Below are 107,726 nucleotides of genomic sequence, written 5' to 3' on the forward strand. Positions count from 1 at the left end.
CGAAATGAACGGCAAAAAACCGGTTTTATTTTTCGATTACGACGGCACGCTCACGCCCATTGTGGACGACCCCGATGCCGCTGTGTTGACAGATGGAAACAAGAAAGTACTTGCGGATCTGGCAGAGGAGTTTACCGTAGCCATTATTAGCGGCAGGGGATTAAGCGATCTGCGATCCAAAGTCGGCCTTGACCAATTGATCTATGCCGGCAGCCATGGATTTGAGATATCCGGACCCGATGGCCTGGAAATGCAATACGAACCCGGTCAGGAGATATTGCCGCTACTGGACCAGGTGGAAAAAGCGGTAAAAAAGCGGATCCAATCCATCGAAGGCTGCGAAGTGGAGCGGAAAAAATACGCCATCGCCGTGCACTACCGCAAGGTGGAGAAGTCCCGGGTAAAGGAACTGAAGCAGGCAGTCGCGGAAGTCATGGAAGGGAAGGAGCAATTAAAACTTGGCAAGGGGAAAAAAATTCGGGAAATCAAGCCGAATCTGGACTGGCACAAAGGGCATGCACTGAATTGGCTATTGGATAAATTGGATCTGGCACGGAAGCGCCACCAACCCATTTTTATCGGCGACGACATTACGGATGAAGACGCCCTTCGATTCTTGCAGGGAACCGGTATTCTTGTCGGTACCCATGGGGAAGAGACCCATGCAAACTACCGGCTGAATGATACCGAAGAAGTCTACGAATTTTTAGCGCAATTGCGCCGCTGGCAAGAGCCCGCCCCGAAGTAGGTGCAGGAGAGGAAGAACGCACCAAATCGAACCAAACGAATTTAGTGAACATGAAGGATAATTTTAGCATACGTTACGATGGGTGGAAGCCCAAAAAGCAAAAACTCAGGGAGACCCTCTGTACCTTGGGAAACGGATACATTGCCACCCGGGGAGCTGCAGAGGAAAGCCGCGCAGATGAGGTGAACTATCCGGGCACCTACCTGGCAGGGGGGTTTAACCGGGCCAGGACGGAGGTTTCAGGAAAAATAATTGAGAACGAAGATTTTGTCAATTTCCCGAATTGGCTTTGTTTGAATTTCAGGCCGGAAAGAGGCGAATGGCTTAATCTCAATACCCAAAATGTGCCGGATTATCAGCAAACGCTGGACATGAGATCAGGCACGCTGATCCGTGAGTTTCGTGTCGAAGACGAGGCAGGGAGACGAACTGCGCTCCGCAGCAAGCGGATCGTCAGCATGCGGGACAAGCACATTGCCGCTATCCACTGGTCGCTTACACCCGAAAACTGGAGCGGCAGCCTGGAGATATGTTCCGCCCTCGATGGAAACGTGATCAATGACAATGTTCCCCGCTACAGAGAGTTGGAGAGCCGGCATTTGAAGCCTGCCACGACGGAAAAAATCGGTGACAATGCCATTTTTTTATTGGCCGAAACCCGACAATCCCGGATACTGATGGCGCAGGCCGCACGCACTTCCTTGTACCAGGGTGAGCGGCAACTGACCCCGTTGATAAGCACCAATCAGCGAGAAGGGTACATCGAGCAGCTGTTGCGGGTAGATGTGGAGGAGGGTACCACCTATACCTTGGAAAAGGTGGTGGGTATCTACTCTAGCAGAGACCGTGCCATCAGTCACCCCGGAATCGAAGCAAAAAAATCCGTCCAACGCGCCGGACGTTTCGAGGAGATTTGTGCGCGGCACGGGGAGGCCATTCAGAAGCTATGGAACCGGGCAGATATCGGAATTATCAATGGAGACAAAAATCAGCAATTGCTTCGCCTGCATGTTTTCCATTTGCTGCAAACGGTTTCCTCCAATACGATCGGCATGGATGTGGGCGTACCGTCCCGAGGCCTGCATGGAGAGGGGTACCGGGGACATATCTTTTGGGACGAGGTATACATTTTTCCATTTTTAAACCTGCGTTTTCCAGACCTGACACGCAGCTTGCTGATGTACAGGTATTACCGCCTGGAAGAGGCCCGGTTTGCTGCGGCGGAAGTGGGAAAAGAAGGGGCCATGTATCCCTGGCAAAGTGGCAGCAACGGCCGGGAAGAAACGCAGGTGATGCACCTAAATCCAGCGTCCGGAAACTGGATTCCCGACAATACCCACCTGCAGCGGCACATCAGTTCGGCCATTGCCTACAATATTTGGAATTATTACCTGACTACGGACGATCAGCAGTTTCTCTCTTTTTTTGGTGCAGAAATGTTTCTGAGCATCGCCCTCTTTTGGGCGAGCATGACTACGCATAACAAAGAAAAGGACCGCTATGAAATTCACGGCGTGGTAGGCCCGGATGAATACCACACCTCCTATCCCGACTCCGATCAGTTGGGATTGAATAACAACGCCTATACCAACGTAATGGCCGCCTGGGTGATGCAAAAGGCGCTTCATATCGTGGATATTATCGAGAAAAGCAGGCGCAGGGAGCTGATGAAGGAGCTCCATATTACCGAGGCAGATCTGGAATTGTGGAAGGACATCAGCAAAAAAATGTATGTGCCCTTTCTGGATAAACACGTCATTTCCCAGTTCGAAGGGTACGAAAAGCTGGAGGAATTTCCCTGGGAAGCATACCGGGAAAAATACGACGACATTCACCGGCTGGACCGGGTGCTGGAAAGTGAAGGAGATACCCCCAATCGCTACAAGGCCAGCAAACAGGCAGATGTATTGATGCTTTTCTACCTCTTTACGAAAACGGAAATTGAGCGCATTTTTGAGAACCTCGGGCTTGAATTTTCGGAGGAACTGGTTTCAAAGAATATCGCGTACTACCGGGACCGTACCTCCCATGGGTCCACCCTGAGCCGGGTGGTATTTTCCTGGATTTTATTAAAATACGATCAGCAGCAGTCCTGGGATAATTTTGAGACCGTTCTGATCAGTGATTTTGAAGACATTCAAGGCGGCACTACGCCCGAAGGCATACACCTCGGTGCCATGGCCGGATCCCTGGATCTCGTGCAACGGGCTTTTCTTGGCTTGGAAGTTGGGGAGGATGCTTTGTGGATCGATCCGCCTTTATTGGATCACTTGAAGAAAATATCCTTGCGGGTGCAGTACCGACGCCATTGGATCGCCGTTTCGCTGGATGACAAAAAGCTACTTATCACTTTTGAGACCGGTTGGAAAAACGAGGTTAACATAGGCGTACAAGGGAAAATCCATACATTCAAACTGGGCGAGGTAAGGGAGTTTTTTTTGAACGAATAACTGGCAAGCAACCGTAAAGCGACTAAAAGTGTAACCGATTTGGACCATGAAAAAAGCAACTGCATCGAGCAATACCTTGAACGACCCTTATCGGCAATCCGTCCAGGATGTCCTGCAGGCATTGGAAGTGGACCCAGAAAAGGGTTTGTCCGATAAGGAGGTAGAAAAAAGGCGAAAGAAATTTGGGCCGAACACCCTGGAAGAACAGGACAGGGAAAGTATTTGGCAGATACTCCTTGCGCAGGTGATGAACCCGGTCATTTACCTTTTGTCTGCAGCTGCCTTGTTGGCTTTTCTTTTTGGGGACATCGCAGAGGGCGTTGCCATTCTGGTGGTGCTGCTGATCAATACCTTCATTGGTTTCTGGATGGAATTTAAGGCCCAAAAATCCATGGAGGCCTTGAAGGAGATGGATAAGATTCAGGCCAGGGTCTTGCGTAACGGAGAGAAAACGACCATTGATGCCGAGGCAATTGTCCCAGGCGATATTTTGCTGGTCGAGTCGGGAGACCTGCTGTCAGCGGATGGCAGATTGCTAGCGGCCACAGAACTGGGCCTTGACGAGTCGCCACTCACCGGGGAGTCGGTTCCGGTCGCTAAAACGCCAGATACGATTGACGAAGAAAAATAAGTAGCCGACCGAACCAATATCTTATTCAAAGGTACTGCCGTCACCACCGGAACTGGCAAGGCAGTCGTGTACGGAACGGGTATGCAGACCGAGTTGGGGACGATTTCGGCATTAGTTGGCGAGGAAGAAAAGGACAGCACCCCGCTGAATAAGAAATTAAATCGGCTGACGAAAAACCTGATTTACGTAACGCTGGGACTTGCGCTGGCTTTTCTGGTCGTAGGCTGGTTGACAGGAAAGGAAATTTACGAGCTCATTCAAACCTCCATCGCCTGGACCATTGCCGCCATTCCCGAAGGGCTTCCCATTGTGGCCAGCATTGCCCTCGCCCGCGGCATGCTGCGGTTGGCAAAAAAGAACGTCATTGTAAAAAAGCTGGAAGCTGTGGAAACACTGGGAGAGACCACCGTCATTTTTACCGATAAAACCGGCACCCTAACAAAAAACCAGTTAACAGCTACCACCCTGGTATTTCCAACGGATACGCGATTGGAGATTGACTGGTTAGATAGTGGGGAAGTGAAGGTATCCGGCGTGGAGAAACCCAGGGAAAATACGAATTTTCACCATCTCTTTAAGGTCGCCGTTTTGGCAAACGATGCCCAATTGACAGAAGAGGCAGGGCAAGGAGGCAATGAATCTGCGCAAGAAAACCAAAAACCGCCCGCACCTGCAGAGGACCCCGATGAGAAACCACAGGCCGGGGCAGGCGAGGGTGATCCGCTGGAACTGGCCCTGCTCCATTTTTCTAAAAAGGTAGACTCGTCCCAATTTGAGCGGCTGCGTCAATTAAAGCGGGAGTTACACGATCCCTTTGACTCCGAAGCGATGGTCATGGGAGCGGTATATAAAGAGGGGGAAACCCACTACGTGGCAGGAAAGGGTGCTGCCCATGCCTTCCTGGATCGGTCCGCGAAGATTTTGGTAGACGGGGAGGTTAAAGCCTTATCGGAGGAAGAAAAATCCCAGTGGTCGGATAGGAACGATCAGTTGGCCGAGGAAGGCTTACGGGTGTTGGCCTTTGGGTACAAAGAATTGGATCAGTTGCCTAAAGGGAAGCAAGCGGATGATTTTTTGCAGGACATGATCTTTATTGGCTTGATTGGGTTTATTGATCCGCCGCGTATGGAAGTGGCAACCGCCATGGATACCTGTGCGGAGGCGGGAATTCGGGTGGTGATGGTGACCGGGGACCACCCAGGAACGGCCCGAAACGTTGGAGAAAAAGTCAATTTGATCGATGAGGAAGCGGACCGGGAGGGGCTGGCAATGTCTGGGAAGCACCTGGATGCAAAACTGGAAGAAGCGGATAGCGATCAATTGACAGCGGTTCGCATTTTTTCCAGGGTAGACCCTTCACAAAAGCTAAACCTTATCAAATACTTTCAGGATAAAGGGGAAATAGTGGGCATGACCGGTGACGGAATCAACGACGCGCCGGCCTTGAAAAAAGCCAATATCGGAATTGCCATGGGCCAACGAGGCACGCAGGTGGCGCAAGAGGTTTCGGACATGGTACTAAAAGACGACGCCTTTGGTTCGATCGTCAAAGCGATTGAGCAAGGGCGCGTTATCTTTGGCAATATCCGGAAATTTATCATGTACCAATTGTCCTACCACCTGAGTGAGATCCTGATTATTGCGCTGGTTAGTTTCAGCCTTTTTTCCTTGCCCTTACTGCCCCTGCAGTTGCTTTTCTTAAACATCCTGTCCGATGTATTTCCAGCCCTGGCTCTGGGTGTGGGTGAAGGCAATGCGGACGTGATGAAAGTTCCACCAAAAGATCCCCGGGAACCGCTTTTGACGCGTAAAAATTGGATGCAGATTGTTGTGTATGCACTCGTACTCACTGCTTGCATCTCCGGAGCGTATTTCTTTGCACATTTTGTATGGGAACAGCCTGAGGAAATTAGTAATAATGTGGCTTTTTTCAGCCTCGCCTTTGCCCAGTTGCTGCACGTATTCAACATGAGGGAAGGAAAAGAAAACGTATTTTTCAATCAGGTGACGCGAAATAAGTACATCTGGATGGCGCTTGGCTTGTGTCTAAGTCTGCTGGCCCTGGCTTATTTTACCCCAAAAGTCAACGAGATTTTGTCGTTTCAGCAAATGGAAGGTAGAATATGGGCGCTAATCGTTGGAACGAGCTTTTTGCCATTGATCATCATACAAGTGATCAAGCAGATTAAAAAGAACTTATAAGGTACTTGAGGCAAAATAGTGGGGGTATTAAAAAGAAAATTCGTCCACCGCAGGTCTTGGAATGGGTGGACGAAAACCGAGGTTTACCGTATTCGCTTTAGTTATTCTTTCCACTTACCCAGGCGGCAATGCCTGCCACCGTGATAACTCCTACCAGGAGCAGTGCCAGGTTGATGTCTCGTTGCGTTTTTTGCGCTTTTTTGAGATAGGTCGCACCGACGCCCTTCGACGCGATAAACGCTTCAATTTTGTCAATTCGATCTTCTAATTCTACTTTAGTTCTCTGCGTTAAATCCATAATTTATCGATTTTTTGTTTGGTGGATATACTTCAACAACCAAGAATTTAAAAAAATAGTTCTGATTCGCCGGGTTCAGTGATCGGGCAGGCCCCAGTCTGTTGCGGTGGGGATTTGGCCTCGCTCCCTAAAAAAAGATATTATTGGGCGGTGCTTTTGGTGTTTGATGGTGCAGTACTGGATTGGACTTCCGGATCGGGCCAATAAATACAGGTATAGGCTTTCCAATGGATACCGGATACCCCAATCCGTTTCAAAACTTGGGCGATTGGCACGGTGATTGTTTTTAGTATACCAGTCTGTAAATAAATTTATAAAATAAAACTATATTAATGTTATGTTAGTAGTAGAAATGAGAAAAATCATAAAAAATTTCAGATTTCTACCCATTGCTTTTCTTGGACTATTTGTTGGGTTGATTTCCGGTTGTGATACGGACGACGAGGATGTGGCGCCCCTACCTGAGATCTCTTACGTAGGATTGTACCATGCCTCTCCGGATGCGCCTTCGCTTGATATTTTAATGGAGAATGGGCGCATCAATTACTACCCGCTGCGGTATGCGGATTATACGAATTACCTCAACTTTTATGCGGGGGAAAGAACCATGCGGGTAAGTCCGGTAAGTGCATCCAACGTCGTGGTAGATACCACCTTTACTTTTGAAACGGGTGAAGCGTATTCGCTTTTCTATGTAAATGAGTACGACAACATACAAGCGATGTTGGTAGAAGATGAGGAGGTAGCTCCCGCACCGGGAGAAGCCGCCGTGCGATTTGTTCACCTATCGCCCGATGCTCCGGAAGTAAACGTGATTCGTTCGGAAGAAAACGAGGGCGAGACCTTGCTGATAGAAGACCAGGGATACCTGGGCGCCAGCTCCTTTGTAACAGTAGCTAGTGGTCTACAGTCCTATCAGGTCAACCTGGCAGCTACCGGAGAAGAAGGGTTGTCTATTCCGGATCTAAATTTACGGTCCGGAGGCGTGTACACCATTGTAGCCCGGGGTTATGCCAGCCCTCCGGCAGGAAACACCAATAATCTAAGTGCGGATATATTAGTAAATAATTAATGCCCGCCCAGGCTAGAAAAAAGAGTAAAAGCCTGCTTCCTGGATTTTCCGGGGAGCGGGCTTTCTTTATTCAAAGCTAAGTTTTTTTCAACGGTTGCGGGATGCCCTACCCCTCAGGGGTTTTTAAAGACTATCAATAGAAAAGGTAGTACCCGCCCATGCCCAACGAAAACAGGGTAAGAAACCCAATCCCCATCAGTGAAATCACATGCGTGATTCGGCCCGGACGTTGGCTTGTCGACAGGTGCTCACTGAAAACCAGCCGGTAATTGAGAAAGGCAATGATCGGCGCGATCAAAAAGGAGATGATGGTAGCAAGATTGATCAATTCGGTAAAGGAGGTCATGAAAAAGCGGATGGTAACGAATCCTCCCAGACCGATGAGTCCGATCCAGAAAAGGTATTGACGGCGGCTTTCGGGTTTGTTTCGCAAAATTGCTACCGCCCTTGCCGTAGACCGGGCGTAGCCATCCATTACGCCAATACATGTTCCAAGCATGATGGTAAAGCCCGCGGCAGCGATGATCGGAAAGGTCCAGGCCCCCAAGTTGGCTGCATACAGGCTCACTACTCCCGACGCAAAACCCACGTTGTTATTGGGAAGCACACGTTCGGTTCCGTATAAAAGGAACGCCCCCAATACCACAAAACAAATGGACAATGCTGCGGAAACCCAATAGCCAAGGTTGAATTCAAAAACGGTTTCCTTTACCGTCGGCCGGTACCCGCTATGCTTGATTCGCTCGGTCGTCCACAGGCTGTTCCAGGTAGAGGAGTCGATGGCAGAGGGCATCCAACCCATGAGCGCGATAATGAATGGTAGGGTAGCCGGACTGATTATTTCCGCCAGGGGCTGTATCACCAAGGGCTTTTCGGGTCCATTAAAAAGTGCGATAAAAAATGCCAGTAAGGTACTGAGCAGCATGAAGGTGCCGATGACTTTAATACCAGCGTCCAATAGCGCATAGCGGCCCAGCGCCAGAAAGAAAAATGTGAAGGCAAGTAATACCAAAGAAGGCAGGTAATAGTAGGTGGCAGGAACCTCGATTCCAAAAAGAAACTGCAGAAAACCGGCTGCAACATAGGTGACGGCAGCATTTACAAAAAACATGGAAAGCAAATTGATACCCAGATACATTTTGAGGTATCCGGGGTGGAGGAGCTGGTAGCCGTCTATTAGCGAGCGCCCGGTAGCGGAGGCGTACCGGGAGCCGAATTCAAACGTGGGCCATTTAAACAGGTTGGCAGCAAGGATAAAACCTACCAGGGCAAACCCGAATTCCGCACCGGCACGTGTGCTCTGCACCAGGTGGGAAACACCGATTGCCGTGCTGGCAAATAGGATCCCCGGTCCCAGGGTTTTAAAAAAGGCCCTCGATTTCATCGTTGAAGGGGGTTTTTTAGCGAAAGAAAAGTCGCATTGGTGCTAGCCCCATGACAGACTACCCGGCCTACTCTCCGGAGGAAACTCATCTCTCTGACCCGTTGACTCGATCTCCAGGGGTAGTTGGGGGAAACGAGCGGTTGAGCGCTACTTGTTGACGACGGATGCCTTATGCGATCCATTCCACGTCAAATTTTTTACCCAGTGCCTTTAGATCCGCTATGACCGGTTCCAGGAGGGGAATGCCTTCCTGCATGCGTTGTGCCTCCAGTTCCCGCTCCGGGTCTCCGGGAATCAGCACCTTCTCCTGACCCGCTACTGGTAGGGCTTCTCGGAAACGCCCGATCCATTGATCCATATGCGTTTTGAATTCGTCGGCTGGTCGAAAGGCATCGATGCGCATGGCGCCAAAAAAATGACCGAGTCCTTCTCCCACCGGATGGGGGTGCGGTTCAAGAAAGGCCACAAAAGGCGGAACCCAGGGGCCGTAATTGGCTCCGGATAGTACCGCCGAAAATATGTCTACCACCGAGCCAAGCCCGTATCCTTTATGGGACCCGTGTTCCCGATCGCCGCCCAACGGCAACAAGGCGCCACCGTCTTTGACACCAAGCGGGCTGGTAGTGGGATTTCCATCCCGGTCCTGTATCCATCCCAGAGGAGCTTCCTGTTGTTTCCGCTGTAGAATTTCCAATTTACCATTGGCTGCGGTAGTCGTAGCCATGTCCAGCACAAATGGGGGTTGCTTGTTTGCCGGGATGGCCACCGCAATGGGGTTGGTTCCTAACATGCGCTCCCTGGAAAAAGTGGGACTTACCAGGGGGCTGGCATTCGTCAGGGAAATCCCGATCATGTCGTGCTTCAATGCTTCCATGGCATGAATTCCGGCAATTCCGTAGTGGTTGGAATGTTTAACGGACACCCATCCGGTCCCGGCTTTTTTTGCCTTATCAATGGCTACTTGCATAGCAAAGGGTGCCACCACCAGGCCCAGACCTCCGTCTCCATCTACCACCGCCGTACTCGGCGTTTCGTGCACGATGCGCAGATTGGGACGGGCATTGATTCGGTCGGCCTCCCAGAGCCGCACATAGCCCGAAAGGCGGGCCACCCCATGGGAATCCACGCCCCGCACATCGGCAGCCAAAAGCACGCGTGCGGCGGTACGGGCGTCCTCCTCGGAGCAGCCTATTTTTTGCAAAATATGGATGGTGAAATTTTCTAACTGAGCGAAGCTAAAATTCATAAATAAAGCGAAAAGGGGTACTTGTACGGGTGCAAAAATGCAAAAAGTAAAAGTAATGGGAAAACATTGTCCCCATTTATTCCCCGATCCCGACGGTAAGGTCCGAGTTTACCCCCACCCCTTCCAGGATTTCCGCCAGGGCCCCTTCTTTAAGGGAATAGGTGGAACAAAGCATGTCTTGGGAATCAATCTGGCGTAGGATATACCGGATCAGGCAGGAGGCCACCACGATCATGTCTACCCGCATGGGGATCATTCCCGGGATTTCGAGCCGTTCCTTTTTAGGCAATTGGATCAGCCGATCGGAAATTTCATAAAATGCATCAATTGGCAAGCGATGCCGGTGCACCTCCCGACGTTTTTTTTCCTGACGGGAAGCCAGGTAAATATCGGTAAGCGTATCAAACGTTCCAGAAGCTCCTACCAATTGGCTGGGTCGAAATTCCCGAATGGCGGCAAGCAGGGGGTGTAGCTCTTGTGACAAATACTGGTAAAGCTTGTCGGTCTCCTCCCTGGAAATCGGGTCGTGGTAGTGAAAACGATCCAGCATGCGCTGTCCGCCAATTTCAAAACTCCCCTTCCAGTGGATGGTGTCTTTATTTCCGACAATGAATTCGACGGACCCACCTCCTATATCCATCATCAGGGCATTGCCGCTGTCCAGGCAGCCGCTCATGCGTATTCCTTTGTAAATCAGTTCTGCTTCCCGCTCTCCGTCGATTACCTGAACGGCAATGCCTGTCTGCTGCCGGATTAGTTTTACGAAGGATGATCCGTTTTCCGCGTTGCGCACGGCACTGGTAGCGAAGGCGAAAACCGGCTCAATCTCTTCCCCGCGAATCAACTGCTGGAAATGGTGGAGGGTGTGCAGGGCCCGTTTTTGGGCATCCGGAAGGATGAGGTTTTGCTGGATGCCTCCCTGTCCGATTTTCACCGGTACCTTTTCCTTGTACAGGGTTTCAAAACCTCCTTCACCCAACGCAACCATGAGTAAATGGAAGGTATTGGTGCCCATGTCAATGACTGCGGCCTTATTTTTCATGAACCTGGTTTTCAAAAGTTTCTGCGAATATAGAAAGTTTATCTAAAAACCAGCTAACCCCATCCCGTATATTCGAAAAATAGCCAGGAAATGTCCCGCTGGTTTTTTTCAACCCCATCTTATCTGTAATTTTAGCCCTTCATGGCGGTAAGCCTGGAGTTATTGCTAATAGAAAATGAACTATGGAGACAAACGAAAAATTCCTGTATGAATACCTGAATAATGCATCACCTACCGGATTTGAGGCCTCGGGTCAGCAGATCTGGCTGGATTATATCCGCCCATTTGTGGACGATTATTTTACGGATGCCTACGGTACGGCAGTAGGCGTAATCAATCCAAAGGCAGACTTCAAGGTGGTTATCGAGGCACATGCGGACGAAATCAGTTGGTTTGTAAATTACATCACACCGGAGGGATACATTTACGTCATCCGAAATGGGGGATCGGATCACATGATTGCGCCCTCCATGCGGGTAAACATCCACACGGATGACAAGGTGGTGCCAGGTGTATTTGGATGGCCCGCCATTCACGTGCGCGACAAGGCCAAAGAGGAGACCCCCAAAATGGAAAACATCTTTATCGATGTGGGTGCCCGGTCTAAAGACGAGGTGCTGGAAATGGGGATTTACGTGGGCTGTGTGGTTACTTTTAAAGATGAATTGACCGATCTGAACAATAAATTCTACTCCGGGAGAGCACTCGATAACCGCATCGGCGGATACATGATAGCCGAAGTAGCCCGAAAAATCCGCGAGGAAAAAGTGGAATTGCCGTTTGGGCTGTATGTCGTCAACGCCGTACAGGAGGAAATCGGTTTGCGTGGGGCCGAAATGATCGCCGCTTCGATCAAACCCAACATCGCGTTGATTACGGACGTGTGCCACGATACCACTGCACCGATGTACAATAAGATTACCAGCGGGGATTATACCGCCGGAAACGGCCCGGTTTTGACCTGTGGGGCTGCGGTGCATAAAAAACTGCTGGATCTGATCATCGATAGCGCCAAGAAACGAGACATTCCCTTTCAGCGCTCCGCCTCCTCCAGAAGCACCGGTACCGATACGGATGCCTTTGCCTATTCCAATGGGGGTGTCCCATCGGCTTTAATCTCCCTTCCGCTGAAATACATGCATACCACCGTGGAGACGGCGAGTAAAAAAGACATCGAGCACGTCATCGCCCTGATGATTGGATTTCTGGATGATTTTGACCAAAAATTTGATTTCCGGTACGTAAAATAAAAAGCCAAAAAGACCGCAGTGTGCCGGACTACTTCTGCTCGCTGCGGTCCAACCCATCTGTCTATGAAAGTATTTATCAATAAAATCATTCCGGCAATCGGATACCGCATGTTGGAAGAAGCGGGACTGGAGTACACGGTGTGGAAGGAAAAACCCATTTTGGATAGGGGGCAAGCCATTCAGTTTTGCAAAGGGCACGACGCCTTTTTGAGTGCCGGTCAGGCAGGCCTGGATGCAGATTTTTTTGATCAGTGCCGACATTTGAAGGTAGTCGCCTTGCACTCCGTTGGTTTTGACGGGGTAGACGTGGCAGCGGCTACCCGGCGTGGGATACCCGTAGGGAATACCCCGAATGTGTTGAACAAAGCTACGGCCGAAACCGCCCTTTTGCTGATGCTCACCGTGGCCCGCAGGGCCTTGTTTCATCACAAAAAAATCAAAAAGGGGCAATGGGGCATCTCCCAACCTACCGAGGGATTGGGCATCGACCTGGCGGGAAAAACGCTGGGAATTGTCGGCTTAGGTAGGATCGGTGCCGAACTGGCCCGCATTTGCATCCAATCCTGGGACATGAATATCCTGTACCACAATCGGGGTGTAAATCCGGAAGCCGAGCGGGAGTTTGGAGCCAAACGCGTAAGCCTGGACGAGCTGCTCGCGCAAAGCGACGTCGTATCTGTGCATACCGCGCTTACCGAAGATACCAGGGGTATGTTTGGAATGGAGCAGTTTAAAAAGATGAAATCCTCCGCTTTATTTATCAATACCTCCCGGGGAGGGGTACACAACGAAGATGAATTGACGCAAGCTCTCCGAGACGGAATCATTTGGGGTGCAGGAATCGATGTGACCAATCCCGAGCCCATGCATCCGGACAACCCCTTGCTTGACATGGACAATGCTGTGGTATTTCCGCACATCGGCTCTGCTACCAAAGAGACCAGAGATGCCATGACCCGTTGTGCCGTGGAAAATATCATTGCAGGGTTGCAGGGGAAAGAATTGCCTTATCCGGTAAATCCCGAGGTCTACAAAGAGAGCTAAAGCCGGTAAATCAGCCCAGGGCTACATCCAGAATCATCATAATGGTGAAACCGCCGATAAACCCCAGGGTGGCCAGATCGGTATTTCCCGCCTGCTGGGTTTCCGGGATGACTTCCTCAATGACCACAAATATCATGGCCCCAGCCGCAAAGGCAAGCGCATAGGGAAGCACCGGGGTAAAGATGGTAATGGCTGCCGCTCCCAACACCCCTGCTATGGGTTCCACCAGTGCTGAGGATTGGCCGAAGAAAAAGCTTTTTCGGCGGCTCATCCCCATACGTCGGAGCGGTACAGCCACAGCGATTCCTTCGGGAAGGTTTTGCAGGCCTATGCCCAGCGCCAGGACTACTGCTCCGGCAATGGTGGCTTCCGGCATGGCCGAGGCAGCCCCACCGAACAAAACGCCTACTGCCAGGCCTTCGGGTATATTGTGCATGGTGATTGCCAGTACCAGCAAAGTGGTTTTCTGCCAGGGGGTTTTGATCCCCTCGGCTTTTTTGAAATTGACATGCAGGTGGGGCAATACCTTATCCAGAAAGAAAATAAACAGCGAGCCTCCCACAAAACCCAGAGCAGCTGGCATCACCTTGATAAACCCCTCTCCCTCGCTCATACTGATCGCCGGAGCCAGCAAACTCCAAAAACTGGCGGCGATCATCACTCCGCCCGTAAAGCCCAGCATTGCGTCTAAAAGCGGTCGGTTCATTTGTTTGAAGAAAAAAACAAATCCGGCACCAACGGCGGTAAGTAGCCAGGTAAACAGGGTGGCCAGAAAGGCAGCCTTCACGGGCGAAATACTAGCCAAATAGTCGATAATTGTGTCTAACATACGGTGTAGGTATTGAGTAGGGCGGCAATGGGTTCCTGTTTCGCCGAATCAGGCATAGGTGTGGGCCATTACCAGACCATTGCTGATCAGACGGAGGCTATCGCCGCCATTGGTAATTAGTTAAGGCAAATTTAAATAGTTAGCATTGACTAACAAATTTATTTCAATAATTTTTTATCTTTGCCCGTAAAGTTTCACGCATGAACAGCCAATCCATAGAAAACTACCTCAAAGTGATTTTCAATCAGGCCATTGTTACTGATGAAGTCAACACCACAGGTATTGCACAGGCGCTGGAAGTAAGTTTGCCCTCCGTTAATAGCATGGTAAAAAAATTAGCCGGGATGGGACTTTTGGAGTACGAAAAGTACAAGCCGCTCAAGATTACTGAGAAAGGGCGACAAACGGCTGCCATGATCATCCGAAAGCACCGGCTGACCGAAATGTATCTGGTAGAAAAAATGGGCTTTGGATGGGAAGAAGTGCACGATATTGCGGAGCAACTGGAGCACATACAATCCCCTGCATTTTTCGACCGGATGGACGAGTTGCTGGGGCATCCGCAGCGAGATCCTCATGGTTCGCCCATCCCCAACAAACAGGGGCATATTGCCATTTTGGAATACCGGATGCTCTCCGATTGCAAGCCGGGGGAAAAGGTAGAACTGAAAGCATTGGCGCATACCTCGGATGAGTTTCTCCGATACCTCAATAGTAAGGAGCTGGCGTTGGGCGTGCAGGTGCAGGTAGTGGAGGTAGAGGTGTACGACAAGAACATGACGGTGGATTACGAGGGCCGCCGGGAGGTGCTCTCAGCCCTGGTTTGTTCCAAATTATTGGTAAGTTGATGTCGACCATGATACAAAATCAGACAAGGTATGCCATCATTGTCGCCGGGGGCGCGGGCACCCGTATGGGTGCAAAGATCGCCAAACAGTACCTGCCCATAGGAGGGAAGCCGGTATTGATGCACACCCTGGCTCGTTTTTACGCCCTTGATCCCGCCATTCAGCTTCGTTTGGTCTTGCCGGAGGGCGATTTTTCCTTTTGGAGATCCCTCTGCGAATCCCATGGTTTTACCCTTCCGCACCAATTGGTGAAAGGTGGCACGTCCAGGTTTGGCAGCGTGCGCAACGGACTCGACAGTATTTCGGAGGAATCCGGATTGGTAGCCATCCACGATGGGGTAAGGCCCTTTGTAGACGGACAGGTAATCCTTCGGAGCTACGAAGTGGCCGCAGACGTTGGCAGTGCCGTAGCGGTGGTGCCGTTGAAGGATTCCATTCGGGAAATGCAGGGACCGGATATATCCGTATTTCGGGACCGGGGACAATTTCGGCTCGTACAGACTCCACAGACTTTTCAGCTTTCAAAAATTAAGGCGGCATTTGCTGCTGGAGAGCAGGATTTTTTTACCGACGATGCCACCGTCTACGAGCACATGGGTTGGGAGGTTTGTCTCATACCGGGAAATCCGGAAAACATCAAATTGACCAGTCCCGAGGATCTGGATTATGCGAATTACCTGCTGACTAAAGGGGATGGCGGCATTTAACGGATAAATCCGGTCGCTTATCGATTTTCGGAGGTACCTGGCAGATAGACACTTTATTTCGTCCGAGCATTCTGCTAACTTGCCTTAAAAGTAAAATAAGTGAAACCATGAAAAACATACGAAATGGAAATCACGCACTGGGGGTGCTGATTTTAGTCATTGGAGCGTTGCTCCTATTAAAACAGATCGGCGTACTCATTCCCGGGTGGATTTTTTCCTGGCCGATGATCCTAATCGCGATCGGGTTGTATTCCGGGTATAAAAACGGCTTTCAGAATACCGGTTCGGTCGTGCTATTGGTTATTGGAGGCTTTTTTTTATTGAGGGACAAGGTGTTTTTGCCTTTCGAAATCGGGCCTTACCTGCTGCCGCTGGCACTTATCTTTCTGGGGTTGTTTATTTTGTTTAAAAAGAACAAAAACCCCGCGATCAACTGGACGGACTGGGAGGGCAATTACGATAAGTGGGAAAAAAAGCTCCGTACAGAAAATGACACCGAGGGCGAGCCTACGAATAGCTCCGATTACCTCAATGTGGAGGCCTTGTTTTGTGGTCTGAAACGCAAAGTCATGTCCAAGCATTTCAAAGGAGGGGAAATCACCACCGTATTTGGGGGTTCCGATATAGATTTGATGCATGCAGATATAGAAGCGCAGGCCGTTCTTAAGGTTTCTGTCGTATTCGGCGGAGTCAAACTCATTGTGCCGCCCCATTGGGACGTACAGTTGGGGGTTAGTAACCTGGCTGCGGGAGTCGAAGACAAACGCCACTTTCACCAAGCCACTCAGGATCCTCAAAAGCGGTTGGTGATTTCCGGGACGGTTATTTTTGGCGGCATAGAGATTTCTTCCTATTAGTGGATGGATTACCCATGGATAACCAACTGAAAATCCATAAACTGACGGGCGAGCCCTTGGATCACCTGGCATTCCTGCTACTGGTCTTTACGGGTATGCTTGCCTGTTCTTTTTTTTGGCACCAGCAGTGGGAGTGGGCAATCCAGGATGCCATTACCAGTACGCTGGCCTTTGGTCTAGGGGTATTTCTTTTGAATCTCATGCTGTATTACTACCCCAGCGGAAAGTTCAAAACCTGGCCTGCCTTGATGTTTTCCCTGGTCATTAGCATAGGGCTTGTTTTTTGTTGCAGGTTGCTATGGAAGAGTGCGCTTTTGGGTAATCCAGAATTTTTAGCCCTTTTCGAAGCATCCCTTCCGTTTCGGGTTATCGTTGGACTATTGTTGTTCCATTTGTCGGGATTGATTATCCTGTCTGGGAAAACCTCCGTCAACGAATTTCAACAGATGCAGCGGGGAGAGTTGCGGCAAAAGCTTTCTGCAGATGCAGAGCTACATTACCTGCGCCAACAGATGCAGCCCCATTTTTTATTCAATAGTCTGAATTCAATTAATGCCTTACTGGCAAGGCAACCGGAAAAAGCACGGGAAATGGTGCAAGGGCTTGCTGATTTTTACCGGGAAAACCTGAACAAGGACCCCAGGAAATGGGAAAGCTTAACCCGGGAAATGAATGTAATCGGCCAATACCTCGAACTTGAAAAAATCAGGTTTGGTCAGCGCCTGGCATACGAACTGGTGGTCCCCAGCGATGCCGATGCATTGAAGTTACCTTCGCTTCTGATTCAAACCCTGGTAGAGAATGCAGTAAAGCATGGCTTGTATGGGATGACGGGCGATATTTTGATTCGTATTGAGGCAAAAAAGGAAGGGCAGCTGCTGTCAGTGACCGTGGAAAACCCTACTGATAATCCGTTAGGAACGGCTGCTGGCACAGGATTTGGCCTCGAAAGTTTGGAACGTCGGTTGTTCCTTATTTTTGGAAGGAAAGACTTATTACTGATTCGGAATACCGAGGGAGTTTTTAGCGCAACGATTAAAATTCCTCAGACAGGTTGACATGATACGATGTGTAATTATCGATGACGAGCCTCTGGCCCGGGAGCTGTTGGCAGATTACCTGGCGTCCTTTCCGGATTTTGAGCTGGTGGGTGCTTTTCAGGATGGCTTCGAAGGCTTCAAAGGTATCTCCGAATTAAAGCCCGAGCTGGTTTTTTTAGACATTGAGATGCCGAAGATCAACGGGTTTGAGTTACTGGAGTTGCTCGACGAGCCACCGAAAGTGATCTTCACTACCGCTTACGACACCTATGCCATTCGTGCCTTTGAGCAGCAAGCGATCGATTATTTACTGAAGCCGTTTTCCCGCGATCGCTTGCGGCAGGCGCTGGAAAAAGTCAGCCGGGAGATGCATGAGCCGTACGGATTGGCAGCCGGGCTGCGTGCGATCGGTGAGGAGCGCGCTACCCGGGATTATCTACAACGGGTAGTCGTCAAAGCAGGAAACAATATCCATATTTTACCGATCGATGCGATCGCCTATTTTTCTGCGGAGGGGGATTACGTCAAGATCGTATGCGAAGGCAAAGGTTACCTGAAGCTGGGCACCATGGGGTATTTTGAGAAGGTCTTGAATCCAAATGAATTTACACGGATTCACCGATCGTATTTGGTCAATGTCTCCATGATCAGTAAAATTGAGCCCTTTCAGAAGGAGAATTTCCTGGTCTACCTAAAAGAGGGAACCCACCTGCCGGTAAGCAAAACGGGTATGGGTAAGTTGAGGAAAGCCCTGCGTATCTAGGAACGAAAGTAACGCGGTTGAATAGAGGGTCGCAGGTCGGAAAAGAGAAACAAAAAAAACCTTCCACAGGGGAAGGCTTTCGGTTTAATATTCGTCTTCGTTGAAGAAGAAATCATCTTTTGTCGGATAATCCGGCCAAATTTCCTCTATGTTTTCATAAGGTTCGCCGTCATCCTCCAGCTCCTGAAGGTTCTCTACAACCTCCAGTGGTGCTCCCGACCGGATAGCAAAGTCAATCAACTCATCTTTAGTGGCAGGCCACGGAGCGTCTTCCAAATAGGAGGCAAGTTCTAAAGTCCAATACATAGTCTACACAAATTTAAACGTCCCCTTGAACGGGGTGCAAAAATAGAAATTCTTTTCAAAACTCAAACAATTACGAATCAATTGTTTGTAAGTTCTTTTAATATGTGGTTTTTGACATCCACTTTTCGTTTGTGGGCGGCAATTTTTCGCCGCATCATGTGGTCAAAATCGTCTTCCTGCGTGCGGAAATTGTCCGTATTTTCTCTAACGGTGTTTAACTCCCGTTGGTCCCTCGCGATCAGGTCTTTGAGCAATCCGGACTTGATTACCACCTGTTCCGACGGATCTTTTTCATCAAAGCCGGGATACTTGGAATGACACAATTTGTCCAGAAAGGATTTCTCGAAGACGATTTCTGAAAAGAATACGAAAGCGCCAATACTTTGTTGTGCGTTTCTGGGTTTTTTTGGGGGAAGTTTTTTCCATTCCGCCTGTAGGCGTTTTGCCTGCGCCAGTTTGCTGTCGTCCACGGCACCTTTGGACAAAAGCTTCATTTCTTCGGCTAATTTTTCGATCTTTTTGATCATCAATCCCGGGCTGAGACGAGGGGCATTCTGGCTCATTCGCCGGTATCGGCTAAAAATCCGGTTGTTTAACTTGCTAAATTCATCCCATATCGGCTGTCGTTTGGCCGCTGGAACCCTACCGGATGCTTTCCATTGCTTTTGTATCTTTTTGCTGATCTCAAAAGCCGTTTTTGCATCGGGCAGGTCGTGCGCTTCCCTGGCCTGTTCCAGCAAGCTCTCGTAAACCTTGATGTTCTGTTCTGCCTGCAATGCCAACCCGTCAAAATAGTTCTTGCGGTTACTGTAAAAGACATCAAGAATAGCCTGAAACTGCCCTTCGATTTCATCTTGGATTTCTTTGTCTACAGGCCCGGTTTTGAGCCACTTCAGCTTCAACTCCTTAAACGCTTCGGAAGCCTCTTTCCAATCGGTGCTGTTTTTGATTGCATCGGCCTCTTCTATCAGCGCTTTCTTTATTTCCAGGTTTTTTTCCCGATTGGCCTGAATGATTTCTTCCAGGTAGGCTTCCTGCTCCTCGAGCTCTTGGATGAGCGCAGGGAAGTCTCCCAGCCCATCGTAGTGCATCAAAGCGTTTTTCAAGTGAATCAGCTTCATCAGAAAGGACCCCTTGTTTTGGTTTTCCTGGATGTCCTGTTTCAGTTTTTCTACCTTGGTTTTTACGGTCTCAAATCGGTCTTCGAAATAGCGGATGGTGGAAGCCTCATCCTCCTTCACCTCTCCAATAATCCGGTCCTCCTGGCCCAAAAAACCTTTCAAGTAAATTTTTCCGTCTTTTATATACCCATAGGGATGATCCGTCATGATTAGCAGGGTTGGTTGTAATTTTGAAGTGGTTTTTCCAATTTCTGCAAATTAATTAATAATGGTTCATTTATCCTAAGAAAGCGGATTTTTTACCATCTTTGTTGATTGAATTAAACGCAAAAGAACCATGAGTACCGAAAAAATAATTTTTTCTATGGCGGGAGTCTCAAAAATCTACCCTCCACAGAAGAAAGTGCTAAAAGATATTTATCTATCGTTTTTTTATGGGGCCAAAATAGGTGTCTTGGGTCTGAATGGATCCGGTAAAAGCTCCCTGCTTCGGATTATCGCAGGGAAAGACACCGAATATCAGGGGGAAGTGGTCTGGTCTCCCGGTTATTCTGTTGGCATGCTGGAGCAAGAGCCCGAACTCGATCCCGGCAAAACGGTTAAGGAAGTCGTGGAAGAAGCCGTAGCGGCGACCATTGGATTGCTGAAGGAGTTTGAAGCAATCAACGAAAAATTCATGGATCCAGCGCTCATGGAAGATCCCGATGCCATGGATAAACTCATCGACCAACAAGGCGAAGTTCAGGAAAAACTTGATGCTGCCAATGCCTGGGAACTTGAAACCATGCTGGAAAAAGCGATGGATGCCCTCCGGCTGCCACCTGCGGATGCCCCGGTAGAAAACCTCTCGGGTGGAGAAAAGCGACGCGTAGCGCTCTGCCGCTTGCTGTTACAGGAACCCGATGTATTGCTGCTGGATGAACCCACCAATCACCTCGATGCCGAGTCTGTTTTGTGGCTGGAGCAGCACCTCAAACAGTACAAAGGGACCGTGATCGCAGTGACACACGATCGGTACTTTCTGGACAATGTAGCCGGATGGATACTTGAATTGGACAGGGGCGAGGGGATTCCCTGGAAGGGAAACTATTCAAGTTGGTTGGAGCAAAAGCAGGAGCGCCTACAAAAGGAAGAAAAAACAGCTTCCAAAAGACAGAAAACCCTGGAGCGGGAACTGGAATGGATTCGCATGACTCCCAAAGCCCGGCAATCCAGAGGGAAGGCACGATTGAGTGCCTATGAAAAACTGGTGGGCGAAGAAGGAAGAGAAAAAGAATCGAAATTGGAATTATACATTCCCCCTGGACCCCGTCTCGGAAGCAAGGTGATCGAGGTAAAAGGCGTTTCCAAGGCCTTTGGCGACAAGCTATTGTTTGACGACCTTACGTTTTCGCTGCCTCAAGGAGGGATTGTAGGCGTGATCGGGCCAAATGGTGCCGGTAAATCCACGCTCTTTAACCTGATTACGGGTAGTGAGAAACCCGACTCCGGGCATTTTGAGATCGGTGAAACAGTGGAAATCGCCTACGTGGACCAGGAACACGATGACCTGGATCCGAAAAAGTCCGTGTACGAAACCATAACCGACGGGAACGAATTCATCCAATTGGGATCGAAGGAGATCAATGGAAGGGCATACGTAAGCCGTTTTAATTTTGGAGGAGCAGATCAGGAAAAGAAAGTAGGCGTTCTTTCCGGAGGTGAAAGGAACCGGGTGCACCTGGCCATGACCCTCAAAAAAGGCGGGAATCTCCTGCTCCTGGATGAGCCAACCAACGATTTGGATGTGAACACGTTGCGTGCACTGGAGGAAGCCCTGGAAAATTTTGGCGGATGCGCAGTGATCATTTCCCACGACCGTTGGTTTCTGGACCGAATCTGCACCCATATCCTGGCCTTCGAAGGCGACAGCTCGGTGTATTGGTTTGAAGGCAACTTTTCGGACTACGAAGAAAACAAGAAAAAGCGCTTGGGAGACACCATGCCCAGGAGGATCAAGTACAAAAAATTGAAATAAGCAGAAAAAGAGGCAGCAGGCAGATCTATTTGTCTTCTGTTTGCGATCGGTAAAGGGAATCAGCAAAAAGGCTTCCCGGAAGGTTCCCCGAATCTTGCTAGCAAAAAAAGCGGTAAGCCCTTTGAGGCCCTCCGCTTTTTTTTTGTATGGGGATACAGGTTGTTTTGCTTTTTTGTTTCTTTGTGTCTGGTTTGTACCTTTTCGGGAAAGTTATGATGAGACAATTGTTATTGCGTCCGGGCGCTGGAGAATTGAATTACGAGATAAGGGGCATTGTAAAAAAAGCCCGGATGATCGAGGAGTTGGGCTACCCCATTACCTGGGAAAACATCGGAGACCCTATCCAAAAAAACAATACCATCCCCGAGTGGATGAAAGAAATCGTAAGTAGCCTGGTGCAGGAGGATCAAACCTACGGCTATGCCGACAGCAAAGGGATGATGGCTACCCGTAGATTTTTGGCGAACCTTACCAACCAAAAGGGAGGGGTACAAATTGGTCCCGAAGACATTTTATTCTTCAATGGTCTGGGTGACGGCATCGCCAAATTGTATCAGTTTTTGATTCCAACGGCCCGGATAATCGGTCCCTCTCCGGCTTATTCTACACATAGCTCCGCAGAGGCAGCCCATGCCAATACCCGACCCCTAACCTACAACCTGGATCCGGACAATAACTGGTACCCGGATATGGAGGATCTGTACAATAAGGTAAAGTACAATGACTCGATCGTGGGTATCCTGATCATCAATCCGGATAATCCCACCGGGATGGTGTATCCCCGGGAGGTATTGGATCGGTTTGTGGAAATTGCCAGGGAATTTAACCTGTTGCTGATTGCCGACGAAATCTACCAAAACATTACCTACAATGGATACGAGGCCATTAGCCTGGCAGAGATACTGGGCAATGACCTGCCCGGTATTTCGCTCAAAGGAATTTCCAAGGAATTTCCCTGGCCCGGATCGCGCTGCGGCTGGATGGAGTTTTACAACCAGCATACATCAAAGGAGTTTACCAAGTTATGCACGACCCTGGAAAACGCCAAAATGATAGAGGTTTGTTCCACCACTCTTCCTCAACTTGCCATTCCGAAAATCATGAGCCACCCTGCTTATCGGGAATACCGGAAGACGGCCAATGCAGCCATCGGTATCCGCAGTCGCATCATGGAGGAGGTACTCGGCCAGGTCCGGGGGATCAAATTCAATAAAACCAAAGGGGCTTTTTACAACACCATCATATTTGAAGAAGGGGTATTGGACGAAAATCAGTTTTTACCCATTCCGGATGCCCGCGTCCAAAAGCACCTGGACCAATGGCTTCAGGAAAAAGAAATGCCGCATGACAAACGGTTTGTGTATCACCTACTGGCGGCCGAGCGGATCTGTGTGGTGCCTGTTAGTTCCTTTTGTTCGGAGTTACGCGGGTTTCGGGTCACCCTATTGGAAGAAAACGAGGACGTCTTTCGAAATACGTTCGAGCGGCTGGCGCGGAGCATACATACGTACTTAAACTCCTCGAAAGATGTGCTGGTGGATTCCTGAAAATGGTCTCGTGGTCCCGTATTTTTAGCGTAGGATCGGCAGGAGCCCCGGGTTCGTCTTCGTTTTCTGGCATATTGGGCGTGCTACCGTCGAGATCAGGCTGTCCCGCGAGAATCCAGGCGGTGTACCAAAAGTCGGCAATAAGTTTTATGGTTTTCCGCATTTGTCGTTCCACCTGCCCGGCCAGCATTTGGTGATAGGCCTCGCTGTAGGCCCGTGAATACACGCGGGTATTGATGCCGCCGCGTTCCTCGAAGCTGTACTTTTTGTCTTCGGCAAATCGTTTATTTAAAACAGCTTCAAACCCCAGCACGGAGTCCAGCGCGGCATGCGATTGGCCGACGGTGTACCAGATAGCCTGCTGTGGATCCTTGACGTATTCGGCTTTACCGACAAAGAAGTTGTAGCTTTCCGCATAAAGTTCCGGGAGGCGGGATTCCCAAAACCCGTGAATTCCGTATTGACCGGTGAATTGACCGTTGTAATTCTTGGTGGTGTGCAGGGGAACGTGGATGTCTCCCAGGTAGTGCCCCAGGTCTGCGGCCAGGCGGAGAATGTTTTCTGCTTCCTTTCGTTCAAATGCCCGAACCAGTTGTAAAAACGTTCGGTAGGTGCTCCAGGGAGCGATCCCTGATTTTCGCAGGCTGTCCTCGCCAATAAGGTCCACGGCATCTGACCAGTAGCGGGGCAATACCTGCAGTGCATTGTCCCCGTAGACGTCCAGATCGATGAAGTGCTTCTCCGCCTCACCTTTTACCGCGTACCGTCGCCGATCAGGGTTTACGGCCTTTTCCCGGAGAAAGGACGCCTGAGGCTTAAAAAACACCATCAGCTCCGGGGGCAGCGAGAAGATCGCTTGCTGGTTGATGAGTTTATGCGCATAAAAACCCCAAGCCGGAAGCCGCGTGAAAGAAAGCAGAAAAACGATTACCAAAACTACCGATCGCATAAATTAAGACGAAAACCCGATCTAAAGTACTTAAAATCGGGGAAATATGCAGCGTCCACGGTTCCTATATTTGGAAAAATGTTTTGTATTTATAAATTAAACGGTTAAATTTGCGGTCCATAAAGAATCAGGAAACTAGTTAATCGTATAGCAAGCATATGGCAAATCACAAATCGGCTTTGAAGAGAATTCGTGCAAATGAAGCCAAAAGGTTGAGAAACAGGTATCAGGCCAAAACCACCAGGACCTTCATCAAGAGATTGAGAAATACCGAAGACAAATCCGAGGCGCAGGAATTATTGAAGCAGGTAACTTCCATGCTGGATAGACTGGCTAAGAAAAACGTCATTCACAAGAACAATGCCTCCAATAAAAAATCAAAATTGACCAAATTGGTGAATTCTCTTTAACGAGGCAGGTACTTGTACATGCATCATAAAACCCTTCTGCAAAAACAGGTAAGGGTTTTTTTATGTCAATTATTTTTTTAATTTTATCGGGTTATCTACCGCTTTCGGGGAAGTCGGGTTTAGATGCGAGGGGTGGATGGCCATGTTCCAGTTACTTTTTTTGCCATGGAAAATTACCAGTCGATACGCATTTCCGCGCTAGCGGAAGAAGACCGTCCCCGGGAGAAATTACTTCTGAGAGGAAAGTCCCACCTTTCTGATGCAGAATTGATCGCCATTTTGATAGGTTCAGGAACCCAGCACCTGAGTGCCGTGGACCTTTCCCGGCATATCCTCAAGAGTGTAGACCATGACCTCGCCCAATTGGCCAAACTCTCGGTCAATGACCTGAAAAAATTCAAGGGCATCGGAGAGGCCAAAGCCATCAGCATCGTCAGCGCGCTGGAATTGGGCAGGCGCAGAAAAGACGGAGACCCCCATAAAAAAGACAAAATTTCTTCCTCTGCGGATGTTTACCGGCTGATGCGGCAGGAACTGCAGGACGAAACCGTAGAATACTTTTATGTACTTTTTCTCAATCGCAGCAACCTGGTCATCAAAAAGCAGTTGATCAGTCAGGGAGGGACTGCAGCCACCATCGCAGATCCCAAGTTGATATTTAAATACGGGATCGAATTACTCGCCAATGCGTTGATTTTGGTTCACAATCATCCCTCAGGCAACCTCAAGCCCTCTACCGCTGACATTACCCTCACCAAGAAACTCTGTCTGGTGGGCAAAAATCTGGAGCTTCCGGTATTGGATCATGTTATTTTCACAGATGTTGGCTATTTTAGCTTCGCAGATGAAGGCATGATATGAATCACTATGAATAAAAAAAATCTATTTTGGGCATTTGTGGCCCTGGTAATCGCCGCTTCCATACTGTATACCTTCACAGGTACCGAGGATCCGGAGTTCTACCGAACTACTATTGAAGCGGAACGGGAGCGTCAGTTTAAATTCCTGAAATACAACCTGGATTCCCCGCTAAAGGCGGAGCAAAAGGAAGACATGGATTCCCTGGATTTCTATCCCGTCGACCCTGCCTACAAGGTACGGGCGCGGCTGGAACCGGTAGCAGACAGAAGGATCCTGGAAATCCCCATGACCGACGGCAGCCTGGAACGATACATCCGGCATTCCTTTGCCGTTTTCGAACTGCATGGACAGACCATAAAGTTACTTTTGCTACAGGCAGAGGACGAAGCGGACCGGAGGAATTTTTTCCTGGCTTTTGCCGATAAAACCTCCGGGGACGAAACCTATGGTGGCGGGCGTTACCTAAACCTCCGGCAGGATGGACAATCTTCCCTCAACATTGACTTTAACCTGGCTTACAATCCGTATTGCGCCTATAATCCGGATTATGCCTGCCCCATTCCTCCACGAGAGAATATCCTTGAAATTCCTATTCGGGCAGGGGAGAAAAATTACGATAAATAACCTTTCAGTAGAGGTCAATTATCGTAAATTTGTATCTTAGTCAAAACTGAAACAATGAAAATTTCGATCAATAGACTCAAAGAATACCTACCTTTTGACCAAAGTCCCGAAGAGATTGCCGATTTGCTCACGGCTTCCGGGCTGGAGGTGGAAGGTATTTCCACCTATGAGTCCATAAAAGGAGGCCTAAAAGGGGTAGTTATCGGCGAAGTGATCCATTGCGAGCCGCACCCAAATGCGGATAAACTCAGCCTTACGCGTGTGGACGTAGGCGAACGCATTTTACCCATCGTGTGCGGGGCTCCAAATGTGGCAAAAGGGCAGAAGGTCCCGGTAGCTATTGTAGGCGCTACCTTGTATCCCACGGATGGGGAACCCTTTGCAATAAAAAAAGCCAAAATTCGCGGAGAAGTATCCGAGGGAATGATTTGTGCCGAGGACGAATTGGGCCTGGGCAGCAGTCACGAGGGCATCCTGGTTTTGGATACGGACCTTCCAAACGGTACTCCGCTGGGCTCCCTGATCGAAAGCAGTGAAACAGCCGTGCTAGAAATCGGCCTAACACCCAATCGCGCGGATGCAGCTTCTCATTTGGGTGTCGCCCGCGATTTGAAAGCACTTTTGCGGAAGGAACTCGTAGTGCCCGATGTATCGGACTTCGCCGTAGATAGGGAATGCCCCGCTTTTGCGGTTTCCGTGGCCGATACGACCGACTGTCCCCGGTATGCCGGACTGACCATCCGTGGGGTGAAGGTCGTACCCTCTCCCCTATGGCTTCAAAATTACCTCAGAGCAATCGACCTGGAACCCATCAACGTTATCGTGGACGTTACCAATTTCATCCTGCATGATCTGGGCCAACCATTGCATGCCTTTGATGCAGATGCGATCACCGGAAATGAAATACAGGTCAAGCGGCTCCCAAAGGGTACCAAATTTACCACCCTCGAAGGAAAAGAAAGAATCCTGACAGGAGAGGAGCTCATGATTTGTGATAGCAAAGGGGGGCTTTGCATGGCGGGTGTTCTGGGGGGAAAGGACTCTGGAGTTACGGACGATACACAGACAATCTTTTTGGAAAGTGCCTGCTTTGGAGCGGACGTGATTCGCAGGGGGGCGCAGCACCACGGCATTAAAACCGATGCTTCCTTCCGGTTTGAGCGAGGCACCGACCCCAATATGCCGGTATTTGCCTTGAAGCGGGCGGCGATGCTTATCCGCGAACTCGCAGGTGGAGAAATTAGCTCGGCGATAGTCGATCACTATCCGGCACCTGCTACCTATCTGTCGGTACCTGTAGCGTACCGGCATGTGGACCGGCTGATTGGCGAAGTGATTGATCGGAAGGAGATAAAAACCATTTTGGAATCCCTTGACATCCGGGTGGAGGAAGAAACTAGCGAAGGATTTCTGGCACGGGTTCCTCCCTATCGGGTAGACGTTACCCGGGAAGCAGATGTGATCGAAGAGATTTTACGGATTTACGGATTTGATGCGATACCCCTAAAGGACAATTATCAGTCGGAATACCTGGCAGAACACCCGGAAAAAGATGGAAACAAGCTTCAATACCGGATTTCCGAGACCCTGGCAGGTATGGGCTACAGCGAAATCATCACCAATTCCCTTAGTAGTGCTGCATATTCTTCGGAAGCAAATTTCCTGGATGTAGAAAAAGACGTGGTAATTTTAAATAAATTGAGTGAGGAACTCGGGGTGCTCCGGCAGTCCCTGCTGTACACGGGACTGGAAGTGCTGGCACACAACATCAACCGGCGACAAAAAGACCTGAAGGTATTTGAATTTGGTTCGGTCTATTCGAAGATCGAGAAGGGCTACGCAGAGGGGAAGCGCCTTTCGTTGTTTCTAACGGGAAATTCCATCCGGGAAAACTGGATGCATGCATCGGAGCCAGCAGGCTTCCCGGAGTTGTACGCAGTAGTCGAGGCACTGCTAGCCAAGTTAAATATACCGCTTCCCGACGTGCAGCTGGTGGAGTGCGCCCCGTATACTTTCGGGCTTACGCTGCGGGTAAACCAGCAGGAGTTGGGAGACATTGGGCTGTTGGAAACCGCCGTAACCCGCCAGGCCGGAGTGAAGCAAGAAGTATATTTCGCTGAATTGGACTGGGATAGGCTGGTCAAATTGGCCAAAAAACAGGAAAGATACCGGGAAATCTCCAAATTTCCGGAGGTGCGCAGGGATCTCTCGCTAGTGATTGATCAGCAGGTGAGTTTTGAAGAATTGCGTCAGCTGGCGATCAAGGCCGGGGGAAAGCTACTCAAGCGAATCAACGTGTTCGACGTGTACACCGGCGATAAGGTAGCGCCCAACCAAAAGGCCTATGCGCTGAGTTTTTACCTACAGGACGATCAACAAACCCTGACGGATAAATTGATTGATAAGACCATGCACAAATTAATGACCGCATTTGAAAAAAATGCAGGAGCATTGATCAGAAAATAAAATGAAGGATTACGGGGCGCTTCAAAAGTTGGAAAGGCTAGCAGAACGGGTCGAAGAGAAGGTCAGGCTGCTTGAAGAGGAAAATACTGCCCTCAAAAACCAACTTTTAATTTATCAAAAGCAACTTTCGGATCAAGGAGCGGCCCTGGAAGATTTTAAAAATCAAATTAAAATTAGTAAAATTGTAAGAAACATACCGGTAGAAAATAAAGCGTCTGCTGAATTGAAGGGGAGAATTGATGACTATATAAAAGAAATCGACAAGATTATCACGTACCTGTCTGACTAATATGGATACACTTTCGATCAGAATAAAAATTGGAGACCGAGAATATCCGATGAAAGTAAAGGCCGACGAAGAGGCCAGAATCAGACGGGTGGGTAAATTGATCAACGATAAAATTAAAAAGTACAGGGAAGAGTTTGGTCTGGAAGACCGGCAAGACCTGCTGGCCATGGTGGCGTTTGATTGCATGGTGGAATCCATCGAACTAAACGAAACACAAGGGCAGGAAGACGAGCAGGTTCGAACGATGGTCGAACAGGTCAACCAACGCCTGGAGTCTTTACTTTAATATAGCATGCATAACGTCCCGACGCAGCGGCATTGAATTTTTTTCCGGTAGATATAACTCAACTACATCTATGGGAATCTCACTATACATCATTTTATCAGGAGCCATCGGCATTTTGCTGGGGGCGCTACTGGCTGGTTTTTTTATCAAGAACAACAGTAAAAAGCTAGAAGCCGAAGCCAGGGAAAAAGCCAAAAGTATCATCCGTGAAGCAGAAATCAACGCCGAGGGATTAAAGAAAGACAAGATCCTCGAAGCAAAGGAAAAGTACCTTCGTCTGAAGTCGGATTTTGAAGAGGAAGTAGGCAAAAAGAAAAACATCCTCATTACCAATGAAAACAAGCTCAAGCAGCGCGAGCAAATCCTTTCCAAGGAAATGGAGCAGCTCAAGCGCAAGGAAGCCGAGCTGGATAGTAGAAAAGAGAACTTGAGCGCCCAGTTGCATGCGGTGCAGGTTAGAAAAGACGAATTGGATAAGGTAACCCAGCAGCGGATCACTGATCTTGAAAAAGTGGCCTTTCTCACACGGGAAGAGGCACGCGAACAATTGATCGAAATGCTCAAGGACGAGGCGGCGACCAAGGCTTCCTCCCATATCAAGGATATTTTGGATCAGGCCAAACTCAGTGCCACCAAACAAGCCAAGAAGATTGTATTGGATACCATTCAACGCACGGCTACGGAACATGCGATCGAAAACTGTGTCTCGGTCTTCAATATCGAGAGCGATGACGTGAAGGGTAAAATTATCGGTAGAGAAGGTAGAAATATCCGGGCGTTGGAAGCAGCTACCGGAGTAGAGATCGTGGTAGACGATACTCCGGAAGCAATCATCATCTCCGGGTTTGACCCGGTGAGAAGGGAAGTGGCCCGCTTGTCCTTGCATCGTCTGGTGCAAGACGGGAGGATTCACCCGGCCCGGATCGAGGAAGTGGTGGCCAAAACCGAGAAAAATATTGACGAAGAAATCATAGAAATAGGAGAACGAACCTGTATCGACCTGGGCATTCACGGATTGCATCCGGAATTGATCAAAATGGTAGGTCGAATGCGTTTTCGCTCTTCCTACGGACAAAACCTGCTGCAGCACTCCAGAGAAGTGGCCAAATTGTGTGCAACCATGGCTGCAGAAATGGGGTTCAATGCCAAACTGGCCAAACGAGCCGGATTGCTCCACGATATCGGAAAGGTTTATCCCGAAGAAGCAGAACTCCCCCACGCTATTTTGGGTATGGAGCTCGCCAAAAAACACAAGGAACATCCGGAAGTGGTCAATGCAATCGGAGCGCACCATGACGAGATCGAAATGACCTCCATGCTTTCGCCTATCGTGCAGGCCTGTGATGCCATTTCCGGTTCCAGGCCCGGAGCGAGAAGGGAAATCATGGACAGTTACATCAAACGCCTCAAGGACCTGGAAGATTTGGCCCTGAGTTTTGATGGCGTCAATAAGTGCTTTGCCATGCAGGCCGGTCGGGAGTTGCGCGTGCTGGTGGATGCCGACAATGTAGACGACACCACGGCTAGTCAATTGTCCTTCGAAATTTCCCAGAAGATCGAAAAGGAAATGCAGTATCCCGGGCAAATCAAAATTACCGTCATCCGGGAAATGCGATCGGTAAACTACGCGAAATAGGTTGTAATCAACACCCTATTCCACAGGTACATGAAGGGTAGCGTTCCGCAAGGGAGGGCTGCCCTTTTTTTATTTCCAGAAAAAAAGCAAAAATATTTTTGTTTTAAAAATTATTTTTTTAGTTTTAATCGGATCTCCACCGATAGCTTTATCCAATGGTTAATTCCTGAATATGCGTCCCAAAATCCTTTGCCCCTTGCTCCCGATTGGATTGATGATTGGTTTACACCTTTCTTGTTCCAATAGCGGCCGGGAAAATAGGTCGGGAGATGGTTTTGAACCCCGGTTTGTGATCACAGACAGTTTGGTGATTGATTACCTCGGTAGGCTCGCGATCCTGGATATCCAATCGGACAGGTCGGAGTATTTGATGTTTGATCATCAACGGAAGGAAATGGTCCGGGTGGATAGTAATGGACAAATTTTGCTTGCTAAAAACCTCACCGGTGATACCCGGGATGGGTATGGCTCGTATTTTATTTCTGCACATTACCATGGATCGGAGGAAGTTATCATTCTGACAAATAAAAAATTATTTCGGTACGATTTGAACCTGCAATTGATTCAATCCGGGGAACTTCCATTTTCTTTTTTTACCAATACAGTATACGGAGGGCACGTGAATGATCTTTCCGGGGGCATCCTGTTTACCAATAGCTTTCCGGAATACCCTTCCAGAGAGATGCTGGAGCAGGAGGTTTTTCTTACTCAGCTTCCTTTTCTGACCGTATATGACCTGGAGCAGGATACGATCCTTTCCCGTCAGTATATTCCCGCCTCCTCACAGATGCTGAAAAATTCTGGCCAATACCGGGAGATGGCGCCTTTTTCCATAAGGAACGATGCGACCATTTACCTATTGTTCTCGTATTCGCCTGAGATTTACCGCTACACCTTTCCCGATTTGGAATTGCAAGATACCATACAGTTAAACCCAGGAGACGCCTACGTGCAGATTGATCCCGCTTCTCCCAAAGCCGAACCCTTTGACCGGTTTTTCAAGGAACTTGGGGCTTCCAGTTTTGTCCATTTGTCTCGGTCCAACGGATACCTAATGACCGCCTACCAGGGAGCAGCGCCCCAGAAAGAGGTTGATGCCTTGCCCAGGAACGTTGTCGGGGGAGAGGCATTTTCCGCCCTGCAGAAGGAATACAAAATTCCCTACTACCAACTCATAAAGGAGGGAAGGAAGGTGTGGGAGGCACATTTGGATATTGATTTCCGATACAAGGGAGGGAGGTTGTTTGCGGATCGAAACCTGCACCTGCCGCGGGTGGAAACGGAATTGGACCAGGTTATTTTCTATTTTTATGAGATCCAATGAAAAGTTAAAACCATGAATAAGGCCAACTACACCTTCTTAATCCATACCCCATGACACCTTTCCGGATGGTTATCGTTTTTTTTGTTTTGGCAATCATTGGATTTTCCCTGGTCTCGGAATTATCCGTAGATCTCAACCCCAGAGAAAAGGAGCCGGTACTGAATATTGGCTTTTCCGTGCGCAGCGCCTCTCCGGAGCTGGTCGAAAAACTGGCAACTTCACCGCTGGAAGGGGTGCTCTCTCAGTTGTCTGAATTGAAAAAAACGACCTCTGTATCCAACTACAATCAGGGATCCATTCAGTTGCGTTTTGATAAGCGCACCGATATGGAATACAAAAAATTTGAAGTCTCGGCCCTGATTCGGCAGGTATACCCGTCGTTGGACAGCAAGGTGAGCTATCCCACAATCACCCAGTCCTCCCAACGGGATATTCGGGAGAAACGGCCCATCCTGACCTACAGCATAAACGGTCCGTTTGCCTCCTTTGAGATCAAGAAGATTACCGAGGACATCCTGGTATCGTCGCTAAACCAACTTGAAGAAGTAGAGGAGATGGAGGTGCGGGGCGCCAACGACTTGTATCTGTATGTCACCTACGACATTCAGAAATTGCAGACGCTCGATCTTTCCAGAACCGCTTTGGAGAGTAAAATACGCAGTTCTTTTGGAAGGAATTATCCCGGGCTGGCCATGAATGCGTCGGGTGAGTCCTTGTTTTTGCAGGTGGACCGCTCCCTGCAATCCCTGCAATCCCTGGAGAACCTGCTTATCGGAAGGCTGGAGGGAAAGGAGCTGTTTTTAAAAGATGTGGCCAGTCTAACCCTGGAGGAAGCAGCGCCCCAGCGTTTTTACCGCATTAACGGCAACAATTCGGTAAGCCTGACCATCACTAGCCGGGACGGTGTAAACAAGGTGTTGCTGGCAGAAAAAATCAAGCAAACCATGGCTGCCTCCCAGAGGCAATTGCCCGAAGGGTTTGATGTGCGGCTGGAGTTTGACGACACGTCCTACCTGGAAAAGGAACTCCAGAAAATCTACAAGCGCTCAGGGCTTTCCATTCTGATCCTGATTCTTTTTATATTTTTAATCAACCGCAACCTCAATTACCTGATCAGTTTGTTTTTGGGTATACTGGTCAATGTAAGCCTTACGGTGATCATTCTTTACCTGTTAAAGGTCGACATCCACATGTATTCATTGGCTGGGTTGACCATTTCTTTTGGTCTGATCGTGGATAATGCCATCATCATGATCGACCACCTGCACAAGCACAAAAACCGCAAAGTATTTCTGGCACTGCTGGCAGCATCTTTGACCACCATTGTCGCGCTGCTGATGGTGTTTTTACTTCCCGAAGACGACCGAAAAAACCTGGCTGATTTTTCCACGGTGGTGTCGGTGATGTTGGGGGTTTCCCTGCTGATCGCCCTGCTATTTACTCCGGCCGTCTATGCCCTACTGCTGAGCAAAAAGGGGAAAGCCGGCCGTATCATGACGTACCGACAGCTACGGAGACGGGCTGGAGCGATGCGGATTTATACGCGAACGGTAGCATTTTTGGCCGGTTACCGTAAAGCCTTTGTTTGGGCATTGGTGCTGCTTTTTGGCCTGCCGGTTTTTTATCTTCCGGCAAAATGGGAGGGTCAGGAATGGTACAACAGCACCGTTGGCAGCACCTATTACCAGGAAACGATCCGGCCGTACGTAGACAAGGCGCTGGGTGGTTCCATGCGGATGTTTGTCCGAGGGGTATTCGAAAAATCATCCTACCGGGAGGCCGAACGCACCCGGCTGATCGTAAATGCCAATCTGCCCTTCGGCAATACCTTGGAGCAAATGGACTTTATCATTCGTGAATTTGAGGCATACCTAAAAGGGGTGGAGGGGATTGATAAATTCGTGACCACCGTCAATTCCGGGCAAAATGCCCGTATCGAAATCACCTTCAAGGAAGCCTACGAAACATCGGCCTTGCCCTACCAATTGAAAGGGAAGCTGGCGATGAAATCTACGGACTGGAGTGGCGTGCGATGGAACATATACGGCGTGGGCCAGGGGTTTTATACCGGGCCCGGGGGAGAAGGAATCCCCTCTTTCCGGGCGGAGTTGAGGGGGTATAATTATACCGAACTGGAAAAGCAGGCAGAAATTTTGGCTACAAAGCTTCTTTCGCATCGGCGGATACAGGAGGTGAATACGAACGAACGACTAACCTGGGGAGAGCAGAAAACCGAAGAGTATGTGCTCGCGTTTGATCAACAACGGCTGGCACTGACCGGCACCAACCAGTACGAGGTCGTAAATGCGCTTCAAAACAGGTCCTTGCACGAGCAGCCCTCTTTGTTTCTGGAAGTAGCCAATGATCAGTATGGGTTGGTGGTGCGAGAAAAGGAGTCCGCTCGGTTTTCGCGATTTGATCTGGAAAACAGCAGTCTGATTTCGGCAGAAAACCGGATTGTAAAGGTGGCCGGCGTAGGTTCTTTGCAAAAAGAGTTTACCACCAATGCCCTGCACAAGGAAGACCGGCAGTACATTCGATTGGTTTCCTTTGACTACATGGGCTCGGCCAAGTTTGGGGGAGAATACCTCGACGAAGTACTGGAAGAAATGAAAACCAGCATGCCGATCGGGTATTCTGCCAGCCGACAGACCTACTCCTGGAACTACGATCAGGCCAAGCGGCAGTACAGCCTATTGCTGGTGCTGGTGGTCGGGATCTTCTTTATTTGCTCCATCCTGTTCGAAAATTTCAAGCAGCCCTTGTACATCATTTTTATCATTCCGGTTTCCTTTATTGGGCTGTTTTTGATTTTTTCGCTGTTTGATTTCTATTTTGATCAAGGTGGATATGCGGCGTTTGTCATGCTCGGGGGGCTGGCTGTCAATGCCGCCATATTTATTGTCAACGATCTCAATAACCGGCAGGGGCAATCCTATAATCGACAGGTAATCAAAGCGGCGGCAGGTAAAGCTACGCCTATTTTGCTGACGGTTTTATCCACCTGTTTTGGCTTAATCCCTTTTGTCATGGAAGGGCAAAACGAAATATTTTGGTTTTCTTTGGCAATTGGTACCATCGGAGGATTGGCATTCAGTATGGTTGGGGTTTTTCTTGCCTTGCCGGTTTTTTTATGGAGAAAAAAGAACGTTGCTAAAACGCGCTAACAATCGATGCAGATGAAATACGTTCAGCCAATGGTTCTACTGATTGCGGGGGCTTTTGCCTGCAAGCCGGCGCCTACTACCGATGGGCAAGATCCACAAACGAAGCTGACCCTCGAACTGGTGGATAGCCTGGTGGTGAATGAACTAGAACCGTTGGTCATTGACGATTACCTGGAAGGTAGCGGAAAATTTCTGCTGCGGGGAAATAAAAGCCGAAAGCCCCACCTGGTAGCGGAGACAGGGGAGATCGTGCAGGTGTTCGACGTGCTGCACGATGGACCAAATGGCATGGGCTCAGGTGCATTTGGCTATGGGTTTTTGAATGCCGATCAATGGGTAGCTCAGGGGCTTTTTAACGGCTACCACGTCTACGACCTGGCCGGAAATAAACTGCAGCTGCTGGACCCCATTCATTTGGATATTTTTTCCATGTCCATGTACAGTTACCGGACGTTTTTTAGAGGTTTCACAACGAATGGAAAGCGAATGCTGGTGGGGCAGGAACAAAATTTGTTTGATCCCGGAAGCCTCACTGAAGAAGAAAGGCAATCGGCTGTTTACTACGATCGGGCAAAGACAGTGTTTTCGTATGAGGTGGATTCCAGCAAGCTGCGGTTGCTAGAAACCTATCCGGAGGAATGGAAACCTAGAAAAGAAGGGAAGATGCTTGGGCCGAGTCCGCCCATTGTGGCCTACCACCGGGGTAGGCAGGAGTTGGCATTGCTTCCTACCATAGGCGATCAGTTGTTTGTGTACGATTTTGCCGGAGAGAGGCCCCTGCTCAAATACCAGGTAGATCTCAGGCATCGGTTCCGTCCCGAAGGACTGCCCGAGCAGGTAGGGGATTACAGCAGCTATCCGGCCTTTACGGACCTGCGGTATGTTGGAAAAAAACTTTTGGTGGAGTTCAAAACACGCATACCCGAGGACATCGTCACCCAGCTTCGGGCTGCTTCGGAGTATCGGTACGAAAGTCCCCTTTTCAAAGAAGCCATGGCTACGTACAGCAAACCCTATTATATGGTGGTAGCGGGAGGCAAGCAGGTAGGTGTGCTGGACGGGTTACCGCTTTCTGGTGCACTTGATTTTGCCGACGAAAATGGGTACATCTATGTCAACGATAACCTGGACCCGGCGGTAGAAAGGGATTACAATGTGTTTTACCGGTTGAAGTTCATGGAATAACGCTCAGTAGGCGCTGTTTTCTAGTAAATACAAGAATATAATTCCAAATCTGGTAAATAAAATGCTCTAAAAAAAATTTAATTTTGTTTTATAGTCCATTCAGGGTTTAGATTTAAACCCTGAATGGATTTTCTCCACGAATCAAATACTTGTTGTTAATTTTTAAATAGATAATTATTTAGCGTTAATATTATGTAATAGTTAATTTTTTAATATTATCATTGAATAATTTGCAACGTACTATCCTCTTGATTACATTTGTGTCATACTTACGTAAGTCACTCAATTGCCTGCCCAAAATAATTAGCCTCAAACAAAAATTTTTCGGGAAGTACCCGGGAAGAGGTTTTACCTGTTTCTAAACCTTTAAAAATTTAACACCATGAGATTAATTATTGCAACAGTACTCGCTTTTACTATCAGCACGGCCGTTTTTGCCACGGCTCCAGTGGAGAATCCTCCCGTCGTCACCTTGGAAAAAATCGGTGAGAAACGATTTCAATTGAAGTACCTGGGAATTCCCGAGGGTAAAGTAACCGTAGCCATCAAAGACGAAACCAACCGAATCATCTTTCGGGATGTCATTGATTCCGACAAGGTGTTTTTCAAGAATTACGATTTGAACCGGCTGGACTTGGGAGCGTATCAGGTAGAAGTATTTAACACCGAATCTGGTAAGCTTTCCGATTTCGATGTTTTTCTGGGGCCAAAAAGTGTGGAAAAAACCTACTTTGCCAAAGTTACGAAATTAGATGAGCAGACGTTGGCGGTTATCTTGAAAAATTTGGACGGTTCAGAAAAGTACCTCGAAATTTTCGACAAGGGACAGCTTGTCTACGAAGCTCCGATCACCGACGAGGCCTTTGGAAGAAAGTTTTCCTTTGAAAACGTGGCTTCATTGAACGACATCAGCATCAAAGTTTCCGACAAGAGTGGATTTGGAAATTTCCTCTCTGCGCGATAAAAGAAATTGAACCAACCACTAACAAATGGAAAGAGGCTGTCCCTGGAATGGCCTCTTTTTTGTTTGCTGACATCAGGGCTTTTGCTTTTTTGAAATTTATTTTTTGTCCAATTTGTTATCCATCCATGCATGAAATCCGAATAAAAAATATGGTTTGTCCCCGTTGCGTCATGGCAGTAGAGGAGGTTCTTCGGGAAATGGGTCTTGCGTTTGAAAAGGTGGAATTGGGTCTGGTTCGTTTTTCCGATCCCCCGGACAGCCGGCAGACAGAGGCATTTGAACGAAGACTAGATGCGCTGGGCTTTGCGGTGGCAAAATCCAGGGAAACGATTTGGGTGGAAACCTGTAAGGTTACCTTGATTCAATTACTGGAGGAAGGCGCAGACGGCCCGGATGGGACGATTTCGCAAATTCTTGCCGACAAAACCGGTATTTCCTATTCCCGCTTGAGCCAACTTTTTAGCAGCCTTCAGGGGATTACCATTGAGCAGTATTTTATCGAATTGAAGATCGAAAAGGCAAAGGAGTACCTCAGCTACGCATCCCACAATATCTCCGAGACAGCCTGGAAATTGGGATACAGCAGCATGCAACATTTTTCGGCGCAGTTTAAGAAACATACGGGCATGACGCCCAGCCAATTTCGAAAACTAAGCCAAAAGCCCCGCAAGTTTTTGAACCAGGTTGGGGACCGTTGAAGCCGTCACTCACGCAATCAAAACAAACGAATCCCCAACGAAAGGATCAATTGGTTTTGTCGCTGGTCGGTAGGAAGTCCGGCAATGGAATCGACGTGGTTTGCTAAAGCTCCCTCGTACTTAAAATCGAGAATCATGTTGGCGATATCCAGGCCAATTCCCGCCTGGTAGCCCAATGTGGTCGTGTTTGGTTCGGAAGCAATGGTAAGCAAAGGGTCCTGTGTGCTCAATTCGTTGTCGAGAATGAAGGTTAGCGAGGGTCCGGCCTGTATGCGGAAAAAGTTTGCAAACTTAAACCCAGCCATCAACGGCACATCGATTCGGTCAAAACTGGCAGTGTACGTAACCTGATTGTTGGATTGCATGTGCTCAAATTCTCCCCCGGTATTGCTGTAGAGAATTTCCGGTTGGATGAAAATCCGGTTCCCTCCTAGGCGGGCAAAAATTCCCGCATGATATCCCAGTTTTTCGTTCCCTTTCGAGAAGGTGCTACCGGTAACGGATATATTGCCTTGCGAAATACCTATCTTGGGACCAATAGAAAACTCCTGTGCCCGAACCTCTCCAGAAATGAGGGAAAGTAGGAGCAATGCAAGACTTATATGGATTACTTGTCTCATGCGCTTGAAGGTATTGGTTTGGTACAAAACTAAACAAATTCAAAAGGATACGGTTACAAATTCGCAAATTCCTTGCATGGAAAGAGGGGTAGTCGCCAGACAGGGGGTTCGTTTTCTATCAAATGCAAAATTTTATACACAAACTTGGGGATGTAGCTTGTAATTTCGGCAAGGTTCCTTTAATTTGTCTTTAAACCTAAGGTTTGGCATTTGCCTCCGTAAAATATTGATAAAAATAATTAAGTTTGTACGATAAACAGGCGGCAAACGCCCCGTTTATCCATACAGGGAGACTTTCTCTTGGTCATTTTAGTTTTTAGGATTGAAAAATTAGAAAAACGGATAACTGTTTTAAAAAGGACAAAAGAATAAAAAAAAAATCCATGATAGAAGTAATAAAGTACCCCAGTGTATTGGAAAGTAGTAATCTTGAGCTTAGAAACGTTGCGAGGGATTTGGTTTCCGGACTTAAGATTTACCACGATAACATTGGCTACCTGGTTGGAGATTTGGCACTTTCTGAAGGGACTTCTCCACACAGAAACATCAACAGTTCACCAGAAGAAATTGATTACCGTATTTTTTTAAAGGCGGGGCTTTTGTTGGCTTCCCAAAAGCTGGGTAGCCCCATTACTGTTACCACCGGTTTTCCGTTTTCCACCTTTCAGGTGTTTAAGGAAAATGCCTACCGCCTGCTTGAAAACGAGCACATCATTGAGTACGATACGCAGACATTTGGGGGAGGGGGTCGAAAGAAAATGGCCGTGGAAGTGGATCGCGTAGCGGTGATTCCCGAAGTAGTGGGTTGTAGCATGGCCGTCAGGCAGATGTACAGCGATTCGCCAAAAAACTTCTTCATGATCAGTCTTGGATACGGCACCATGGAGGCCATTCTAAGTACGGAGGGAGGTTTGGTACAGCGGTCAAGCGTTTCTACGTTTGGGTTGAGATACGCCATTAACCTGATCACCCGGGAATTACAAAAGGACAATTACCTGGATTTAAAAACCGAGCATCAGATCGACCAGTATTTTAGCGAAGGAACAATTATTTTAAACCGAAAGCGTTTGGACTTAAGAGAGCTGCGAAAGCAGGTTATCACGCAGTATTACAACGACGTGATTTCTCCATCTTTGCGAAAAGCGTTTTCGGATAGTGATTTTACAAAGTCCGCAGATCTTTACCTGGCAGGTGGCGGTGCCAATTATGCCGAATTGGTAAACTTATTTCGGGATGAATTTGATGGATTATTAAACGTCCACGTACCCGATGCACCGGAGCAGATGGCGTCGATCGGCTATTGTTACAACAGTCTGGCCATCAGTGGCGGAGCCAAGGATAAGGCGGTTGGACTGGACCTGGGTAACAGCTCCACTATTCTCACTACGTTCAAACAAGAAAAAGAAGATTGAGCCTATGAAATTTGGATCCAACAAACAACAAAATGAAGAACCCCATGCAGGCAAGGTAACGGTACTGTCCCTTGGCTTTGAACTCACGGGCGATATCATCTCTAAAAGTGACATCCGGGCGGACGGCATTCTTGTAGGTAGTATTCGAACAGACAAAAAGGTAGTCGTTGGAGAAAAGGCTTCGATTACCGGGGATATTATTGCCGAGGAAATCAGCATCAGCGGAGAAGTAGTCGGTGATTTGTATATCAAAGGAGAAACCACCATCTACGCAGACGCAAAGGTTTCCGGAAACATCATTACCAGCTCTATTTTTATTCACAAAGGAGCGCAGATCAACAGTGGAATCCAGGTGGTCGATCCCAAAGCAGTAGAAGAGGCTTCAAAATCCAGTAAAATCAACTCTGTTAGTAGGGAAGAATTGTATTCCATGCTAGATGATCGAACGTCTAAAAAGAAGGATGTCCCGGTAAAGCCCATTTCCAAGGCGGAGCTTCGCTCGTTTAAGGAAAGTAGTTCCACGGAATCCGGCGACAACAATGACCCACTGGATTTCCCCAGGTCCTGGTAAAGACGCATCCAATCTTTTCGGCGAGTCGATACGAAAGCAAAAACACTACCGAACAGAAAAAAAAGCGGCAGCCAAACTCGATTTTGGCTGCCGCTTTTTGGTAACAAGGGACTGATCCCTTCCTGCGGAGTTACCCACCTTCTCCAGGTTCACCAAATATACCGATCATATTTAGTAGCACCAGCAGGATTACCACCGGGCAAATCCACCGGATAAAGAATATCCAGGCTTTTTTTGGAAATCCGTTGAATGAACTCGATCCCATCGCCAATTCCGATGCATATTCTTTTACGTTTTTGATCCATCCGGTGTACAGACTAAGCATGAGGCAAATGACTACGATAGCAAGGGTTCCAAAGAAGAAATCCATCATGTCGAAAAAACCGGCAATTTGTCTTCCAAAAAAATTGAATCCCAGGTTGTTAAAGAAATTTCCCTTAACAGCGGCCAAGGAAGAGGGTATACTCAATACCATGGCGGCCAGCCCGATGGTCCAGGTGGCTTTTTTTCGGGACCATTTTCTTTCGTCAATGAAATAGGCTACCGGGACTTCCAACATGGAAATACTAGAGGTGAGCGCTGCGACGAGCAAAAGCAGAAAAAATAAGCCACCAATGATGTTTCCGAAGGGTTCGATCTGATCAAAAACCCTAGGCAAGACGTTAAAAACCAAGGCAGGCCCCTCGTCCGGGCTTACGCCGGGGAGCAGTGCAAACAAAGCCGGGAAAATCATCAAGCCCCCCATTAGGGCTACCATGCTATCCATTCCGGCAATCCACCCAGAAGATTGTATGACGTTACTGTCCCGCGGTAGGTAAGATCCAAAGGTAATCATCAGTCCCCAGCCGACCGACAGACTAAAAAAAGCTTGCCCCAATGCGGATAGAATTACTTTGCCATTGATCTTCGAAAAATCAGGGGATAGGTAGTATTCGATGCCCGCCCCGGCCCCAGGGAGTGTTACCGAGCGCGCCGCAATGAGCAAAATGATCAGAAATAAAACCGGCATCAGAAACTTGGCTGCTTTCTCAATGCCTCCCGATATGCCTCCCAATACGACAAAAATGGTCAGTAGAATAAAGAGCATGCAAAGGGGAATGACGTATGCGGGGGTTTGGACAAAATCCTCAAAATCCACCGGGATATTTATCAGTTCGGTAAATATATAACCGATGGTCCAGCCTGCGATGACCGAGTAATAACTCAATACTGCAAAACAAACCATCACGCAAAGCACACCTGCAGACTGCCAGAAACGGTTACCTCCGGTTTCTTTGATTGCACCCACTGGGTTTTTCCCTGATTTCCTGCCCAGGGCAATTTCATTGAGTAGTAACGGGAGACCAATGAGCAAAACACAGAGAACGTAAACAAAGACGAATGCTCCACCGCCATTTTGACCGGTAATGTAAGGAAAGCGCCATATGTTGCCCAGTCCTACGGCCGAGCCGCCTGCAGCCATAATAAAACCAAAGGTGGATCCCCATTGCCCTCTAGCGGAGCGACTGACAGATTTTTGCATACTGGTGGTTGCGTTGATTGGTGATTAACTAAAGAATTTGTTAAGCTTTGTAATCGGCTAATTTAATTTGTTTTGCTAAAATACCAATTCCTTCTTCAAAACTTTTCGGCTGAAATCCTAAAGTTTCCTTCGCTTTGGTAATGATAAGTCCCGTTCGCAGGGGTCTAGCGGCCACCTGCCCAAAGTGACGCGAATCGGTCTTTTTAATCCCTTTGCTGTCCAGTCCGAAAAATTTTGCTGTCATCATGGCCATGTCGTAGGGTGTCAACAGTTCTTCTCCTGAAATATTGAAGACGCCCGTCGCTACCTTATCGGCTACCAGTAGGCAGCCTTCAGCCAAATCCTCCGCAAGGGTAGGCGTTCGGAATTGGTCATCGACCAATTCCAGTTCCTTCTGCTGTTCCAGTCCTTTTTTTACCCAAAGAATGATGTTCGAACGGCTCATGTCATGAGCCGTACCGTATACCAGATTGGTACGAATGATGGACCAATCAAAGGGGTATTCCCGGACGAGATTCTCTGTGTCCAGCTTGGTTTTTCCGTAGTAATTTAGTGGGTTGGGAAGGTCCTCCTCGTCGTAAGGACCGTTTTTTCCGTCAAATATGAAGTCGGTTGATATAAATATCAGGTGTGATTTACAAGCCTTGCTGCCCTTTAGAATGTTTTGGGTGCCGGTAACGTTTTGTTCAAAACAACTGTGCCGGTTCACTTCGCAGCGGTCCACATCCGTCATGGATGCGGCATGAATGACTACCTGGGGTGCGTATACCCGAAATACGTCCATTACTTCCTTTTCGTTGGTAATGTCCATTTGTTCGAAATCGTATCCTTCCCACTCTCCAGGGAGTCTGCAGGCACCCCTGCCGGTGGCAATGGCATCGTATTTCCCATCGATAAGGATTTTTTTAACTATTTTCTGGCCCAACAATCCATTCGCTCCCGTGATTAGTACTTTTGGCCTTTCACTCTTCAGGATATGTATATCCATATTCTTCCGTAATTTTCTTCTTAGCAACTAATTCGACATCTACATGTATGTAAACAGGAGTAATAGGTTTGTTATTTTGGTCCGTTTCCAAACGGGAGATTTTCTCGATTACTTCCAGACCGTGTATTACCCTGCCAAAAACCGTGTAGGTATCGTCCAAATGCGGAGTTCCTCCCACCGTAGTATAGGCCTGAATTTGGTTTTCCCTTCTGCTTAATCCCAAATTTACATTAAAAAATTGTTCCAGCACTACTTTTTTTGAAAGCATTAGGGCATTTAAACTGTCAATTTCCTGTTTTGCGTATAATCTACGGTAGGTTTCCTTTAATCCCACGTTGCTTTCCAGTTGCATGTATTGGAAAAATACCTGTTGAAGTTTGTTCATATCGGTGGTCAATGGGGCCTCTTCGTAAACCCGCCCCTCGACGACGTAAAACTGGCAACCACTGGATCTTCTTTCCGGATTCATCTGATCTCCTTGCCGCGCTGCCGCCAGGCTTCCCCTTTCGTGGATGAGGTCCGGGTGAAACTCTGCCGGTAGCGTATACCATTCCTCCTGTGGTAAGTCTTCTTTGCTGAACACGTCACCTCCCTGTATCATGAAATCAGGGATAATCCGGTGAAATTCCGTGGAATCGTACCTTCCGGATTCAGCCAACCTGATAAAATTTTCTTTGTGAGCCGGAGTCTCTTCGTATAGGATGGCGTACATGGTGCCGTGCTCCGTAGACAGGGTGACCAGGTGATCTTTTTCACTGGCACAGGAACTGCCGAGTAGCAGCACACCGATCAGAAAAATTCCGGTACTAGTCGACAGCTTACTCATCAATGCTTTGTTTGATTTCCTTTAATAATCTATCTCCACCCTTTTTTAGGATGCTTTCGGCTAACTTGATCCCCAGGGAATGGGCTTCTTTTTCGTTTCCCTGAAAAGAGTCGTACAGCCTTTCTTTACCCTCTAGCTGCATCAAGCCACCGCGTAAGTGAACGACATCTCCTTTCCACTCGGCCAGGGCAAAGGCGGGAATGCTGCAGCCCCCTTCCAGTACCCGCAGAAAACTCCGTTCGGCTTCCAGGCAAACGGCCGTGGCAGGATCATTGACTGCCTGCTGAATGGCCTTTTTTAGGGGGCCGGCCAGGCTGCTGTGTGCCTCCACACCGATGCAACCCTGCCCTACCGCCGGAATGAATTCTTCCAGGGACAGCTCCTTTCGGATCAAGGTGTCGTAGCCCATGCGGTGAACTCCCGCATAAGCCAATAATAGCCCATCACAAACCCCTCGTTCCATTTTGGCGATGCGTGTCTGTAGGTTTCCCCGAATATCGGTGGTGCGTACCTGTGGGTAATAGTAGGCAAGGGTAGCGATTCTCCGGGTAGAGGAGGTGCCTAGCAGTAGGGGCTTTTCGGTCGTTTCCAGGGCTGGAAAATCCTTTTTGTGGCTAATGATCACATCGTTTACTTTTTCTCGTTCTGTAAATGCGATGATGTCAAAACCCTCAGGCAGCCGCGAGGGTAGATCTTTTGCGCTATGTACGGCGATATCCACGTTCCTTTCGGCCAGTTGGTTTTCCAATTCTTCCGTAAACACACCCTTGCTGCCGATTTTGGATATGGCCACATCCAGGACCTGATCTCCTTTGGTTTCTATAATTACGATTTCGGTTGCCAGGCCCCTGGCATGAAGCAGTGCGGCTACATGGTGCGCCTGAAACAATGCCAGTTTGCTTCCCCTCGTTCCTATTCGTATGGGTTTCATTATTGGTCTGATTTTCGTTTGTTGGTCTTTTTGTCGACGGAAGCCTCAATGAAAGACACGATCTTGCCGGCAATATCTATTCCGGTAGCTTTTTCAATGCCTTCCAATCCCGGGGAACTGTTTACTTCGAGGATCAGCGGCCCTCTGTCCGACTGGAGCATGTCCACACCGGCAACGGATAGTCCGAGCGCTTTGGCAGCATTCAGTGCGGCCGATTTTTCCAGTTTGCTTAGCCGGATTACTTCGGCCTTTCCACCCCGATGCAGGTTGGATCGGAACTCTCCTTCAGCCCCTTGCCGCTTCATCGCTCCCACCACGCGGTTATTCACGATAAACGCCCGGATATCTGCACCCCTGGCTTCCTTGATAAATTCCTGTACAATGATTCGTGCCTTCAAGCCGTGAAAGGCCTCAATGACGGACTGTCCTGCCTTTTTGGTCTCTGCAAGCACGACCCCTAACCCTTGGGTACCTTCCAGGAGTTTGATAATGAGCGGTGCTCCGCCGATCATTTCTACCAGTTGCTTTTCGCCCCCTTTCGAAAAGTTTGTAAAGGCCGTCTTTGGCATTCCTAGCCCTTCCCGGGAAAGAATCTGTAACGATCTGAGCTTATCCCTGCTACGCACGATCGCTTGAGATTCTACAGCAGAAAACACACCCATCAACTCAAATTGACGCACCACCGCCGTGCCGTAGAAAGTGACCGAAGCGCCTATCCGGGGGATTATGGCGTCGATTCCAATAAGTTTTTCTCCTTTATAGAGGATATAGGGACCATTTTGTTCGATGATCAGATCACAGGTGGAGTGATCAATCACCATGGGTTGGTGTCCCGCTTCCCGAATTGCTTGCACCAATCGCTTGGTTGAATACAAATGGGGGTTTCTTGATAGAACTGCTATTTTCATGATTGATTGCTAATTATAGGTTCCCCCGCCAGATACATTTTTGCTACATCTACTAAGAAGCGGTTTTTCAGCATCTTTCTGCCCAATAAAACCGCATGTTTCATTTTTGACCGTTCCGATAACGTAAATGCGACCGGGATCGATTGTCTTCCAAGCGTCAGCCGGGTGTGCACCAAAAACCGCTTTTCCATTTGCCCAAATGAGTTTCGTACATTCTTTACACGATAATTGGCGGTACGAATTTTATTTCCTGAATAAGCCGGATCAGACGGAGAAAGCAAAACAAATTCTAGGATAGGCTGTCCCTGCTCCACCTGCTCGACCACTGAATCCACATGAATGGCGCAGTTATAGGCACCCGTGTCTACTTTGGCAATGATTTTTTCAATCGACCAACCGGGTAACGCTACTAGTTCTTTTCTACCTATTGTAGATTTTTCCATCGTTTCAAAGGTAAGTTTTTCCCGTCGTAATAAAGCCCGGGATCCGAGGATTCTACATCAACCCGCTTTAATAATTCGGGCTAGTGAGAATGCCAAATCCAGAAAAAGAATTTTCGCATTGGCATTCCGTTCAATGTGGTAATGTGCTTCGTTCAAGAGTGTATATAGTTTGGAAAGCTTCTCATCGGTAAGTACCGAACTGGAAAATTTGACAATAAACTCCCGGTCTGCTTCATCGGTCCGCATGAGCTCTGGCACCTGCGCACGATTCAAAAGGGATTCCCGGATTACATTGACTCCGGTCAAAAGCAAGGATTTTTGCGCTTCCTTGCCGGTAAAACTCAGCTGCTCGGAAAAACGAAGCAAGGCCGGGATATCCACGGCATAGCAATCGCGTAGCCAATCTCTGAAAAGAAGGGTGTTTTTATCGGCCACGTTCTGAGAAAGCTGGATGGCTTCCCGTAGATTTCCGTCAGCCAGCGGAGCAATTTGCTGGGCAGCCACTGTGCTGGAAAGGCCGGATCGGATCAGGTAGTTTTGCACCTCTTCGTCCGAGAAACTTCTCACATGGATTTTTTGTGTGCGAGACAATATGGTGGTCAGCAGGGTTTCGGGGTGCTGACTTACCATCAAAAAGAGGGTTTTGGCCGGAGGTTCCTCCAGAATCTTCAGCAAGGCATTGGCTGCGGAGGGGTGCATCGTTTCCGGTGCCCAGATCAGCATCATTTTATACCCCCCTTCAAACGATTTTAGCGAGAGGGTTTTCACGATTTGTCTGGCGGCATTTTTGGAAATGCTGAGTGGCTTTTTGCTACCCAAATGTGCATTCCAATCCGGGAAATTACCGTAGGTTTTTTCTCGAACAAACGAACGCCAGGATGCAAGGTGATCGACTTTATCCTCGTTCGAATCGGCCTCTTTTTCCTTTTCTTTGCTTTTGGGAGGCGCTGGAAGAGGCATGACAAAATTGAGATCGGGGTGAATCAATTTTTCCATTTTCAGACAAGAGGGGCATGTCCCACAAGAATCAGATTCGCCCGGTTGAGTGCAGTTCACGTACGTGGCCAATGCGAGAGCCAGGGAAAGGGTAGGACTACCCTCTTTTCCATGAAAAAGGAGCGCATGCGCCAGGTGGTCCTTTTTTATGGCATTGACTAGTTTTCCCTTGGTTTCCTCAAGCCCTGGAATGGATGAAAAAAGCATGTTTTTTTCGTTTAAAATTCCTTGTCCCAAATCCGGTATGGGCGGGTGAGTTCAAATACGCGTTGAAGTATGGCCCGCTCCTTGTCGTCAAACTCTTTGCCTTTGAAGGCCATGGCTTTCTGGGCGGTTTCTTCAAACCGCATCAGCTTGAAGGTGCTGAATCCCGCTGCCCCACCCCAGGCAAACGAAGAAACAAACTTTCTGGGAAATCCCTCACCAAACAAATTGGAGCCCACACCGATGACTGTTCCGGTATTCAGGGTAGTACCGATTCCTAGCTTTACATGATCTGCGATCATGGATCCGCAAAACTGAAGTCCCGTGTCGCTGAATCCGCCTTTGGTATAGTCCCAGACTTTGACCGGCATGTGATTGTTCTTGAGGTTGGAAACCACCGTATTTGCTCCAAAGTTACACCATTCTCCCACCACACTGTTGCCCATGTAGCCGTCGTGCGACTTATTGCTGTTTCCCATGAATACCACATTGGAAACTTCTCCCCCAACTTTGCACCCGGGGCCAATGGTCGTGTTTTCCCTAATCTTCGCTCCCATGGCAAGCGTCGCGCCCTCACACAGGGCAAAGGGCCCCCTCACCAGGGATCCTTCCATGATCTCCGTGTTTTTCCCAATGTAGATCGGGCCGTTCGTCGCATTCAATACCGCCGCCCTGATTTTAGCTCCCTTTTCGATGAAAATATCCGGTTCTCGGTACAGGTGGGTGTGGGGATCGTCGGTACCCCAGGAAACCCTTCGTCTGGTCAATAAATCAAAATCCTGCCGAATTTCGTTTCCATTCCATTGAAATATCTGCCAGTTTCTACCGAGAATACGAATATCTTTTTCGAAAACGACCTTTTTTTTACTAGGAAGGTGGTCGGGTTGGAATTGCTCCGGCTTTTCCAAAAAGGTGGCCAACAGCGTTTCCTGATGCCAAAGGGATTCGTTCTCCTTCAGCGCCCCCACCGCTTCCAACAATTCTCCTGTGGGACAAAGCGCCCCGTTGATGTACAAGGAAGGGCCCGGTACTGGGGGAAACTTGCCCTGCAGGTATTCCTGCGTCAGGTAGCCGACCTGGCTTGCCTGCAAATGCTCCTGCCACTTTTCACCGATCGTGAGGATACCGATTCGAATCGCTGCCACCGGACGGGTAAACGTAAAAGGCAAAAGGTTGCCCCGAATCCGGGGGTCATCGAACATCATGAGCTGGTCCATGTCACAAAAATAAAAAAGTCTACCGGAATACACCTCCCGGTAGACTTAATCTCAGGCGATATCCTGAAATAATTATTTTTTCTTGTACCTTCTGTTGAACTTCTCCACCCGTCCTGCGGTGTCGAGTAGCATTTTCTTACCTGTGTAGAAAGGATGTGAAGCGGAACTTACTTCCACTTTTACCAAAGGATAATCCTTGCCATCTTCCCATGTAATGGTATCGCTGGTCTCTATGGTGGATTTGGTCATGAATTTATGCTCGCTGGAAGTGTCTAAGAATACCACTTCTCTGTAATTGGGATGAATTTCTTTTTTCATTGTATGGCCTGTTATTTTCTTCGTCTTCAAATAGAGGCACAAATTTACCCTTTTTTATAATTTTCTCCAAAACATTCCCTTTCAAATATAAAATACTTCCTTAATTTTAAGGCGCATCTGAACGGTAAGTCCCGGCTGTCGGGGTTCAGAAACCTTGGTTGAAAGGGTAACTCCGCCAAAAGCGGGCAGCAAACAAAACAATTTTTCCTATGAGGTCGCTTTTTTTTTATTTTCTTGTACTACCTTTTCAAGTCCCCGCAACGTGGGCACAAAGCCCCCAGTTGGTATACGACAGGGAGTATTTCCAACTCATCGAACGGCTAGAGATCCGTCAAGGGTTTTTTACCGAATCCTTTCATACCGGGGTCAAGCCGTTTGGTAGAAAAGCTGTCGTCCGGTTTCTGGACGGATACAAAGAAGCCCATCCATCCCTTTCCCAATCCGACGCTTTCAATCTGAATTACCTGCTGCGAGACAGTTGGGAACACACTACCGACACCTTGGAGCTGCTGCCGCAGCAAAAGAGACGACGGTTTTACCAGCATCCCGCGGATTTTTATGCGTACAAGGATGAAGTATGGGACGTTCACGTCAATCCGGTACTGCATTTTCAGGGAGGGGTGGAAACCGACGAAGCAGACCTGCGTTTTCGGAATACCCGGGGACTTACCCTGCGAGGCAGCATTGATAATAAAATTGGGTTTTATACGCTGCTTTCGACTACGGACCTGGTTTTTCCCTCCTGGATCAATGGCTACGTCCAACAGCACGGAGCGATACCCGGCCAGGGTTTTTGGAAGCGATACGGAGACAATGGATACAGTTTCTTTTCTGCCCGCGGCCATATCAACTTTCGGGCTACACGGCATATTCAGATGCAATTCGGTCACGATAGTCACTTTATCGGGCAGGGGATTCGGTCCTTCGTGCTGTCTGATTTTTCCAACCCCTTTGTATTTGTGAAAATAAATACCCGGATTGGGCCGGTAAACTTTACCAACCTATGGGGGCAGCTCACCGCAGATATCCTGACAGACCGCGGCGTTCCTACGGATGGACGGTATCCGCAAAAATGGTTTTCCTTTCACCGGCTGGGTGTAAACCTGGGAAAACGATTCAATCTGGGACTGTACGAGTCGGTGATGGCAAACCGCATGGACTGGAACTACCTCAATCCCCTCGTGTTTTATCGCTGGGTAGAGCATCAATTAGGTACGCCCGATAAAGTCATGCTGGGAACCGATTTCAAGTGGCACCCCCTAAAGGGCCTACAGGTCTACGGGCAATTTGTATTGGATGAGTTTGTATTCAATGAGTTTTTTGGGATTTCCGGTAAAGGATCCAGCCGTAACAAACACGGTTTTCAACTTGGCATACATCATGTGGAAGTCGCGGGCATTCCGAACCTGGATGTGCAGGTGGAGTACAACCATGCACGCCCCTACACCTTTCAGGAAAAGTTCGATTACCAATCCTACACCAATTACCGCATCCCGCTTACCCATCCTCGTGGCGCCAATTTTCGGGAACTCCTTGTTCAAAGTCGGTTTCAACCCCTACCGAAACTAACGCTGCATGCGACCGCACTCTACCAAATGCACGGAAAGGACCCGGTCTCCTCGGCTAACTTCGGAGGAGATATTTTAAAGAACCGGGTGGAAAACAGCACGTCGCTGTTTGGTAATTTTATCGGACAGGGGGAAAAAACACAGGTCTACATGGGGACGATTCGTGCATCCTACATGCTCCACCATAATGTGTTTCTTGATTTTTCCCAAACGTTACGCAGGGATTCTGGAGAAGCAGTTTCGACCCGAACCAAAGCCTTTTCTCAGGCGGGCTTGCGGCTGAACACCGCCTGGTTTGATCCGCACTTTTGACCGGAACAGCTTCGGGGAACCGTGATTCGCCCGAAAAAATTGTAAATTACAGCCCTGAATCAGCCAAACCCTATGGAAACGTATCTGCGTATACTTGCCTATGCCCGGCCTTACCGAAGGTATTTCCCTCAATACGTGTTGTTTGCCTTGCTGGCTATCGTTTTCGGATTGTTGAACTTTACCTTGCTGAAGCCACTTTTTGATGTGATTTTCGAGCAGGTGGGCCCCGAGGAATTGGAAGCCTACCGCGAAGCACCCGAATTTTCGTTCACGGTAAACTATTTCCTGAACCTTTTTAACCATTATTTTCTCGAGATTGCCACGGCCTATGGTAAATTTGGAACCCTGGTATACGTGTGTGTCATTATTGTCATTTCGGTCTTTTTGAGTAATCTGTTTGCGTATTTATCCGGGGTAGTTTTAGCCAAGGTACGTGCGGATATCATTCAGGGAATGCGTATTCGGATTTTTAATGCAGTCAGCAGTATGCATTTGGGGTACTTTTCTACCGAACGAAAGGGGGATTTGATATCCAAGATGACCAACGATATACAGGAAGTAGAGAACAGCATCGTGCAGTCCCTTCGGGTGATTTTTAAAGAACCGGTGACGGTGATCCTGTATTTTGCGGTGTTGTTTTTTATGTCGGTACAGCTCACACTTTTTACCATTTTGCTCATACCGGTGTCGGGTGCAATCATTGGCTACGTGACCAAGCGACTAAAGAAGACGGCAGAGCAAAGCCAGGAATCCCTGGGAAGGATCGTTACCATTCTGGATGAAACCATTGGGGGTATGCGGGTGGTGAAGGCCTTTGGGGGGCGGAAATTTGTACAGGATAAATTTGCAGAAGAGACCGATTATTATGCCCGGGTGAATGTATCCATGGCAAGAAAATACGAACTGGCCTCGCCGATCAGCCAATTCCTCGGTGTTACCGTCGTCGCCGGGATTCTTCTCTACGGGGGAAACCTGGTCTTAACCAATACCTCCAGTCTCAGTGCCAGTGAATTTATCGCGTACATCATTTTGTTTACCCAAGTGTTGAACCCGGCCAAGGAAATTTCCCGCGCAGTCAGCAGCATTCAACGGGGATTGGCCTCCGCGCGCAGGATTTTCGAAGTGGTAGATGCCAAACCCCTGATTCAGGAAATCGGCCAGCCGCGTCGCCTGCCACAGTTTACGGATCGGGTGGTTTTTGCGAATGTAGGCTTTGCCTACGAGGAAACTCCCGTACTGGAAGGGATCAATTTTGAACTAACCAAAGGAAAGACGATCGCCCTGGTAGGTCCGTCCGGAGGGGGGAAGTCCACCCTTGCCGATCTATTGCCCCGGTTTTACGACCCGGCAGAGGGGCTGATCACGATTGATGGCCATGATATCAAAACCCTGAAGATCGCTGACCTGCGGCAACTCATGGGAATTGTCACCCAGGAATCCATTCTTTTCAACGACACCGTGTATCATAACATCGCCTTTGGCATGGAGGGGGCTTCGCAGGAAGCGGTAGAAAAAGCGGCCAGAATTGCCAATGCCCACGAATTTATTACTAAACTGGAGGAGGGATACCAGACTAATATTGGCGAGCGAGGCACCAAATTGTCCGGAGGACAGCGGCAGCGCCTGAGTATCGCACGGGCTGTTTTAAAAAACCCTGCCATTCTTATTCTGGACGAAGCTACGTCGGCATTGGACTCGGCTTCAGAGCGACTGGTGCAGGAAGCACTGGCCAACCTGATGGCCAATCGTACCTCCCTGGTTATTGCACATAGACTGAGTACCATTCAGCATGCGGATGAAATCCTGGTCATCGAAGGAGGCAGGATTGCTGAACGAGGCACACATACCGATTTAATGGAAATGAACGGATTGTACAAGAAACTTTCCCAAATGCAGTCAGTTTAGTATATTGTGGTAGCATTCCCTAAGATAGACCCTTATGAAAAAATTGACGAATATCTTTCAACTAGTAACCGCTTTGTTTTTTGGCATCGGACTGGTGTATTTTCTTACCTACGAACGAATGTGGGGAGGGAGTCCGGAGGCAGGGGAGGTGGTGTCCTGGTTACTCGCAGGCCTGGTGTCGTACCTGATTACCTGGGGAGCCGGCTGGGCCCACACGAGCAACTTACAAAGTAAAATTAAAAAAACAGAGCAGGAGAAAAAGGAATTGAAAGCCATGGTTTTCGACCTGGAAAGGGGCGTTAAAATTGAAAAACTGGACAAAAAAATCGAGGATCAACCCGATGACAAAGAGGGTTCCTCCATTAAGCCCAGAGAAAATTTTAAATAGCAGAACGGATCGCGAAAGTACGCCGTTCCGCTTTTCACTCACAGGTTAGGTATGGTAGCTAAAACTTTTGGCAGTGCAGTCTCCGGTGTAGACGCAAAGCTCATCACCATCGAAGTAAATGTAGGTCAGGGGACCAGTTTTTATATGGTAGGACTTCCCGATAGTGCGGTAAAGGAAAGCCAGCAGCGGGTGGAATCTGCATTGAAGTACTATGGCTACCGCATGCCCCGACAAAAAGTGGTCATCAACCTGGCGCCAGCCGATCTTCGAAAGGAAGGATCGTCCTACGATTTGCCCATTGCTATGGGGATACTCCAAGCTTCCGAGCAGGTGTTTTTTCCCGAGCTGGAAGAATACCTGATCATGGGCGAACTGTCACTGGACGGAAAGCTCCGAACCATAAAAGGAGTTCTACCTATTGCGATTGAGGCTAGAAAGCGCGGGTTTAAGGGATTTATCCTGCCCAAAGAAAATGCCCAAGAGGCCGCTATTGTTAATAAATTGGATATCATCGGCGTAGAAACCCTACAGGAAGCTATTCATTTTCTGGAAGGGACACAGGAAATTGCCCCGCTGGTCACGGATACACGCAATGTGTTTTTTAACTCATTGGAGGATTATGCCTTTGATTTTGCAGACGTACAGGGCCAGGAAAATATCAAACGCGCCATGGAAATCGCCGCTGCTGGCGGGCACAACGTGATCATGATTGGCCCGCCGGGCGCGGGAAAGACCATGTTGGCAAAAAGACTTCCGTCCATTCTCCCGCCACTTAGTTTGCAGGAGGCGCTGGAAACGACGAAGATCCATTCGGTGGCCGGTAAGCTTGGCGTAGAGGCATCGTTGGTGGCCCAACGTCCCTTTCGTTCACCCCACCATACCATCAGCGATGTGGCTTTGGTGGGCGGGGGAGGAAACCCTCAGCCCGGGGAAATATCCCTGTCCCACAATGGTGTTTTGTTTTTGGACGAATTGCCGGAGTTTAAGCGAACGGTACTGGAAGTGCTCCGTCAGCCTCTGGAGGAGCGAAAAGTGACCATCTCCAGAGCAAAAGTTTCGGTAGATTTTCCTGCCAACTTCATGCTGGTAGCCAGTATGAACCCCTGCCCCTGTGGTTATTACAATCACCCCGAAAAAGAATGTGTTTGTGGTCCAGGAATTGTTCAAAAGTACCTCAACAAGGTAAGTGGTCCCCTGTTGGATCGCATAGACTTGCACGTGGAGGTGACTCCGGTTAATTTTGAAGAAATGACTTCAGAGGGGAAGTCCGAATCCAGCAAGTCCATCCGGGAGCGTGTTTCCCTGGCCAGAGAAAGACAGCATACCAGGTTTGGGGACAGCCCGGACGTCCATTGCAACGCCATGATGCCTTCCCATACCGTCAAGGAGTTGTGTAAAATCAATCAGGCTGGCAAGGTCTTGTTAAAAACGGCCATGGAACGATTGGGTCTGTCCGCCCGGGCCTATGACCGTATCCTGAAGGTCTCCAGAACCATCGCTGATCTGGCTGGAGCTGAGGAAATACGGGTGGAGCACTTGGCCGAAGCCATCCAATACCGAAGCCTGGATAGGGAGGGATGGGCAGGATAAGACCCGGCGGCTTCATTTCCCCTCGCTGGTTAGGATTTTCGGTCCTCAATTTGTTATATTTGCTTGGTAGCCTGTAGGGTTGTCGCCCAGAAAAACCTCGTTAGCAAATAGAAACAAGCGGTATTAACAGTAGTTGATTTTATGTGGACTAAGGAAAGAAAAATTCAGGAAGAAATGGAAATGGCTAGTGCAACATCGGTTTTTGCTCCAGGATTATCGATCATAGGAGATATAGAGGCCACGAGTGATATCCGGATCGAAGGAGATATTTGTGGCAATGTCGTGACCAAGAAAAAGGTAATTGTAGGTGTTTCGGGAAAAGTAAAGGGAGATATTCACGCCTCCGAAATCTGCGTCATGGGTGAAGTTCTGGGAGATTTGTACATCCAGGGCCTGGCACGTTTTACGGCGGAAGCTACAATGAAGGGTACGGTTTGTTCCGAAAAAATTGGGATCGAAGCCGGTGCAGACGTGGAATTGACCGTGTCTAAGTTCAATAAAGGCGGCGCGACGGAGCGATCCGCCAAATCGCAGAAAGGCAATGATCCAAATACCCCCAGGCGGCCTGTGGAGGAATTAATGAAAATGGATTAGTCGCCCTCTACCGCAATACCTTAAGTCCTTTTTCAAGGTCTTCCAACAGGTCTTCCGTATTCTCAAGGCCCGCAGAGATCCGGATAAGCTGTTCCGGCACGCCCTCCGTGACCCCCTGCACGCGGGATCTTCGTTCAATTAGGCTTTCCACCCCTCCCAGGCTGGTAGCATTGGAGAAATAGGTTAATTCATCGACAAAACGATCCGCATCCCGCGCATTGCCTTTAATCACTACCGAAAGCATGCCTCCATAGCCCTGCATTTGGGCCCGGGCGGTTTTGTGGCCCGGGTGTGTTTCCAGCCCGGGATAGTATACCTTTTCGATAAGGGGATGTTTGCTCAAAAATCGCGCTATTTGGCTGGCATTAGCGGCATGCGCCTTCATGCGATAGGGTAGCGTCTTGATGCTGCGTGTGAGGAAATACGTATCAAAAGGGGAAGGAACGGCTCCAGCCAGTTGTTGTACGGAGCGGATTTTGTTCCAAAAGTCGGTTTTTTTTCCGGTGATCAGTACCCCGCCGATAACATCGCTGTGTCCACCAATGTATTTGGTATTGCTGTGCATGACCAAATCTGCTCCTTCCTCCAGGGGTTGCTGAAAAATTGGGCTGGCAAAGGTGTTGTCACAAACCACGGTAACGTCGTTTTCGTGAGCCAGGTGGCATAGTGTTTTGATAGCCGATATTTTCAGTAGCGGATTGGAAGGACTTTCGATCCACAACAGGTGCGTGGCGGGCTTAATCGCAGCCGCAACCTGTTCGGGCTGGGTCATGTCCACGAAGTCCACGTGGATTTTATCAAAAAAAACGGTTTCCAACAAGGATCTCAAACCGTGGTACATATCATCGGGGGCAATCACATGCGCTCCCGCAGGAAGCGCCTGAAATACGGCGTTAGCGGCTGCATTTCCCGAGGAAAATGCGGCAGCATCCACGCCTTTTTCCAGGGCAGCCATGACTTGCTCCAGCGATTTTCTGTTCGGATTTTCTAGCCGGCCGTACAGCATGCTGTTGTCCTGGTGTTCAAAGGTAGTGGAGAGCGTAATCGGTTGGATTACAGGTTTTAGTGCGTCGGTGACGTTGTTTCCTCCATGGATGGCGATGGTTTCTGTTTTCATTGGAGTAGGGGGTTAGGTACTTCACCGGCAAAAGCCCTACCAGGGTTTCGCGGGCGTCTACCGTATTCGGTCCACAGAACGGATCAGCATCTCGTCCTTTCTGATAAATCGGTTGGCGATAAGGTTTACAATTAAGGCAAAAATAATGCTGTAAAAGCCGAGCACAAAGGCACCACCGACTGCAGGATTGAACGTCTCGTTTGATGTATAACTGCTATAGACAGCAAGCCCTAGCGTGAAGCCCATTAGCAGGGCATTGATCATGTTCAGCATGAGTTGCCTTTTCCGGTTTTTGAATTGTAGCAGGCTATAGATGGCCAGTGCTGCAGCCAATACAGCCAAAATCCCGATGTACATGTTATTGCTTTCAGAGACAATGGTTTCCTGGGGCAATTCCAGGATGCGTGTATGCCAGGCGGTCATTTCCATGCGTTGGTCTTGGGAAGGACTCACCTGAAGCCAAATTGGCGTGAGCGTTACGGTAATCATGGAAACGGCAACCAGAAAAAGGAAAAGCGATTGGATTCGTTGGATCATGTCAAAGTCTTTTGACAAAGAAAAAGGGTTATTTGAATTTTCGCAAGGAATACGTCAAATCCGCTTTGAAATAGGGGTATATTTTTATCTTTGCACTTGAAATGAGCAAAGGTCACCGGTATTTTATTGAGATTGCCTACGACGGTTCTGCCTATCATGGCTGGCAAATGCAGAAAAATGCTCCTTCCGTGCAGCAGGCGATTCAGGAAGTACTGTCGGTCTTATTTCGAACAGCTGTTTTCATCATGGGGAGTGGCCGGACGGATACTGGCGTACATGCGCGCCAGCAATTTGCCCATTTCGAGGTGCCGGAGGAGATACCAAAGGTAGAGTTTTTAAAGCGGGTCAATGGCATGTTGCCATCAGACATTGCCGTTCATGATTTGTTACCGGTGCAATCGACTGCCCATGCCCGCTTTGATGCCTTGTGGCGCAGCTACGAATACCACATTACCTTTCGCAAAGACCCCTTTCTGCTTGGGAAAGCCTGGCACTGCTATTATGCGTTGGATGCGGAAGCAATGGCGGCGGCGGCGGAATTACTCTTGAGCCATACCGACTTTCAGTGCTTTAGCAAAACAAAGACCGATGTTAAAAGTTTTGATTGTAAAATAAAACGGGTCGGCTGGGAACAAACCGCCCATGGTTTGGTATTTCATATAGAGGCCAATCGATTTTTGCGTGGGATGGTTCGGGCGATCGTTGGTACCTTACTACAAATCGGACGAAAGCAACTGGATTTGGCGGGATTTACCGAGATCATTAGAAGCAAGGATCGGAAACAGGCGGGGAGTGCGGCACCCGCTCAGGGTCTTTACCTAACCGGGGTACGGTATCCGGCAAAAATTTTTATGTAAACTACTGACCAATTGGGACTGGAAAAAGAAAATGTAAAAAGCGGGGATATCATCGACACCAAGGTGTTGAAAAAGCTGTACCAATTTGTTACCCCGTATAAGCCGCGGTTTTACTTTTTGGTTTTGCTAACCTTGTTGTTGGCCGTGCTTGCGCCTAGTAGACCGTTATTGATACAGATCGCGGTGGACGATTACGTCGCGATGGGTGATGCCGAGGGATTGCTCCGAATCATGTATTTTTTGCTTGGACTATTGGTACTGCATGCGCTGGTTCAGTTTGGGCACACCTACCTTTCCGGTTGGTTAGGACAGGTGATCATCCGGGACATCCGGATTAAGCTGTACCGACATCTGCTGAAGATGCGGCTCAAATATTTTGACAAAACGCCGATTGGCCGACTGGTGACCCGGAATATTTCTGACGTGGAGACGCTTTCGGATGTATTTAGCCAAGGCCTGGCGGAAATAATCGGTGACTTGCTACAGTTGGTATCCATTCTTGCGGTGATGTTTTATGTGGATTGGAAGTTGACACTGGTAAGTCTGTGTACCCTGCCGCTGCTCGTCGTTTCCACCTATGTCTTCAAAGAAAAAGTCAAAGTTTCCTTCAACGATGTCCGAAACGCTGTATCCAACCTGAATTCTTTTTTGCAAGAGCATATTACGGGCATGAATATCATTCAGGTGTTTAACAGGGAGGAACGCGAATACGAAAAATTCAAAGCCATCAACGAGGAGCACCGCCGGGCGCACCTAAAGTCGGTTTTGTATTATTCCGTCTATTATCCCGTTGCGGAAATCATCCAGGCCATCGGGATTGGTCTGGTAGTTTGGTATGGAGCTACCGGCGTATTTGACCTGCAGATAAAGGTAGGGGTGCTGATCTCTTTTATCATGTACCTGCAATTATTTTTCCGTCCCATCCGAATGATTGCCGATCGGTTTAATACCCTTCAGATGGGAGTGGTGAGTTCTTCCCGGATTTTCACCATTCTTGAAAACAGCGAGCAGATACCAAACGAAGGGAACCATGCCCCTGAAAAAATTAAGGGTAACATTTCATTCGAAAAGGTTTGGTTTGCGTACGATCAGGAGGATTGGGTATTGAAAGACATCAATTTGAACGTCAGGCATGGCGAAACCGTAGCATTGGTCGGAGCAACAGGTGCCGGCAAATCGTCCATCATCAACCTGATCAGCCGGTTTTATGACATAAACAAAGGAGCGATAAAAATTGACGGAACATCCGTTTCTTCCTACGAATTACCTACACTTCGCAAGCACGTTGGGGTGGTACTGCAGGATGTATTTCTCTTTTCGGACACCATTCTCCAAAACATTACCCTGGGGAATCCGGAGATCAGTCGAGAACAGGTGATGCATGCAGCAGAATTGGTGGGTGCGCGAAAGTTTATTGAACGACTGCCCGGAGGGTTGGATTACGATGTAAGGGAAAGAGGGGGCACGCTATCGGTGGGTCAAAGGCAGTTGATTTCATTTGTCAGGGCTATGGTTTACGATCCCGAGATCATCATTTTGGACGAGGCCACGTCATCAGTAGATACCGAAACCGAGGAGCTGATACAGGAGGCGATAGAAAAAATGATGGAAGGAAGAACATCAATTATCATCGCCCACCGACTTTCTACCATTCAAAAGGCCAGTAAAATAATTGTGCTTAACAAAGGAGAAATCGTAGAGGAAGGGACCCACGAGGCCCTATTGAAGCATGGAGGGTACTATTCCCAGTTGCATCAAATGCAGCTCAAGTCCATGGCGGTTAGTTGACTTGTGCAAGTAGGGAAAAAGTTTGGCGATTGCCCGTAACTTACCGGATGGCTCTGTCGTTTGAAAAGCAATGAATTTGACGCTTCTTATCGTTTTTGATGCATGAAATATTTATTAGTTTGTTTGATTGCTTTTACTGGATTCTCGGCTTTTGCCCAGGAATACGAGCTGGGATTGCGGTTGGGTGAACCGTACGGGATCACGTTTAAAACAGCCTTATTTGATGACTATTCCCTGGAGGCAATCATTGGACGGGGGAGTCCAAACAGTGGGAGCTATTACCGTAGGTCGTTTGAAAACAACCCGCCGTTGAGTTCAGCCATCTACGAAGGGCAACAAGTAGCAGGTGCTTTTTCGGCACAAGCACGGATGGCCTATGAACAATCACTCAATGCCGAATTTGATATAGCGGAAGGAAATTTAGTCGGCTATGCGGGCGCCGGTGTACAGGTTAGAAGTACTACGGTCACCTATTTTTACCGCACACCTGCTGCCGGCGAGGCGGGTGCGTCCCGTAGCGAATCCCGGAGGAATGCAGACGTTGGTCCGGAGGGATTTATCGGTTCGGCCTATTATTTTGAGGATGTGCCCTTAGGGATTTTTGCGGAGTTGGGGCTGTTTATGGAACTTCTGGACCGATTTGGCCATCTGAAAGTTCAGGGAGCCATTGGCGCCAGGTATGCATTTGGAAAATGACAAGCAAAAGCAGACGAATACTGGGAGTAGTGGTAGTGCTACTACTTGTAGCTGCCGCCGGGTACCTGTATTTGGGTGGAGCGAGTGAGACAAAAGTGGAGTTGGTTTCGTGCCAGACTCTGGATCTGGTCGGATTGGAATACAGGGGTACTCCCCAAGAAGAGCGACTGGGGCAATATTTTCAGGAGGTAGAGGCGAATAGGGGGGAAGCTCCGCTTTACACCGTTTATTTCGAGGAGCCTTCGGGAAAACGGGATACATTGCATGTGTTTGTGGGAATGGCTTCTGGTGAAGGACCTGACCGGTTGCCAACTAGTTGGGCGGAACGCTCATTTGATTGCAGCGAGGCAGTAAAAGCCAGCATGCAGATGCACCGGTGGGTGATGCCTGGGCCGCAACAAACAAAGAAAAAGATGGAGGATTTTGCTTCTGCCCGGGGACGAATGTTGCAGGGGGTCTTTATTGATAAGATTATCGGAAGGAATCATGTGGAGGTGTGGGCCCCGGTTCGAGAATAGTAGTGCGATACGGGCAACCGAACGGATTTTCTGTTTGATTCAAACGGGCGATCAGGAATGGGCATTTGGGCTGTTGGTGAAAAATTGGGCGAGGTACGGGTTTTTCGGGGGAATTACCAAAACTGGTACGGTTTTGGAAAAAGGAAACCAACGTATCTAGTATTTCGCATAAGTATATGAAATGGAGCCTGCCTGATGTAAACGGGCATGACGCAAAGGTCACACAAGTGGATGCACCTAGCGGCATCGGGTGATACATTGGGTATTCCTTAGCATACAGGCAGGCATATGGCCTTTACAAAGTAAATTAAAAGCGTATGAAAAAAAGCAATCAATCAGTACTCGTAAGTAAGCTGTTCCTTCTTATCACCGCAGGGGTTTTGTGGAGTTGTGAAGGACCGATAGGTCCGCAGGGCCCTCCGGGACAGGACGGACTTGATGGTGTCACCATCGTGGGAGAGGTTTTCGAAATAATCGGCGACTTTACACAGTCAGGTAATTTTGGCATCCGCGGTGAGTACGGCTTTGATTTGGTGGAGTCGGACAAGGTCTTGATCTACCGCCTGGGTGGTGTGGATCAGGAAGGCAATGACATTTGGCGGTTAATCCCGCAGGTTGTATTTCATCAAAACGGTATTTTTACCTACGATTACGATTTCACCTTCTACGATTATTCAATTTTTTTAACCGGTGATTTTGACCTCAATACATTGGAGCCTGGGTTTAGAAACGAGCAGGTTTTTCGGGTATTGATCGTTCCCGCTGACCGAATTGATCTACGGATGGATTTTTCAAACCACCAGGCTGTTTTGAACTTGCTTGGGGTAGACGAAGAGGATATCCGGCGGTATCCGGTAGGAAATTAAGCCGAAACGATGTGATTTTCGTAAAAAGACAGTTTGCGCGTGTGGCAGGCTGTCTTTTTTTTGGTTGGTATTGGATATGAAAAAATTACCGGCTATCTTTCAAATAACGCACCTAATTCATTATACGTAGTAAACAAAAACTTATGAAGCAGATTTTATACTTGGTAGTACTTGTAGCAATAATGGCATTGCCTGCATGTGAGGGTCCGGAAGGACCTCAAGGCCCTCCGGGTCTGGATGGAAGAGATGGAGTGGATGGAGAAGATGGGGAGGATGGGATTGAAGTTCTGAACCTGGTCTTTGAAGGGCAAGTAACGTTTTCTGAGGAGAACGAATTTGCGATCGGTTCCGGTCTGGAGATTGGTCCGGGGGATAATTTGCTCGTCTACCTGGAATGGGCGCAGGTAGAAGGGGAGACGTTGTGGCGTTTATTGCCCCAAACGGTGTTTTTTGCAGAGGGAGCGACATTGACGTACAATTACCAATACACCGCTTCTTTTTTCAATGTCTTCATGCAGGCGAATTTTGATCTTACGCAGTTGGAAGCCGAGTGGACAGATAACCAGCGCATTCGTATTGTATTGCTCCCTGGGTTTTTTGTAGAGGAAGAAGCTGCGCGAATTGATTTCAGTGACTTTGATGCCGTGATGTCCCTGATCGGGAAGGACGAATCGGATATCGTACCAATAACGCTCAACTAATCAAGAAAGGAACTTCGATAATTGCAGGTAGAAAAAGCTTTCCGGAATTTAGGGAAGCTTTTTCTATATAGTCCCTTTTTTCGTTTTTGGCGCAACTTGATTTATATTTGCGGCATGCAAATGAAGAACGATTTACTTTTACGTGTAATTAAAGGAGAGGCAGTAGAAAGGACTCCAGTTTGGTTGATGCGGCAGGCTGGGCGAATTTTACCCGAGTACAGGGCAGTCAGAGCAAGTGTGCGTGGTTTTATTGAACTGGCGCAAACGCCTGAATTGGCTGCAGAGGTGACGATACAGCCCGTAGATCTCCTTGGTGTGGACGCTGCGATAATTTTTTCAGATATTTTGGTTGTTCCGGAGGCGATGGGGCTTCCCTACGAGATGGTAGAGAAGCGAGGTCCCTGGTTTCCGAAAACGATCGGGAGTGCCGCCGACTTAAAGAAATTAAGGGTAGCCGATCCCCAAACCGATCTTCACTACGTTTTGGAAGCCATTCGGCTCACGAAAAAGGGGCTCAACGGCAGGGTGCCGCTGATAGGCTTTGCAGGAGCACCCTGGACGATTTTTGCCTACATGGTAGAAGGCTCTGGGTCGAAGACCTTTTCCAAAGCCAGGGCCATGTTGTACCAAAACCCGGATTTGGCGCACAAACTTTTGGACCTAATTACCAAAACGACCATTAAGTACTTGCAAGCACAGGTAGGTGCAGGAGCAAACCTGGTGCAGATTTTTGATAGTTGGGCTGGCATCTTGCCTCCCGATCAATACCGGGCGTTTTCATTGCCCTATCTGGAGAGGATCTGTGAAGCGGTTACGGAAGTACCGGTCACGGTCTTTGCCAAAGGGGCTTATTTTGCCATGAAAGATTTTTCACGCATGGCCTGTGCCACCGTGGGCTTGGACTGGAACATGGATATAGGAGAGGTAAAGCAACTTGTGGATGGGAAAAAAGCCCTGCAAGGAAACCTCGATCCGGCGGCCCTGTATGCTCCAGACGAGACACTCGTTGCTCAGACGCGCAGCATGTTAAGTCAATTTGCAGGAAGCAGGCACATTGCTAACCTGGGTCACGGGGTGTACCCGGACACCTCACCAGAGAAAGTGAAGCTTTTTGTTCAAACGGTAAAAGAATTTGAAATTGCTCCCTAAATTGTTTAAATAAGTAAAATATTTCAATGAGAATACAATACAATTAGATGTGTTTGTTCTAATTATGTAAATAAAAATAACTTTTTTAATAATTTTTTTCATTTTGAAACTATAATTTTCTGGATCATAAATACAGCCCGTATATTTGGTAATCTCAAAATAGCTGAATATATTTGTTAAAATGTATTTCAAATACATTAAAACGAGGTATAGTTTTTTGTTGGGGTTCATTGATTTCGGCAATGGAAAAGTTTTTACACAAGCAGGATCAGTCGGAATATTTATCGAAAAAGCTCTCCGGGTATATTGGGCCGGGTGGGGTGGTTTACCTTACGGATCCTAGGAAGGTTTTTGTGAAGCGACTTGTGGACCTGGTTTTTTCATTTCTTTTCTTGGTTTTTATTCTATCCTGGTTGTTTCCTTTGGTTGCAGCGTTGATTAAACTGGACTCTTCCGGCCCTGTTCTTTTCAAGCAGTTGCGGCACGGCAAAGGGAATACCGCCTTCTGGTGCTATAAGTTCCGAACGATGAAGCGAAACGATGAGGCTGACACCCGCCAGGCGTCAAGGCACGACCGGCGGGTTACCCGAATGGGGAAATTCCTAAGGAAAACCAGTCTGGATGAAACACCACAGTTTTTCAATGTTTTGCTTGGTGACATGTCTGTTATTGGGCCCAGACCTCATGCCGTGCCAATGAACCACTTGTTTTCCAACGAAATAAATAATTACATGTTTCGCCATTCTGTCAAACCTGGGATTACCGGATTGGCTCAGGTAAAAGGGTACCGGGGGGAAATCCTGCGCTTCTATGATATTTATGGTCGGGTGCGGCTGGATCATTTTTATATCAAAAATTGGTCCTTACTCCTGGACGCAAAGATACTGGTTTGGACGATTTCTGCTGTATTTTTAAAGAATGCCAACGTCTATTGATTTTTTTGTTAAATGGGCATGAATTTGGCTAAGCATTTGTCAGACGATGGCCTAGGAAAATAATTAATCCCCAGTCCCCATCTGGTCGATTCCAAGCAGGTTTTTTTACGTTTATGACCGATTCATTGCCTAAAACTAATTTTTAAATCAATAAAAATGAATTTTAAATACAAAAAAACGAATTTTAATTAAAATTAATTTTCCAAAAGCTTGCAAAGAACAGAAAGTCCCTATATATTTGTAAAAATGTATTTCAGATATATAAAAATGTTTTTTAAACAATAGGTAAGGAATAGGGAGGTAAGTAACGATTGTTAGCGATGGAAAATGTTTTAGTAGAAAGAAAATTTGGCCAATCCCTCAGGAAGGGAAATTTTGTAAAAGGGCAGCAGGAGGCAAAAATCAGGGTACTTTACGGTAAAAACGATAGCTATCAGAAGCGTCTCATCAAGCGGGTTTTTGATTTGACTGTATCGGTATTTACTACCGTGTTCGTATTGTCCTGGTTGTTTCCATTGATTGGAATCTTGATCAAACTGGATTCCAAGGGACCTGTCCTCTTCAAGCAGCAGCGGCATGGAAGAGGCAACAAGGTATTTTATTGCTACAAATTTCGAACGATGATCAAAAACAACGAAGCAGACACCCGGCAAGCGACGCAGAACGATTCGCGAATCACCCGGGTTGGGAAATTTCTGCGGAAATCCAGTTTGGATGAACTTCCGCAGATACTGAACGTGCTTCTTGGAGACATGTCGATCGTTGGTCCAAGGCCCCATGCCGTACCGATGAACCTGGAATTTGCGAAAGAAATCGGCGGTTTCATGCAACGACACCGCGTGAAGCCTGGCATTACCGGCCTGGCGCAGTGCAAGGGGTATCGTGGTGAAATCGTTAATTTCCAGGAACTACATTCCCGGTTTCGGTTGGACTTCTTCTATGTGCGGAAATGGTGCCTGCTATTTGATATTAAAATTGTCATTGAAACGGTTGTTTCTCTTTTGACAAAAAACGAAAAAGCATATTAACACCATAGCGCGTCGAAATAAACAGCGATAAACACAAAAGGGCACAAATTTTTCTGATTGATAACAGCTTTCCAGATGTTGCTTGTGTCCGATAACCCATTATAACAAACGGTCGGTTTTGCTACCGAACACTAGGGCTTTGGCTGGCTTCCTTAAGTTACGTAGACCGAGTCGATCCTTTTGACGAGCAAAGGGGCAACCGACATTCGTGATTACAGGTTTGTTCCGTCTTGGAACGAGAAGAAATGGAACGTTTGTCGATAGGTATGCGGGTAAATATAGCTAAAACGAATGAAAATATTCTGGCACAGTTCTTATTGTTCTGATAATTAAGTAATTTGCGACGTCTTTATTGGTTGCATGTTTTAGCAGATTATTGTTTCACTTTTTCACCGAGATGAACGAGTTCGGTGAGTAAAAACGACGTAACAGTCTTTAGATTTTATGAGAAAAAGTACATTAGTAAACAGCTTGGTTTTTATTTTCCTTCTGTCTGGCATTTTTGGTTGTGCGAAGAGGAATTTGGTCTATTTCAGCGATATTGAATCCGGAGCAGATTTTTCAACCCAGATTACCAAGTTTCCTGAGCCGACCATTCAGAAAGGGGATTTGTTAAAGATTACCGTAAGCAGTCTTAACCCGGAGTCAAATCTGCTGTTTAATGCGGGCGTGATGTCGTCTTCTGAGGACGGGCGGGTGATGAATGCGGCAGTTCCGATCAACGAGGGTTACCTGGTGGACAAAGACGGGCAGGTAAATTTCCCGGTTTTGGGGATGGTGGTGCTGGAAGGGTTGACGAAGGAAGAAGCGATTGAGAAAATGGCACAGCGTTTGGAAGAATACGTGAAAGACCCCATTGTTAACGTGCAGTACCTGAATTTTAAGATTACAGTGATCGGAGAGGTTTCCAAACCCAACACCTTTACACTGGAGACAGACCGAATTACCATACTCGAAGCCTTGGGTTTAGCAGGCGACATGACGGAATTTGGAAAGAGGGAGAATGTGCTGGTAATCAGGGATGAAGGTGGCGTTCGAAAGGCAGTTAGGTTAAATTTAAATAATCGAGAAATTTTAGATTCTCCGTATTTCATGTTGCACCAAAATGACGTGGTATACGTAGAACCAGATAAAATGAAAGCGATTCAGGCCAGTACAAATCAGCGGGCTATTACCATTTTTGGTATTTTGGCCTCACTTGGCATCGCGGTATTGTTCAACTTACGCTTCTATTTCGAATAAGAACACGGGATTATGAAAATGTCGGATATGTTAATGGATGATTTCCAACCCAAAGAGGTGGAAAACACGGATTACAAGTACTTGATCATGAAATACCTAAAGTTTTGGTATTTGTATGTGATCGGACTTGTTGGATGCTTGGGATTGGCATTTCTTTATTTGCAGTATGCCACCCCGGAATACCCTATTGAGGCGACTATTTTGATCAATAGTAACAAGAGTTCGGATTTTTCTCAAAATGCCGTATACTCGGAATTGGAAACGTATCAGTCGATAAAATTGGTAGAAAATGAGTCGGAAGTGTTGCAGTCATTTAGCTTAATGAGGCAGGCAGTTCGGGAATTGGATCTAAATGTGTCCTATTTTGTAGAAGATAATTTATTTCGAAACAAAGAGATTTTTGGACCTCAGGTACCCATACAGGTTAACCTGGATCGGTACGATTCCGCCGCATTTTTTGACGAAGACTTGTTGACCGTATTCAAGGTCCACGTGCAGGGACCGGAAACGTTTCAATTGGAGGATGAAGAGGAAAATAGTTCTAACCACCGTTTTGGGGAAGAGTTGGCCTTCCCATTTGGGGAGTTTACCATTGACCTATTGCAGGAGTTGAAGGAATACCCCAGCACGATCATTATCCAATTCAACAATCCGTATGCGCTACCGGGAAGGTATAGCAATAAGTTGGAAGTGATGATCGTAAACAAGCTAGCCAGCGTATTGCGGCTTGGTTTTACGGATCCGGTACCCCAAAAGGGCATGTTAGTCTTGAATAAGCTAATCGAAGCCTACAACAGGGAGGCGATGCTGAACAAAAACCAAACAGCTAAGAATACCATTGATTTTATTAATAAACAGCTTGATTCGGTCACCAATGATTTACGGGAAATTGAAGCGATGGTGGAAGAATACAAGTCAGAAAATAAAATCACCGAACTGAGTTCCGATGCCCTGCAGTATGCCGAACGGTTTAACCAAGGGAAAGAACAACTGGCAGAATATTCCATTCAATTGGATGTGTTGAATTCGATCGAGGAGTCACTGCAGGGGCAGGAGGACGATTTTCAGGTTATTTCGGGATCGCTCAATATTCCTGATCCAACGTTGTCGGCTAGCATCGACAAGTTTAATGAGTTACTGCGGGACAGAGAGCGCATGGTTCGTACCACCCAACCGGGTAATCCGCTGATATTGGAGAAGGACCAGCAGTTGAGTTCTGCTCGTCAAAACATACTGGGAAATATCCAGAGCATTAAATCCAGTGTGGAAATAGCAAGAAATAATCTCCTGGCCCGGACGACCGAAGTGGAGATACAGAGTGGGAAAGTTCCTGAAATCGAGCGAAAGCTATTGGAAATAAATCGCCAACAAGCCATCAAGCAGGACCATTATCAATACCTGGTGAAAAAGAGAGAAGAGGCATCGATGTCTCTTGCCGCCACAACGGTGAGTAATTCCAGAATCATTGATCCAGCAATGGCCGGCAGTAAACCGAGCAAACCTAATAAACTATTGATCCTTGGCTTCGCATTTTTTGCCGGATTGGGCGGGAGTCTCGGGTTTGTATTCGTCTTTTATCAGTTAAATACCAAGATAAAAGTGAAACGAGACGTTACATCAAGGACCAATATTTCCATTCTGGGAGAAGTCTCCCACCACGATGAAAAGGTGCCGATAGCCATATCCAAAGGGGTACGGACGCCCGTGGCCGAACAGTTTCGCCTTATTCGGACCAACCTTCAGTTTGCGCTGCCCAATAAGGACAAGAAAGTGATTCTGGTTACCTCTACTACGAGTGGGGAGGGAAAAACATTTTTTTCCCTGAATCTGGGAGTGAGCATGAGTTTGGCAGATAAAAAAGTTGTCATTCTTGAATTTGACCTAAGAAAGCCCCTACTATTGGAATACCTGGGAATGGAGGAGAAGCGGGGAATTTCCGATTACCTACAGAACGATTCGTTGACGATAGCAGATTTAATTGTCAAGAATGACCGGTTGCCGGATGGATTGGATTTGATTGGTTGTGGAACGCTCCCAGATGACCCGTCGGAATTGATGCTATTGCCCAAAGTGGGGTATTTTATCGATAAGCTTCAGGAGATATACGACGTGATCATCATTGATTCAGCTCCTGTCGGTCAGGTGGCCGACGCGTTTTCACTTTCGCGGTTTTCGGATATCACCACCTATATCATGAGGTACAACTTTTCTGAATCACAGGCAATTACGTTCATCAACGAGCAAAAACGAGAAAAGAAATTAAAAAACCCTGTGATTGTTTTAAATGATGCCAAAACCAAGATGAGTTACGGTTACGATTACTATCAGAAGGCAGATATTAAGAAGAAGAAACGCGAGGTGTATAAAAAGATGGTGAAAAAAGTATAGCCTTGCATTTTTTTAGGTTGAGGTGTTAGTGAATGTTTTTCTGTATGAGAAGTCAAGTTTCCTCTCTTTATTTCGTTTTAAGTAAGGCGATCAATAAAGGGCACAAAAGAAGTGTAAAAGCCAAAAAGAACATCCTTGCCTCCCTGGTGATAAAGGGCGGAAGTATCGCGATTAGCTTGGTACTGGTTCCTTTGACTATCAATTACGTTAACGCGACAAGCTACGGTATTTGGTTGACGTTGAGTTCTATCGTTGGTTGGTTTAGTTTCTTTGACATCGGTTTTGGGCATGGGTTGCGAAACAAATTCGCCGAAAGTATTGCCAGGGGTGAATACGATTTGGCGAAAAAATACATCAGTACCACCTATGTAGTTTTAAGCTTGATTATTGGTGTCGTGTTACTGGTATTTGCCGGTATTACACCTTTTTTGAATTGGTCAAATATTCTGAATTCCCCGGTTGAAATGGCTGGAGAATTACGGATTTTGGCCTTGATCGTTTTCACGTTCTTTTGCCTTCAATTTGTTTTAAAGTTAATTACAACCGTACTTACTGCGAATCAGGAACCTGCGAAAGCTTCCTTTTTTAACTTTCTGGGGAGTCTTTTTTCGCTGATTGTGATTTATATCCTGACGTTAACGACAGAGGGGAACTTGATTTATTTGGGAACGGCACTGAGTTTTACTCCCGTATTGGTTTTGATTTTTTCAAGTGTTTGGTTTTACAATCACGAATACAAGCGATACGCACCCTCGTTAAAGCAAGTAGACTTTAGCCTGGCACGGGATTTAATGACATTAGGGGGGAAGTTTTTTATCATTCAGATTGGCGCACTCGTGTTGTTCAGCACGAATAATATCATTATTACGCAGCTGTTTGGCCCGACGGAAGTCACGCCATTCAATATAGCCTTCAAATTATTTAATATTGTGACGATGGGTTTTGGGATTGTCGCAACCCCACTTTGGAGTGCATTTACGGATGCATATGTACGTGAGGAATACACCTGGATAAAAAATACCCTGGCTAAAATGAGAAAAATATGGCTGTTGTCCATTCTTGCAGCGGTCGCCATTTTGTTTGCATCACCGTTTTTATACGATATTTGGGTAGGGGACAAAGTGCAGGTACCTTTTAGCCTTTCGGTGGCAATGTGCGTGTATGTGGTGGTTTCAATCTGGCAGACGATTCATGTTTTTTTCTTAAACGGGATCGGTAAAATCAAGCTGCAGCTGTACATGGTTTCTATTGCAGCGGTGCTGAATATACCGATGGCCATTTATTTAGGGGGGGTGTTTGGTTTGGTCGGAATCACGCTTACCAGTACCATCATTTTTGGGGTACAGGGTTTGGTGTTCTTTATTCAAACCCGAAAGATATTGAATAAATCAGCGAAAAATATTTGGAATCAATGAGGGTTTTCAATTACATACGGAATTTTTTCATAAATACGTTTATATTGCTCAAGGTATCGGCAAAAAAGGAGAGTGTTTACTGGGAAATCCTTGGAGGAAATCTGATCAACAGTAAAGTTCATCCACAGGCAAGAGTGTTTAAGTACTACGTGCTGAGTAACACAGAAGTAGATAAGGGAACGTACATTTCACTCAATGCGCGGATATACAACACAACGATCGGGAAGTTTTGCTCAATTGGCCCTAATTTGGTATGTGGTTGGGGGATGCATCCCATCAATGGCATCTCTACTTCTCCTGCATTTTACTCAGCAAATGCGCAGGCTGGATTTACCTTTTGTAAAGAAACCAAAGTTCAAGAGCTAATACCCATCAAGATTGGGAATGACGTCTTTATCGGGGCCAATGTGATCATTTTGGACGGGGTTACCATCGGTGATGGGGCCGTGATCGGTGCGGGTGCGGTGGTTAGTAAAGACATCCCCCCCTATGCGGTTGCAGTAGGTTGTCCGATACGCATAATCAAATACCGGTTTAGCAATGAAATCATCGATGGTTTATTAAAGTCAAAATGGTGGGAAGGCGATGATGCTTCCCTACAGAAGGTAGAGGAAATGTTTTTCGATGTTGAGGGATTTATAAAGCAAATTCAAGAAGCATGAATACCATTGAATACTCAATCAACTATCAAAAGTACGTAAACGAACTTAATTTTAACTATAAGGTGTTTTGGGCATCTGTGCTGCTATACAGCATAAGTGGGGGGCTAGGAAATACCTTTATCGAAAGTTTGTATAAGATTGAGCAATTTTTTCAGATGATCGCGCTGCTTGGAATTTTTTATTCTACGTATCATATCGTGCAATTCCGCTCGCCCAATAAAGTGATCAGCATACTATTGGTTATTTACTTTATATGGGTGATTTTTATTACCTTTTATGGGTTCGAGTATACGTATCAGAGTACCAAATCTGTTATTTTTGGGGGTGTCTTTAAGTATTTATTTCCGCTTCTTCTTTTCTTTCCCAGAAATCTATTTTTTTACAAGAAGCTTTTTTCGGTCATTTTTGTACTGGCTATTGCGTATATCGTATACAACTTACTCTTTTTCGAAGAGGTTACCACGCACTATGAGACGAACGTCAACGAGAAATTTATTTTCGAAGGATTTACCCGAAATTTTGGTATCCCATTGGGATTTCTTCTCTTCACGTATATATATCATAGTAAAACAAAAAATTTAACGGTATTACTGGGTGTACTTTTTATGGTAGGCGTGGCTGCCTATCGAGCAAGGCGATCCATTATGGTTGTAGGCGTTGTTTACCTATTGATTTTTCTCGTCATACTCTACCTTTATTCAAATCGAAAAGTTTTGATGGCCATGCTTTTCGGTGTACTTTTACTGGTCGCTTCTGCTTTTGCCGGACAGATCTATCAAAAACTTCGGTTTACTTTTTTCGAGAAAATTGAGGAGCGGAGTACCGAAAACACTCGTGAATACGTAGAACTTGCGTTTTATCGCGATTTCGAATTGCAGGATTGGATTATTGGCCGGGGAATTAACGGGACCTATTGGTGTCCGAATATTGACGTGAATGATACGACAGGGTATCGGAGGATGATAGAGACAGATTACCTAAACATGATTTTAAAAGGGGGCTCTATTTTACTTGTGCTGATTTTAGTAATTTCAATTCCTGCTGCTTTTAAAGCGTTTTTTTATTCGAAAAACCTTTTGTCCAAAGCAGCCGGTATTTGGATAATTTTATGGATTTTAAGTTTGTATCCAATGAATGTGTTTATATTTTCGGTAAACTACATGATTTTTTGGATAGCTGTTGGAATCGGGTATTCGAGGGATATTCGGTATTTATCGGACGAAACGATCAAAGAGGCATTTAAACAATAGGTTATTTTTAGTTGGTAACATGAAGCATCCCAAGGTTCTTATATTAATCCAACCGTTTAACAACAATACCGGAGGAGGTATTACGCTGACCAATCTATTTTACGGCTGGCCAAAAGATAAACTAGCGGTAGCGAGTTTACCGGCATTGGTTAGTACCCATATTAACACTGCTATCTGTGATACGTACTATCAGTTAGGAGAGAAAGAAACGATCTGGAAGTTTCCCTTTAATAAGATAAAACGGAGGTATCCATCGGGACTACTGGACTTCAAAAACCGACAGGTAAAGGAAATTGTTCCGAAAAAATCCCGGTTACGTTCTCGGATTTCAATTGACTACGTTGAGCCGGCACTAAAGTGGTTGGGGGTGATGGAATTGCTGTACGAGTTGAAGATGTCCGATGAATTTACACGCTGGCTTGATGATTTTAATCCGGATATTATCTACGCCCAGGCACATGGGAGAAACAGGGTTCGATTTTGTTCGCGGGTAAAGGAGTATTCGAAAAAGCCAATGGTTTTTCATATGATGGACGATTGGCCCAGTTATGCGCGCGATGAGAGCGTATTCGGTAAATCCTGGGAAAAAGTCGTTGATAAAGAATTTCGGCACCTGCTAAAGATATCCGATCTTCATTTGGGGATCAGTGAGTTGATGGATGATGAATACCGAAGGAGATATGGCATGGACTTCAAACCTTTCCACAATCCGATTGATATTGATTTTTGGAAAACGGGCCAAAAAACGACCTGGGAATTGCAGGCCGAAAACCCCACGATTTTGTATGCAGGACGTGTCGGGTTGGGAATCGAGGAGTCGTTAGAAAATATGGCGGAGGCGGTGACACGAATTAATTCCAAATCGGGGAGTTCAATAGAGTTTGTCATACAAGTAGCTACAAAAAGGGCCTGGATGGAAAAGTATTCCTGCGTAAAACACCGGGAGCCGGTGCCTTATGAAAAGCTTCCACTAAAATTTGGGGAAGCGGATATATTGTACCTGCCCTATGATTTTTCTCAAAGTGCAGTCAAGTTTATCAAGTATTCCATGCCAACGAAAGCATCGGAATACATGGTAAGCGGAACACCAATCCTGATTTTTGCACCGGAGGAGACGGCGCTCGTAGACTATGCGAAAAAGTACCAATGGGCTAAAGTGGTCACCGAAAATAAGATAGACGTATTAGTGGAAGCAGTGGAGGGACTGCTGGCAAATTCCGGCGAAAGAGAAGCGTTTGGAAAAGCGGCAATAGCGATAGCAAAAGAGCGACACGAGGGCAAAAAGGTTCGAGATGATTTTAGACAGGCCTTGAATTCAGTTTTGGTCTGATAATACGTGATGAAATCGCGCCTGCCTACCGGACAGGCAGGCATGAGGTACCGTCACACAGCGGGATGATTATTAAGTGATCCGGACAGATTATGTGACCACAAAAAGACAATTATAAACAGATGAAAAATATTTTTTTATATCCCAAGCACGATCGGTTTTATGGATCTCCAAATCCCTATATCTTTGATTTCCACCGGGAACTTGCTAAAAAGCATCGGGTTGTAAACAAAAATGCGCCAAATATAGGTACTTTGAATTTATTTGTCTACTTTTTCCACTCGGAAGTTTTTCTTTTTAATTGGATCGAAAACCTGCCGGAAAAGAAGTTTGGCCGCCTTCAAGTAGCTGGGTTTGTCTTTTTCCTTTGGCTGGTGCGTATATTCAAAAAGAAAATTGTTTGGGTACTGCATAACAAAGGTTCACACCATCAACGAGACAATCAACAGGCGGATAAAGTTTTTAGGTTAATGATGCGAAGATCTGATAAGATTATCACCCACTCCGAATCAGGTAAGTCTTTTGTTGAGGAAACGTACCCCGAACAAGCAGCCAAAGTTGTGGTGATTCTGCATCCCATTAGCGAACTGTTTCCGATTATTGATGCGGAAAAAACCATCGATTTTTTGATTTGGGGCAGCGTTCACAGGTACAAAGGGATTGATAAGTTTTTAAATTTCCTCGCTACGATATCCGAGGAACACCGTTTTAAAGTAAGAATTGTTGGAAAATGTTTTGATAAAACCTATCTGAAGGAAATCACCTCTTATGTAAACGAAGATATTATGTTTACTAATGAAATTCTGGAATTGGAGGAAATTTATCGGATTGCACAGGAAGCAAAATTTATTTTGTTTACCTATAATTCCGACACGGTTATAAGTTCGGGTTCGTTGATTGATTCCATACGCATGGGAAGCACCATACTGGGTCCAAATCATGGGGCATTCAAAGATTTGAGCAACCTGAGTTTTGTGAAAACCTACGAGAATTTTGGGGATATCGTTGAATGTAGTCGTTTCACGGGTACAACAGCCGATCAGCTGAGGTCGGAAAGGGACGTTTTTTTTAAGGAGAATAATTGGGAAAGGTTTATTGACAAAGTAGATCGGGTGCTCGCAGATTTGTAAGTGATGTTCTGGTTTTTGAAATATTATACTGCACTATTAACATATATTTTAAACTGAATTAAAAATGATTAGAGTAGGGATTATAGGCCTTGGGAAAATGGGTTTATCACATTGTTCGATCTTAGGCGCGCATCCGGAAGTAGAGGTAGCAGGTGTATGTGACACCTCTGGTTTGGTAATCGACGGGTTCAAGAAATATTCGTCGTTTCCGTGTTATACGGATTATAAAAAGATGATCGATCAGTCAAACCTGGATGCCTTGCTCATTGCATCTCCGACCAAGTTTCACGCTGAAATGGTGGACTATGGATTAGAGCGAAATATTCACGTGTTCTGCGAAAAGCCTTTTGTCCTCAACGCGGAGGATGGGATTCGCCTGTCAGAAAAAGCGGATGCAAGAGGATTGGTAAATCAAGTTGGCTACCACAATCGATTTTTAGGGACATTCGAGGAAGTAAGAAGGTTGCTCGAAAAAGGGATACTGGGAGAGATGTACCATTTTTTGGCGGAATCTTACGGACCTGTAGTATTGCGAGAAAAAGGGGGAACCTGGAGGTCTGAAAAGAATCAGGGAGGAGGCTGTCTTTATGACTATGCGTCTCATACCATCGATCTGGTATATTTTCTTCTGGGTAAGCCAACGGCAGTCTCGGGGACGATGCTTAAAAGTATTTTCTCCCGGGGCGTGGAAGATGCTGTTTACAGCAGTATGGAATTGGAAAATGGGTTGAGTGGCCAATTGTCCGTGAACTGGAGCGACGAGACGCATAGAAAAATGACGACTCAAATCACCGTCATGGGAAAGAAGGGGAAATTAATCGCTGATGCTACAGAAGTAAAGATTTTTCTGAAAGAAGCAAATTTACAAGAGGGACTTGAAAAGGGCTGGACGATAAAGTACTTAACAGACCTTACTGAATCCGTGGACTTTTACCTGAGGGGAGAGGAATATAGCTCGCAGTTGGATCACTTTATTTCCTGTATTCTCAATAAGGGAGTTCAGAATAAAAGTAGTTTCAAGAACGCGACAGTGACGGATCAGACAATATCAAAATTACTTGAAAACGCTAAACAATAAGAAAATGGATAGAGTATTATTTGGAGATAATCAGTTTTTTGGTGTAAACCACAGTTCTGATGAAAAATCCAGGGCTCAGACGATGAAATTTCAAAAAGACGAGGCCATCCTGAAAGTGTTGGATACCGCGATTGATGAAGGGATTAATACCTTTATGTGCACGACGCATGACCGTATTGCCAATATTTGTGAGGTCATCAGGACAAACGATAAATACAACGGTTTTCAAATTTTTCCCTGTATGCCCTACGCGCATAAATATGCAAATGCGGTGACCGAGTTGGGCTATTTGGGGACCATCAAACAGTTTGTTCCCGGGAACATCTTCAATACGTTTGCAAAGGGGGGGCTGGCTTTTGTGAAAAAGGATTTTTCTTCCCTGGCGGAGTTGATGATTGATGCCGAATTGAAAATGTTTAAGGGCATAAAAACCCCCGTGATTTGGGTTCAGAATGTCATCACGGATTTGCTGTTAGGTCTGGGAATGACCGAGTTTTTGGTCACGTTTTATCGGCACGTAAAAGAAAAGCACCAAGCGGAACCGGGCTTCATTACGATGAATCTACCGTTGTTACTGGATACGCTCGAGAAAGCAGGTATTGAGAATCCTACAGTCTGCGCATCGATCAATAAAATCGGGTTTCGAATGTCTGGTGGGAAAGAAAAGTATGAAGAGGTAATCGCCCAAAAACGATGCAAGTTGGTCGCCATGCAAGTACTTGCTGCAGGAGCACTGCCTCCGGCGGAAGCCCTGGAATACGTTTGTTCCCTGGACGGAGTTGAATCCATATTGTTCGGTGCTTCGTCAAGAGCGAACATACATCAGACGAAAACCTTAATTGATACATATAGCCGCGTTTGATCGGGTGTTTTTCCGCCGAGCCAAGGGGCCCTGTTCCTTTGGCTCGCGCGGGATGCACGTCATCTCTACACCCGTTAGCGGGGGCATTGTAACGTTTATACATTGAGTAGTCGCTGCTTTCACGGGTTATTTAGGATTAAGTTCATGGGTGTTGGTTCGCTAGCCGGTAGTGCGGCATAGGGTTCCTTCTTGTTAGGTTCCGGATACATTTGTTTGTTCCAGTTATTTTCTGTTACTGAAATGAGGATCTTGTTGATCAATAGTTATTCGATGGAAAACGCTTACCAGCTTTGGAGCGAGGGAAAAAGCGGGTCTCACCATGTTTGGGGTAAGATTGAATTGGAGCGCATCAGCGATTTTAAGATGATTATTTTTCCCCACGAAAAGTACAAATGGTTGAACCGAATCGGCGGGAAAGTTGGGATCACACACTTGGATCAACAAATACGGATATTGTTTTCGCCGGGGAGCTATGACGTATTGTATGCGCCCTACAATACGAAGAACACAAAGTTGTTATTATTTCTTAAGTTTTTAAAAATTTACCGCAAACCGGTGGTCGTTACGATTCACCAGCCCTTTATCGGAACCAATTCCAGCTCTTACCTGGTTAGGAAGATTACCAAAAAGCTTTTGATGACCTACGATGCCAGCATTTATTTAAGTGAAGCCTTGCTGGCTCAGGCGATTGAAAAATTAAAGATCGATACGGATGCGATTGCCAATAAACTGTATACGGCTCAGTGGGGGCCAGATCTTAATTTTTATGCAAACTCGAAATTCTCTGCGGGAGCGACAGAATCCTATTTGATTAGTGCGGGACATACGGCGAGAGATTACGAGACGTTGATTGAAGCATTTAGGCGCCTGGATTATAAATTAAAGATTTTTTGTACGCCAAGGTCAATGCCGAAGATAGCCGAGCTTCCAGCGAATGTCTCCATTCATTCTGAATTTATTCCCTATATAGAGTTGATGGAACATTATATAAATGCAGAAGCGATCCTAATTCCGCTAAAATACGATCGCATTCAGGAAGGTTGTCAGGGGATGACCAGTATTCAAGACGTAGTTGCGCTGGGAAAACCTACGATTATCACCAAAAATATAACCTTAAATCTCGATGCCGAGAAAGAAGGGTTCGGTATCTTTGTAGAAATGGGGGATGTTGATGGGTGGGTGAATGCGGTGAAAACGCTAATGAATGACAAAACAAAAATGAAACAAATGAGTGAAAATGCGTTGTCGGTCTATCGCAAGAAGTTCAATGCGGATATTTTTGCTAATCAACTGAAAACGGTTTTTACCCAATTTTGGAAAGAAAGAGATAAGTAATTCCTAACTGTTTTATAAAATCATGAGGAAGATGAAGAAAAAAAAGATTATTTTGATTTGTTCGGATGGGGGGCACCTGGCGCAGATACTTGAATTGCGGGATTGGTTTACCAACTATGACTATCTTTTGGTTACAGAGATGGCTCCTTCCACCATGGCCTATCAAGACCAATATAATATTAAGTATCTAAGGGGCCGGTCAAATGGAAAAAGTCGAAGTGTGGGGTTTTTTATCAATATATTGGTTAATTTTTTTCTTACGATTAAGATTTTATTTAGTCATTTTCCAAAAGCGATCATTACGACTGGAAGCCATACAGCAGTTCCGATGTGTATCCTGGGGAAATTGTTAGGTAGAAAGATTATCTGGATTTTGTCCTTCGCAAGGATCGATTCAAGGGCGTTTTCTGCGGATCTTATTTACCCCATTGCGGATAAGTTTATTTTACAATGGCCGGGTCCTCAACGGTTTTACAAAAAAGGAATACATTTAGGAGGAATCTATTGATTAATATAGCGTATAAATCCAACCCTACGAATATGATTTTAGTGTTATTGGGAACATTTCCTATCCAGTTTAAAAGGCCTCTTGTTGAGTTGGACAGACTCTGCAAGGAAGGATTATTGAACGAAGAAATAATCGTTCAGTCTGGACATACAGAAGTTGATTCGAATTATCTTACAGTGAAACCCTTTATGTCGGCCGATGATCTGTTGGGCTTATATAAAAAGGCACGTCTTATTATCACGCATGCGGGATCCGGATCGATCCTGAAAGCCGTGAAGCTTGGCAAGAAAGTGATTGCCATTCCCCGGCTGGCAAAATACGGCGAGCACGTAGATGATCATCAGCTTGAGATTCTCCGCGAATTTGAGCGATTGGGGTATTTGATTGCCTGGCGTGAAGAGGATAGTTTGATCGATTTGCTCAATAGGGTCGAAGATTTCGAACCGGCTCCGTATGTTTCGCAAAAGCAACAAATAATAGATTTTCTTGAAGACTACATCAGTCAGTTGTGATTGAGATTTGTGGTTCGTAAAGACGTATTTTATTGGTGATTGTTCGTATTTTTAAGCAGGCGCAGTCTTAGCTTTTTAAAATAGTTAACCGTTTTGCGAGTAATGCGATAGACCATCTAGAAAAGTTTTGACGTAAGATGTGTTTAAAGATTAAAAGGGTAGATGTGAGTAGTAAAAAAATAGTTGGTGGAGATTTGTTTGAATACCCCAATGTACATTATGATAAAAACTCAGATTATAGATTTGAGGATCTGAACGAAGGGGTATTTATTTCCCGGGTTTTTGAGGAGCTCCAACGTTTGATGAAGGAGACTTTTTTTGACTTCGAGTTTTTTATTTTCTCCAACCACAAAAAGAAGGTTCTCCCGGAAAGTATACAGGTGAAAAGCAGCAAAAAGAAAATTCTGCTTTATTTTTCGGACGAATTGGGAAAGGATCCGAGACCCTATTCACAGCATTATTTTGCTATTTTTAAGGCGTATATTGGAGATAGATATGGGTCTACGGGGAACGTCTTTCCCATACAGATTGGCTATGTGAAGGATGTACCGGTCTTTCGACCGATAAAGCCGATCGAGAATCGAAAATACAACGTGTTTTTCCGCGGAAACTTAAATAAAAACCGAATCGATTTTTTCCGAAATATATCGGGCTTGAAATGGCTGTTCCCGGCACAGCGATTTTTTAGGGGCGAATTGTACCGCAATTTGTTACTAAAAACGAAAGTTGATTTTAGTAGCAAATTCCCGGATTCCATTCTCATGTTTAATAGTTCGTTTAAATCGGGTTACACGTTGGAAAAATATGGAGAGATTCTTTCTGAAAGTAAAATCGTGCTTTGTCCAAAAGGATACGATATGACAGAATGCTTCAGGCATTTTGAAGGAATGCGTGCCGGCTGTGTGATACTTTCCGAACGGTTGCCGAATACCGAGTTTTACCGGGGATCTCCGATACTGGAAATAGACGATTGGGGCGAAGGAATCGCTATTGTAAAGAAACTCTTAGCGAATCCCGAGCAAATGCAGCGTATCCAAAAACAGATGATTGAGTGGTGGGAGAATCGATGCTCGGAAAGCGCTACTGCACGGTATGTAAGCGAACGAATTGCTGGTCTTTTAAACGTAGAAAATGGTAACGCAACGAAAGATTAGAGTACTCCTCATCAATTCCTACTCATTCGATACGATTTTTGCCAATTGGTCAAAGGGGGAAAATCCCAGCCATTTTCTTATGGGGAAAATTGAATTGGAAGAGTCCGGGGATTTTGTTGTAGATATTCTAAAGCACGAAAAATATCGTTGGTTAAATCGACTGGGGAGCCTACTTCGTATTCCCTTCCTGGACCAACAGGTTAGGACGCTTTTGTCGGTCAACCGCTACGACCTTCTCTACCTGCCCTACCCGCTTGCCAATAGTCGGCTATTATCGCTATTTAAGTGGATGAAACTGCTTCCTATACCTATTGTAGTACTTGGACATCAAGGTTTCCAGTACTACGATGACAAAGACACGTTTTTTAACCGACTTCTAAAAAAGGGGTATCAGCAGTTTGATCATTATGCGTTTTTCAGTAGAAAATTACTAGAGAAAACCCAAATCGATTTGGATTTTTCCAGTGATTCTGCAAGAGAGCGTTTTCATTACGTCCATTGGGGGCCGGACAGGAAGTTTTATCAGCGCCTGTCAGCTACCAAAACGTCTCCAAACGATCGGCCATTTGCTGTTTGTGCCGGCACAGTAGATAGGGATTACGATATGTTGATTGCGGCTTTCTCTAACGTGGGGGAGCAATTGAGGATTTTTTGCACGGAAAAGGGGGTTTCTTCCTCTAAAGAATTGCCTTCGAACGTTTTTGTGGACAATTCCTGGGTACCTTACCCTGTTCTGATGGAGGAATACCGGGCATCCAGTTTTGTGATCATTCCCATTCGGGATGATATCAAGAACAGGGGTAATACCTTTGGACTTACTGTATTAAACGACTGCATCGCCATGGGAAAGCCAGTTTTAATGACATACCACCCCTACATCGATATTGATATAGAGAAGGAGAATATCGGACTGTGGGTAAAAGACAACACGGTGAAAGGCTGGGAGACTGCCTTGAATAGGATGTTTGGCCTTTCGGGTAGTTTTGATCTTATGGAGAAAAATGCCCGACAATTGTACCATACCCGGTATCATTCAGGAGTGTTTGGTCAGGAGATGGCTGAAATATTTAGAAAAGCAATATAATGGCATTTTTCGAATCAACGCTGTAACCCATGTCGATACTGCACCTGTCTTTTGATTACCCGGGCTTTCTACACAAGGATAAGACAAAAGCTGTCAAGAACCTCATAGATGCACAAAACGAGTTTGATAATCTGGTATTCTCTATGAAACGTTCGGCAAATCCTTTTTCCGATTACCGGGTGGTCAAGACGGATTATGGTTTTGGCATGAGGGTATTTGGGTTGCCCTTTGGTATTTTTCTCACGCCCTGCATGCGTTTCGCTGGCAGGCGAATCCTGAAAACCCTCCGTAACAATTCGGTGGATTTTGATATGATCCATGCCCACAAACTTACCTTTGAGGGGATCATTGCTTTTTCGCTGGCAGAGAGATTGGGTATTCCGTATCTTATTACCATTCGCGGTGACTCCGACCTCAAAGTGATTCGGGCCAAGTGGTGGGCACGCCCATTGTATGGGAAAATTTTGTGCGGGGCATCTAAAATTCTATTCCTTACTCCGTGGACAAGGTATCAATTGGAGCACTATTTTCCCGCTATACCCTTTCAGGAAAAAGCAGTACTGATCCCAAATATTATTGAGCCAAGCAGGCAGGTAAGCACAACCTGCCATACCAAAAACAACAAGTTCGTTTCGGTTTTTAAACTGGATTCCTATAAAAGGAAAAACATTAAACGCGTCATCAAGGCCATGGACGCGCTCCATGCGTCGATCCCTTCCGTTGGGTTGGATATTATTGGACCGGGTACCGAAAAATCAAAAAAAGTAATTCAAAAGTACATTGATTCCTGCAAGTACCCCTCTCGTTTCAACCTCCTCGGTTCGGTACCCAATGAGCAGCTGGTTCACGTGTACCCCAAATACCTGGGCCTGGTACTCCCGAGTAATCCGGAAACCTTTGGTCTGGTTTTTATTGAAGCCCTTAATTCGGGTCTTCCCATCATCTATGCTAAAAACGCCGGTGTGGACGGTTTTTTTGAGGAGTACAGAAAGGTGGGCGTAAAGGTTGACAGTCGCTCGGTGAAAGAAATATCCGATGCATTGAAGCAGGTGTACGAAAACAACGAAGCATACACGGCCTCGGTACAACATTTTAAAGATGAGGGTAAATTGGATGCGTTTTCGAGAAAGCGCGTCACGGAGGATTACCTCGGTATTCTAAGAGCCTTGCTCGCTTGACGTCCGGATGAATTCCGGTGATTCTTTTTTAACCCTGTTGGTGCATTTTGGCTAACACCAACACACGCTTCCGAATAAGGCAGCTTCGCAACGGTATTTTTAGCGGCCTCTCCGTTCACTTCTGACAGCTACATTTGTTTGGTTATCCAGGTACACCCTCCGTAAAGAAAAAATGAGGCGTCACCAACCGTCGGCAGCTTACATTCCAGTTGCATATTGGCCGGGAGCAATTCATTTGATGAGGTAAAAAAAATCCCCCTGGATGTATCTTCCAGGGGGATTGCTTTTTCGACTTAAGGATTTACTATCAGTCGTTTTTGGCTGACGATCGTTTGGTCATTGCTGACACTGATCAGGTACATTCCCTGTGCGAGGTTGTCCAATGGAATGGTAAACTGGTTTCCGGATGTCCGAATCCAATCCAACTCGTACTGGCTAGCTAGCTGACCGCTCATGTTGTGAATGAGCACTCTTCCCTGGCCAATTTCCTGGTCGAGCACCAGGGTAGCTTTGTCTCTGGCTGGATTCGGGAAAATCGACGCGTTATTTTGTTCGGTATTCGGAGCGTAAACGTCCATCTCCTTGTATCCTCTGCCGAACATCTCTTTATATCCCCTACTAAACATTTCACGGTATCCGCGTAGGTTTCCGCCCTCAATCGCATTCTTCGCGTTGTTTCCGATGATGGCGATACCGGATATACTTGCCCTGTTTTCTTTTGCATTCAGGTCCAGGTTTAGTACCCCATCGGTAACGGTTATGTTTTCAAAGGAGAGCAGGGTCGGTGCATTGTTACCTTCCACAAAGATATCAAAATCCTTTTTCACTACTTGTCCTTCCAATGCCAGGTCGAAGATCCTCCTACCGGCAGCAGCGGATGGGCCAGCATGTCCAAACCAAAGTTCGTTGTGCAGGGTAAGTACTGTGTAGGTCCCGTTTGGCACAGGGATGGCGTACGCCAACTTTTCCCCATTTCGTTCACTTTGGAAAAGCGGTTCCTGAGAGGCCCTGCTATTTTCAAACCGGTAGGACGGCGAGTTGTAATATACCTCGTTATTTTCCTCGGCGATGTAGAGGTCACCATTCAGTTGCTCATCCGACCCTCCTCCGGTATTCATGAAGAACACATGGTCTGTTCCCGCCTCGACTACGGTTGTCTCGGTAAATATGGCCAGGCCGGATAGTGAGGCACGGTTTTCACTTGCCACCATGCTCAGACTTAGTACTCCGTCTTTTACCTCTATGTTTTCAAATGTAAGGACGGTAGGTTGATTGTTGTTTTCGACAAAGATGTCGAAACCGTCTTTTACCAAGGTGTTTTCCAGAAAGAAGTCAAAGACTCTGTTTCCTGCTTTGGCAGAAGGGCCGCCTTTACCAAACCAAAGTTCGTTGTGGTAGGTTTTGATGGTGTAGCTTCCGTTTGGAAGAGGAATGCTGTAGTTGAGTACTTGTGCATTTCGCTCCGTCTGGAATAACGGCTGGGTACTGGCTGAAGTGTTGGTATAGGTAGACGAACTGCCGAAATACCCCAGGTTGACATCTGAAACAAACTCCTGTGTCTCGTACTGTACTGTTCTGCTGGAGCCGGCGTTTAATCGCATTACCGGCACCAATTCAGTAACCATACTTTCCGTGCCGGTTTCGGAGATAATAGCCAGTCCGCTAATGGTTCCACGGTTGACGGAAGCAATCAATCCCAGATCCAACTTTCCATCCCTTACCTCGATGGACTCAAAGGTAAGCTCCAGTGGCTGGTTGTTATTCGCTTTAAACAAATCCAGGTTATCCTTAACGGTAGTGCCTTCCAATTGGATATCAAAAACCCGTCGTCCAGCAGTTGCAGATGGACCGGAATGTCCAAAGAACAACTCGTTGTGGTAGGTTTTGACGGTATAGGTTCCGTTTGGAACCGGGATTGCCAGGGTGAAATTTGATCCGTTTCGCTCGGTTTGGAACAACGGTTCCTGAAATTTGGTATTGGAGAAGGTGTAGGTTTTGCCGCTTATCAGATTGGTTACTGCCTGCTCTCCTTCAAAATCGATGCCTCCATAAACAATTTGTTTTTGTGTTCCGAGGTTTACAAACAAGCTATAGGCCGGTACCTCCTCTTCGGTAGTTTCGGTTGACCCTGTGTTGTCGACCGGAGTCACATCGACAGGGGCATCCTTGGCGCGAACGACGATTTGTACTTCGTCGGAAAGGGCAGTACCCGTTTCGTTGTCTTTTGCTTGCAATGCAAGGGCAAAGGTGCCTTCTTGTGTGGAATTCCAGGTAAATTCAAACGGGGAAGTCGTAGTGCTGGCGACGGAGTTTCCATTGACCATCAAATCAACTTTCATTACCTCTCCGTCCAGATCGATTGCCGAACCGGACACCACCAGGTTTTCTCCGACACCGATTTCCGTTGCCGCAAGCGGCTCGGTAAGGGTGATGACAGGGAGGATATTTTGTTTTTTGACTTGAATGGCTACGCTATCTGAAAAAACAGTTCTTCCATAAAGATCCACCGCCTCGGCATAAAGGTAGTGCGATCCGAAGGGAATGTTTTCCCAGGTGCAATCCAACGGACTCTCTGTTTCTGTGGCGATCAATTTTTCGCAGTAGTAGTAATTGACCTTTTCTACTTCCAGTTCCCTTCCTTCGTCCACTTGCAAGGTGATGGGAACATCGTCTCCCTCGATCATGCCTGATCCGTATTCGGGAATAATGACCCGGGCCTCCTGTATGGGGGCAGGTTGACTGACTTTTTCTGACGAGGTTTTAATTAAAATCACGGATCGGAAAGGCGCTATTTTGATGCTACCAGAATAAGGCTTGTTGTCCATGTCCACAAACTCACCGGGAAGGCTCACCGTTTTTTCCGAATTCGTCTCGTTATAGGCAAAAAATATTTTTTCCTCCGGGTCGGCTAGCTGCAAATCGGCTTCGTAGACACTCAGATTATCCAGCTGAAAGTCCGCAGAACTTACGTTGTCAAACTTAAACATAAGTGCAGTTTCCGCCGAACTTACGGCAGGATTGAGCAGGATTTCGTATTCGGTTCTTTCGGTGGAAAATTCCACGGTATTCACGGCACTGACGGTTCTCCAGGGCGAAGACCGCTCTCTAAAATAAAGCTTGCCGGCAAAGGATTTGTTGGCGATACCGCTGAATCGAACCAGGTAATTGGCTCCTTCAACCACTTTTCCCACGCTGAGGTTGAATTCAAACGAGCCTGAGCCGGTCACCCGAAGTGCTCCTTTATCTAATTTTGAGTTACTTACCCAGGATGTCCTTGCATTTTTTGCAGTCACGTAATTTGCGTGGCTATCAAAACCTTCGTTATCGTATTTATTGTTGCCGACCGTGCCGTTTACTTCGAAGGCGGGAATGGATACCGGATGGATTTTGGATCCGCCGTCTTTGCCGTATAGTGCTTTCCAGCCATCCAGATCCAATACTTTCGTCACCTCGCTACTGGTACCCATGTTGTGTTTGGTGATTATGCGGAAGTTGTCGGTCATTGGGCTGGCGTATACGTTGTTGTTGAACGAAGCCATTTGACCGATATCGTTTTTAATCGAACTTGCGTTTAGATTGTTCTGTGCTCCGTTTTGAGTAAAAAAGATGTTGTTTTCGATCACGTTTTCCCGAATGTCGTCTCCCATGTTGTCGTTTCTAAAAAACAACTGATAGGTGCTATTGTATACTGTATTGTGGTGAATGTGGTTCTTACGGGCATTGTGCAGGTAGATGCCTTTGCTGGAAATATTGGCGACGGTATTGTAAGCTACCTCTACTCCGGTAGTGTTATCGTCGAGGTAGATCCCTTCCGACTGTGGTTTTGCCAGTGCAGAACGAATATTCGTTCCTTCGACCACGCCCTGCCCATTGAGGATAATGTTTCCAATAACCTTTCTATTGTAAAAAGTTTGGTTGTTATCGCCAGTATATACGTAGATTCCCCCTCCGTCATTTTTTGTTTTATTGAAATGGTTGATGAAGTTATTTTTCACCATTGTATTGTTTCCGCCAAAACGGATGCCGATGTAGCCCGAGTTGATGATACGGTTCCCTTCAATCAGGTTGTTGTCATTGGGAGAGAAAATGCCAAACCCGTTTCCTTCGCCCGATTTACCCATGCCAGGAAAAAGCTGGATATTTCGGATGTAATTGTTCCGGATAACGGCATCATCACAGGAGTTAAGCTCTATCGCAGAGTTGTGCACGTCGGCTACCTCGTTGCCCTCAAGTAACAGGCGATAGCTGCCATGCGCATAAATCCCGTTTACTCCGACCATCTCGATTTTGGAATTTTTGATGGCCACATTATTACCTGTTTTGAGCTCGATGGCATGTGAATTGGCTCCCCGGAAATGGAGGTTTTCGATTACCACATGATCTACACGCCTAACCTGAGTTAACAGGAAGTCGAGAGCGGCAATTTGCACGGAATGGGAAGCAGGCGACTCGTTACCAAAAAACATCTTAAGTTTTGCGGCACTTACATCGTAATACCATTCACCCAGTTGGTCCAAGGTACGGATGTGGTTTTGGATAAAGTAACCAAAATCAGCCTTAGGCTGGTAAGTAGTCTCATTATTGGTAGCGTAATTGATTGTGTTTCCTGAATGAGAGGTTATTTTGTGCCGATCCAGGATCCAGTAGATTTTTCGAATGACTACTTCCGCACCTGTCCAGTTGGGCCAGGAACTCAACTCGTTGTCCGTGATGGAATTCCAGGATGTACGTTCGTAGGTAAGATACCCTTTGTTACCGCTGTCTGTATTGGGGTATCGGCCCATTTCCCGGTCGCGATCATTAAAAGCTACCAGGGTGGTGGGTTTGTTTTTCAACTGTGCATGACCCGCTTCGTAAATCCCATTTCCGAGGGATTTCCAATTGCTTAGGGTTACCATGCCCGTGATGACGGGATTTGCACCGCTTCCGTAGGCACCAATGGTAATCGGGCTGCTTGATGTCCCCGAACTGCTCATAACGATGGTTCCGAAAAATGTTTCGCCCCGGCGTAAAAGCACCTTATCCCCCGGTTGTAAGGAAGGAAAGACCGCGTTCAGTTTTTCAATGGACTTCCAGGGAGTGTCAGGATTTTGCGCCTGAGCGACACTTCTGGAATCGTCTCCTCTTTCGCTGGAAAAATGATAATCGGCGGCAGAAGCCGCTGTGATCACCAGGAAAGAAAAAATGGCGATTAGTACTACACGTGTTTTCATGATTTCAGAAATTATATTTTTGACAATTATTCTGTTGTTTTTCTTCTTGATATTTTTTGAGGGAATATTCATTTTATCCTATCTTTTCTGGCGTATAAATTCTCAAAACAGTATTTTGATTGTTGAAATTTAATTTTTTGAGTTTCATATATAGCAAAATGATATTCTAAAAACATCTTTGATTTGAATAATTAATGATATAAAATACTTAAAACCAAATTTTGTTATTTCTGAAATATTCGTTGGAGGAAGGCTGGAATTGAATAATTCGCCTATGTGATTTCAATTCTGTATTTGGGAATAATTTTATTGCCGATAGTGCTGAAAAAGTACCTGCAAAAAAAAATTGAAAAAAAATTGATTTTTTTTACTCGGACCCTTATTCATCCATGTTTCCTCGCCAAGGAAAGGATATCTTTATGGAGACGGAGGTTTCCGAAAGTCTCCGAAGACACTGATTTTTTTGGAAATGTTAGGAAAAAGGGGTCCCTTATACCCAGACCTGAGTGGAGATCTTGATCAAAAAAGTAGATACGCCTGATATTCTCGTCGAAAGGACTACTCGATTTCCTTGAGCAAAAAGATCCCTCGATAGGGTGCAAGAGCGATCGTTTGTTTGTATTCCCTCCCGGAAATATCGGTGTAGGTACCGTTCAAGGGTAGTTGTTTGGTAGTTCCGCCAGGGTTGGTTGCCAGCACGAAAAAATCGGCAGGGTGTTTTTGTCTTTTTTCAGACAAGGGTACCAGCTTCAAATTTCTAAGAATCGTTTGCTGCTTTCCCTGAAATAACTTTAGTATCAGTGCTGTTGCTCCCTCGTAAGGGGATGGATTGAAATTTACCTGAACCTGCTTTTGGTCATTGCCCAAAACGACCACCCGGCTGGCGCTCAGTTTTTGGTAAGGGGCACCGTTTTGGCGTAGGTAAAGTTCCATGACTGCCTCCCCGGAAGAAGAACCTGATAGCGATACCTGATAGCCAATCCCCGGACGATATCCCGAAAGCGGTATTTTGACTTCGGAGGTTTCATCCGTTCCTGCGATCCGAATTTGTCCTTCCGGTTCCCAGCTTAGCTGGCAGCCGCCGGTACAGGAAGCGCCTCCCTTCAAAATCGGAACTACAGCCGAAGAAGAGGCGATGCTCGTTCCGGGAGTATCGGACCCCTGTGCCGGGTAATGCGCAATCATGGTAGTTGCTTCCCATTTTGCTGCGTTTTTCCACGCCTCATGGGTATAAAATCGGTCGCTTTTTAGCTGCGTATTTTGGGTAAAAAAAGAAATCCCGGTGCCCGATAGGTCCAGGTAGTGGTTTTTGTCGGAAATCCCCATGGCGTCAAAATCAAACGATCCCGATCGAACGCCCATCCCCACCTGAGAAGCCTCTTTTTTTATCAGAATGTTTTCGGAGAATTGCAGGTGTTTTAACGGCTGCCCAAGTTCGTCGTCTGCTAAAAAAAGCAGGTACCCGGCATCGAATACCAGGTTGTTACGTACCGTTATGTGTTGGGTGTTGTGCAGGTAAATGCCTCTATTTGCTATTCCGTAGACGGTATTGTCCGTGACCAGCACCTGTTCGGCATTATCGTCCAGGTAAATTCCCTCGGCGGGGGCGGGGATGTCTGTTCCCTGCAGGGGAGTCCCCTCCCTGGCGCCATCGCCATTGCGGACGATGTTTCCCCTTACTACCCGTTCGGTATAGCCGGGATTTGACCTGCCGGTGTAGGAATAGATGCCGCCGCCGTCTCCCTTGGTGAGGCAAAAGCCATCGACCAGGTTGTTTTTTACCAGGGTACGACTGCCCCTAAAGCCAATACCTACGTAGCCAGCGCGTACGATGCTATTTTGAGCAATGGTATCCGCATCGGACACGCTAAAAATAGCAAAGCCATTATTATCGCCGTTTTGACCCATTCCTGGGAAAACGAATGTGTTTTCTATCCGGTTGTCCCGGATGGTTGCCTGGAAATTACCGGAACGCAGGTAGATGCCGGAGTTATAGGCATTTCGAATCTCGGAATTCTCCAGCACGAGGTGATCCATGTTTTGGGCGAGGATCCCATTTTCTCCCGCATGTACGATTTTTCCACTCGAAAATCGGAAATGGCTTCCGCCCCGTATCAGTAGCGCCGTGGCATTGGCCCCTTCTAAGTGCAAACCGTGGAGGACCACATGCCGGGTATTGGGCAGGGTTGTCACGAGGTTTTCGATACCGCTAACCTCAATTTTCAGGGAATCAGGATCCGACTCTTTCAGGCATAGGTAGAGTCGCTTGTTCGTTTCGTCCTGGTACCATTCTCCGTGTTGGTCCAATGTATTCCGGTGGTTTTGAATGAAAAAGCCGTAGCCTTTTTTTGGTTCGTAATCCGAACCCGGTAAAAAAGTTAGCGTACTGCCTTCCTGCGACACGATCTCTTGTCGATCGATGATCCAGTGGTTTTTCCGCATCACCAGTTCTGCTCCTACCCAATTCCCAGATGGTTGAAAACCCGGATGACTTACCTGGTTCTTTGCGGGAATAGCTTCCGGAGTCAGGTAGCCCTTGTTGGGTTCGTCCGAATTGGGATACCGACCCATGGCCTGGGGCACGCCGTTGAGGGTCACTACCTGAATCCGACCGATGGCTGGGGGTAATGCAGCGGAATAAATATCCGACCCATGGGATTCCCAGCCGGTCAGGCTCGAAAGTCCGGTGATCACTGGAAGCGCTCCCTCCCCGTAAGAAGCAAAGACAATGGGCTTGTCCGCGCTGCCGGATTTTCTGAGCTGCAGCGTTCCGTAGAAGACATCGCCTCTTTTTAGCAACACGGAATCTCCCGGAGCCAGCTCCGGGATAAATTGGTTCAATCGTTCCAGGCTTTGCCAGGGTGTTCCCGGATCTTGTGCCTGGCTGGGACTATGCCCGTCGTCTCCCGTTGTGGAGGAAAGGTAATAGTTGGCAGCGGATAGGGGCAGGGCTGTTGAAATCCACCCCAACATCCATAAAAACCGCATGGCGGTTGTGATTTTCTGAGCAAATCCATCTAGCTTTATATCCATAACAAGGTACAAGTTGGCATTTCGCGGGAAACGTCTTGCCGTTTTTGGCGGAGGCAATCTTTCCCGCGGGAAAAGGAACCACTACCTAACCAAGGCCACCACCTGTTAAAATGGTACGTGGTTTTGTGAAAATTGGCCCCTATTCACACGAAACAGCCATGATACAAAAAAACACAATGCGTCGGCAAAAAAGCGGCGTTTTTTTTCATTCCACGCAAGCTTGTTTTGCCTCGCTCCTGTTGGTTTTTTTTGCTGCCTGCGGACAGGAACAGACCTTCACCAATCCCATTCGGGATGGAGCAGATCCCTGGGTATACCAAAAAGACGGCTCCTATTACTATTCAATGAGTACGGGAAACGGGATCGCTGTCTCGGTTTCTCCGAAACTTACCGAGCAGGGAACACCCGTACAGGTTTGGAAAGCTCCGGAAACGGGTTGGAATCGGGCCAGTATCTGGGCCCCGGAGATTCATTTTTTCGACGGACATTGGTACATCTATTATGCTGCAGGAAAAGAACCGGGTACTCCCTTCATTCATCAGCGATCGGGAGTGCTCAAGTCGGTCGGTCCGGATCCCCTGGGCGCCTATGAGGATCTGGGCATGCTCTACACCGGGGATCACTATCCCGACCCGCAATCCATCAAATGGGCGATTGATCTTAGTCCGGTAACCATTCAGGGACAACTGTATGCCGTCTGGTCTGGCTGGGAAGATAATCAACCTACCGATAAAACGCCGCAACACCTGTACATTGCCAAAATGTGTAACCCCGAAACCGTTTGCAGCAACCGGGTCAAACTGTCTTCTCCGGATCAACCCTGGGAAACGGGCGGGCCGCTGGATTTAAACGAAGGTCCTCAGGTACTTTCGCAAGACGGAGAGACCTTTATCATTTATTCCACGCGGGAATCCTGGTTAACCGAATACCGACTCGGTCAGTTGAAATTAAAAGAGCCGGGCCTGGACCCGCTTGATCCGGATAATTGGGTAAAGAGCGGGCCGGTGTTTGAAGGAACCGAGCAGGTACTGGGGGTGGGCCACTGCAGCTTCGCCACATCACCCGATGGGAGCGAACACTGGCTGCTGTATCATTCCAAAAAATCCGCCAAACCGGGATGGGACCGGGATATACGCCTGCAACCCTTTTCCTGGGACGCATCGGGCAATCCAGTTTTCGGGGTACCTGTCCCCGCCGGCATGCCACTTCCCCTTCCCTCAGGAGAAACTGAGTAATCGTGTTTATTTCTGCGCGTCAACCTGGGCCACCTGTAGGTGTTGGTCGGTTTCGTTTCTGAGGTAGAGCGTGCGGGTTGGGAAGGCGATGGATATTCCAGCTGCCGTAAACCGGTCAAAAATCTCAAAATTGATCTGCTGCTGTATATCCATGTAGGTATTGTAGTCTGCCACTTCAATGAAATAGACCACTTCAAAATCAAGGCTGGAATCGCCAAAAGCCTTAAAATGGGCCCGGTCAAAGGTCACGGGGGACTGATGCTCCACAATTTCCCGGAGCATTCCCGGTATTGTTTTTAGCGTATCCGAAGACGTTTCGTAGGTGACTCCTACAGAAAATAGAATCCGGCGCCGCTGCATTTTTTTATAATTATGTATACGGGAGCTGGTCAGGTCGCTGTTTGCCACCACCAATTCTTCTCCGGACAAAGTTTTGATGCGGGTGGTTTTGATGCCGATTCGTTCGACGATCCCGTTTTTATCGTCTACTACCACAAAATCACCGATCTCGATGGGCCGGTCGAAAAAGATGACAAAATAATTGAACAGGTCGCCGAGAATATTCTGTGCCGCCAGGGCCACGGCTATACCTCCGATTCCCAATCCGGTGATGATGGCGGTGACATCGTACCCCATGTTATCAAAAAGAAACAAAATACCGAGGGCCCAGATAAGTATATTCACCAATAGGATGATTCCCCCGATTTGCTTGACCTTTTCCTCTCCGTTTTCTTGTTTTCTCACGTAGGAGCGGAGAACCATTGCTAGTAGGTTCGCGACGACTTTGATGCTGTAGTAGGTCAATACTACTTTATGGGCCACTGATACGCTGGTGGCGAGCATATTGGAAAGCCTTAGCGTCTGTATTCCCCAAAAAAAGATGGAAAGGTAAATCGCTGGCAGGACAAATCGCTCGACGATTTCAAATAAATAATCGTCCAAATTTGTATCGGTCTTTTCGGTAAGTTTTTTTATCCGCTGAAGCATGGAACGCTTAAACAGCTTGACAATTCCTATTCCGATCAGAATAAATCCCAGCGCAAAAAGGTAGTCCTGTACGCTATTATTCCAGAATTCCTGTGTCAAGTATTCCTGTATCATGGTGAGCCGTTTTTTTGATTACACAAAAGGTTCCGCCCGACAGAAGCGGCTGTGATTTCTTTCGGACGATGTTCAGATTCAGACAAATGTAGCAAATTTACCGGCGTTTTTATCCAGTTCAGGGGGTTTTCGAAGTGATCTCCTGGTTTTTGGGGCTGCCGTTGATCTCGGGTAAACTTGCCGGTCGGTTTGCTTCGCGGCACTACTGGCAGCAAAAGCGTGGGAAATCGGTGTCACCCCGTGATAACGGGAACCGGAGGTGTCTTATAGAACGACCTGAAAAGCAGAGGCCTGCCGATTAAAGGGCAGGGCTTCCCCGGCTTTAAGTCCCAGGTTTTCGTTGATCTGTCGTAAAAAGTGATCCACGCCGTATTGAGAACCCGGAATAAATCCCGGCACGGTGATCACCTGGGCCAATACCCCTCCAAATCCCCGGTGCATCACGCCTCGGGGCAGGTAGATAAGGTCCCCCACTTCCAGGGAATGCTCCTGGATAAGGCCCTCGACCTGTTCTTTTGTGATATCTTCGGGACTGGCAAGTTGTTCTACTTTTTCGCTGGTAAAAAGTTTCGCGCCAGCCAGGACCATTTGCACCAGGTAAAACTCATCAAAACCTTGGTCTTTTGGATGATAATGGCTGAAGGAATCCATGATTCGAACCCGATGGGCATTGATGGAATGATAAAGATAGCTTCCCACATCCTCGTGCCAGGTTAGCAAGATGCGCCGGTAAGCATTGGTTTCGGTAGCACATCCGCCCGGTGTATCCGTGATATTGGGGTCCCAATCCGGACGCACAAAAGCCGGGATCGCATGGGAGGGTTTTTCGGGTACAGTGAACACGAGCAGACCGAGCAGACTGTCTGCTTCCATCGTTTCGCCGGCGTTCAATAAAACGATGTCCCCGACAGCTACTTTTGAGCTTTTGCTGGCCCCTTGATCGTCCGTGATCTTCGCCGTACCGCCTCCCTGCTGGACAAAGAGAGCCCGCGTAATTCCTTCCCCCGGCACCTCCCGGACAGCATTCAGGTAGGCTAAATCGTAGCCGGGATTGTTTTTCGTAAAGGCTTCCTTAATGGCCGAAAGCCCCGGTGCACCCGGTTCGTGAAGTTTGGCGAATTTCACCTGGCTCGCTTCCTGGGCCAGGACCGGCCCGCAAAGTAGGACAAAGAGGGATAGCAAAGGGATTTTGTTACGCATGGCATTGAGCAATTTTAGTGGTTAAAGGTTTCTGCCGATCAACGACAGTCCAAAGCGGAATTTACAACTATTTCGCCTTTCTGGCAAATGGGTTGGGCACCGGATGCTGGCGACAGGGTGTACTTCCAATGCCTGGAGGGGCTTCATCGGTAGTTTCCCAAACGAAAGCCGGGCGGGCTAGCCGCAGGCAGGGGAGATTACTTTGGGATCAGGATCCGGTCTCGTAGGGAGGCAGGAAGAAAGCTCATGTCTGTTTTTCCCGGTATACCGGGAATTTTTCCAGAATCGGTAAACTGCCACATGGCTACCTCTGGTACCGAAATGCTGTCCCGAAAAAGGTGGAATTCGGCAGGAGGTTTGGAGGAAAACCGCGCCATCCAGTAGGGGTATTCCTCAAAATGCCCCTTCAAATGTGTCTGGTAAAAGGCTTCGTAGGTGTAGATGATCGGTTTTACCCGGTAATGGTTCTCGATGGCCTCCAGGTAAATGCCTAGATTTTTTATGAGCAGGTTGTCGGAAATCTCCGGTCGGGTACAGTGGGTACAGTCCAGTTCTACATCGACGATCGGTAAGACATCTTCCGTTTGTAACGTTACCTGACTGATAAAGTGCCTGGCCTGATCGAGTGGTGGATCCTTGTATTGATAGAAGTGGTAGGCTCCTTTGATCAAACCCTGACTTCCGGCGGAAGCCCAGTTCCGGCGAAAATACGGATCGGTGGCTTTGGCCCCCTGCGTGGCCTTGATCAACACAAAGCTGACAGGATGGGGAAGGGAATCGTTTTTTACAGCCTGCCAATCGATCACATTTTGCCAATGGGAAACATCGATGCCATAATATCCATGGGTCTGGTGGCCGGGGCCCCATTCCCGGTCTTTTGCATTAAAAAACAGCAGCATGCTGTCGTAGTGCTGTCCGCGGTCTTGTATTTCTCCGGATCCATTGGGAGCAGAATGTCCGGCATAGAAGAGGGGCAGGGCAGGCAATGAGTCCGATGCGGTCGTTTCCGGCAGCACATAGCTTTTTTCCTTGAGCCCATCTGCGAGATAGATGTGGTGTTCGTGCACGGTTTTTCCAAAATCGACCAGGCCGGTGAGGTTTAAGATCACCAGAAGCAACATGCTGAACATCAGGAAAAATCCCAAGAGCATTACAAATAGTATCCGTCTGTACATGTCCCTTTTTTTCATGAATCCCTTGATACAGGTAGTTTCTTGGGGGATCGGTGGCTAAATGATGGATTTGATCAGGTGATCGTTGATTCGTAAAAAGGATTCGGCAGGCTCTCCGGCCTCAAACTCTATTTTGATACGAGCCAGTGGGGTCTTTTTGCCAAAAAATCCACCTCCGGAAACGCCCCCCAAATCGATTCCCAGGGAAGGGGCATCCGGAGCGGGTTGGTTTTTCTTAAAAAGGTTTCTGCCTTCCTTTCGCTCGTCCACCAGCTCACCCAGGGCGACTTTAAATTCCACGACCATGTTTTTTATTTTTATGGCCGTCGGGGGGATCAGGCTCATCAGGGGAACCTGTATGGTCGTCGTGCTGCCAGGAGGTGCGTCGGGATGGAGATTTGGTACCTCTACCGCCCAGGTTTTTGCTATACCCCCGTTTCGGTGGATATGGGGCGCTTGCTCCGCGTTTTTTTCATTTTCGTCTTCCGGCCATTCAAAATACCGGTGCAGTTGTTCCAAATGCTGCTGCTCGGTAAGTAGTTGTGCTTCCAGTACCGACTGGTGGATGGCCTGCAGCAGGTTGTCCAATTTGATTGTTTTTGCCATAAGGTTAGGTATTATCTTCCAGCCAAACTGGCTTTCTCAAAAATCCGACATGATAGGTCGTGCGCTGAAGGGTGATTTGGTGATCACCGATCTGAAAAACCCCAACGGAAATATCCTTACCGATTATCTTGCCTTTGGGGTATTCGTTCAGGCATTTATTCAGCAGTGCCATCTGTCGTTCCTGTTGCTCTTCGTTCAACGGACTGTTGGGGTTGATGTTACCTATGCTCACGCGTTTGACATAGGTAACATCGCCCAATTCCAACGTTTTGGTCGTACTGTTGATCATTTTGTTTTCATCGTGACGATCAGCTCAGTGCTTCGTGAGACCCATCGGGGTTAACCGGCTTTAAGTTCGCGTCCTTGATTTTTCCGGTTTTCGGATCCCGGTCTTTTCCGGCGGCAAGCGGTGCTACCTTCACGTCATTCGGAGAGGCCGCAGACGCCATGATGTCCAGTACCCGCGCCAGTCCTTCCGGTGTGCCGTGGTTGGAAGCGGTGACCTGTACGTGGTATTTGGCCGAATTGTCGGAAGTCCGGGTGTTTTCCTTGTGTGTGGCGACCGAGCCGTGGATTTTTACGGTGGCACTGACCGGACCCCAGCCAATCTTCGCCGATAGATCGGCCGATGCGTTCATGTCCGTCGAACTGGTTTCCGAGGTGCTGCTTTTTACCTCCATGTCAAAGGTAATGTCTACGGTATCTACCTGTAGGTTTGGAATGGGCACCACGGCCAGCATGGGTACCCGGATTTTTACCTCCTCAATGGTTCGCTGTGGAACGGGCGTTGGGTTTTTGTCCGTGACCTCCGGTACAAATATTCCCGGCCGCTCAAATTCAAAATCCAGCATACGGGCTGCCCCTGTGGTGAACTCGCCCGGTTTTTTGTCCACCGGCACTTGGGTGAATCCCACCGTGTTGATAAAATCGGCCGTCGCCTGGGCTAATTTCACGTTTGCCGTAACCGCAGCATTTAATGGTCCTCCAATCAAATCCTGCATAGGCAGGCCTTTGAACTGATCAGACATGTTTACTAATCCTTCTGCCATCTTACGTTTGTTTTAAGGTTAAAAGTTAGGTTGTCAAAATATACCCGGTAAGTTGCCAATCATTTCTTACTTTTCTTACCGGTAATGGTGGACAAAAAGTAGACAATGCATCCCTAATGGCGGTTTATCCGTGGGAAATGGGGTTTTTCTAGCTTACTTCCACATGCCGGAGAGCGGCGCCAACTCGGGTTGTCCAGCCCTGGCAGCCACCTTTTTTTTCAGGCGATACCGGGCCTTTTTCGTGCCATCGTAGGAAATCCCCAGTACATCTGCCATTTCCTGCGTGGTGTATCCCAGTTTAAACAGAGCTGCAATCATGCGTTCGTTTTCAGTCAGGTCGGGAACTTCTTCCAGTAACCCTTCCCAATAGCCGGGAAAGGCTTTTTCGAACAGCAACCGAAAAGTACGTAGGTCCTCCGTTTTGGAGATTCGAAATCGGGATAGGGCTTCCAGCGCCTCCTGACGTGCGCTCGCCGCAGAAGATTGATTCAATTGATGGAGCAGTTCCTTGTTTTTAGTTACAGAATTGGCCAGCCGTTGAGAATAGGCGAGCAGTTGTCGGTTCAATCGCTCTTGTCGCTTTCTACTTTCCTTCAATTGAGAATCGACCACCCGAATTAATTTTTCTTTGATCCGAAGTCGGTAATACAAATAAACCAGCAGCAGCAGACAAACCAATGCCAGCCCGCTTAGCAGCCATTGCGCCCAGCCTAGAGAGGCAGCACCGCCTTGGGGTTGGGCTTGGAGCGGGGTAAAATCAGAGTCCTGTTCAAAGAAAATTTCGGAACGGGCGATGTTTTTCGCTTTGTTCAGATTAATCAGGCTATCGCTAAGCATTTCCTTTAGCTCCAGATTCTTGCGGTAGGATACCAGATCGTTTGTGTGGAAGGATTCCTCTGACAAATCGTCGACAAGATCGCGGTGGAGGGGAAGGTCCTTGCCTTGTTGGGCGTAGGAAATCGCCTGCAAGTAGTGCTGAATCGCTTCCGGTGAGCGCTGGGTGGCGGCAGCCAGTTTTCCCTTGAGCCAGTAGGCATATCCCAGACTTCGCAAGTTCGCGATTTCTTCCTTGAGGGAAAGGCTTCGCTGAAGCAAGGTGTCGGCCAGGTCCAATTTCCCCCGTTCAAAGGCCAAAAACGCCATGTTTGTGAGAACGATTGCGGTCTCGGGTTTCCGGTTTTGCTTCTGGGCCAGGTCCAAAGCAGTTTTGTTGTGGAAGGAAGCTAGCTGGTACAGGCTATCGGGGCTTGGATGCCGATCGGCCAGCTTTTTGACAACCAGACCCAGATTCAGGTGGGCGTAGAGCGATTGAATGGCCAGCTCCTGCTGCTCGGCCAGCAAAAGAGCCGCTTGCAAGTGTTCCCGCGCCCGGTCAAAATCATCCAGGTCTTTGTATATCAATCCAAGACTTATTTCACAATCAATGTACAGCGGATAGTCCAGTACTTGTCCGGATTGGTTTAGCACCTTCATGGCACGATGGAGGCTGGCGATGCCTTTATCCGCTATGCCCAACTCACGGTACAGTTCGCCCAGTCCCCTGTGGTTCACCGCAAGGCGCCGGGGAATCCCCAGCGATTTTGCATGCGCCAGCGCCTTTTCGATGTGTATGCGGGCATTTTCAAAATCCTCCATTCGTCGATACAGCTGATAGAGGGCATGGTGGTTTTTTTCGTTCAATTCCCCCAGTTCGGCCGCTTCGCTCAGGCGCAGCGCCTCCAAAAAATAGTGCCGGGCCAGCGATAACTTTCGCTGATCGTAATAGCTGTATCCCACTACCTGTGCAGCCTCGCTTTTCAGCGCTGGGTCCGGCATTCCCCGGGTTAGTTCGTAGGCAGCTTTTGCATACGCCTGGGACAAACCGGGCTGTATATAGGCCAATTCATTGGATTGATCCAGCAGCACCCGTACGCTATCCCTGCTTATGGTCTTTCCCAGAAGGGGATTACCGACAAGAATAACTCCCGCAAGGAGAAAAACCAACGTGTAGGATAGGTGCTTTTTCACGATTTATGCCTGTTAATTTTCTCTGAATAGCCGGATATGCAGCGGTTTATTCTCGTATTAAATGTAGCGGAAAATTTTTTTCTATGCTAAAAACTCTTTTTAAAAAACAATCGATAGATTAAAAAGCGAAATACATTATTTGAAAAACATAAAAATAGCTTTGAAGCGTAGATTAATTGGAGGTCGGACAAAAAAAGAGCCGGCGAATCGTTCGCCGGCTCTTTTTGTGGGTGTTCCCGAAATCGGGAGGTTACCATTTTAGTGCGTAACGGGGCTCACCATTTCGGTTTTTCTGGAATTTTTCTGCCAGACAAAGAAAATGACAAACAATACGATCAGTATGGCAGGAAACAAGGCCATACTTTGTAGCGTAGCCTGTCCTGCTAGCAACTCCAGTTGATCGCCTGAAAATCCCTCTGCCTGCATTTCTTCCCGGGAGCTATCGATCCATCCACCGATGATGGGCTGCCAGATAGCCGTTGAAAACATCCCGATGCCACCAATGATGGACATGCCAAGGGCACCGCTCAACGGAACTCGTTGGGCCACGGCTCCCACCATTACGGGCCAGAAATAGGCCACGCCCAGGGCAAAAATGATGGCTACAAAGTAGGCGATGCCTCCGGTAACCATGCTGAAAAGGTAAATGCCGATGGTTGCCAGAATTGCTCCAGCCAGGAGAACCCCGGTTTGTCCCAGTTTTTCAACCACGGGACCGGCAAAGAAGCGGGCGACTGCCATCACCCCGGTAGTCAGGGCCAGGATTATCATTGCGTTTGCACCGCTGTTTGCCAGGATGATGTTCACCCATTGCTGCGGGCCAAATTCGGTGATAGCCGTAAGGGCCATGCAGACGAAAAGGAATAGAAAAACCGGGCTAAACAGTGCCTTGAAGTTGTTGCCCAGAGAAGTTGCTCCTTCCACCTTGGCTTTTGGAAAGGCTTTGCCATAAAACAACACCGCATAAATCACCGTGGGGACCATGGTGATCCACATTTGGGCTTCCCAGCCCAGGTTCATGCTACTCATTACGTTGGAGATGATAGCTCCCAGCATGATGCCACCCGGAAACCACATATGGAACCGATTCAGCATCTTGTTCATCTTCACGCCGGAGTACATGTCAGCAATCATGGGGTTACAGGCCGCTTCGGTACATCCGTTACCGAAACCGATAAAAAGCGTAGAGATCAGCAGGGTAGTATATCCGCCTGCATAAATGGTCAGGAGGATACCCAGCGTGTGCGCCACAAAGGCTACCCGCATAATGTTTTTCGCACCAAATGAATGGTACACGATACCTCCGATGATCATGGAGATGGGGAATCCCAGAAACCACATGGAGTTGATAAACCCAAGTTGGGCGGCACTAAGGCCAAAATCTTCTCCAAGCTGTGGCAAGATCCCAGCCCGAATACTGAAGGTAAAAGCGGTGGTGATCAGCGCAAAGCAGCTCCCGTTAAAGAGTGCGCTTTTGTTAATGTTCTCGTTCATTGAGTTTGGGTTTAGAAGTTTTTTAAATGTTGTTTTGGGTGATCAAACAAATCACCCGGACAATATAAAAAAAATTGATTTTACCTTTTGCCTTTTTTCTGGAATTATCACCAATTATTTGAAATGTTCAGGTAGTATTCTTCGGAAAACGCGTACCAACAGCAATTCCTTTGGTAGCTACCATTCAGGCAGTTAGGGGTGCCGGACGGCCGGCTGCCGCCAGCGCAGCGGACCCGCTGGCCAGCCTTGTCACTGAGGCTCCAGGCGGGGCGGAAGCCCTGAAATATGGGGCCGATCCGTAGCAAACCTGGCGAAAATGAAAAAATCCGAAGGCAGACGTGAACCTTTGCAACCTGTCAATCGTATATCAATATGATATCATTTTAACTCACACTATTATGGAAAGAATAAGTAAACCTCAATCCGGCTACCGGATGTTGCTCATGGTGCTGATCACCCTGGTCCTGGCCATTTTCGCCTTTACCGGGAAAGCCCTCCTGCTGGCATTTCCGCTATCGCTGGCCTTTTTTCTCCTATTGCCTGGTTTTTTTATTGTCGAGCCCAACAAGGCAATGGTCTTGTTGCTATTCGGATCGTACAAGGGAACCGTCAAGGCAGATGGCTTTTTTTGGGTCAATCCGTTTATGACCAAGAAAAAGATTTCGTTGCGGGTGCGAAACTTTGAGAACAAACCCCTTAAGGTAAACGACAAGATTGGTAATCCGGTGATGGTGGGGACCATTGTGGTCTGGCAAGTAGAAGATACCTTCAAGGCTTCCTTTGATGTGGACGATTACGAAAACTTCGTGCACCTGCAGGCCGATGCTGCGGTGCGAAAAATGGCCGGTACCTATCCCTACGATAATTTTGAAGACGAGCATGCGGAAGTGACCCTGCGTTCGGGCGTGGAAGATGTCAACCGATCGCTGGAGGATGAAATCAGCGACCGGCTGCAGCATGCCGGAATCAAGGTCATCGAGGCCCGCATTTCACATTTAGCCTATTCCTCTGAAATTGCTTCGGCCATGTTGCAGCGGCAGCAGGCCACGGCCATTGTCGCGGCACGGAGGATGATCGTGGACGGTGCCGTGGGTATGGTAGAAATGGCGCTAGAGGACCTGAAGATAAAAGGCATCATCGATTTTGAAGACGAGAAAAAAGCAGCGATGGTGAGCAACCTCATGGTGGTGCTTTGCTCGGACAAGAATGCCAGTCCGGTAGTCAATGTGGGTACGCTAAACCCCTAAGCATGGTATACAACGAAATTCAGCCACTGAAAAAGACCTGGGCATTTCCCCTAGTTTTGCTACTCCAACTCGGTATCGGAATATTGGCGGTTTCAGGGGGCTTTTCCGCAGATCAGCCGGTGCAAGCCTGGATTAGTTTTGGGCTGGTTTTGCTGCTGAGCGGGGGCTTGCTGCTGTTGTTTTTACACATGCGTTTGGAGATCCGAATGGATCCTTCAGGATTGCAATTCAGAAGTCCTCCCTTTGTGAATTCCTGGCGAAAATACCGGTGGGAGGAGATAACGGACATGCAGCTCCTTTCCACCGGCCCCTTCAACTGGGTTGGAGGAACGGGCTTGCGCCTGGGAGGAAGCCTCGGTATACGCAGGGGCTGGAACGGCGAATGGCGGTACCTGTTTAGTTCCGGAAATGCCGTGCGGGTTTTTCTCAAAGACCGCAGCTTCGTACTCAGTACCCGTCGAACAAAGGAATTTATGGCTGCCTGGGAAGCATGGAATGTAGGAAACTAAGATTATGGCGCAGAAGAAACCCTTTGCCCTGCGAATAGACGAGCGGCTGATGAAGGCCGTGGAAAAATGGGCATCCGACGAATTCAGAAGTACGAATGGACAATTGGAATGGATCGTACACGAGGCATTGAAGAAAGCAGGCCGGCTACCGGGGCGTACCTCGTCCGGTGATAAAAAAACCAGGGAATAAGCCGGCTGTTTTGGCGGCCCCCCGGCGTAGGGGTTGTTTGGTTCGGTAATTTTTTGGAACTTTCTATCCCCTAGGAATGGGTTGTCCGGAAAGCTCCGGCAGGCAGAACGATACGGTATGGATACTGAAGAAGAAAAAATACGTGAATGGATCGCCCGGCTTTTGGATGAGCAGGAGGCAGAACCCTTGCGTCATGCAACCCGGCTGGCCGGCATCGGAGGGCCACAGGTACAGGCCGAACTGCTCCGGGTGCTCAAAGAGGGCACCCTGGATCAGGCATTTTTGGCAACCAAAACCCTGGCGATGATGGAAACGGGCAAGGAGGAATCCCTGGATGTACTGCTGGAGGTGATTCACAAACCTGCCAATGCCGGGAAGAACGGCGGCCTGGTCTCCTTGCTGGAGGAGTTTGACCTGAGCGAGAAATTTGTGGACCTCTTTCGCATTTACCTGTTTGGTAATTTCAAATCCTCGGCCCTGGCAAAAGCACATTTGGACTACGAGGAGTTTGTAATTAGCCACCGGACGCTTAGGAAAGCCGAGAAGCACCGGCAGCATTTTCTGAACAATTCCCCGAAAGAAGACGAGGGCTTTCTGTTAAAGAAGCAAGAAGCCGAAACCATCCTAAAGGAACTGCAAGAGCTCCTGACCGAACCCTGATTCAGCCTTGTTGGGCAGCGCCTTCGCGGAAGCGGCCGCTCTTACCGTATTACCAATTCAACCCAAACCGAACCGAACCATTACCCAAACCCATGATCCGAACCTTCTGTACAGCCCTGTTTTCCCTGCTCCTGTTTCTTGGCGCCATAGGCATCAGCCCTGCGCAACAACCCTGGGAAAAATTGCATACCACCGCCGATCTCTACGAGGCACATCCCGAAATCCTTCGCGGTATTTTTTCACACCTGGACCTGGATCTTCCGGAACTGGCTGCCGTAAAAGCAGCCCGGGATCAGGGCGACTGGGTAGAGGCAGCCGACAAATTGCTGGCTTACTACGCGCACAGTCCAGTTGCGCAATCGTTGGCAAGGGACTTACCGGATCAGGGCAACGGACGGATAGCAGCGGCCGATACCATCCTTCAAGATGTATTTACCATACAAAATGTGAAAGGAAAGGTACCCATCCTTCCCGATGGCCACCGGGATTGGTATTACAAGGGTCCCAATAATGACCGGGAGTGGGCCTGGTTATCCAACCGGCACAGTCAATTGCTGCAAGTCATGGATGCCTATTTTGAAACGGGGAATCCAGAGTATGCGGTGTATATGGATCGGTTTCTCCGGGATTTTATTTTAAAAAGTATGCCCTATCCGGCTGAAAAAGGAACGGAGTCCATCTGGCGCGGGCTGGAAGTGGCCGCAAGGGCCAAAGCATGGACCCGCCTGTTTTATGCCATGAACGGGAGTACCTACCTACGTCCTGCTACCCGGCTGCTCCTACTGAGTAGCCTGCCCGACCATGCCCATTACAACCGGCATTTTCACGGGGGGAATAACTGGCTGACCATGGAAATATCCGCGCTGGCTACCGTAGCCGCCTACTTTCCAGAATTTAAGGATTCCGATGCCTGGCTGGACTACGCCATCGGGGCCATGACCGAAAGCATGCGTGACCAGGTGTATCCCGACGGCGTACAAACCGAGCTAACCTCTCATTACCACAACGTTTCCCTTCATAACTTCGAACTCTTTCAGTCCATTTGTGAAGTGGCTGGGCGGGAGCTGCCCGCGTTTTTTCCCGAAACGATCCAGCGAATGTACGGCTACATCGCCCGTGCGGTGCGCCCGGACGGCTACCGGATCCTAAACAACGACGGAGACCGGGGCAGTGACCGGGAGTTGATTTTACGCGGGGCCGATGCATTTGACAGGCCCGATTGGGCCTATATCGCCAGCAATGGAAAAAACGGGAGCCTTCCTTCAGATGGACCCTCCTATTTCTTTCCCTGGGCGGGGCAACTCATTAGCCGAAGTGGGTTCGATTCCCTGGCCCATTGGTCCTTTTTTGACATGGGGCCATGGGGAAGCGGCCACCAACACAACGACAAATTGCACCTCTCGGTAAGTGCATTTGGGCAAGACTTTCTGGTTGACGCAGGCAGGTTTGCGTACACCGGTGCCCTGGCCGAGAAGTTTCGCCCCTATGCCCGGGGAAGTCAGGGGCACAACGTGTTGCTACTGGATGGAAAAGGACAGGGCAGTGGCCCCACCCACGCCAGTTCTCCGCTGGACCGGCAGTTTGTCGAAATCACCGAACGCTACGATTTTGGAAGCCAGTCTTTCGACCGGTTCGAAGGGTTGGAAGGGGAGGTTTCCCACAGCCGCAGCCTCCTGTACCTGCGTGGCAAATTTTGGTTGATTGCCGATCGGATAAGCAGCGATCGGCCGCGAATGATACAGGCATTGTGGCACTGGCATCCCGATATAGCCTTGCAGCTGCAGGGACTGGAGGTAGCAGGCAGCCATTCGGGTGGATCGCTTACCCTCTCCCTGGTTTCCGGACCAAGCGACGTTGACCTACGATCGATCAGGGGACAAGAAATTCCCGAGATCCAGGGCTGGTACAGTCCGGAATACAATCGGTACGAACCCAACACGCTTACCAGTTTCGAGCTACGAATTCCTGCGACACAAACGCTGGTGTGGTTGCTGTTGCCGCGGTCCTCTTCCTCCGGCGACATCGCCTATCGGGCGCGGGTTTTGTCCGAAACTGAGACCTATGTAACGGTGGAAGTGCAGGTCGGGAGAGAAACCTGGGAACTTCTGGTTCCATTCTCCGATCGGGATAAGCTAGCAGTCAGCCAGGTCATGCGGTAGTTTAAAAAAGAAAATAGCCCTCAAAGGTTATGACCGTTGGGGTTTGCCCAACCCCGAAGGTCTTCTTCTGGCGCGTTCACGAAAAAAACCTTCGAGGTCCCAAAGACCTCAAAGGTTACGGATACTGACCTTTGGGGTTTCCAATAACCCCGAAGGTCTCTTCTGGCGCGTTCACGGAAAAAACCTTCGAGGTCTCGAAGACCTCAAAGGTTATGTACATCCTTTTTTTCATAAAGCAACCCGGCTTCCTGTAGTGCTTGATAAACGCCGACTTTTTCCTGCTTATCTTCTTTAATAAAAGAGCCTACAAGCTTTCCATGTAATCCGGTAGCCTTCAATTTCCCCAAAGCGTGTCCATCCCGTAGCAGCATCAGGCTGGAATCAATGCTATTAAGTTAAGAAAAAAATTGCTCTTAGCAGCAAAATAAGCCGGTTTTCCTTATGAAAACCGGCCTACTTTAAGTAAATTATGTTGTCTAAAACATATAACTATGAAGGTACAAAATACCAACCAAAACACGACGGATAGATCTTGGGATTGTCCGAAAAAAAATCTTTGAAAAAATCCAATCATTTGAAAATCAGACCCTTTACTGTTCGTCTTCTGCTCATTTTTCTAGATCCTCCCCACTTGACTTTCAGACGGTGGTGCTTTCTGTTCTAAATATGTTCAAATCATCGGCGGATTTTGACACCGTTGATGTGCTTAAACAGCTTGGTAAAAAACCGGTAACTGAGAGTGCGTTCTCCCAAGCCCGATATAAGATTGATTGGCAGTTTTTCGCTGATCTTTGTACCATTAGCTCAGAAACCTATCAGGAGTTTGCCACGCCCAGATGGAAAGGGTATAGAATCCTTGCCGGGGACGGTAGCACTTTAAACCTTCCTGCATCCAAACAGATCAGGGGCTTTTTCGGTATAGATTCCTCAAGTAAAAAAGCCTCACTGGCTCGAATATTCCTGCTCTATGACGTCAATACCGGCTTCACCCTTCAGGCAAGACTTGGAAGGATGAGTACGGGAGAATCCGGTTTACTGGATGACTGTCTGTCGAAAACACCTGCCAGGCAAGACGATTTGCTGGTCCTGGACCGAAATTTTGGCTATTTCCATAACGTAAATGCCATGGTCAATGAAGGAAGAGCCTTCTGTATCCGGATGTCTACCAAGACAACCAACTTTGCCAAACAGGTAATGGCTGATGAGCGGATGGATTTTATTACCGAATGGGCACCTAGCAAAAAGGAACAGGAAACCTCAAAGAGGAACGCCCCCATACAAGTACGGGTGACAAAGACAGTACTCAATACCGGAGTAACAGAGCTGCTTGTCAGTAACCTGGAGTCCAGTGAATTCTGTACTGCGGAGATGGTCCAGCTGTATAAAATGCGATGGGGAGTCGAAGAAGGGATAAAAAACCTTAAACCTAAAATGAAGGTGGAACAGTTTGGTTGCCGGAAGCCGGAGGGAATCTATCAGGAATTTTTTGCACATATACTGGCAATGAATATGGTCTCACTAGCTGGTATGGCCGCCGCTAAGAGTATTAAAAAGACGATGAAAAAAAGAAAACTTGCCTACAAGTACAACTGGAAAAACGCCTATTTATCTCTAAGATCGAGTATTGTAGCCCTATGGTACTAGGCTGCTTTTTTTGAACAGGTTAAAACTAGAATTTTTAACTTAGTAATTATGAAAAAGAGCAAATTTACCGAAGAACAGATCATCAAAATCCTCAAACTGCAGGAGGAGGGGCTCAAAGTAGAAGAGATATGCCGGAAGCATGGGATTAGTGCTGGCACGTTTTACATCTGGCGGAACAAATACTCAGGCATGGAAGTACAGGAACTCCGTCGTCTCAGAAGTTTGGAGGAGGAAAACAGCCGGTTAAAAAAAATAGTGGCCAACCAAAGCCTAGAGATCGACATGATAAAGGATATTTTATCAAAAAAGCCCT

The 107,726-nt window shown here is 47.5% G+C and carries 94 protein-coding genes and 1 pseudogene (1 of these 95 only partly in view); 65 read left to right on the forward strand and 30 right to left on the reverse strand.

Annotation, left to right across the window (positions count from 1 at the left end):
- The 3 genes and pseudogenes from otsB to BMW71_RS23940 form a co-directional block, all read left to right on the forward strand.
- Positions 1-748, forward strand: partial view of a trehalose-phosphatase gene (otsB, locus tag BMW71_RS19305; RefSeq protein WP_092177767.1) — the 3' end only. It extends 806 nt beyond the left edge of the window; 748 of the gene's 1,554 nt are visible here — the last part of the coding sequence; the start codon falls outside the window, past its left edge; the stop codon is at positions 746-748.
- 50 nt (positions 749-798) lie between these two features.
- On the forward strand, positions 799-3,198 hold the full coding sequence (locus BMW71_RS19310; RefSeq protein ID WP_092177769.1) for a glycoside hydrolase family 65 protein: 2,400 nt from the start codon (positions 799-801) through the stop codon (positions 3,196-3,198).
- Between the two features lie 46 nt (positions 3,199-3,244).
- A pseudogene (locus BMW71_RS23940) lies at positions 3,245-6,031 on the forward strand (cation-translocating P-type ATPase).
- Positions 6,032-6,128: 97 nt separating this feature from the next.
- Here BMW71_RS23940 and BMW71_RS19320 read toward each other — a convergent pair.
- Entirely contained in the window at positions 6,129-6,329 is a 201-nt protein-coding gene (locus BMW71_RS19320; protein ID WP_092177771.1) for a hypothetical protein, read from the reverse strand.
- Positions 6,330-6,666: 337 nt separating this feature from the next.
- Between BMW71_RS19320 and BMW71_RS19325 the strand changes: the two genes are divergently transcribed.
- Complete coding sequence (locus BMW71_RS19325; protein WP_092177773.1) at positions 6,667-7,401, forward strand: DUF4397 domain-containing protein; 735 nt, start codon at positions 6,667-6,669, stop codon at positions 7,399-7,401.
- A 133-nt stretch (positions 7,402-7,534) separates the two neighbouring features.
- On the opposite strand, the gene BMW71_RS19330 is transcribed toward BMW71_RS19325, so the two are convergent.
- The 3 genes from BMW71_RS19330 to BMW71_RS19340 form a co-directional block, all read right to left on the reverse strand.
- Positions 7,535-8,785 carry an NRAMP family divalent metal transporter gene (locus BMW71_RS19330; RefSeq protein ID WP_092177775.1) on the reverse strand — a complete coding sequence of 417 codons (1,251 nt, stop codon included), beginning with the start codon at positions 8,783-8,785 and terminating at the stop codon, positions 7,535-7,537.
- A 169-nt stretch (positions 8,786-8,954) separates the two neighbouring features.
- Complete coding sequence (locus BMW71_RS19335; RefSeq protein WP_092177777.1) at positions 8,955-10,031, reverse strand: Ldh family oxidoreductase; 1,077 nt, start codon at positions 10,029-10,031, stop codon at positions 8,955-8,957.
- Positions 10,032-10,107: 76 nt separating this feature from the next.
- Positions 10,108-11,073 carry a Ppx/GppA phosphatase family protein gene (locus BMW71_RS19340; RefSeq protein ID WP_092177779.1) on the reverse strand — a complete coding sequence of 322 codons (966 nt, stop codon included), beginning with the start codon at positions 11,071-11,073 and terminating at the stop codon, positions 10,108-10,110.
- 182 nt (positions 11,074-11,255) lie between these two features.
- On the opposite strand from BMW71_RS19340, the gene BMW71_RS19345 reads away from it, so the two are divergent.
- Together BMW71_RS19345 and BMW71_RS19350 are read left to right on the forward strand one after the other, a co-directional pair.
- A complete protein-coding gene (locus tag BMW71_RS19345; protein WP_092177781.1) occupies positions 11,256-12,323 on the forward strand; it encodes a M42 family metallopeptidase in 1,068 nt (355 codons plus the stop codon).
- Positions 12,324-12,386: 63 nt separating this feature from the next.
- On the forward strand, positions 12,387-13,367 hold the full coding sequence (locus tag BMW71_RS19350) for a 2-hydroxyacid dehydrogenase (protein ID WP_092177783.1): 981 nt from the start codon (positions 12,387-12,389) through the stop codon (positions 13,365-13,367).
- Between the two features lie 10 nt (positions 13,368-13,377).
- Here BMW71_RS19350 and BMW71_RS19355 read toward each other — a convergent pair whose 3' ends face one another.
- The gene (locus BMW71_RS19355) at positions 13,378-14,196 is read right to left on the reverse strand and encodes a ZIP family metal transporter (protein WP_092177785.1); all 819 of its coding nucleotides are present in this window, start codon (positions 14,194-14,196) and stop codon (positions 13,378-13,380) included.
- 200 nt (positions 14,197-14,396) lie between these two features.
- Between BMW71_RS19355 and BMW71_RS19360 the strand changes: the two genes are divergently transcribed.
- From BMW71_RS19360 to BMW71_RS19380, 5 genes are all read left to right on the forward strand, one after another.
- Entirely contained in the window at positions 14,397-15,044 is a 648-nt protein-coding gene (locus BMW71_RS19360; RefSeq protein WP_092177787.1) for a metal-dependent transcriptional regulator, read from the forward strand.
- A gap of 8 nt (positions 15,045-15,052) precedes the next feature.
- Entirely contained in the window at positions 15,053-15,751 is a 699-nt protein-coding gene (locus tag BMW71_RS19365; protein WP_092177940.1) for a 2-C-methyl-D-erythritol 4-phosphate cytidylyltransferase, read from the forward strand.
- A 107-nt stretch (positions 15,752-15,858) separates the two neighbouring features.
- Positions 15,859-16,608 (forward strand): LiaF transmembrane domain-containing protein, encoded by a 750-nt coding sequence (locus BMW71_RS19370; RefSeq protein WP_092177789.1) that lies wholly within the window; start codon positions 15,859-15,861, stop codon positions 16,606-16,608.
- A gap of 14 nt (positions 16,609-16,622) precedes the next feature.
- Positions 16,623-17,666 (forward strand): sensor histidine kinase, encoded by a 1,044-nt coding sequence (locus BMW71_RS19375; protein WP_143057699.1) that lies wholly within the window; start codon positions 16,623-16,625, stop codon positions 17,664-17,666.
- 1 nt (position 17,667) lies between these two features.
- Positions 17,668-18,411, forward strand: coding sequence for a LytR/AlgR family response regulator transcription factor (locus BMW71_RS19380; RefSeq protein ID WP_092177793.1), 744 nt, complete (start codon positions 17,668-17,670; stop codon positions 18,409-18,411).
- An 84-nt stretch (positions 18,412-18,495) separates the two neighbouring features.
- On the opposite strand, the gene BMW71_RS19385 is transcribed toward BMW71_RS19380, so the two are convergent.
- Both BMW71_RS19385 and BMW71_RS19390 read right to left on the reverse strand, forming a co-directional pair.
- Positions 18,496-18,717, reverse strand: coding sequence for a DUF2795 domain-containing protein (locus BMW71_RS19385; protein ID WP_010855875.1), 222 nt, complete (start codon positions 18,715-18,717; stop codon positions 18,496-18,498).
- Between the two features lie 77 nt (positions 18,718-18,794).
- Positions 18,795-20,045 carry a DUF349 domain-containing protein gene (locus BMW71_RS19390; RefSeq protein WP_092177795.1) on the reverse strand — a complete coding sequence of 417 codons (1,251 nt, stop codon included), beginning with the start codon at positions 20,043-20,045 and terminating at the stop codon, positions 18,795-18,797.
- 130 nt (positions 20,046-20,175) lie between these two features.
- Between BMW71_RS19390 and ettA the strand changes: the two genes are divergently transcribed.
- Positions 20,176-21,855 (forward strand): energy-dependent translational throttle protein EttA, encoded by a 1,680-nt coding sequence (gene ettA, locus BMW71_RS19395; protein WP_092177797.1) that lies wholly within the window; start codon positions 20,176-20,178, stop codon positions 21,853-21,855.
- 215 nt (positions 21,856-22,070) lie between these two features.
- A complete protein-coding gene (locus tag BMW71_RS19400; RefSeq protein ID WP_092177942.1) occupies positions 22,071-23,402 on the forward strand; it encodes a pyridoxal phosphate-dependent aminotransferase in 1,332 nt (443 codons plus the stop codon).
- Here the strand turns inward: BMW71_RS19400 and BMW71_RS19405 are convergent.
- Positions 23,293-24,351 (reverse strand): zinc dependent phospholipase C family protein, encoded by a 1,059-nt coding sequence (locus BMW71_RS19405; RefSeq protein ID WP_092177799.1) that lies wholly within the window; start codon positions 24,349-24,351, stop codon positions 23,293-23,295. The genes BMW71_RS19400 and BMW71_RS19405 overlap by 110 nt on opposite strands.
- A 158-nt stretch (positions 24,352-24,509) precedes the next feature.
- On the opposite strand from BMW71_RS19405, the gene rpsT reads away from it, so the two are divergent.
- The 12 genes from rpsT to BMW71_RS19470 all read left to right on the forward strand — a co-directional run bounded on the left by rpsT (position 24,510) and on the right by BMW71_RS19470 (position 38,261).
- Complete coding sequence (gene rpsT, locus BMW71_RS19410; RefSeq protein ID WP_092177801.1) at positions 24,510-24,761, forward strand: 30S ribosomal protein S20; 252 nt, start codon at positions 24,510-24,512, stop codon at positions 24,759-24,761.
- A 165-nt stretch (positions 24,762-24,926) separates the two neighbouring features.
- Positions 24,927-25,622: a RadC family protein gene (gene radC, locus BMW71_RS19415; protein WP_092177944.1), complete on the forward strand. Its 696-nt coding sequence runs from the start codon at positions 24,927-24,929 to the stop codon at positions 25,620-25,622.
- A 6-nt stretch (positions 25,623-25,628) separates the two neighbouring features.
- A complete protein-coding gene (locus BMW71_RS19420) occupies positions 25,629-26,246 on the forward strand; it encodes a DUF1684 domain-containing protein (protein ID WP_092177803.1) in 618 nt (205 codons plus the stop codon).
- 54 nt (positions 26,247-26,300) lie between these two features.
- Positions 26,301-28,712 carry a phenylalanine--tRNA ligase subunit beta gene (gene pheT, locus BMW71_RS19425; protein WP_092177805.1) on the forward strand — a complete coding sequence of 804 codons (2,412 nt, stop codon included), beginning with the start codon at positions 26,301-26,303 and terminating at the stop codon, positions 28,710-28,712.
- A gap of 1 nt (position 28,713) precedes the next feature.
- Positions 28,714-29,001 carry a hypothetical protein gene (locus BMW71_RS19430; RefSeq protein WP_092177807.1) on the forward strand — a complete coding sequence of 96 codons (288 nt, stop codon included), beginning with the start codon at positions 28,714-28,716 and terminating at the stop codon, positions 28,999-29,001.
- Between the two features lies 1 nt (position 29,002).
- Complete coding sequence (locus BMW71_RS19435; RefSeq protein WP_092177809.1) at positions 29,003-29,287, forward strand: cell division protein ZapA; 285 nt, start codon at positions 29,003-29,005, stop codon at positions 29,285-29,287.
- 70 nt (positions 29,288-29,357) lie between these two features.
- A complete protein-coding gene (gene rny / locus BMW71_RS19440) occupies positions 29,358-30,923 on the forward strand; it encodes a ribonuclease Y (RefSeq protein WP_092177811.1) in 1,566 nt (521 codons plus the stop codon).
- 172 nt (positions 30,924-31,095) lie between these two features.
- Positions 31,096-32,247, forward strand: a complete 1,152-nt coding sequence (locus BMW71_RS19450) for a hypothetical protein (RefSeq protein WP_143057700.1) — start codon at positions 31,096-31,098, stop codon at positions 32,245-32,247.
- A gap of 50 nt (positions 32,248-32,297) precedes the next feature.
- Complete coding sequence (locus tag BMW71_RS19455; RefSeq protein WP_092177817.1) at positions 32,298-35,414, forward strand: efflux RND transporter permease subunit; 3,117 nt, start codon at positions 32,298-32,300, stop codon at positions 35,412-35,414.
- Between the two features lie 30 nt (positions 35,415-35,444).
- Positions 35,445-36,599 (forward strand): hypothetical protein, encoded by a 1,155-nt coding sequence (locus BMW71_RS19460; protein ID WP_143057701.1) that lies wholly within the window; start codon positions 35,445-35,447, stop codon positions 36,597-36,599.
- A gap of 382 nt (positions 36,600-36,981) precedes the next feature.
- Positions 36,982-37,563 (forward strand): hypothetical protein, encoded by a 582-nt coding sequence (locus BMW71_RS19465; protein WP_092177821.1) that lies wholly within the window; start codon positions 36,982-36,984, stop codon positions 37,561-37,563.
- Between the two features lie 170 nt (positions 37,564-37,733).
- A complete protein-coding gene (locus BMW71_RS19470) occupies positions 37,734-38,261 on the forward strand; it encodes a helix-turn-helix domain-containing protein (RefSeq protein WP_244891233.1) in 528 nt (175 codons plus the stop codon).
- A gap of 17 nt (positions 38,262-38,278) precedes the next feature.
- On the opposite strand, the gene BMW71_RS19475 is transcribed toward BMW71_RS19470, so the two are convergent.
- Positions 38,279-38,881, reverse strand: a complete 603-nt coding sequence (locus BMW71_RS19475) for a porin family protein (protein ID WP_092177946.1) — start codon at positions 38,879-38,881, stop codon at positions 38,279-38,281.
- A gap of 368 nt (positions 38,882-39,249) precedes the next feature.
- On the opposite strand from BMW71_RS19475, the gene BMW71_RS19480 reads away from it, so the two are divergent.
- The gene (locus BMW71_RS19480; RefSeq protein ID WP_394333701.1) at positions 39,250-40,293 is read left to right on the forward strand and encodes a ParM/StbA family protein; all 1,044 of its coding nucleotides are present in this window, start codon (positions 39,250-39,252) and stop codon (positions 40,291-40,293) included.
- Between the two features lie 4 nt (positions 40,294-40,297).
- Complete coding sequence (locus BMW71_RS19485; protein ID WP_092177827.1) at positions 40,298-40,864, forward strand: bactofilin family protein; 567 nt, start codon at positions 40,298-40,300, stop codon at positions 40,862-40,864.
- A 130-nt stretch (positions 40,865-40,994) separates the two neighbouring features.
- On the opposite strand, the gene BMW71_RS19490 is transcribed toward BMW71_RS19485, so the two are convergent.
- The 9 genes from BMW71_RS19490 to BMW71_RS19530 all read right to left on the reverse strand — a co-directional run bounded on the left by BMW71_RS19490 (position 40,995) and on the right by BMW71_RS19530 (position 49,217).
- The gene (locus BMW71_RS19490; protein ID WP_092177828.1) at positions 40,995-42,386 is read right to left on the reverse strand and encodes a sodium-dependent transporter; all 1,392 of its coding nucleotides are present in this window, start codon (positions 42,384-42,386) and stop codon (positions 40,995-40,997) included.
- A 40-nt stretch (positions 42,387-42,426) separates the two neighbouring features.
- The gene (locus BMW71_RS19495; RefSeq protein WP_092177830.1) at positions 42,427-43,374 is read right to left on the reverse strand and encodes an SDR family oxidoreductase; all 948 of its coding nucleotides are present in this window, start codon (positions 43,372-43,374) and stop codon (positions 42,427-42,429) included.
- Positions 43,349-44,200, reverse strand: coding sequence for a peptidylprolyl isomerase (locus BMW71_RS19500; protein WP_092177832.1), 852 nt, complete (start codon positions 44,198-44,200; stop codon positions 43,349-43,351). Before BMW71_RS19500 ends, BMW71_RS19495 begins: the two co-directional genes overlap by 26 nt.
- Positions 44,193-45,131 (reverse strand): hydroxymethylbilane synthase, encoded by a 939-nt coding sequence (gene hemC / locus BMW71_RS19505; RefSeq protein ID WP_177179711.1) that lies wholly within the window; start codon positions 45,129-45,131, stop codon positions 44,193-44,195. The genes BMW71_RS19500 and hemC overlap by 8 nt, the downstream gene beginning before the upstream one ends.
- On the reverse strand, positions 45,131-46,039 hold the full coding sequence (gene rimK, locus BMW71_RS19510; RefSeq protein ID WP_092177836.1) for a 30S ribosomal protein S6--L-glutamate ligase: 909 nt from the start codon (positions 46,037-46,039) through the stop codon (positions 45,131-45,133). The genes hemC and rimK overlap by 1 nt, the downstream gene beginning before the upstream one ends.
- Positions 46,036-46,482 carry an ATP-dependent zinc protease family protein gene (locus BMW71_RS19515; protein WP_092177838.1) on the reverse strand — a complete coding sequence of 149 codons (447 nt, stop codon included), beginning with the start codon at positions 46,480-46,482 and terminating at the stop codon, positions 46,036-46,038. Before BMW71_RS19515 ends, rimK begins: the two co-directional genes overlap by 4 nt.
- A gap of 57 nt (positions 46,483-46,539) precedes the next feature.
- Complete coding sequence (locus BMW71_RS19520) at positions 46,540-47,685, reverse strand: DNA polymerase III subunit (protein WP_092177948.1); 1,146 nt, start codon at positions 47,683-47,685, stop codon at positions 46,540-46,542.
- An 11-nt stretch (positions 47,686-47,696) separates the two neighbouring features.
- On the reverse strand, positions 47,697-48,899 hold the full coding sequence (locus BMW71_RS19525) for a GlmU family protein (RefSeq protein WP_092177840.1): 1,203 nt from the start codon (positions 48,897-48,899) through the stop codon (positions 47,697-47,699).
- Positions 48,900-48,971: 72 nt separating this feature from the next.
- Positions 48,972-49,217: a type B 50S ribosomal protein L31 gene (locus BMW71_RS19530; protein ID WP_092177842.1), complete on the reverse strand. Its 246-nt coding sequence runs from the start codon at positions 49,215-49,217 to the stop codon at positions 48,972-48,974.
- 209 nt (positions 49,218-49,426) lie between these two features.
- Here BMW71_RS19530 and BMW71_RS19535 point away from each other — a divergent pair, with 209 nt between their 5' ends.
- The 5 genes from BMW71_RS19535 (at position 49,427) to BMW71_RS19555 (ending at position 55,574) form a co-directional block, all read left to right on the forward strand.
- The gene (locus tag BMW71_RS19535; RefSeq protein ID WP_092177843.1) at positions 49,427-51,097 is read left to right on the forward strand and encodes a hypothetical protein; all 1,671 of its coding nucleotides are present in this window, start codon (positions 49,427-49,429) and stop codon (positions 51,095-51,097) included.
- 72 nt (positions 51,098-51,169) lie between these two features.
- Positions 51,170-53,002 (forward strand): ABC transporter ATP-binding protein, encoded by a 1,833-nt coding sequence (locus BMW71_RS19540; protein WP_092177845.1) that lies wholly within the window; start codon positions 51,170-51,172, stop codon positions 53,000-53,002.
- Positions 53,003-53,036: 34 nt separating this feature from the next.
- Positions 53,037-53,390: a hypothetical protein gene (locus BMW71_RS19545; protein ID WP_092177847.1), complete on the forward strand. Its 354-nt coding sequence runs from the start codon at positions 53,037-53,039 to the stop codon at positions 53,388-53,390.
- Positions 53,391-53,441: 51 nt separating this feature from the next.
- Positions 53,442-54,980: a YifB family Mg chelatase-like AAA ATPase gene (locus BMW71_RS19550; RefSeq protein WP_092177849.1), complete on the forward strand. Its 1,539-nt coding sequence runs from the start codon at positions 53,442-53,444 to the stop codon at positions 54,978-54,980.
- 141 nt (positions 54,981-55,121) lie between these two features.
- Positions 55,122-55,574: a bactofilin family protein gene (locus BMW71_RS19555; protein WP_092177851.1), complete on the forward strand. Its 453-nt coding sequence runs from the start codon at positions 55,122-55,124 to the stop codon at positions 55,572-55,574.
- A 7-nt stretch (positions 55,575-55,581) separates the two neighbouring features.
- Here BMW71_RS19555 and BMW71_RS19560 read toward each other — a convergent pair whose 3' ends face one another.
- Positions 55,582-56,691, reverse strand: a complete 1,110-nt coding sequence (locus BMW71_RS19560; RefSeq protein WP_092177853.1) for a trans-sulfuration enzyme family protein — start codon at positions 56,689-56,691, stop codon at positions 55,582-55,584.
- Positions 56,692-56,748: 57 nt separating this feature from the next.
- Positions 56,749-57,246, reverse strand: a complete 498-nt coding sequence (locus BMW71_RS19565) for a DUF4293 domain-containing protein (protein WP_317041164.1) — start codon at positions 57,244-57,246, stop codon at positions 56,749-56,751.
- 83 nt (positions 57,247-57,329) lie between these two features.
- On the opposite strand from BMW71_RS19565, the gene truA reads away from it, so the two are divergent.
- From truA to BMW71_RS19685, 24 genes are all read left to right on the forward strand, one after another.
- Positions 57,330-58,085, forward strand: a complete 756-nt coding sequence (gene truA / locus BMW71_RS19570) for a tRNA pseudouridine(38-40) synthase TruA (protein WP_092177857.1) — start codon at positions 57,330-57,332, stop codon at positions 58,083-58,085.
- Positions 58,086-58,097: 12 nt separating this feature from the next.
- The gene (locus tag BMW71_RS19575; protein WP_092177859.1) at positions 58,098-59,873 is read left to right on the forward strand and encodes an ABC transporter ATP-binding protein; all 1,776 of its coding nucleotides are present in this window, start codon (positions 58,098-58,100) and stop codon (positions 59,871-59,873) included.
- Positions 59,874-59,975: 102 nt separating this feature from the next.
- Positions 59,976-60,569, forward strand: coding sequence for a hypothetical protein (locus tag BMW71_RS19580; protein WP_092177861.1), 594 nt, complete (start codon positions 59,976-59,978; stop codon positions 60,567-60,569).
- Positions 60,566-61,087 carry a hypothetical protein gene (locus tag BMW71_RS19585; protein WP_092177863.1) on the forward strand — a complete coding sequence of 174 codons (522 nt, stop codon included), beginning with the start codon at positions 60,566-60,568 and terminating at the stop codon, positions 61,085-61,087. Before BMW71_RS19580 ends, BMW71_RS19585 begins: the two co-directional genes overlap by 4 nt.
- Before the next feature lie 317 nt (positions 61,088-61,404).
- A complete protein-coding gene (locus tag BMW71_RS19590) occupies positions 61,405-61,953 on the forward strand; it encodes a hypothetical protein (protein ID WP_092177865.1) in 549 nt (182 codons plus the stop codon).
- Between the two features lie 143 nt (positions 61,954-62,096).
- The gene (locus BMW71_RS19595; protein ID WP_143057702.1) at positions 62,097-62,654 is read left to right on the forward strand and encodes a hypothetical protein; all 558 of its coding nucleotides are present in this window, start codon (positions 62,097-62,099) and stop codon (positions 62,652-62,654) included.
- Between the two features lie 114 nt (positions 62,655-62,768).
- Positions 62,769-63,803, forward strand: a complete 1,035-nt coding sequence (hemE, locus tag BMW71_RS19600; RefSeq protein WP_092177869.1) for a uroporphyrinogen decarboxylase — start codon at positions 62,769-62,771, stop codon at positions 63,801-63,803.
- A 242-nt stretch (positions 63,804-64,045) separates the two neighbouring features.
- The gene (locus tag BMW71_RS19605; RefSeq protein WP_092177871.1) at positions 64,046-64,738 is read left to right on the forward strand and encodes a sugar transferase; all 693 of its coding nucleotides are present in this window, start codon (positions 64,046-64,048) and stop codon (positions 64,736-64,738) included.
- A gap of 320 nt (positions 64,739-65,058) precedes the next feature.
- Positions 65,059-65,766, forward strand: a complete 708-nt coding sequence (locus BMW71_RS19610; protein ID WP_092177873.1) for a sugar transferase — start codon at positions 65,059-65,061, stop codon at positions 65,764-65,766.
- Positions 65,767-66,210: 444 nt separating this feature from the next.
- Positions 66,211-67,008, forward strand: coding sequence for a polysaccharide biosynthesis/export family protein (locus BMW71_RS19615; RefSeq protein WP_092177875.1), 798 nt, complete (start codon positions 66,211-66,213; stop codon positions 67,006-67,008).
- 33 nt (positions 67,009-67,041) lie between these two features.
- Positions 67,042-69,396, forward strand: coding sequence for a GumC family protein (locus BMW71_RS19620; protein WP_218145611.1), 2,355 nt, complete (start codon positions 67,042-67,044; stop codon positions 69,394-69,396).
- Between the two features lie 44 nt (positions 69,397-69,440).
- Entirely contained in the window at positions 69,441-70,811 is a 1,371-nt protein-coding gene (locus BMW71_RS19625) for a lipopolysaccharide biosynthesis protein (protein ID WP_092177879.1), read from the forward strand.
- 44 nt (positions 70,812-70,855) lie between these two features.
- Positions 70,856-71,473 carry a CatB-related O-acetyltransferase gene (locus BMW71_RS19630; RefSeq protein WP_244891234.1) on the forward strand — a complete coding sequence of 206 codons (618 nt, stop codon included), beginning with the start codon at positions 70,856-70,858 and terminating at the stop codon, positions 71,471-71,473.
- A 530-nt stretch (positions 71,474-72,003) separates the two neighbouring features.
- Positions 72,004-72,723, forward strand: coding sequence for a hypothetical protein (locus tag BMW71_RS23595; protein WP_143057703.1), 720 nt, complete (start codon positions 72,004-72,006; stop codon positions 72,721-72,723).
- Between the two features lie 19 nt (positions 72,724-72,742).
- Positions 72,743-74,053, forward strand: coding sequence for a glycosyltransferase family protein (locus BMW71_RS19640; protein ID WP_092177885.1), 1,311 nt, complete (start codon positions 72,743-72,745; stop codon positions 74,051-74,053).
- Positions 74,054-74,523: 470 nt separating this feature from the next.
- A complete protein-coding gene (locus BMW71_RS19645) occupies positions 74,524-75,183 on the forward strand; it encodes a glycosyltransferase family protein (RefSeq protein WP_143057704.1) in 660 nt (219 codons plus the stop codon).
- Between the two features lie 64 nt (positions 75,184-75,247).
- The gene (locus BMW71_RS19650; protein ID WP_092177889.1) at positions 75,248-76,261 is read left to right on the forward strand and encodes a Gfo/Idh/MocA family protein; all 1,014 of its coding nucleotides are present in this window, start codon (positions 75,248-75,250) and stop codon (positions 76,259-76,261) included.
- A gap of 4 nt (positions 76,262-76,265) precedes the next feature.
- Complete coding sequence (locus BMW71_RS19655; protein WP_092177891.1) at positions 76,266-77,123, forward strand: hypothetical protein; 858 nt, start codon at positions 76,266-76,268, stop codon at positions 77,121-77,123.
- Positions 77,124-77,336: 213 nt separating this feature from the next.
- Entirely contained in the window at positions 77,337-78,458 is a 1,122-nt protein-coding gene (locus BMW71_RS19660; protein WP_244891235.1) for a glycosyltransferase, read from the forward strand.
- A gap of 31 nt (positions 78,459-78,489) precedes the next feature.
- Positions 78,490-78,966 carry a PssD/Cps14F family polysaccharide biosynthesis glycosyltransferase gene (gene pssD / locus BMW71_RS19665; RefSeq protein ID WP_161993965.1) on the forward strand — a complete coding sequence of 159 codons (477 nt, stop codon included), beginning with the start codon at positions 78,490-78,492 and terminating at the stop codon, positions 78,964-78,966.
- Positions 78,967-78,998: 32 nt separating this feature from the next.
- Positions 78,999-79,478: a PssE/Cps14G family polysaccharide biosynthesis glycosyltransferase gene (pssE, locus tag BMW71_RS19670; protein ID WP_161993964.1), complete on the forward strand. Its 480-nt coding sequence runs from the start codon at positions 78,999-79,001 to the stop codon at positions 79,476-79,478.
- 164 nt (positions 79,479-79,642) lie between these two features.
- Entirely contained in the window at positions 79,643-80,632 is a 990-nt protein-coding gene (locus tag BMW71_RS19675; protein ID WP_244891236.1) for a glycosyltransferase family 47 protein, read from the forward strand.
- The gene (locus tag BMW71_RS19680; protein ID WP_143057705.1) at positions 80,610-81,716 is read left to right on the forward strand and encodes a glycosyltransferase; all 1,107 of its coding nucleotides are present in this window, start codon (positions 80,610-80,612) and stop codon (positions 81,714-81,716) included. Before BMW71_RS19675 ends, BMW71_RS19680 begins: the two co-directional genes overlap by 23 nt.
- A gap of 29 nt (positions 81,717-81,745) precedes the next feature.
- Positions 81,746-82,894 (forward strand): glycosyltransferase, encoded by a 1,149-nt coding sequence (locus BMW71_RS19685; RefSeq protein ID WP_092177899.1) that lies wholly within the window; start codon positions 81,746-81,748, stop codon positions 82,892-82,894.
- Positions 82,895-83,187: 293 nt separating this feature from the next.
- On the opposite strand, the gene BMW71_RS19690 is transcribed toward BMW71_RS19685, so the two are convergent.
- Complete coding sequence (locus BMW71_RS19690) at positions 83,188-88,107, reverse strand: malectin domain-containing carbohydrate-binding protein (RefSeq protein WP_177179713.1); 4,920 nt, start codon at positions 88,105-88,107, stop codon at positions 83,188-83,190.
- A gap of 558 nt (positions 88,108-88,665) precedes the next feature.
- Entirely contained in the window at positions 88,666-91,140 is a 2,475-nt protein-coding gene (locus tag BMW71_RS19695; protein ID WP_092177903.1) for a right-handed parallel beta-helix repeat-containing protein, read from the reverse strand.
- Positions 91,141-91,316: 176 nt separating this feature from the next.
- On the opposite strand from BMW71_RS19695, the gene BMW71_RS19700 reads away from it, so the two are divergent.
- Positions 91,317-92,375: a glycoside hydrolase family 43 protein gene (locus BMW71_RS19700; protein WP_092177954.1), complete on the forward strand. Its 1,059-nt coding sequence runs from the start codon at positions 91,317-91,319 to the stop codon at positions 92,373-92,375.
- A gap of 6 nt (positions 92,376-92,381) precedes the next feature.
- Here the strand turns inward: BMW71_RS19700 and BMW71_RS19705 are convergent, their stop codons facing one another.
- The 8 genes from BMW71_RS19705 to BMW71_RS19745 all read right to left on the reverse strand — a co-directional run bounded on the left by BMW71_RS19705 (position 92,382) and on the right by BMW71_RS19745 (position 101,004).
- Positions 92,382-93,476, reverse strand: coding sequence for a mechanosensitive ion channel family protein (locus tag BMW71_RS19705; protein ID WP_092177905.1), 1,095 nt, complete (start codon positions 93,474-93,476; stop codon positions 92,382-92,384).
- 264 nt (positions 93,477-93,740) lie between these two features.
- Entirely contained in the window at positions 93,741-94,676 is a 936-nt protein-coding gene (locus tag BMW71_RS19715; RefSeq protein ID WP_092177908.1) for a JmjC domain-containing protein, read from the reverse strand.
- Positions 94,677-94,873: 197 nt separating this feature from the next.
- Positions 94,874-95,851, reverse strand: a complete 978-nt coding sequence (locus BMW71_RS19720; RefSeq protein ID WP_218145612.1) for a glycoside hydrolase family 25 protein — start codon at positions 95,849-95,851, stop codon at positions 94,874-94,876.
- A 54-nt stretch (positions 95,852-95,905) separates the two neighbouring features.
- Positions 95,906-96,454: a DUF2589 domain-containing protein gene (locus tag BMW71_RS19725; protein WP_092177912.1), complete on the reverse strand. Its 549-nt coding sequence runs from the start codon at positions 96,452-96,454 to the stop codon at positions 95,906-95,908.
- A 4-nt stretch (positions 96,455-96,458) separates the two neighbouring features.
- A complete protein-coding gene (locus tag BMW71_RS19730) occupies positions 96,459-96,743 on the reverse strand; it encodes a hypothetical protein (RefSeq protein WP_092177914.1) in 285 nt (94 codons plus the stop codon).
- 19 nt (positions 96,744-96,762) lie between these two features.
- Positions 96,763-97,503 (reverse strand): DUF2589 domain-containing protein, encoded by a 741-nt coding sequence (locus BMW71_RS19735; RefSeq protein ID WP_092177916.1) that lies wholly within the window; start codon positions 97,501-97,503, stop codon positions 96,763-96,765.
- A 153-nt stretch (positions 97,504-97,656) separates the two neighbouring features.
- Complete coding sequence (locus BMW71_RS19740) at positions 97,657-99,510, reverse strand: tetratricopeptide repeat protein (RefSeq protein ID WP_092177918.1); 1,854 nt, start codon at positions 99,508-99,510, stop codon at positions 97,657-97,659.
- Positions 99,511-99,768: 258 nt separating this feature from the next.
- Positions 99,769-101,004 (reverse strand): MFS transporter, encoded by a 1,236-nt coding sequence (locus BMW71_RS19745; RefSeq protein ID WP_092177920.1) that lies wholly within the window; start codon positions 101,002-101,004, stop codon positions 99,769-99,771.
- Positions 101,005-101,174: 170 nt separating this feature from the next.
- Between BMW71_RS19745 and BMW71_RS24035 the strand changes: the two genes are divergently transcribed.
- The 8 genes from BMW71_RS24035 to BMW71_RS19780 all read left to right on the forward strand — a co-directional run.
- Entirely contained in the window at positions 101,175-101,306 is a 132-nt protein-coding gene (locus BMW71_RS24035) for a hypothetical protein (protein WP_262485678.1), read from the forward strand.
- 96 nt (positions 101,307-101,402) lie between these two features.
- Complete coding sequence (locus BMW71_RS19750; RefSeq protein WP_092177922.1) at positions 101,403-102,251, forward strand: SPFH domain-containing protein; 849 nt, start codon at positions 101,403-101,405, stop codon at positions 102,249-102,251.
- A 2-nt stretch (positions 102,252-102,253) separates the two neighbouring features.
- Complete coding sequence (locus BMW71_RS19755) at positions 102,254-102,760, forward strand: hypothetical protein (RefSeq protein WP_092177924.1); 507 nt, start codon at positions 102,254-102,256, stop codon at positions 102,758-102,760.
- 4 nt (positions 102,761-102,764) lie between these two features.
- Positions 102,765-102,950, forward strand: a complete 186-nt coding sequence (locus BMW71_RS19760; RefSeq protein WP_092177926.1) for a type II toxin-antitoxin system antitoxin — start codon at positions 102,765-102,767, stop codon at positions 102,948-102,950.
- 117 nt (positions 102,951-103,067) lie between these two features.
- Positions 103,068-103,610 carry a hypothetical protein gene (locus BMW71_RS19765; protein WP_092177956.1) on the forward strand — a complete coding sequence of 181 codons (543 nt, stop codon included), beginning with the start codon at positions 103,068-103,070 and terminating at the stop codon, positions 103,608-103,610.
- Positions 103,611-103,702: 92 nt separating this feature from the next.
- Entirely contained in the window at positions 103,703-105,769 is a 2,067-nt protein-coding gene (locus tag BMW71_RS19770) for an alginate lyase family protein (RefSeq protein ID WP_092177928.1), read from the forward strand.
- Between the two features lie 564 nt (positions 105,770-106,333).
- Positions 106,334-107,413 carry an IS4 family transposase gene (locus tag BMW71_RS19775; protein WP_262485680.1) on the forward strand — a complete coding sequence of 360 codons (1,080 nt, stop codon included), beginning with the start codon at positions 106,334-106,336 and terminating at the stop codon, positions 107,411-107,413.
- Between the two features lie 48 nt (positions 107,414-107,461).
- Positions 107,462-107,726 (forward strand): transposase (locus BMW71_RS19780; protein ID WP_143057707.1); only part of this gene is annotated, 265 nt, incomplete at its 3' end.

It is taken from the genome of Cyclobacterium xiamenense (genome assembly GCF_900109255.1).
Taxonomy (GTDB): Bacteria; Bacteroidota; Bacteroidia; order Cytophagales; family Cyclobacteriaceae; genus Cyclobacterium; species Cyclobacterium xiamenense.

What these genes read in the sequence shown, in the direction of transcription:
- BMW71_RS19380 (WP_092177793.1), top strand. Translation starts at nt 17,668, where the DNA reads ATGATACGATGTGTAATTATCGATGACGAGCCTCTGGCCCGGGAGCTG.
- BMW71_RS19455 (WP_092177817.1), top strand. Translation starts at nt 32,298, where the DNA reads ATGACACCTTTCCGGATGGTTATCGTTTTTTTTGTTTTGGCAATCATT.
- BMW71_RS19695 (WP_092177903.1), bottom strand. Translation starts at nt 91,140, where the DNA reads ATGGATATAAAGCTAGATGGATTTGCTCAGAAAATCACAACCGCCATG.
- rpsT (WP_092177801.1), top strand. Translation starts at nt 24,510, where the DNA reads ATGGCAAATCACAAATCGGCTTTGAAGAGAATTCGTGCAAATGAAGCC.
- BMW71_RS19360 (WP_092177787.1), top strand. Translation starts at nt 14,397, where the DNA reads ATGAACAGCCAATCCATAGAAAACTACCTCAAAGTGATTTTCAATCAG.
- BMW71_RS19470 (WP_244891233.1), top strand. Translation starts at nt 37,734, where the DNA reads ATGGCAGTAGAGGAGGTTCTTCGGGAAATGGGTCTTGCGTTTGAAAAG.
- BMW71_RS19535 (WP_092177843.1), top strand. Translation starts at nt 49,427, where the DNA reads ATGAGGTCGCTTTTTTTTTATTTTCTTGTACTACCTTTTCAAGTCCCC.
- BMW71_RS19495 (WP_092177830.1), bottom strand. Translation starts at nt 43,374, where the DNA reads ATGGATATACATATCCTGAAGAGTGAAAGGCCAAAAGTACTAATCACG.
- BMW71_RS19605 (WP_092177871.1), top strand. Translation starts at nt 64,046, where the DNA reads ATGGAAAAGTTTTTACACAAGCAGGATCAGTCGGAATATTTATCGAAA.
- BMW71_RS19530 (WP_092177842.1), bottom strand. Translation starts at nt 49,217, where the DNA reads ATGAAAAAAGAAATTCATCCCAATTACAGAGAAGTGGTATTCTTAGAC.
- BMW71_RS19355 (WP_092177785.1), bottom strand. Translation starts at nt 14,196, where the DNA reads ATGTTAGACACAATTATCGACTATTTGGCTAGTATTTCGCCCGTGAAG.
- BMW71_RS19645 (WP_143057704.1), top strand. Translation starts at nt 74,524, where the DNA reads ATGATGCGAAGATCTGATAAGATTATCACCCACTCCGAATCAGGTAAG.
- BMW71_RS19375 (WP_143057699.1), top strand. Translation starts at nt 16,623, where the DNA reads ATGGATAACCAACTGAAAATCCATAAACTGACGGGCGAGCCCTTGGAT.
- BMW71_RS19655 (WP_092177891.1), top strand. Translation starts at nt 76,266, where the DNA reads ATGGATAGAGTATTATTTGGAGATAATCAGTTTTTTGGTGTAAACCAC.
- BMW71_RS19555 (WP_092177851.1), top strand. Translation starts at nt 55,122, where the DNA reads ATGTGGACTAAGGAAAGAAAAATTCAGGAAGAAATGGAAATGGCTAGT.
- BMW71_RS19320 (WP_092177771.1), bottom strand. Translation starts at nt 6,329, where the DNA reads ATGGATTTAACGCAGAGAACTAAAGTAGAATTAGAAGATCGAATTGAC.
- pssD (WP_161993965.1), top strand. Translation starts at nt 78,490, where the DNA reads ATGAAGAAAAAAAAGATTATTTTGATTTGTTCGGATGGGGGGCACCTG.
- BMW71_RS19770 (WP_092177928.1), top strand. Translation starts at nt 103,703, where the DNA reads ATGATCCGAACCTTCTGTACAGCCCTGTTTTCCCTGCTCCTGTTTCTT.
- BMW71_RS19560 (WP_092177853.1), bottom strand. Translation starts at nt 56,691, where the DNA reads ATGAAAACAGAAACCATCGCCATCCATGGAGGAAACAACGTCACCGAC.
- BMW71_RS19545 (WP_092177847.1), top strand. Translation starts at nt 53,037, where the DNA reads ATGAAAAAATTGACGAATATCTTTCAACTAGTAACCGCTTTGTTTTTT.
- BMW71_RS19420 (WP_092177803.1), top strand. Translation starts at nt 25,629, where the DNA reads ATGAATAAAAAAAATCTATTTTGGGCATTTGTGGCCCTGGTAATCGCC.
- BMW71_RS19335 (WP_092177777.1), bottom strand. Translation starts at nt 10,031, where the DNA reads ATGAATTTTAGCTTCGCTCAGTTAGAAAATTTCACCATCCATATTTTG.
- BMW71_RS19490 (WP_092177828.1), bottom strand. Translation starts at nt 42,386, where the DNA reads ATGCAAAAATCTGTCAGTCGCTCCGCTAGAGGGCAATGGGGATCCACC.
- BMW71_RS19580 (WP_092177861.1), top strand. Translation starts at nt 59,976, where the DNA reads ATGAAATATTTATTAGTTTGTTTGATTGCTTTTACTGGATTCTCGGCT.
- hemE (WP_092177869.1), top strand. Translation starts at nt 62,769, where the DNA reads ATGCAAATGAAGAACGATTTACTTTTACGTGTAATTAAAGGAGAGGCA.
- BMW71_RS19620 (WP_218145611.1), top strand. Translation starts at nt 67,042, where the DNA reads ATGGATGATTTCCAACCCAAAGAGGTGGAAAACACGGATTACAAGTAC.
- BMW71_RS19430 (WP_092177807.1), top strand. Translation starts at nt 28,714, where the DNA reads ATGAAGGATTACGGGGCGCTTCAAAAGTTGGAAAGGCTAGCAGAACGG.
- BMW71_RS19525 (WP_092177840.1), bottom strand. Translation starts at nt 48,899, where the DNA reads ATGGACCAGCTCATGATGTTCGATGACCCCCGGATTCGGGGCAACCTT.
- BMW71_RS19450 (WP_143057700.1), top strand. Translation starts at nt 31,096, where the DNA reads ATGCGTCCCAAAATCCTTTGCCCCTTGCTCCCGATTGGATTGATGATT.
- BMW71_RS19690 (WP_177179713.1), bottom strand. Translation starts at nt 88,107, where the DNA reads ATGAAAACACGTGTAGTACTAATCGCCATTTTTTCTTTCCTGGTGATC.
- BMW71_RS19370 (WP_092177789.1), top strand. Translation starts at nt 15,859, where the DNA reads ATGAAAAACATACGAAATGGAAATCACGCACTGGGGGTGCTGATTTTA.
- ettA (WP_092177797.1), top strand. Translation starts at nt 20,176, where the DNA reads ATGAGTACCGAAAAAATAATTTTTTCTATGGCGGGAGTCTCAAAAATC.
- BMW71_RS19700 (WP_092177954.1), top strand. Translation starts at nt 91,317, where the DNA reads ATGCGTCGGCAAAAAAGCGGCGTTTTTTTTCATTCCACGCAAGCTTGT.
- BMW71_RS19745 (WP_092177920.1), bottom strand. Translation starts at nt 101,004, where the DNA reads ATGAACGAGAACATTAACAAAAGCGCACTCTTTAACGGGAGCTGCTTT.
- truA (WP_092177857.1), top strand. Translation starts at nt 57,330, where the DNA reads ATGAGCAAAGGTCACCGGTATTTTATTGAGATTGCCTACGACGGTTCT.
- BMW71_RS19590 (WP_092177865.1), top strand. Translation starts at nt 61,405, where the DNA reads ATGAAAAAAAGCAATCAATCAGTACTCGTAAGTAAGCTGTTCCTTCTT.
- BMW71_RS19340 (WP_092177779.1), bottom strand. Translation starts at nt 11,073, where the DNA reads ATGAAAAATAAGGCCGCAGTCATTGACATGGGCACCAATACCTTCCAT.
- BMW71_RS19465 (WP_092177821.1), top strand. Translation starts at nt 36,982, where the DNA reads ATGAGATTAATTATTGCAACAGTACTCGCTTTTACTATCAGCACGGCC.
- BMW71_RS19650 (WP_092177889.1), top strand. Translation starts at nt 75,248, where the DNA reads ATGATTAGAGTAGGGATTATAGGCCTTGGGAAAATGGGTTTATCACAT.
- BMW71_RS19405 (WP_092177799.1), bottom strand. Translation starts at nt 24,351, where the DNA reads ATGCGATCGGTAGTTTTGGTAATCGTTTTTCTGCTTTCTTTCACGCGG.
- BMW71_RS19515 (WP_092177838.1), bottom strand. Translation starts at nt 46,482, where the DNA reads ATGGAAAAATCTACAATAGGTAGAAAAGAACTAGTAGCGTTACCCGGT.
- rimK (WP_092177836.1), bottom strand. Translation starts at nt 46,039, where the DNA reads ATGAAAATAGCAGTTCTATCAAGAAACCCCCATTTGTATTCAACCAAG.
- BMW71_RS19640 (WP_092177885.1), top strand. Translation starts at nt 72,743, where the DNA reads ATGAAGCATCCCAAGGTTCTTATATTAATCCAACCGTTTAACAACAAT.
- BMW71_RS19330 (WP_092177775.1), bottom strand. Translation starts at nt 8,785, where the DNA reads ATGAAATCGAGGGCCTTTTTTAAAACCCTGGGACCGGGGATCCTATTT.
- BMW71_RS19345 (WP_092177781.1), top strand. Translation starts at nt 11,256, where the DNA reads ATGGAGACAAACGAAAAATTCCTGTATGAATACCTGAATAATGCATCA.
- BMW71_RS19720 (WP_218145612.1), bottom strand. Translation starts at nt 95,851, where the DNA reads ATGTACAGACGGATACTATTTGTAATGCTCTTGGGATTTTTCCTGATG.
- BMW71_RS19765 (WP_092177956.1), top strand. Translation starts at nt 103,068, where the DNA reads ATGGATACTGAAGAAGAAAAAATACGTGAATGGATCGCCCGGCTTTTG.
- BMW71_RS19435 (WP_092177809.1), top strand. Translation starts at nt 29,003, where the DNA reads ATGGATACACTTTCGATCAGAATAAAAATTGGAGACCGAGAATATCCG.
- BMW71_RS19750 (WP_092177922.1), top strand. Translation starts at nt 101,403, where the DNA reads ATGGAAAGAATAAGTAAACCTCAATCCGGCTACCGGATGTTGCTCATG.
- BMW71_RS19705 (WP_092177905.1), bottom strand. Translation starts at nt 93,476, where the DNA reads ATGATACAGGAATACTTGACACAGGAATTCTGGAATAATAGCGTACAG.
- BMW71_RS19585 (WP_092177863.1), top strand. Translation starts at nt 60,566, where the DNA reads ATGACAAGCAAAAGCAGACGAATACTGGGAGTAGTGGTAGTGCTACTA.
- rny (WP_092177811.1), top strand. Translation starts at nt 29,358, where the DNA reads ATGGGAATCTCACTATACATCATTTTATCAGGAGCCATCGGCATTTTG.
- BMW71_RS19460 (WP_143057701.1), top strand. Translation starts at nt 35,445, where the DNA reads ATGGTTCTACTGATTGCGGGGGCTTTTGCCTGCAAGCCGGCGCCTACT.
- pheT (WP_092177805.1), top strand. Translation starts at nt 26,301, where the DNA reads ATGAAAATTTCGATCAATAGACTCAAAGAATACCTACCTTTTGACCAA.
- BMW71_RS19730 (WP_092177914.1), bottom strand. Translation starts at nt 96,743, where the DNA reads ATGATCAACAGTACGACCAAAACGTTGGAATTGGGCGATGTTACCTAT.
- BMW71_RS19485 (WP_092177827.1), top strand. Translation starts at nt 40,298, where the DNA reads ATGAAATTTGGATCCAACAAACAACAAAATGAAGAACCCCATGCAGGC.
- radC (WP_092177944.1), top strand. Translation starts at nt 24,927, where the DNA reads ATGGAAAATTACCAGTCGATACGCATTTCCGCGCTAGCGGAAGAAGAC.
- BMW71_RS19385 (WP_010855875.1), bottom strand. Translation starts at nt 18,717, where the DNA reads ATGTATTGGACTTTAGAACTTGCCTCCTATTTGGAAGACGCTCCGTGG.
- BMW71_RS19610 (WP_092177873.1), top strand. Translation starts at nt 65,059, where the DNA reads ATGGAAAATGTTTTAGTAGAAAGAAAATTTGGCCAATCCCTCAGGAAG.
- BMW71_RS19685 (WP_092177899.1), top strand. Translation starts at nt 81,746, where the DNA reads ATGTCGATACTGCACCTGTCTTTTGATTACCCGGGCTTTCTACACAAG.
- BMW71_RS19540 (WP_092177845.1), top strand. Translation starts at nt 51,170, where the DNA reads ATGGAAACGTATCTGCGTATACTTGCCTATGCCCGGCCTTACCGAAGG.
- BMW71_RS19550 (WP_092177849.1), top strand. Translation starts at nt 53,442, where the DNA reads ATGGTAGCTAAAACTTTTGGCAGTGCAGTCTCCGGTGTAGACGCAAAG.
- BMW71_RS19400 (WP_092177942.1), top strand. Translation starts at nt 22,071, where the DNA reads ATGAGACAATTGTTATTGCGTCCGGGCGCTGGAGAATTGAATTACGAG.
- pssE (WP_161993964.1), top strand. Translation starts at nt 78,999, where the DNA reads ATGATTTTAGTGTTATTGGGAACATTTCCTATCCAGTTTAAAAGGCCT.
- BMW71_RS19520 (WP_092177948.1), bottom strand. Translation starts at nt 47,685, where the DNA reads ATGCTTTTTTCATCCATTCCAGGGCTTGAGGAAACCAAGGGAAAACTA.
- BMW71_RS19365 (WP_092177940.1), top strand. Translation starts at nt 15,053, where the DNA reads ATGATACAAAATCAGACAAGGTATGCCATCATTGTCGCCGGGGGCGCG.
- BMW71_RS19725 (WP_092177912.1), bottom strand. Translation starts at nt 96,454, where the DNA reads ATGGCAAAAACAATCAAATTGGACAACCTGCTGCAGGCCATCCACCAG.
- BMW71_RS19715 (WP_092177908.1), bottom strand. Translation starts at nt 94,676, where the DNA reads ATGCGTAACAAAATCCCTTTGCTATCCCTCTTTGTCCTACTTTGCGGG.
- BMW71_RS19475 (WP_092177946.1), bottom strand. Translation starts at nt 38,881, where the DNA reads ATGAGACAAGTAATCCATATAAGTCTTGCATTGCTCCTACTTTCCCTC.
- BMW71_RS19625 (WP_092177879.1), top strand. Translation starts at nt 69,441, where the DNA reads ATGAGAAGTCAAGTTTCCTCTCTTTATTTCGTTTTAAGTAAGGCGATC.
- BMW71_RS19500 (WP_092177832.1), bottom strand. Translation starts at nt 44,200, where the DNA reads ATGAGTAAGCTGTCGACTAGTACCGGAATTTTTCTGATCGGTGTGCTG.
- BMW71_RS19735 (WP_092177916.1), bottom strand. Translation starts at nt 97,503, where the DNA reads ATGGCAGAAGGATTAGTAAACATGTCTGATCAGTTCAAAGGCCTGCCT.
- hemC (WP_177179711.1), bottom strand. Translation starts at nt 45,131, where the DNA reads ATGAAACCCATACGAATAGGAACGAGGGGAAGCAAACTGGCATTGTTT.
- BMW71_RS19390 (WP_092177795.1), bottom strand. Translation starts at nt 20,045, where the DNA reads ATGACGGATCATCCCTATGGGTATATAAAAGACGGAAAAATTTACTTG.
- BMW71_RS19755 (WP_092177924.1), top strand. Translation starts at nt 102,254, where the DNA reads ATGGTATACAACGAAATTCAGCCACTGAAAAAGACCTGGGCATTTCCC.
- BMW71_RS19680 (WP_143057705.1), top strand. Translation starts at nt 80,610, where the DNA reads ATGGTAACGCAACGAAAGATTAGAGTACTCCTCATCAATTCCTACTCA.
- BMW71_RS19760 (WP_092177926.1), top strand. Translation starts at nt 102,765, where the DNA reads ATGGCGCAGAAGAAACCCTTTGCCCTGCGAATAGACGAGCGGCTGATG.
- BMW71_RS19615 (WP_092177875.1), top strand. Translation starts at nt 66,211, where the DNA reads ATGAGAAAAAGTACATTAGTAAACAGCTTGGTTTTTATTTTCCTTCTG.
- BMW71_RS19595 (WP_143057702.1), top strand. Translation starts at nt 62,097, where the DNA reads ATGAAGCAGATTTTATACTTGGTAGTACTTGTAGCAATAATGGCATTG.
- BMW71_RS19325 (WP_092177773.1), top strand. Translation starts at nt 6,667, where the DNA reads ATGTTAGTAGTAGAAATGAGAAAAATCATAAAAAATTTCAGATTTCTA.
- BMW71_RS19310 (WP_092177769.1), top strand. Translation starts at nt 799, where the DNA reads ATGAAGGATAATTTTAGCATACGTTACGATGGGTGGAAGCCCAAAAAG.
- BMW71_RS19350 (WP_092177783.1), top strand. Translation starts at nt 12,387, where the DNA reads ATGAAAGTATTTATCAATAAAATCATTCCGGCAATCGGATACCGCATG.